This window comes from Catenuloplanes indicus (assembly GCF_030813715.1).
GTDB lineage: Bacteria > Actinomycetota > Actinomycetes > Mycobacteriales > Micromonosporaceae > Catenuloplanes > Catenuloplanes indicus.
The window spans coordinates 3,080,813-3,196,155 of sequence record NZ_JAUSUZ010000001.1; the positions used below are offsets into that span (position 1 = coordinate 3,080,813).

Annotated in this window: 97 protein-coding genes, 2 tRNA genes and 3 pseudogenes (1 of these 102 cut by a window edge); 37 read left to right on the forward strand and 65 right to left on the reverse strand. The window is 72.3% G+C overall.

The window, feature by feature from the left end:
• Positions 1–206 precede the first annotated feature (206 nt).
• The 4 genes from J2S42_RS13795 (at position 207) to J2S42_RS13810 (ending at position 5,511) form a co-directional block, all read left to right on the forward strand.
• Positions 207–533, forward strand: coding sequence for a hypothetical protein (locus J2S42_RS13795; RefSeq protein ID WP_307239209.1), 327 nt, complete (start codon positions 207–209; stop codon positions 531–533).
• Positions 534–677: 144 nt separating this feature from the next.
• Positions 678–1,658: an alpha/beta fold hydrolase gene (locus J2S42_RS13800; RefSeq protein ID WP_307239211.1), complete on the forward strand. Its 981-nt coding sequence runs from the start codon at positions 678–680 to the stop codon at positions 1,656–1,658.
• Positions 1,659–1,758: 100 nt separating this feature from the next.
• Positions 1,759–3,882, forward strand: a complete 2,124-nt coding sequence (locus J2S42_RS13805; RefSeq protein ID WP_307239213.1) for a HelD family protein — start codon at positions 1,759–1,761, stop codon at positions 3,880–3,882.
• A gap of 849 nt (positions 3,883–4,731) precedes the next feature.
• A complete protein-coding gene (locus J2S42_RS13810; RefSeq protein ID WP_307239215.1) occupies positions 4,732–5,511 on the forward strand; it encodes a transposase family protein in 780 nt (259 codons plus the stop codon).
• Positions 5,512–5,909: 398 nt separating this feature from the next.
• On the opposite strand, the gene J2S42_RS13815 is transcribed toward J2S42_RS13810, so the two are convergent.
• Both J2S42_RS13815 and J2S42_RS13820 read right to left on the reverse strand, forming a co-directional pair.
• Positions 5,910–6,236: a MerR family transcriptional regulator gene (locus J2S42_RS13815; RefSeq protein ID WP_307239217.1), complete on the reverse strand. Its 327-nt coding sequence runs from the start codon at positions 6,234–6,236 to the stop codon at positions 5,910–5,912.
• Positions 6,237–6,783: 547 nt separating this feature from the next.
• On the reverse strand, positions 6,784–9,318 hold the full coding sequence (locus tag J2S42_RS13820) for an ABC transporter permease (protein ID WP_307239219.1): 2,535 nt from the start codon (positions 9,316–9,318) through the stop codon (positions 6,784–6,786).
• A 115-nt stretch (positions 9,319–9,433) separates the two neighbouring features.
• On the opposite strand from J2S42_RS13820, the gene J2S42_RS13825 reads away from it, so the two are divergent.
• Both J2S42_RS13825 and J2S42_RS13830 read left to right on the forward strand, forming a co-directional pair.
• A complete protein-coding gene (locus tag J2S42_RS13825; RefSeq protein WP_307239221.1) occupies positions 9,434–10,357 on the forward strand; it encodes an SMP-30/gluconolactonase/LRE family protein in 924 nt (307 codons plus the stop codon).
• Between the two features lie 125 nt (positions 10,358–10,482).
• Positions 10,483–11,394, forward strand: coding sequence for a cation diffusion facilitator family transporter (locus J2S42_RS13830; protein ID WP_307239223.1), 912 nt, complete (start codon positions 10,483–10,485; stop codon positions 11,392–11,394).
• Between the two features lie 4 nt (positions 11,395–11,398).
• On the opposite strand, the gene J2S42_RS13835 is transcribed toward J2S42_RS13830, so the two are convergent.
• Positions 11,399–12,547 (reverse strand): cellulose-binding domain-containing protein, encoded by a 1,149-nt coding sequence (locus tag J2S42_RS13835; RefSeq protein WP_307239224.1) that lies wholly within the window; start codon positions 12,545–12,547, stop codon positions 11,399–11,401.
• 205 nt (positions 12,548–12,752) lie between these two features.
• Between J2S42_RS13835 and J2S42_RS13840 the strand changes: the two genes are divergently transcribed.
• Both J2S42_RS13840 and surE read left to right on the forward strand, forming a co-directional pair.
• Positions 12,753–12,962, forward strand: a complete 210-nt coding sequence (locus J2S42_RS13840) for a hypothetical protein (RefSeq protein WP_307239226.1) — start codon at positions 12,753–12,755, stop codon at positions 12,960–12,962.
• Between the two features lie 10 nt (positions 12,963–12,972).
• On the forward strand, positions 12,973–13,770 hold the full coding sequence (gene surE, locus J2S42_RS13845; protein ID WP_307239228.1) for a 5'/3'-nucleotidase SurE: 798 nt from the start codon (positions 12,973–12,975) through the stop codon (positions 13,768–13,770).
• Positions 13,771–13,869: 99 nt separating this feature from the next.
• On the opposite strand, the gene J2S42_RS13850 is transcribed toward surE, so the two are convergent.
• Both J2S42_RS13850 and J2S42_RS13855 read right to left on the reverse strand, forming a co-directional pair.
• The gene (locus J2S42_RS13850; protein ID WP_307239230.1) at positions 13,870–14,844 is read right to left on the reverse strand and encodes a serine/threonine-protein kinase; all 975 of its coding nucleotides are present in this window, start codon (positions 14,842–14,844) and stop codon (positions 13,870–13,872) included.
• Positions 14,845–14,888: 44 nt separating this feature from the next.
• Positions 14,889–15,248, reverse strand: a complete 360-nt coding sequence (locus J2S42_RS13855) for an STAS domain-containing protein (protein WP_306826585.1) — start codon at positions 15,246–15,248, stop codon at positions 14,889–14,891.
• 676 nt (positions 15,249–15,924) lie between these two features.
• Between J2S42_RS13855 and J2S42_RS13860 the strand changes: the two genes are divergently transcribed.
• Positions 15,925–16,329, forward strand: a complete 405-nt coding sequence (locus tag J2S42_RS13860) for a hypothetical protein (protein ID WP_307239232.1) — start codon at positions 15,925–15,927, stop codon at positions 16,327–16,329.
• 48 nt (positions 16,330–16,377) lie between these two features.
• On the opposite strand, the gene J2S42_RS13865 is transcribed toward J2S42_RS13860, so the two are convergent.
• The 3 genes from J2S42_RS13865 to J2S42_RS13875 all read right to left on the reverse strand — a co-directional run bounded on the left by J2S42_RS13865 (position 16,378) and on the right by J2S42_RS13875 (position 18,657).
• Entirely contained in the window at positions 16,378–16,605 is a 228-nt protein-coding gene (locus J2S42_RS13865) for a phosphopantetheine-binding protein (RefSeq protein ID WP_307239234.1), read from the reverse strand.
• A complete protein-coding gene (locus J2S42_RS13870) occupies positions 16,605–17,930 on the reverse strand; it encodes a lysine N(6)-hydroxylase/L-ornithine N(5)-oxygenase family protein (protein WP_307239236.1) in 1,326 nt (441 codons plus the stop codon). Before J2S42_RS13870 ends, J2S42_RS13865 begins: the two co-directional genes overlap by 1 nt.
• Before the next feature lie 136 nt (positions 17,931–18,066).
• Complete coding sequence (locus J2S42_RS13875; RefSeq protein WP_307239238.1) at positions 18,067–18,657, reverse strand: GNAT family N-acetyltransferase; 591 nt, start codon at positions 18,655–18,657, stop codon at positions 18,067–18,069.
• Between the two features lie 156 nt (positions 18,658–18,813).
• Here J2S42_RS13875 and J2S42_RS13880 point away from each other — a divergent pair, with 156 nt between their 5' ends.
• Both J2S42_RS13880 and J2S42_RS13885 read left to right on the forward strand, forming a co-directional pair.
• Positions 18,814–19,080 (forward strand): transcriptional regulator, encoded by a 267-nt coding sequence (locus J2S42_RS13880; protein ID WP_307239240.1) that lies wholly within the window; start codon positions 18,814–18,816, stop codon positions 19,078–19,080.
• 31 nt (positions 19,081–19,111) lie between these two features.
• Positions 19,112–19,921 carry an ABC transporter ATP-binding protein gene (locus J2S42_RS13885; protein WP_307248748.1) on the forward strand — a complete coding sequence of 270 codons (810 nt, stop codon included), beginning with the start codon at positions 19,112–19,114 and terminating at the stop codon, positions 19,919–19,921.
• A 189-nt stretch (positions 19,922–20,110) separates the two neighbouring features.
• Here J2S42_RS13885 and J2S42_RS13890 read toward each other — a convergent pair whose 3' ends face one another.
• Positions 20,111–21,433 carry an MFS transporter gene (locus J2S42_RS13890; RefSeq protein ID WP_307239241.1) on the reverse strand — a complete coding sequence of 441 codons (1,323 nt, stop codon included), beginning with the start codon at positions 21,431–21,433 and terminating at the stop codon, positions 20,111–20,113.
• A 118-nt stretch (positions 21,434–21,551) separates the two neighbouring features.
• Here J2S42_RS13890 and J2S42_RS13895 point away from each other — a divergent pair, with 118 nt between their 5' ends.
• Both J2S42_RS13895 and J2S42_RS13900 read left to right on the forward strand, forming a co-directional pair.
• Positions 21,552–22,166, forward strand: a complete 615-nt coding sequence (locus J2S42_RS13895) for a 5-oxoprolinase subunit B family protein (RefSeq protein WP_307239243.1) — start codon at positions 21,552–21,554, stop codon at positions 22,164–22,166.
• A complete protein-coding gene (locus tag J2S42_RS13900) occupies positions 22,163–23,035 on the forward strand; it encodes a 5-oxoprolinase subunit C family protein (protein ID WP_307239245.1) in 873 nt (290 codons plus the stop codon). Before J2S42_RS13895 ends, J2S42_RS13900 begins: the two co-directional genes overlap by 4 nt.
• On the opposite strand, the gene J2S42_RS13905 is transcribed toward J2S42_RS13900, so the two are convergent.
• Positions 23,001–23,906 carry a helix-turn-helix transcriptional regulator gene (locus tag J2S42_RS13905; RefSeq protein ID WP_307239247.1) on the reverse strand — a complete coding sequence of 302 codons (906 nt, stop codon included), beginning with the start codon at positions 23,904–23,906 and terminating at the stop codon, positions 23,001–23,003. The genes J2S42_RS13900 and J2S42_RS13905 overlap by 35 nt on opposite strands.
• Before the next feature lie 115 nt (positions 23,907–24,021).
• On the opposite strand from J2S42_RS13905, the gene J2S42_RS13910 reads away from it, so the two are divergent.
• Entirely contained in the window at positions 24,022–25,056 is a 1,035-nt protein-coding gene (locus J2S42_RS13910; RefSeq protein ID WP_307239249.1) for an acyl-CoA dehydrogenase family protein, read from the forward strand.
• Positions 25,057–25,217: 161 nt separating this feature from the next.
• Here J2S42_RS13910 and J2S42_RS13915 read toward each other — a convergent pair whose 3' ends face one another.
• The 4 genes from J2S42_RS13915 to J2S42_RS13930 form a co-directional block, all read right to left on the reverse strand.
• Positions 25,218–25,631 carry a hypothetical protein gene (locus J2S42_RS13915; RefSeq protein WP_307239251.1) on the reverse strand — a complete coding sequence of 138 codons (414 nt, stop codon included), beginning with the start codon at positions 25,629–25,631 and terminating at the stop codon, positions 25,218–25,220.
• Between the two features lie 44 nt (positions 25,632–25,675).
• Positions 25,676–26,422: a TIGR03089 family protein gene (locus J2S42_RS13920; protein ID WP_307239253.1), complete on the reverse strand. Its 747-nt coding sequence runs from the start codon at positions 26,420–26,422 to the stop codon at positions 25,676–25,678.
• A 12-nt stretch (positions 26,423–26,434) separates the two neighbouring features.
• Entirely contained in the window at positions 26,435–27,124 is a 690-nt protein-coding gene (locus tag J2S42_RS13925; RefSeq protein ID WP_307239255.1) for a GntR family transcriptional regulator, read from the reverse strand.
• Between the two features lie 93 nt (positions 27,125–27,217).
• Complete coding sequence (locus tag J2S42_RS13930; protein ID WP_307239256.1) at positions 27,218–27,409, reverse strand: hypothetical protein; 192 nt, start codon at positions 27,407–27,409, stop codon at positions 27,218–27,220.
• A 17-nt stretch (positions 27,410–27,426) separates the two neighbouring features.
• Here J2S42_RS13930 and J2S42_RS13935 point away from each other — a divergent pair, with 17 nt between their 5' ends.
• On the forward strand, positions 27,427–28,089 hold the full coding sequence (locus tag J2S42_RS13935; RefSeq protein ID WP_307239258.1) for a hypothetical protein: 663 nt from the start codon (positions 27,427–27,429) through the stop codon (positions 28,087–28,089).
• A gap of 40 nt (positions 28,090–28,129) precedes the next feature.
• Here the strand turns inward: J2S42_RS13935 and J2S42_RS13940 are convergent, their stop codons facing one another.
• Together J2S42_RS13940 and J2S42_RS13945 are read right to left on the reverse strand one after the other, a co-directional pair.
• Positions 28,130–30,838 (reverse strand): cellulose binding domain-containing protein, encoded by a 2,709-nt coding sequence (locus J2S42_RS13940; RefSeq protein ID WP_307239260.1) that lies wholly within the window; start codon positions 30,836–30,838, stop codon positions 28,130–28,132.
• A 186-nt stretch (positions 30,839–31,024) separates the two neighbouring features.
• On the reverse strand, positions 31,025–31,411 hold the full coding sequence (locus tag J2S42_RS13945; protein ID WP_307239262.1) for a hypothetical protein: 387 nt from the start codon (positions 31,409–31,411) through the stop codon (positions 31,025–31,027).
• A gap of 230 nt (positions 31,412–31,641) precedes the next feature.
• Between J2S42_RS13945 and hrpA the strand changes: the two genes are divergently transcribed.
• Positions 31,642–35,583, forward strand: coding sequence for an ATP-dependent RNA helicase HrpA (hrpA, locus tag J2S42_RS13950; protein ID WP_307239264.1), 3,942 nt, complete (start codon positions 31,642–31,644; stop codon positions 35,581–35,583).
• A 45-nt stretch (positions 35,584–35,628) separates the two neighbouring features.
• On the opposite strand, the gene J2S42_RS13955 is transcribed toward hrpA, so the two are convergent.
• The 4 genes from J2S42_RS13955 to J2S42_RS13970 are packed head-to-tail and all read right to left on the reverse strand — an operon-like array spanning position 35,629 to position 39,247.
• On the reverse strand, positions 35,629–35,892 hold the full coding sequence (locus J2S42_RS13955) for a hypothetical protein (protein ID WP_307239266.1): 264 nt from the start codon (positions 35,890–35,892) through the stop codon (positions 35,629–35,631).
• Positions 35,893–35,924: 32 nt separating this feature from the next.
• Complete coding sequence (locus J2S42_RS13960) at positions 35,925–37,298, reverse strand: adenylosuccinate synthetase (RefSeq protein WP_307239268.1); 1,374 nt, start codon at positions 37,296–37,298, stop codon at positions 35,925–35,927.
• Positions 37,298–38,401, reverse strand: a complete 1,104-nt coding sequence (locus J2S42_RS13965) for a hypothetical protein (protein WP_307239270.1) — start codon at positions 38,399–38,401, stop codon at positions 37,298–37,300. Before J2S42_RS13965 ends, J2S42_RS13960 begins: the two co-directional genes overlap by 1 nt.
• A gap of 12 nt (positions 38,402–38,413) precedes the next feature.
• Positions 38,414–39,247: an NUDIX hydrolase gene (locus J2S42_RS13970; RefSeq protein ID WP_307239273.1), complete on the reverse strand. Its 834-nt coding sequence runs from the start codon at positions 39,245–39,247 to the stop codon at positions 38,414–38,416.
• 170 nt (positions 39,248–39,417) lie between these two features.
• Here J2S42_RS13970 and J2S42_RS13975 point away from each other — a divergent pair, with 170 nt between their 5' ends.
• The 3 genes from J2S42_RS13975 (at position 39,418) to J2S42_RS13985 (ending at position 44,720) form a co-directional block, all read left to right on the forward strand.
• The gene (locus tag J2S42_RS13975) at positions 39,418–41,736 is read left to right on the forward strand and encodes an EAL domain-containing protein (RefSeq protein WP_307239275.1); all 2,319 of its coding nucleotides are present in this window, start codon (positions 39,418–39,420) and stop codon (positions 41,734–41,736) included.
• A gap of 43 nt (positions 41,737–41,779) precedes the next feature.
• Positions 41,780–43,525, forward strand: a complete 1,746-nt coding sequence (locus J2S42_RS13980) for a bifunctional metallophosphatase/5'-nucleotidase (RefSeq protein ID WP_307239276.1) — start codon at positions 41,780–41,782, stop codon at positions 43,523–43,525.
• Positions 43,526–43,643: 118 nt separating this feature from the next.
• Positions 43,644–44,720 (forward strand): acyltransferase family protein, encoded by a 1,077-nt coding sequence (locus J2S42_RS13985; protein ID WP_307239278.1) that lies wholly within the window; start codon positions 43,644–43,646, stop codon positions 44,718–44,720.
• A gap of 7 nt (positions 44,721–44,727) precedes the next feature.
• Here the strand turns inward: J2S42_RS13985 and J2S42_RS13990 are convergent, their stop codons facing one another.
• The 12 genes from J2S42_RS13990 to J2S42_RS14045 all read right to left on the reverse strand — a co-directional run bounded on the left by J2S42_RS13990 (position 44,728) and on the right by J2S42_RS14045 (position 58,044).
• A complete protein-coding gene (locus J2S42_RS13990; protein ID WP_307239280.1) occupies positions 44,728–46,749 on the reverse strand; it encodes a sigma-70 family RNA polymerase sigma factor in 2,022 nt (673 codons plus the stop codon).
• A 195-nt stretch (positions 46,750–46,944) separates the two neighbouring features.
• Positions 46,945–48,777, reverse strand: coding sequence for a carbohydrate-binding module family 20 domain-containing protein (locus J2S42_RS13995; RefSeq protein ID WP_307239282.1), 1,833 nt, complete (start codon positions 48,775–48,777; stop codon positions 46,945–46,947).
• Positions 48,778–48,933: 156 nt separating this feature from the next.
• Positions 48,934–50,154, reverse strand: a complete 1,221-nt coding sequence (locus J2S42_RS14000; protein ID WP_307239284.1) for an IS30 family transposase — start codon at positions 50,152–50,154, stop codon at positions 48,934–48,936.
• Positions 50,155–50,231: 77 nt separating this feature from the next.
• The gene (gene ptsP, locus J2S42_RS14005) at positions 50,232–51,866 is read right to left on the reverse strand and encodes a phosphoenolpyruvate--protein phosphotransferase (protein WP_307239286.1); all 1,635 of its coding nucleotides are present in this window, start codon (positions 51,864–51,866) and stop codon (positions 50,232–50,234) included.
• Entirely contained in the window at positions 51,859–52,143 is a 285-nt protein-coding gene (locus tag J2S42_RS14010) for an HPr family phosphocarrier protein (RefSeq protein ID WP_307239288.1), read from the reverse strand. Before J2S42_RS14010 ends, ptsP begins: the two co-directional genes overlap by 8 nt.
• Positions 52,144–52,178: 35 nt before the next feature.
• Positions 52,179–53,219 (reverse strand): zinc-dependent dehydrogenase, encoded by a 1,041-nt coding sequence (locus tag J2S42_RS14015; RefSeq protein ID WP_307239290.1) that lies wholly within the window; start codon positions 53,217–53,219, stop codon positions 52,179–52,181.
• Positions 53,219–53,659 carry a PTS mannitol transporter subunit IIA gene (locus J2S42_RS14020; RefSeq protein ID WP_307239292.1) on the reverse strand — a complete coding sequence of 147 codons (441 nt, stop codon included), beginning with the start codon at positions 53,657–53,659 and terminating at the stop codon, positions 53,219–53,221. Before J2S42_RS14020 ends, J2S42_RS14015 begins: the two co-directional genes overlap by 1 nt.
• Positions 53,652–53,960, reverse strand: a complete 309-nt coding sequence (locus J2S42_RS14025; RefSeq protein ID WP_307239293.1) for a PTS lactose transporter subunit IIB — start codon at positions 53,958–53,960, stop codon at positions 53,652–53,654. The genes J2S42_RS14020 and J2S42_RS14025 overlap by 8 nt, the downstream gene beginning before the upstream one ends.
• Before the next feature lie 92 nt (positions 53,961–54,052).
• Positions 54,053–55,219, reverse strand: coding sequence for a mannitol-specific PTS transporter subunit IIC (gene mtlA, locus J2S42_RS14030; RefSeq protein ID WP_307239295.1), 1,167 nt, complete (start codon positions 55,217–55,219; stop codon positions 54,053–54,055).
• A gap of 116 nt (positions 55,220–55,335) precedes the next feature.
• Entirely contained in the window at positions 55,336–56,280 is a 945-nt protein-coding gene (gene pfkB / locus J2S42_RS14035; protein ID WP_307239297.1) for a 1-phosphofructokinase, read from the reverse strand.
• Entirely contained in the window at positions 56,277–57,038 is a 762-nt protein-coding gene (locus tag J2S42_RS14040) for a DeoR/GlpR family DNA-binding transcription regulator (protein WP_307239299.1), read from the reverse strand. The genes pfkB and J2S42_RS14040 overlap by 4 nt, the downstream gene beginning before the upstream one ends.
• A gap of 205 nt (positions 57,039–57,243) precedes the next feature.
• The gene (locus J2S42_RS14045; RefSeq protein WP_307239301.1) at positions 57,244–58,044 is read right to left on the reverse strand and encodes an FAD-dependent oxidoreductase; all 801 of its coding nucleotides are present in this window, start codon (positions 58,042–58,044) and stop codon (positions 57,244–57,246) included.
• Between the two features lie 88 nt (positions 58,045–58,132).
• Here J2S42_RS14045 and J2S42_RS14050 point away from each other — a divergent pair.
• Positions 58,133–58,504: pseudogene (locus tag J2S42_RS14050) on the forward strand (GNAT family N-acetyltransferase); the annotation flags it as partial.
• Between the two features lie 686 nt (positions 58,505–59,190).
• Here J2S42_RS14050 and J2S42_RS14055 read toward each other — a convergent pair.
• The 5 genes from J2S42_RS14055 to J2S42_RS14075 all read right to left on the reverse strand — a co-directional run bounded on the left by J2S42_RS14055 (position 59,191) and on the right by J2S42_RS14075 (position 67,146).
• Positions 59,191–60,240 (reverse strand): hypothetical protein, encoded by a 1,050-nt coding sequence (locus J2S42_RS14055; protein ID WP_307239303.1) that lies wholly within the window; start codon positions 60,238–60,240, stop codon positions 59,191–59,193.
• Between the two features lie 73 nt (positions 60,241–60,313).
• On the reverse strand, positions 60,314–60,940 hold the full coding sequence (locus J2S42_RS14060) for a CG0192-related protein (RefSeq protein WP_307239305.1): 627 nt from the start codon (positions 60,938–60,940) through the stop codon (positions 60,314–60,316).
• Between the two features lie 2 nt (positions 60,941–60,942).
• A complete protein-coding gene (locus J2S42_RS14065) occupies positions 60,943–62,946 on the reverse strand; it encodes a hypothetical protein (RefSeq protein ID WP_307239307.1) in 2,004 nt (667 codons plus the stop codon).
• A gap of 181 nt (positions 62,947–63,127) precedes the next feature.
• On the reverse strand, positions 63,128–64,141 hold the full coding sequence (locus J2S42_RS14070) for a LacI family DNA-binding transcriptional regulator (RefSeq protein WP_307239310.1): 1,014 nt from the start codon (positions 64,139–64,141) through the stop codon (positions 63,128–63,130).
• Between the two features lie 116 nt (positions 64,142–64,257).
• Positions 64,258–67,146, reverse strand: coding sequence for a glycosyl hydrolase (locus J2S42_RS14075; protein ID WP_307239312.1), 2,889 nt, complete (start codon positions 67,144–67,146; stop codon positions 64,258–64,260).
• A gap of 174 nt (positions 67,147–67,320) precedes the next feature.
• On the opposite strand from J2S42_RS14075, the gene J2S42_RS14080 reads away from it, so the two are divergent.
• Positions 67,321–68,088, forward strand: coding sequence for a hypothetical protein (locus J2S42_RS14080; RefSeq protein ID WP_307239314.1), 768 nt, complete (start codon positions 67,321–67,323; stop codon positions 68,086–68,088).
• Between the two features lie 192 nt (positions 68,089–68,280).
• Positions 68,281–68,382 carry a DUF7873 family protein gene (locus tag J2S42_RS42110; protein WP_442320102.1) on the forward strand — a complete coding sequence of 34 codons (102 nt, stop codon included), beginning with the start codon at positions 68,281–68,283 and terminating at the stop codon, positions 68,380–68,382.
• Positions 68,383–68,792: 410 nt separating this feature from the next.
• Here the strand turns inward: J2S42_RS42110 and J2S42_RS14085 are convergent, their stop codons facing one another.
• Positions 68,793–69,452, reverse strand: coding sequence for a cutinase family protein (locus tag J2S42_RS14085; RefSeq protein WP_307239315.1), 660 nt, complete (start codon positions 69,450–69,452; stop codon positions 68,793–68,795).
• 192 nt (positions 69,453–69,644) lie between these two features.
• Here J2S42_RS14085 and J2S42_RS14090 point away from each other — a divergent pair, with 192 nt between their 5' ends.
• Positions 69,645–70,277 (forward strand): DedA family protein, encoded by a 633-nt coding sequence (locus tag J2S42_RS14090; protein ID WP_370879177.1) that lies wholly within the window; start codon positions 69,645–69,647, stop codon positions 70,275–70,277.
• Here J2S42_RS14090 and J2S42_RS14095 read toward each other — a convergent pair.
• The 3 genes from J2S42_RS14095 to J2S42_RS14105 are packed head-to-tail and all read right to left on the reverse strand — an operon-like array spanning position 70,258 to position 72,637.
• The gene (locus J2S42_RS14095; protein WP_307239319.1) at positions 70,258–70,902 is read right to left on the reverse strand and encodes a response regulator; all 645 of its coding nucleotides are present in this window, start codon (positions 70,900–70,902) and stop codon (positions 70,258–70,260) included. The two genes, J2S42_RS14090 and J2S42_RS14095, sit on opposite strands and share 20 nt — an antisense overlap.
• Positions 70,893–72,071, reverse strand: a complete 1,179-nt coding sequence (locus J2S42_RS14100; protein WP_307239321.1) for a sensor histidine kinase — start codon at positions 72,069–72,071, stop codon at positions 70,893–70,895. Before J2S42_RS14100 ends, J2S42_RS14095 begins: the two co-directional genes overlap by 10 nt.
• A 32-nt stretch (positions 72,072–72,103) precedes the next feature.
• Positions 72,104–72,637, reverse strand: coding sequence for a MarR family winged helix-turn-helix transcriptional regulator (locus J2S42_RS14105; RefSeq protein ID WP_307239322.1), 534 nt, complete (start codon positions 72,635–72,637; stop codon positions 72,104–72,106).
• Between the two features lie 92 nt (positions 72,638–72,729).
• Between J2S42_RS14105 and J2S42_RS14110 the strand changes: the two genes are divergently transcribed.
• Complete coding sequence (locus tag J2S42_RS14110) at positions 72,730–73,212, forward strand: amidohydrolase family protein (protein WP_307239324.1); 483 nt, start codon at positions 72,730–72,732, stop codon at positions 73,210–73,212.
• 172 nt (positions 73,213–73,384) lie between these two features.
• Here the strand turns inward: J2S42_RS14110 and J2S42_RS14115 are convergent, their stop codons facing one another.
• From J2S42_RS14115 to bdeA, 8 genes are all read right to left on the reverse strand, one after another.
• Positions 73,385–73,936 carry a hypothetical protein gene (locus J2S42_RS14115; protein ID WP_307239326.1) on the reverse strand — a complete coding sequence of 184 codons (552 nt, stop codon included), beginning with the start codon at positions 73,934–73,936 and terminating at the stop codon, positions 73,385–73,387.
• A 30-nt stretch (positions 73,937–73,966) separates the two neighbouring features.
• Positions 73,967–78,073, reverse strand: a complete 4,107-nt coding sequence (locus tag J2S42_RS14120; RefSeq protein WP_307239329.1) for a TIGR02680 family protein — start codon at positions 78,071–78,073, stop codon at positions 73,967–73,969.
• Entirely contained in the window at positions 78,070–79,251 is a 1,182-nt protein-coding gene (locus J2S42_RS14125; protein WP_307239331.1) for a TIGR02678 family protein, read from the reverse strand. The genes J2S42_RS14120 and J2S42_RS14125 overlap by 4 nt, the downstream gene beginning before the upstream one ends.
• On the reverse strand, positions 79,248–80,828 hold the full coding sequence (locus J2S42_RS14130; RefSeq protein ID WP_307239333.1) for a TIGR02677 family protein: 1,581 nt from the start codon (positions 80,826–80,828) through the stop codon (positions 79,248–79,250). Before J2S42_RS14130 ends, J2S42_RS14125 begins: the two co-directional genes overlap by 4 nt.
• Before the next feature lie 234 nt (positions 80,829–81,062).
• Positions 81,063–82,382: an AAA family ATPase gene (locus J2S42_RS14135; protein ID WP_370879178.1), complete on the reverse strand. Its 1,320-nt coding sequence runs from the start codon at positions 82,380–82,382 to the stop codon at positions 81,063–81,065.
• The gene (locus J2S42_RS14140; RefSeq protein ID WP_307239335.1) at positions 82,379–83,908 is read right to left on the reverse strand and encodes a hypothetical protein; all 1,530 of its coding nucleotides are present in this window, start codon (positions 83,906–83,908) and stop codon (positions 82,379–82,381) included. Before J2S42_RS14140 ends, J2S42_RS14135 begins: the two co-directional genes overlap by 4 nt.
• Positions 83,905–84,993, reverse strand: coding sequence for a hypothetical protein (locus tag J2S42_RS14145; RefSeq protein WP_307239337.1), 1,089 nt, complete (start codon positions 84,991–84,993; stop codon positions 83,905–83,907). The genes J2S42_RS14140 and J2S42_RS14145 overlap by 4 nt, the downstream gene beginning before the upstream one ends.
• A 97-nt stretch (positions 84,994–85,090) precedes the next feature.
• Positions 85,091–85,960, reverse strand: coding sequence for a bis(hydroxyethyl) terephthalate hydrolase (bdeA, locus tag J2S42_RS14150; protein ID WP_307239339.1), 870 nt, complete (start codon positions 85,958–85,960; stop codon positions 85,091–85,093).
• A gap of 156 nt (positions 85,961–86,116) precedes the next feature.
• On the opposite strand from bdeA, the gene J2S42_RS14155 reads away from it, so the two are divergent.
• Positions 86,117–86,746 carry a sugar O-acetyltransferase gene (locus J2S42_RS14155; RefSeq protein ID WP_307239341.1) on the forward strand — a complete coding sequence of 210 codons (630 nt, stop codon included), beginning with the start codon at positions 86,117–86,119 and terminating at the stop codon, positions 86,744–86,746.
• A gap of 120 nt (positions 86,747–86,866) precedes the next feature.
• Here J2S42_RS14155 and J2S42_RS14160 read toward each other — a convergent pair whose 3' ends face one another.
• Positions 86,867–89,140, reverse strand: coding sequence for a putative bifunctional diguanylate cyclase/phosphodiesterase (locus J2S42_RS14160; protein ID WP_307239343.1), 2,274 nt, complete (start codon positions 89,138–89,140; stop codon positions 86,867–86,869).
• A 90-nt stretch (positions 89,141–89,230) separates the two neighbouring features.
• Between J2S42_RS14160 and J2S42_RS14165 the strand changes: the two genes are divergently transcribed.
• Positions 89,231–90,259: a YihY/virulence factor BrkB family protein gene (locus J2S42_RS14165; protein ID WP_307239345.1), complete on the forward strand. Its 1,029-nt coding sequence runs from the start codon at positions 89,231–89,233 to the stop codon at positions 90,257–90,259.
• Between the two features lie 58 nt (positions 90,260–90,317).
• Here the strand turns inward: J2S42_RS14165 and J2S42_RS14170 are convergent, their stop codons facing one another.
• A complete protein-coding gene (locus J2S42_RS14170) occupies positions 90,318–90,650 on the reverse strand; it encodes a hypothetical protein (RefSeq protein WP_307239347.1) in 333 nt (110 codons plus the stop codon).
• A 251-nt stretch (positions 90,651–90,901) separates the two neighbouring features.
• Here J2S42_RS14170 and J2S42_RS14175 point away from each other — a divergent pair.
• The 4 genes and pseudogenes from J2S42_RS14175 (at position 90,902) to J2S42_RS14190 (ending at position 91,857) form a co-directional block, all read left to right on the forward strand.
• Positions 90,902–90,974: transfer RNA gene (locus tag J2S42_RS14175), tRNA-Asn, on the forward strand.
• A 43-nt stretch (positions 90,975–91,017) separates the two neighbouring features.
• Positions 91,018–91,350 (forward strand): annotated as a pseudogene (locus tag J2S42_RS14180) (MMPL family transporter); the annotation flags it as partial.
• A 24-nt stretch (positions 91,351–91,374) separates the two neighbouring features.
• Positions 91,375–91,677: pseudogene (locus J2S42_RS14185) on the forward strand (MMPL family transporter); the annotation flags it as partial.
• A gap of 106 nt (positions 91,678–91,783) precedes the next feature.
• A tRNA-Ile gene (locus J2S42_RS14190) sits at positions 91,784–91,857 on the forward strand.
• A 344-nt stretch (positions 91,858–92,201) separates the two neighbouring features.
• On the opposite strand, the gene J2S42_RS14195 is transcribed toward J2S42_RS14190, so the two are convergent.
• From J2S42_RS14195 to J2S42_RS14205, 3 genes are read right to left on the reverse strand one after another with little or no spacing between them, the layout of a single operon-like run.
• Entirely contained in the window at positions 92,202–93,590 is a 1,389-nt protein-coding gene (locus J2S42_RS14195) for a WXG100 family type VII secretion target (protein ID WP_307239349.1), read from the reverse strand.
• A gap of 3 nt (positions 93,591–93,593) precedes the next feature.
• Positions 93,594–94,226 (reverse strand): hypothetical protein, encoded by a 633-nt coding sequence (locus J2S42_RS14200; protein ID WP_307239351.1) that lies wholly within the window; start codon positions 94,224–94,226, stop codon positions 93,594–93,596.
• A gap of 49 nt (positions 94,227–94,275) precedes the next feature.
• Positions 94,276–95,682 carry a S8 family serine peptidase gene (locus J2S42_RS14205; protein WP_307239353.1) on the reverse strand — a complete coding sequence of 469 codons (1,407 nt, stop codon included), beginning with the start codon at positions 95,680–95,682 and terminating at the stop codon, positions 94,276–94,278.
• Between the two features lie 266 nt (positions 95,683–95,948).
• Between J2S42_RS14205 and J2S42_RS14210 the strand changes: the two genes are divergently transcribed.
• A complete protein-coding gene (locus tag J2S42_RS14210; protein WP_307239356.1) occupies positions 95,949–96,908 on the forward strand; it encodes an ADP-ribosylglycohydrolase family protein in 960 nt (319 codons plus the stop codon).
• Positions 96,905–98,149, forward strand: coding sequence for a D-arabinono-1,4-lactone oxidase (locus tag J2S42_RS14215; protein WP_307239358.1), 1,245 nt, complete (start codon positions 96,905–96,907; stop codon positions 98,147–98,149). The genes J2S42_RS14210 and J2S42_RS14215 overlap by 4 nt, the downstream gene beginning before the upstream one ends.
• A gap of 38 nt (positions 98,150–98,187) precedes the next feature.
• On the opposite strand, the gene J2S42_RS14220 is transcribed toward J2S42_RS14215, so the two are convergent.
• From J2S42_RS14220 to J2S42_RS14260, 9 genes are all read right to left on the reverse strand, one after another.
• Entirely contained in the window at positions 98,188–99,624 is a 1,437-nt protein-coding gene (locus tag J2S42_RS14220) for a hypothetical protein (protein ID WP_307239360.1), read from the reverse strand.
• 5 nt (positions 99,625–99,629) lie between these two features.
• On the reverse strand, positions 99,630–100,253 hold the full coding sequence (locus tag J2S42_RS14225) for a hypothetical protein (RefSeq protein WP_307239362.1): 624 nt from the start codon (positions 100,251–100,253) through the stop codon (positions 99,630–99,632).
• 350 nt (positions 100,254–100,603) lie between these two features.
• Positions 100,604–101,404 carry an ABC transporter permease gene (locus tag J2S42_RS14230; RefSeq protein WP_307248752.1) on the reverse strand — a complete coding sequence of 267 codons (801 nt, stop codon included), beginning with the start codon at positions 101,402–101,404 and terminating at the stop codon, positions 100,604–100,606.
• Positions 101,405–101,409: 5 nt separating this feature from the next.
• Complete coding sequence (locus J2S42_RS14235) at positions 101,410–102,159, reverse strand: ABC transporter permease (RefSeq protein ID WP_307239364.1); 750 nt, start codon at positions 102,157–102,159, stop codon at positions 101,410–101,412.
• Positions 102,159–103,082, reverse strand: coding sequence for an ABC transporter ATP-binding protein (locus J2S42_RS14240; protein WP_307239366.1), 924 nt, complete (start codon positions 103,080–103,082; stop codon positions 102,159–102,161). Before J2S42_RS14240 ends, J2S42_RS14235 begins: the two co-directional genes overlap by 1 nt.
• A 41-nt stretch (positions 103,083–103,123) precedes the next feature.
• The gene (locus J2S42_RS14245; RefSeq protein WP_370879179.1) at positions 103,124–103,639 is read right to left on the reverse strand and encodes a hypothetical protein; all 516 of its coding nucleotides are present in this window, start codon (positions 103,637–103,639) and stop codon (positions 103,124–103,126) included.
• A gap of 3 nt (positions 103,640–103,642) precedes the next feature.
• On the reverse strand, positions 103,643–105,502 hold the full coding sequence (gene dnaG / locus J2S42_RS14250; RefSeq protein WP_307239368.1) for a DNA primase: 1,860 nt from the start codon (positions 105,500–105,502) through the stop codon (positions 103,643–103,645).
• Positions 105,503–105,613: 111 nt separating this feature from the next.
• Positions 105,614–106,828, reverse strand: coding sequence for a deoxyguanosinetriphosphate triphosphohydrolase (locus J2S42_RS14255; RefSeq protein WP_307239370.1), 1,215 nt, complete (start codon positions 106,826–106,828; stop codon positions 105,614–105,616).
• Positions 106,829–106,946: 118 nt separating this feature from the next.
• A complete protein-coding gene (locus J2S42_RS14260; protein ID WP_307239371.1) occupies positions 106,947–107,300 on the reverse strand; it encodes a VOC family protein in 354 nt (117 codons plus the stop codon).
• Between the two features lie 301 nt (positions 107,301–107,601).
• Here J2S42_RS14260 and J2S42_RS14265 point away from each other — a divergent pair, with 301 nt between their 5' ends.
• The 4 genes from J2S42_RS14265 to J2S42_RS14280 all read left to right on the forward strand — a co-directional run bounded on the left by J2S42_RS14265 (position 107,602) and on the right by J2S42_RS14280 (position 111,014).
• Entirely contained in the window at positions 107,602–107,982 is a 381-nt protein-coding gene (locus J2S42_RS14265; RefSeq protein ID WP_307239373.1) for a roadblock/LC7 domain-containing protein, read from the forward strand.
• Between the two features lie 108 nt (positions 107,983–108,090).
• Positions 108,091–110,022 (forward strand): DUF4388 domain-containing protein, encoded by a 1,932-nt coding sequence (locus J2S42_RS14270; protein WP_307239375.1) that lies wholly within the window; start codon positions 108,091–108,093, stop codon positions 110,020–110,022.
• A gap of 101 nt (positions 110,023–110,123) precedes the next feature.
• The gene (locus J2S42_RS14275) at positions 110,124–110,615 is read left to right on the forward strand and encodes a roadblock/LC7 domain-containing protein (protein WP_307239377.1); all 492 of its coding nucleotides are present in this window, start codon (positions 110,124–110,126) and stop codon (positions 110,613–110,615) included.
• A 27-nt stretch (positions 110,616–110,642) separates the two neighbouring features.
• The gene (locus J2S42_RS14280; RefSeq protein WP_307239379.1) at positions 110,643–111,014 is read left to right on the forward strand and encodes a hypothetical protein; all 372 of its coding nucleotides are present in this window, start codon (positions 110,643–110,645) and stop codon (positions 111,012–111,014) included.
• A gap of 42 nt (positions 111,015–111,056) precedes the next feature.
• On the opposite strand, the gene ppdK is transcribed toward J2S42_RS14280, so the two are convergent.
• The gene (gene ppdK, locus J2S42_RS14285) at positions 111,057–113,696 is read right to left on the reverse strand and encodes a pyruvate, phosphate dikinase (protein ID WP_307239381.1); all 2,640 of its coding nucleotides are present in this window, start codon (positions 113,694–113,696) and stop codon (positions 111,057–111,059) included.
• A 230-nt stretch (positions 113,697–113,926) separates the two neighbouring features.
• Complete coding sequence (locus J2S42_RS14290) at positions 113,927–114,709, reverse strand: hypothetical protein (RefSeq protein WP_307239384.1); 783 nt, start codon at positions 114,707–114,709, stop codon at positions 113,927–113,929.
• Between the two features lie 188 nt (positions 114,710–114,897).
• On the opposite strand from J2S42_RS14290, the gene J2S42_RS14295 reads away from it, so the two are divergent.
• Positions 114,898–115,343, forward strand: partial view of a hypothetical protein gene (locus J2S42_RS14295; RefSeq protein WP_307239385.1) — the 5' portion only. Its footprint extends 103 nt past the window's final position; only the first 446 of its 549 coding nucleotides appear in the window; the start codon lies at positions 114,898–114,900; its stop codon lies beyond the right edge, outside the window.

A 115,343-nucleotide genomic window follows, 5' to 3' on the forward strand; every position in this document is an offset into this window, starting at 1 on the left:
GAGGTGCGTCTTCCCCTACGACCTCGATCTCCACGGTCGGCCGGGTTTCATGATGCCGTCTGTGGCGGATGGTGCGCCAGAGAATCCGGGAAACTATGCATGGCCGCCGGGCGTTTTTCTGCGTACGCCCTGGCTGGTGTAGGCTCTATACGGGCGACCCTGGTCGCCCTCTTCTCTTCTCTGAATGTCGTTCAAGGAGTACCTCCGTGGCGAGCAGTACCTCAAAGACCGCGCGCGCGTCAGTCCGCGCTGGACAAGGCCAGGGTGCCGCCCTGAGCGTGCTGGGCGAGTACAAGTACCTGATCCCGCTCAACAAGGGGAAGCACGCGTACGTGCGGAACCTGACCAACGGCAAGACCACCCACCTGAGCACCTCCTCCGACGCGTTCGTCGAGGAGATCCGCGTGCTGGCCGCCGCCGGTCACGGCGCGAAGATCCGCGCCGAGCTGGCCGCGCTCAACGAGGCGCAGCCGCAGGACGGTTGGGACGCCACCGAGAAGAAGCTCGTCGACGCGGGCGTCTTCGAGGGCTGACACACCTTCGTCACGGGGGGCCGGCACCGCCACGGTGCCGGCCCCCCGTGCGTTTACCTCCTGGAAATTTGCACGTTCACGCGTGATGATTGTTACCCGTGGGTATCCGGTGGTCCGCGGCGAGATTCATTCGCGGAGGTGCCCATGTCGCAGCGTCAGACGCTCCTTCCCACCGGTACGGAGATCGAGCTCCCCGACGGCGTCCGGCTGCACGCCGAGATCGGTGGCGACCCGGACGCGCCCCTGACCGTCGTGCTGCTGCACGGCTGGACGCTGGACGTGCGCTGCTGGCACCGCGTCCTGGCCGAGCTGGGTGAGACCGAGGCCCGGATCGTCGCGTACGACGCGCGCGGCCACGGGCTCTCCGATGCCACGCCGCTCGACTGCGCCACGCTCGGACAGCTCGGCGACGACCTGCGCACCGTGCTCGACGAGCTGGCCCCCACGGGCCGGGTGGTCCTGGCCGGTCACTCCATGGGCGGCATGACGATCATGGAGTACGCGCACCGGCACCCGGAGCACTTCGCGTCGCGGATCGCCGGTCTGGTGCTGGTCTCCACGTCCGCGGAGGGCACCTCGCGCACTCACTACGGCCTGCCCAGCCCGCTCGCCACGCTGTTCCGGCTGGCCGAGACGACCGGCGCCGGCGTGCTGGCCCGCTGCGGCACCTGGCGCCCGCACCGAGCGGTGCTGCCGGTGCTCGGGCCGGCGATCCGCTGGCTGCTCTACGGCGACCGGTGCGACGGCTCCGACCTGCGGCTCACGCTGTCCAGCGTGGGCCGGTGCTCGCTGCGCGCGATCGGCGGCTTCCGCACCTCGATCGGCACCCAGCAGCGCCTGGACACGCTGTCCACGCTCGGTGACGTACCCGCGGCGGTGCTGGCCGGCAGCGACGACCGGCTGACGCCGCCGGCCTGCGCGGAGGCGATCGCGGACGCGCTGCCCGGCACCGAGCTGACGCTCTGCCCCGGCGGCGGCCACATGCTCATGCTGGAGCGGCCGGCCGAGGTGGCCGGCGCGCTCGCCGCGGTCACCCGCCGCGCGGCCGGATCGACGCCGCTGCACGCGCCGGGCCGCCGCCACGCTCGCCGGACCGCACGTCCGGGCACCGCGCGGGCCGCCTGAGACGCACTCCCTACCAGCCGGTAGCGGAAAACGTCGACACGGCCGCGAGCGGAGGGGTAGGTTCGATGGCCGCACCCAAAGCTCAGGAGCACGACACCCGGTGACCGACGCCAATATCCTGCAACAAGAGATCGCCCTCGAGCAGCGCCATGTGGACATTGTCTACGCCCGCCTGGCCCAGCTTCGCCAGGAGGCGGCCAAGGCCGAGAAGGCCGGCTACGGCCTGGCCCGGGTCGGCAACTTCGGCGCGCTCGTCGAGCGGGACGCGATGGTCTTCCACGCGGCCCGCCGGCGGCAGGCGCTGGACACCGAACACGAGGGCCTGGTGTTCGGCCGGCTCGACCTGAAGACCGGCCAGATCTACCACGTGGGCCGGCTCGGCATCCGCGGCGAGGCCTCGGAGTCGCTGGTCATCGACTGGCGCGCACCGGCCGCGGCCGCGTTCTACCAGGCCACCGCGAAGGACCCGCGCGACGTGGTCCGGCGGCGCATGATCCGCTCGACCGGCGAGCGGGTCACCGGCATCGAGGACGACCTGCTCGATCCGGAGGCCGCGCCGGAGGACATGCACATCGTCGGCGACGGCGCGCTGCTGGCCAGCCTGGGCCGGGCGACCGGCACCGGCATGAAGGACATCGTCGCCACCATCCAGCAGGAGCAGGACGAGGCGATCCGCGCACCCTCGTCCGGCGTGACGATCGTGTCCGGCGGCCCCGGCACCGGCAAGACCGCGGTGGCGCTGCACCGCGCCGCGTACCTGCTGTACTCGGACCGCAGCCGGTTCGCCGGCGGCGGCATCCTGGTGGTCGGCCCGTCCGGCGTGTTCGTCAACTACATCGCGACCGTGCTGCCGTCGCTCGGCGAGGACTCCGCGACGCTGCACTCGCTGGGCTCACTGGTGGTCGGCATCAACGCGGTCCGGGTCGACCCGGCCGCGGTCGCGGCCGTCAAGGGCTCGCTGCGCATGCGCACGGTGCTGGAGCGCGCCACCCGCGACGCGGTCCCGTTCGGCCCCACCGAGCTGCGCCTGCTCTACCGCGGCACGCTGCTCCGGCTGACCGCGGAGGACCTGGACCGGGCGCGCGAGCGGGCGTTGCCCAAGGGCACCCGGCGCAACGAGTCGCGGCGGGCCGGCTTCGACAACGTCTTCCAGGCGCTGTGGACGCAGGCTCAGCGACTGCGCGTACCCACGCTGCCGGCCCGGCCGGACTTCGAGGCCGAGCTGGCCGAACGCGACGACTTCCGCGACTTCCTGCGCGCCTGGTGGCCACGGCTGCGCCCGATGACGGTGCTGGAGTGGCTGGCCGACCCGGAGCGGCTCCGCCGGTACGCACACGGCATCCTGTCCAACGCCGAGATCCGGCTGCTCCGCGACGCGTTCGCCACGCTGTCCACGGACGGCCCCACCATCGCGGACGTGGCGCTGCTCGACGAGCTGGACGCGCTGCTCGGCCAGCCACGCAAGCCGCAGCAGCGCAACCGCAACCCGTTCCACGCGGGCGGCGGCGTGCAGGAGGTCAGCACGTACGCGGACCGTCAGCAGGCCGCGCGCGCCGCCGCCACCGAACGCCCGGAGGACTACCGCGACTACGCGCACGTGGTGGTGGACGAAGCACAGGACGTATCGCCGATGCAGTGGCGCATGCTGGGCCGCCGCGCCTCGATCGCGTCCTGGACCATCGTCGGCGACCCGCTGCAGGCGGCCTGGACCGGCGACCCGGCCGAACTGAGCCGCGCCCGGGACCAGGCGCTCGGTGGCAAGAAACGGCACGAGTTCACGCTCAGCACCAACTACCGCAACTCGCGCGAGATCTTCGAGGTCGCCGCGGCCGTCATCCGCCGCGCGTTCCCCGGCGAGGCCCTGCCCACCGCGGTCCGCTCCACCGGCGTCGCCCCGATCGAACGCATCGTCACCCAGGCCGAGCTGCCCGGCGCCGTCCGCGACGCCGTAACCTCACTGCTCGCCCAGGTCGAGGGCACGGTCGGCGTGATCACCCCGGTCCCCCGCCGCGCCGAGATGGCGGCCTGGGTCGCCGGGCTGGCCGACGACCGCGTCCAGGTGGTCACCAGCCTCCAGGCGAAGGGCATGGAATACGACGGCGTCGTCCTCACCGAACCCGAGGACATCCGCACCGACTCCGAGTCCGGCGTCCGCACGCTCTACGTCGCCCTCTCCCGCGCCACCCAGCAACTCATCACGCTCGGCACCCGGCCGTACCACTAGACGGCATTCCATTCACCACCGGATATGCCCGCTTCCGGCGACACCGGTCCCGCACGCTCCCGCGGGCACCGGTCGTCGCTGGCGCTCCTCCCTGCGGGGTCCGTGGCCGCAAGCCCACAACCCCACACCCGAACCAGCCGCCGCCACTCCCGCGGCCGGCCACCGTACAACCGCCGGCACCCCGTCACCGGCGCCCGCCCACCGCCGACCGGCCACCATCCGCCCGGCCATTGCCCGCGAAGCCGAACCGCGTCCAGCCCAGTCCCTGCCCACACCAGCCAGCTCACATCTCCGAGCCCCGCGGCTCCCGCCCGGGCCGGCCCGTTGAGCGCGGCGGCACGCCCCCGACAGCTCCGGCCCCGCAGCTGCGGCCCGGCGGCTCGCGCCCCGCAGCTTTCGCTCGGCGGCTCCGGCCCCGCAGCTGCGGCCCGGCGGCTCGCGCCCCGCAGCTTTCGCTCGGCGGCTCCGGCCCCGCAGCTGCGGCCCGGCGGCTCGCGCCCCGCAGCTTTCGCTCGGCGGCTCCGGCCCGGCAGCTGGCCCGGCGGTTCTGGCCCGGCTGCTCCTTCCTGGCTCCCGGTCCGCAGCTTCCGGCCCAGGCCGCCAGCTCGCGGCTTGTGAACAGCGAGCCGGGCGCCTTGCGCCCGAAATTTCGCGATATCTCGCCCTGCTCGCGGTAGTAGCGTTCGCCGCACGCTGCCACGAGGCCCTGAGTGATCAATCAGTGAGCCTTTTTCATCCTGGCTTTGCAGGTGGCAGCGGGTATGACGACCCCGGAGATCGATAGGTGCGAGGCTCCCGGTAAGACAGCAGTCGACCAAGATCCGATGCCCCGACCAGGGAGCCTCGCCCGTGCTGTCTTACCCCGCCACGATCTCGTTGTCCACCCGCACCCTCAACCACCTCACCGGCCATATCCGCCGCCACCGCCACCAGCAACGATCCCGGTGGCGGCGGCTGACACCCCGCGACCAGGCCCTTCTCGCCCTGGCGCACCTGCGTAACGGGGACACCTACACCCGCCTGGCCGCCGGATTCGGTATCGGGGTCACGACCGCCTGGCGCTACGTCCAGGAAGCCATCGCCCTGCTCGCCGCCGCCGCACCCGATCTGGCCACCGCCATGGACCGGATCCGCCGGTACCCGTACGTCATCCTCGATGGCACCCTGATACCCATCGACCGGGTCGCGGACCAAAAACCGTACTACTCCGGAAAACATCACCGGCACGGCATGAACACCCAAACGATCGCCAGCCCACAAGGCACATGGCTATGGGCCTCACCCGCCCTGCCCGGCGGCGCCCACGACCTCACCGCCGCCCGCACCCACGGCATCATCGACGCCCTGGCCAGCGCGAACATCACCGTTCTCGCGGACAAGGCCTACCTCGGCGCCCCCGACAACGTCCTCGTCCCCTACCGCGGCAGCCGCTGGCGCAAACTATCGACCGGAGAGAAAACCGCCAATAAAGGACACGCCCGCCTACGAGCCATCGGCGAACAAGCTAACGCCACCCTGAAGCAATGGAAGATCCTGACCAAACTCCGCTGCAGCCCGCACTGCACCACCACCATCATCCAAGCCATCCTGGTCCTCGACCACATCGACGCAGGCCACACACCAGGATGAAAAAGGCTCAGTGGAGCAAAAAGGCGATCCACTTCGATATTTGATCTACCTTTTGCTCCACTGATTGATCACTCAGCCGTCGACATCGCGGTGATCGAATCGATTGAAGGACCGATTGGCGCCTTTGTCAGGAAATTTCCGGTGCTGCTTGCCGGACAGTCCACCCGGCGGCATGACGCCCGCGGGCCGGAACGCGAGCAGGCCGGCACGCCGGCACGTCGGCACGCGGGCACGCGAGCAGGCGAGCAGGCGGGCACGCGAGCAGGCGGGCACGCGAGCAGGCGGGCACGCGAGCAGGCGGGCACGCGAGCACGCGGGCAGGACGGCACGTGGGTGCGGCGTCGACGGCGAGATGGGGGTGGAGATGTCGCACGGCCGGTGACGTGGGACGGAGGGAATCAGCCGGCGGGGGTGCGGGGTGGGGGTATGGCGTTGTGGAGGTCGGCGAGCTGGCGGCGGACGTCGGCGAGTTCGTCCTCGATGCGGACGATGCGGACGGCGGCGGTGAGGGGGAGGCCCTCGTCGAGGAGTTCGCGGGCGCGGGCGGCGAGGTCGAGTTGGTGGCGGGAGTAGCGGCGGTGGCCGCCGGCGGAGCGCTGCGGGGTGATCAGGCCGGCCTCGCCGAGGGCCCGGAGGAACGCGGGCGTGGTGCGGACCAGGTCGGCGGCGGTGCCGATGGTGTAGGCGGGGTAGTGCTCGTCGTGGACGTGGCCGGGCCGGGTCACCTCTGGAAAAGCCTTTCGCGCGCGTCAGAAGGCCCCGGGACGCTAGGCGTCCCGGGGCCCGGGCAGACAGTTTCCTGATCGGTCGTCGTCCGCTGTCGGAACCAGGTCCACGATGACGAACGGCGACGTACGAAACAATCCGGCGTGCCGGGTGATCTTCGTGGCGGCGCACTCCCGCGTACGGGACCGGCCGCGACCCGGCGTCGGAAACCTACCCAAATCTCGTGAGCCGACCGAGGTCGGCAAAGGCAGTGCTCGTGGCGACCACCCCTTTGTCGGTTGGGGACGGGATTGCTTCAGAGACCTGAGATATGTCGTCGCCCTCCTTACCAACTCGGTGTCCGGAGCCGGACCGCGTGCCCGCCTCGCCCTCGGCAGCAGCCTCTCGGCGGAAGGCGGCGAATCCGGCGCCTCTTGCCCGATCGTCATGCTCTCGGTCATCACGAGCGAGCTTTCTCACCAAAGACTAGATCCGCCGCCAGCAAATATCTAGTCCCGACACAACAGATTTTTTATTCCGCCGATCAATAGTTTGCAAACCGCACCGTCAGGCGCCGGTCAGTGCGGCGACCACGGACGCACGGGCCGCGCGGCGTGCCGGGAGCACGGCCGCCACCATCGCGGCACCGGACGCGACCGCGGCGAACAGCGCGAGCTGGCCGACCGGCAGCACGGGCAGCCCGGTCCCGTACGCGCTGATCAGGCCGAGTGACGCGGCCCAGCCGGTGGCCGCGCCGAACACCACCCCGGCCAGCGCGCCGACCAGCGCCATCAGCACGGCCTCGGCCAGCAGCGTGGCGCGCAGCTGGCGGCGGGTCAGTCCGAGCGCGCGCAGCGTCGCGGACTCGCGGGTGCGCTCGAAGACGGACAGCGACAGCGTGTTGCCGATGCCGAACAGCGCGATCAGCACGGACATGCCGAGCAGCGCGGCGAAGATGGCCAGCAGCTCGTCCAGCGAGGCGGTCAGCGACTCGGCCGCGTCGGCCGCGCTCTCCACCTGCACCAGCGGATATTCGGCCAGCGCGGCGTCGAGGACGTGGCGCGCGGCCGCGACGGAGGTGCCGTCGGCCACGTCGATCAGCACCCGGTTCGGGGCTCCGGCGCCGTACGCCTCGGTGAATCCGTCCCAGGAGAGCAGCACGGACGCGTCCAGCGGCGCGTCGTCGTACAGTGCGATGATCGTGACCTGCCCGGCTCGCGGCAGCGTGAGCCGATCGCCCAGACCGGCCCCGAGCGTGGCCGCGTAGTCCCGCTGCACCGCCGCGGTCCCGACGGTGAGCGCGCCGAGATCGCCCTCCTTGACCTCGGGCCGGACCGCGCCCGAGGTGGCCCACACCGCGGCGTCGCCGTAGAACCGCGGGTCGGTCTCCCGCGAGACCAGCCGTGCCGGTGCGACCGTGGCCAGTTCAGGCCGGGTCGCGAGCGCGTCGATCGCCGCCTGCGGTACGCCGTCGGGCGCGGTGACCGGCCCGTCCGCGTTCACCCGCTTCGGCGTCAGCACGAAGTCGACCGGGAAGTTCTCGGTCAGCTCCTTCCCGGCCTGGTCGCGCGCGGTGGCCAGGAGCACGCTGAACAGCGACATCAGCGTCACACCGATCATCAGCGCGCTGGTGGTGGCCGCGACGCGGCGCGGGTTCCGGTACGCGTTCAGCGTGGCCAGCCGCACCGGCACGCCAAAGACGCGGGCCGGCAGCGCGCCGACCGCCCGGATCAGCCGCCCGATCACCAGTGGCGTGCCGGTCACCGTGCCGAGGAACATCAGCATCGCGCCGCCCAGCACCAACGGCAGCCCGGCGAAGCCCAGCGTGACGCCGCCCAGCGCGATCAGCAGCCCGGTGCCGGTCAGGACGGCGGAGACGGCCGCGCGGGCACGCCGCCCGGTCTCCCGGTGCTCGATCGTGCCGGCGTCGCGCAGTGCGGTGAGCGGTGGTACCCGGCTCGCCGCGACCGCCGGCACCAGCGCGCCGAGCAGCGTCAGCGCGGTCCCGAAGCCGACCGCGACCAGCACGGTGGGCCAGCGCAGCACCAGCGCGTGGTCCGGGATGGAGGTGGCGACCAGCTCGCGGGACAGCAGCAGGCCCTGGCCGACCACCAGGCTGGCCAGTACGCCGCCGAGCGACGCCAGCACGCCCAGCACGGTGGCCTCGATCAGCACGGTGCCGAGCACCTGCCGCCGGGACGCGCCCACGCAGCGCAGCAGCGCGAGTTCGCGGCCGCGCTGTGCGGCGAGCATCGCGAACGTGTTGTAGATGACGAAGCCGGAGACGGTCAGCGCGACCAGGCCGAAGCCGATCAACACGGAGAGGAAGCCGTCCACGTACTTCGCGGCCTCGGCGGCCAGCTCGTCGGCCAGTTCGTCGCCGGTCATCGTCCAGCCGCCGGGTGCCGCCGCCTGGACGCGCGAGCGCAGCTCCTCCTGGCGCACGCCCGGCGCCGCGGTGGCCACGATCTGCGTGTACCGGTTCGTGTTCGTGATCCGGAGCAGGTCCGCGTCGGTGAGCGCGCCGACGGACGAGCCGCCGAAGAGCTTGTTGACGCCCAGATCGAGCACGCCGACCAGGGTGAAGCCGACCGGTGCGCCGTCCGGGCCGACCAGCCGCACGGTACTGCCGACCGTGAAGCCCTGCTGCTCCACGGTCTGCCGCTCGACCGCGATCTCGCCGGCGCGCTCCGGCACCCGGCCCGCGGCCACGTCGAAACGCGACAGGGACCCCACGGTGGGTACGGAGATCCCGTACCCGACGTGCCCGCTGGTGACCAGGAGCTTGCCGTCCGCGCCGAGCATGCCCATGTTCGCGATCACCCGGCCGTCCGCTGCGGCCACGCCGTCGACCGCGCGAACCCGGTCCAGCGTGCCGCGGTCGAGCAGGCTCCAGCCGGACTGGATCACCACGTCCACGTTCCGGGACGACTTCGCCAGGTCGTCGTAGAACGCGGCACGCGCGGTGTCGCCGTAGACCAGCGACCCGGCGAGGAAGCTCACACCGACCACGATCGCGGCCGCGGTCATCAGCAACCGGACGTAGTGCGCCCGCAGGCCGGCCAGCGCGACACGGAGCAGCGGTTGATCAACTATGCGCACGGCGCCCAGTGTGGCGTCTCAACGTTGAACCGCCAAATAGCCGATCGTCTGCGGGAACCGGCCGGGAGCGGCATGATTCGGTACGGATCAGAGACGTCCATGGATGGAGTTGATCATGCAGCGCCGTACCGTTCTCTCGCTCGCCGCGGCCGTTCCCGCGGCCGCGCTCGCCGCGCCCGGCACCGCCCGGGCCGACGGGAAGCGATCCGTCACCACGATCGACCTGCCGGCCGGCTATCAGCCCGAGGGCATCGCGATCGGCGACCGCCCGATCGCCTACTTCGGCTCCCGGGCCGACGGGGACCTCTACCGCGCCAGTCTGCGTACCGGCGTGGGTGAGGTCTTCAGCCAGGGGCCCGGCACGCCGTCGCTCGGCCTGAAGATCGACGACCGGGACCGGCTCTTCGTCTCCGGCGGCACCGGCGGCGACGCGCGGGTGGTCGACGCCCGATCCGGCCGGGTGCTGCGGTCGTACCGGCTCGCCACCGGGACCGCGTTCGTCAACGACGTGGTGCTGACCGGCGACGGCGCGTGGTTCACCGACTCGTACAACCCGGTGCTGTACCGCCTGTCGTTCGGCCGGCACGGCAGCCTGCCCGCGGCCGCCACGTCACTGCCACTGACCGGCATCCCGTTCACGCCCGGCAGCGTCAACGCGAACGGCATCACGCGCACGCCGGACGGCCGCGCGCTGCTCGTGGTGCACTCCCCCACCGGCGTGCTGTACCGGGTGAGCACCCGGACCGGCGCCGCGGTCCCGGTCGACCTGGGTGGCGAGACGCTGGTCAACGGCGACGGGCTGCTACTGGAGGGACGCACGCTTTACGCGGTGCAGAACCGGCTCAACCAGGTCGCGGTGATCCGGCTGGCCCGCGACGGCGGCTCCGGCCGGGTCGTCACGCGCGTCACGGATCCGAGCTTCGACGTACCGGCCACGGTGGCGTCGTACGGCGACCGGCTCTGGTTCCCGAACGCGCGGTTCGCCACGCCGCCGACACCGGAGACGACCTACACCGCGGTCTCGATCCGGAAGCCGTGACCGGCGGAGGGCACCCCACCGGGGTGCCCTCCGTGTCGGCACCGATTCCCAGTCCCATGTTTGCATACATAGCAATACGAACATATATTGCGTACGTGAGCGCGGGACGACGGAAGGTGTAGCTCGTGGGAGCGGGACACGACCACGGACACTCGCTGGCCGACGCGGGCCAGCGGCATCGCGGCCGGCTCTGGGCCGCCGTCGCACTGCTCGCCGGATTCCTCCTGGTCGAGGCGGTGGTGGCGATCCTCAGCGGTTCGCTCGCGCTGCTCTCCGACGCCGGGCACATGTTCACCGACGTGCTCGGCATCGGCATGGCGCTGGCCGCGATGACCGCGGCCGCGAAGGCCCGCGGCGGCGACCGGCACACGTTCGGGCTGTACCGGCTGGAGGTGCTGGCCGCGCTCGCGAACGCGCTGCTGCTCACCGGCGTGGCGGTCTACGTGCTGATCGAGGCGGTGCGCCGGCTCGGCGAGCCGCACGAGGTGGCCACCGGGCCGATGCTGGTCGTGGCGATCGGCGGCCTGCTGGTCAACCTGGCCGCGTTCGCGCTGCTGAGGTCCGGCGCGAAGGAGAGCATCAACGTGCGCGGCGCCTACCTCGAGGTGCTCGGCGACCTGTTCTCCTCGGTCGGCGTGATCGTCGCCGCGCTGATCATCTCGGCGACCGGCTGGTGGTACGCGGACCCGCTGGTCGCGGTGGCGGTCGCGGTGCTGATCGTGCCGCGCACCTGGAAGCTGGGCATGGCCGCGCTGCGCATCCTGGTCCAGGCCGCGCCCGCCCACCTGGACGTGACCGCGGTCCGCGCCCGGCTGGCCGAGGTGCCGGGCGTGTGCGACGTGCACGACCTGCACGTCTGGACGCTCACCTCGGGCATGGACGTGGCCAGCGCACACCTGCGCCTGGAACCGGCCGCGGAGGCGACGCTGGTGCTGAGCACGGCGCGCGAGGCACTGCACCACGACTTCCACATCGACCACGCCACGCTTCAGCTGGAGCCGCAGACACCGACGCCCTGCGGCCCCAGCTCGTGGTGAGACGTCAGCAGCCGATCCGGGACGCGCCGAGCGCCACGTCGTCGTACCAGAGCGTGTCCGCGCCGTCGCCGTAGCTCTCCCAGCCGAGCCGGAAGTCGGTCGGCGCCGGCCGCCACGTCTTGACCAGCCACTGCCGGTCCACGTCCGGCGTCGGCACGCCGTCGACCCGCAGGCCGGCCACCTCCGCTCCGTCCACCCAGGTGGTGAGCGTGCCGGCGGTGCCGTCGACCTCGAACTCGACGCACGTCCACACGTTCACCGGCAGCGGTCGGCTCAGCGCCACCCCGGCCGGGCTCTGCTCCGGCAGAGTCGCGTCGTCCGACTGCCGGTTCCACTGCAGCGCCGCGTTCTGGCCGCCCATCCGCAGGTCACCGCCGTCGTTCGGGTCGCGCATGGCAAGGAACGTGACGTGCGCGGCCGGCAGCGGCGTGGTGTGCCGCACGTAGAAGCGCCCGAACCGCGCGCCGGGTGCCGCGGTGGTGCGCACGAACACGTGGTTGCAGTAGCCGGCCGCGCCGGTCACCTTGATCGACCGGCTGCCGCTGCGCGCCACGGACGTGTCCACCGTCGCCGTACCGGTGCCGGAGCAGTCCTGCGCCGTGACCGACCAGGCACCGGACGGCGTGCCGCCGGTCTGCGACTCGAAGTCGTCGCAGAGCACCGCGGTCCCGCAGCCGGCACCCGGCGTGGGTGACGGGGTCGGCGAGGGCGACGGGGATGCCGGCGTCCCGGTCGGGGTGGGCACGGGGTCGCCGTTGCACGGCACCCCGTTGAGCGTGAACCCGGTCGGTGCCGCGTTGCCGGTGGAGAACGTGCCCTGCACCCCGAACTCCGCGGTGCCGGACGCCGGGATGCTGCCGTTCCAGCCCACGTTGACCGCGGTCACGGTCCGGCCGGACTGGGTGACCTGTGCGTTCCACGCGCTGGTGATCGTCGAGTCCCCCGGGTAGGTCCAGGTGACGCTCCAGCCGCTGACCGCGGCGGAGCCGGGCGAGACGCGGACGTTCGCGGTGAAACCGCCGGTCCACTGGTTCACGGCGTAGTCGACGCGGCAACCCTCGGCCGCACCGGCCGCGGGCGCGAGCGCCCAGCCGGCCACGACCGCGATCAGGGCCACGGTGAGGCCGGCGAGAAGATGACGTGCTGATGGCAAGGAAGGTTCCTTCCTCGGGGCCCGCCGGGACACGGCGGGACGGTCGGACGACGGCGGCTGCCCGGCTCCCCATCCATCGACGTTCATCATCGTATGTCGGGTCGTCCCCAGGGGCCAGACGGGCCCGCCTTCGCCCGTCGCCGTACGGCCGGCGTCGTCCGCGGGAAGACGCGCGCGGCCGCCGTACCCGGGAATGATCCGGGTCATGGAGCCAAGAGCGCGCAGGACACCGCTGGTCACGCACGAGGCGACGTCGGTGAGCCGGCCCGGCGCCGACCTGGTGCTGCTGGCGCCGGGCGCGGCCGCGATCAACCCGGTGGTGGCGCCGGCCGTCTCCGGCGCGCTGCTGGGCCTGATGATCGCGCTGTCCGCGTTCGCACCGCGCGGGCGGATTGAGCGGACCGGTTCGCGGTGACAATACGGCCATGCGGGTTCTCATCACGAACGACGACGGAATCGGCGCACCCGGGCTCCGGGTGCTGGCGGAGGCAGCGGTGAAGGCCGGTCACGAGGTGGTCGTGGCCGCGCCGCGCACGGAACACAGCGGGTACGGCGCGGCGCTGATCGCCACGCCGGGCGACGACGGCCGGATCCAGGTCGATCCGCACACGTTCGACGGGCTGCCGGGCGTGCGCGCGTACGGTGTGGCCGCCTCGCCCGCGTTCATCGTGGTCCTGGCGCTGCGCGACGCGTTCGGCACGCCACCGGACGTGGTGCTCTCCGGACCGAACCGGGGCGCGAACGCCGGGCACGCGGTGCTGCACTCCGGCACGGTCGGCGCGGCGCTGACCGCGGCGGCCGGCGACCGCAGCGCGATCGCCGTCTCGCTGGACGTGGTCTCGCGGCTGATCGGCGGTGGCTCGCTGCAGGCGCTGAGCGGGATCGGCGACGGGGAGCGGCACTGGGCGACCGCGGCCACGGTGGCGGTGGACCTGCTCGGCACGCTGACCGGGCTGCCGGCCGGATCCGTGCTGAACGTAAACGTGCCGGACGTCCCGGCCGAGGACCTCAAGGGGGTACGCCGGGCCGCGCCGGCCGGCTTCGGCCAGGTGTCGGTGGCGCTGGAGGAGTCCGGCGAGGGATACCTGCGCACCGGCATGCGGATCAGCCAGGAGCGGGCGGCGCCGGGGACGGATCTCGCGCTGCTGGCCGACGGCTACGCCACGGTCACGCCGCTCACGTCCGTCGACGACGACCGCTCGGTGGACCTGCCGCTGCCGTGACCGGCGGCACCGTCACCCCACGCGCCGCAGCCACCGCCACGCCGCAGCCACCGCCGCGCCCGGCCACGCCATGACGTGACCGGCCGTGACGCGGCCCGCCTAACCGTGACCAGCTGCGACGCGGCCGGTCGCGTGACCGCTCCCGTGAGCGGTGCCGTGACCGTTCTCGTGAGCCGCCGCCGTCCTCGGTGCCACGGGCCCGGCACGCGTGCCGGGTCCGGGCCGGCCGCCGCGACCGGCTACCGGCCCGCCGTCGAGGCGGTGGTGCGGCAGCACCGTACGCCACAGTGCGACCGCGAGCTCCGCCGCCGTCGGCCGATCCACCGGACGCTTGCGCATGCCCCACCGGCACGCCTCCGCCACCGTGGCCGGCAGGCCGTCGACCAGCAGCACCGGCGTCGGCGCGAGCCCGTGCATCGGCCCGGCGAGCAGCGCGCCCGGCCGGGCCGCCGGATACGGCGAACGGCCGGTCAGCAGCGCGTAGAGCAGCACCCCGGCCGCGTAGACGTCGTCGGCCGGGGACGGCGGCGGGCCCAGCCGGGTGCGCCGCTCCCCCTCCGGCTCGATCAGCGCGGCCAGGCCGAAATCGACGATCTTGATGCCGCGCGCGGTGAGCATCACGTTCGACGGGTTGAGGTCACGGTGCACCACGCCGCGCCGATGCGCGGCGGCGAGCACGTCGGTCACGGTGGCGGCGATCCGCACCGCCTCGCGCCAGGGCAGCGGGCCACCGGCCACCCGGCCGGCCAGCGAGACGCCGGTGAGCAGCTCCATCGCCACGTACGGCACGGTCCGGCCGTCGGCCAGCCCGGCGTCGCCGTAGTCGTAGACGCGTGGCACGCCGGGATGACGCAGCCGATCGGTGATCCGCGCCTCGCGGCGGGCGCTCTCGCGTACCCACGGGTCATCGGACGAGAGGACCTTGACCGCGGCCGGACGCCCGTGCACCGCGTCGATCGCGTGATAGACCGTGGACAGGCCGCCGCGGGCGACGGGACCGATCAGCACGTACCGGCGGGCGAGCGCGACGCCCATCGGAAGGTTCAGCCCGGCACCGGGCTGCGGGGAGGCCACGCATGGACTCTTCCGCAGCCGCTCGTGCCGGGCAAGAGGGACTTTCAGGCCCCGGCGGGAGCCTCCGGCGCCGCGTCGGCGAAGTAGGGCTCCGGGGCGCCGAACAGGCCGAGCAGGCCGGTCACCCAGAGCTGCCGGTGGACGAACCGGCTGGGTTGCGTGACGGCCAATTTGCAGCCGGTCACCTCAGCAGCCTGGAAACCCGAGACGAGCGCGCTGATGCCGACCGAGTCGATGAAACTGACCAGCCGCATGTTCAGCTCGATGCGGGACGGGCGTCCCTTCGTCAGCACCGCGGAGACCGCTTCGCGGATCTCATGTGCCGTGTCAACATCGATTTCTCCGCGCGGAGCGATCTCGACGACATCATTGGGGAGCATGGTCGTGACGATCGACAGGCTCACGCGAGCACCTCCACCCAACACCCGATCTGACAGGGGTTCTTCAGTACGCGGGCCGCGACTGAGCGTATTCCGCCGCGAACCCCAGTCGCTAGTCCTGCAGCGCATGGCATTTTCACCGGGTCTGCTGCTCAAACCCCGCGCCAAATCAGGAAAAACGCCCATTCTGCCTTCAAAGCATCTTATCCCTGCGGACCTGGCCCCGTCCGGGCCCACAACCCGCACCACCTTAGCGACAGCGAACCAACTCCGCCTGTGCGGAACCTGAGCGGCCGGTCGAAAGAGGGTTTCCAGCGTGACGGACGGTGACAGAGGTTAGCAAGAGGCAGGCGGTGCCCACCGCCCCATTTCGCGGGCGACGCGAATAATCCTCACGCGATCGGCGGTCACCCGTTCGGGTCACGGACCCGCCGCGGGGGCACCCGATCGGGGCGCTCCCCACGCGGCGGCCTCCGGCGGCCTAGGGTGCGGCGACCGGAACCGACCACCAACGTATCCACCCGCATCCCGGCCGCCCACAGAGACCTGGGCATACGTGACGGGGCACACCGGTGGGCCGAATCGGCGCGTACGGGTTTGCCCGCCCCGATCCGGGGGCACCTCAACCCGAGTCGCAGATGTGTTGCACGGACGCCGCTTTCTCTGGTGGCCGGCACGGACCTGGAGGAGGTAGAGCTTCATGGGAACCAACCTGCTTCACCGCAAGACCAAGACCGAGAGGGCGACCCAGCAGGCCTGGGACTACCTCAAGCACACGATGGAGTCGGCCGGTGACCTGGCCGGCAGCACCAAGAGCACGGTCAGCACCTCGGTGAGCTCCGCGGCCGGCACGCTGGGCGCGGTCACCAGCGAGGCGAAGTACCGCGCCCAGGGCGCGCTGGACGCGCTCGCCGGTCGTCGTCCGGCGCTGCCCTGGACGCTGATCGCGGGCGCGGCCGTGCTCGGCGTGGTGGCCGGTTTCGCGGTGAGTGTCGCCGCGCGCCGGTCGCTGGCGGAGCGCCCGGCCGAGGACGAGATCGACGACGCCGACGAGGTCGTCGCGATCTACACCGGCGACCGCACCCCGGTCGGTCTGAACGACTGAACGACGCGCTCGGGGTGCCCCGCCGCGGCGGGGCACCCCGAGTCGTGCTCACGAACGGCGCAGCACCGACTCCCAGCCCGCTACGGTCGGGTTCTCCGCCAGGTCCAGGAAGTCGGCGTGATAGCCGTCCCGCCGCCACTTCTCCACCAGCGTCATGATCCGGATCGAGTCCAGGCCGCGGTCCAGCAGGTTCTCGTCGTCGGTCAGGTCGTCCGGGCTCTCGCCGAGCGACTCGGCCACGTCCGCCCGGATCAGCTCCCGGCTCGGCACGCCCATCACGCGCCCCGGACCAGCGCCAGCGGCTTGGCCGCGCCGATGCGCGGCGTGGCCGCCACCGCGCGCACGATCTCGCCGGACCGGACCGCCACGTTGGACAGCAGCGTGGCCGTGATGCCGTGCGCATGCTCGGTGCCGCCCTGCAGATAGATGCCGGCCCGGACCCCGCCCTCGGTCACCACCCGGTAGTCGCGGTCCACCTGGATCAGCCCCTCACCGGTACGGCGGGCGAGCGGCCCGGCCGTGCCGAGCAGCTTCACCGCGTCCACCGGGCGGTAGCCGGTCGCGTAGATCAGCACGTCCGCGTCCAGCGTCTGCCGCTCGCCGGTCGGCATCGACTCGACCGTGACCGTGACGCCGTCCTCGCGCGGCACCACGTCCGCGACCCGGGACGCGTTCAGCATGCGCAGCCGCTCCCGGCCGAGCACCTTCTCCCGGTAGACGCGCCGGTACAAGTCGTCGATCAGGTCGATGTCGACCACGGAGTAGTTCGTGTTCCGGTGGTAGTCGAAGAGCATGCGCTTCACGTCCGCCGGCGCGCGGTAGTACAGGTCCACCGCCTCCGGGTCGAAGATCCGGTTGGCGAACGAGCTGTCGTCGGCCGGGCTGTAGCCGTACCGGTAGAAGACCGAGCAGACCTCCGCGGACGGGTAGCGCTCGTGCAGGTGGCCGACCACCTCGGCCGCGCTCTGCCCGGCGCCCACCACCACGAACCGGCGCGGTTCCGCGGCCGGCAGCTCGGCCAGCCGGGACAGCAGGTCCAGGTTGTGCCAGACGCGCGCGGAGAGCACCGCCTCCGGCGGCAGGCTCAGCTCCAGGCCGAGCGCGATCACCACGTTGCGGGCACGGCGCACGCCGTCGCGCGCCACCACGTCGAAGCAGACCACCTCGCCGGCCTCGTCGTGCACCGGCAGCACGTCGGTGACCTCCGCGTCGTACGCGACCAGGTGGCTCATCCGCTCCGCGGCCCAGGACAGGTAGTCGTGGAACTCGACGCGCAACGGGAACAGCGTCTTGTGGTTGACGAAGTCGGCCAGCCGGCCGCGCTGGTGCAGGTAGGACACGAAGCTGAAGTCGCTGGCCGGGTTGCGCAGCGTGACCAGGTCCTTGAGGAACGAGACCTGCATGGTGGCGTCCTCGAACAGCATGCCGCGGTGCCAGCCGAACGCGCTCTGCCGTTCCAGGAACACCGCGCGCAGTGCCTCGCCGGCCGGCACGCCGTCGTTGTGCTCCTGAACCGCGACGGCGAGCGCCAGGTTCGACGGGCCAAATCCGATCCCGACCAGGTCGTAGACCGGTACTTCCGGTTCCCTCGCGACGCTCACAGGCGAAAGCCCTTCTCTGGTACGGCCGGGACACCACGGTGAGTACACGATCCCGCTCGTTAGGTTAGGTTAGGTTAGGTTAGGTTAGGCTAACCTAACGAAACATCATGGTAAAGGCCGTCGATGTGACCTATATCTACATAAATATGGCGGGCCGCTCGTGGCGCAGGATCGCGGCCCGCTTGTGCCCGAGGTCGCGCACGCCCCACAGCGCGAAGCCGGCCCCGGCGAACATCCGCCGCGCCATCGCGTGCCGCTCGTCCGGGTCCGCGACCACCACCGCGCACCGCGGATCCGCCGCGAACAGCCCGTCCACGACCGCGCGCACCATCGCCCGGCCCAGCCCGCGCCCGGTGGACGACAGCTCGCCGAGCGCCAGGTGGATGCCCAGGTCGTGGGCGTCCGCGTCGTACTGCAGGCCGACCACGTCGCGCGCCACCCGGTAGATCTCCACATAGGCCAGCGGCGCACCCCGGTGCGACACCAGGTACGGCCGGGAGTAGTCGCCATCGCGCTGGCCGTCGATCGCGGCCCGCCACCGCGCGACCGGCCAGGCCTGCTCCCAGAACAGCTCCACGTGCGGCTCGGCCATCCACCGCGCGACCAGCGCGACGTCGTCGTCCGTGACGACCGGACGCAGCGACCATGGCGCGGACAACAGCGGCGCGGGCGGCGCCCCGGCAGCCACCACCGCCTCCGCCAGACCCTCGGTGACCTCGCGACTCATCCGCCGGACCCCTCTCGCTCCACTCCGGAAGGCGGCCACACGCATCGATCGCCCTCACGCTCGGGTGAGCTTAGGCGACCCTAACCTAAGGGCGCGAGGGGTGACGTGGCAAGCGGCGGCTTTTGATCATGGTTTCCGATCACTACTGTGTGGACCATGGCGACCCGGCAGTCCCCCGAGGAGATCGTCGCGACCCGTCAGGTGTCGGCCGGAGCGGTGCTGGAGGGGCGCGCGGACCTGCGCTTCTACCACTACCGGCACCTGGCCGTGCTGTCCGACGGCACGGTCGAGCCGGAGCGGCTGGCCCGGCTGATCGCCGCGGTCGAGCACCTCGACGCGTACGGCTGGGAGCTGGTCACGCTCTCCCCGTCGACCGACGCCCGGAGGTTGATCGCGATCCTCCGTCGCCGTTCGTTAGGCTAGCCTCACCTGAGTTCGTGTTCCGGGAGGCTGAATCGTGACCAGACTGCGTGCCGAAGGGCTGACGCTGGCGTACGACGCGCGCACGGTCGCCACCGGCCTGAGCGTGGAGATCCCGGACAACTCGTTCACCGTGATCGTCGGCCCGAACGCATGCGGCAAGTCCACGCTGCTCCGCGCGCTCTCCCGGATGCTCAAGCCGCGCGCCGGATCGGTGCTGCTGGACGGCAAGGGCATCGGTTCGTACCCGGCCAAGGAGGTCGCCCGCCGCCTCGGCCTGCTCCCGCAGACCTCGATCGCCCCCGACGGCATCACGGTCGCCGACCTGGTCGGCCGCGGCCGGTTCCCGCACCAGCGCCTGCTTCGCCAGTGGTCCCGCGAGGACGAGCGGGTGGTCGCCGAGGCGATGGCCGCGACCGGCGTCTCCGAGTTGTCCGGCCGCGTGGTCGACGAACTATCCGGCGGCCAGCGGCAGCGCGTGTGGCTGGCGATGGCGCTGGCCCAGCAGACCGACATCCTGCTGCTGGACGAACCGACCACGTTCCTCGACATCACACACCAGATCGAGGTCCTCGACCTCTGCGCCGACCTTCAAGAGACCGGCCGCACCCTGGTCGCCGTACTGCACGACCTCAACCAGGCCTGCCGCTACGCCACCCACCTGATCGCCATGCGCGACGGCGCGATCGTCGCCCAGGGCGCCCCCGCCGACATCATCACCGCCGACCTGGTCCACACCGTCTTCGACCTCCAGTGCCGCGTCGTCCCGGACCCCGAATCCGGCACCCCCCTGGTGGTGCCCGCCGCCCGCCGCCGCCCCGCCCCCGTGCAGATCGCCGCCTGACCCACCGGCCCCGATCCGCTCAGCCCCGACGCCGGAACCCGGATCCGGAAACCGCAACGCCTTCGGAACCGCCGCGCGCTCGGGAACCGCAACACACCGTAACCGCGGCATATCTCGCCCGGCGGGTGCCGCCGGGTGGGGTGGCGTGCCCGATGCCTCCCGGCGGGAGGCATCGGGGCGGCGTGAAGGTCAGGCGGGCAAGGGGGACTTCGGGGAGGTGGGCTCGTCGTCGAGGGACGTAAGGCGGGAGGTTTCCGGGGCGAAGGCGAGGGCGATCAGCGTGAGCAGCAGGGCCGCGGCGACGTAGAGGGAGACCGCGAACGCGCTGCCGGTGGCGCGGACCAGTTGGATGGCGACGATCGGGGCGAGGGCGCCACCGAAGATGCCGGCGATCTGGTAGCCCATGGAGGCGCCGGAGTAACGCAGGCGGGTGGAGAACAGTTCGGCGACGAAGGCGGCCTGGGGCCCGTACATGATGGCGTGGGTGGCCAGGGCGACCACCACGGTAAGCACGATGACCAGCGTGTTGCCGGTGTTCAGCAGCGGGAAGAAGGCGAACGCCCAGGCGGCGGCGAGGATTGCGCCGGCGGCGTAGACCGGGCGGCGGCCGTAGCGGTCGGAGAGTGCGCCGGCCAGCGGGATGAGCAGCAGCTGCAGGCCGGAGGCGACCAGCACGCCGGTCAGCGCGACCGTGCGGGGCAGGCCGACCGTGCCGGTGACGTAGGTGAGCACGTACAGGCTGAAGGTGTAGAACGCGACGTCGGTGCCGATCCGGGCGGCCATCGCGACCAGCAGGCCGCGTGGGTGCCGGCGCAGCACCTCGACCAGCGGCAGCCGCGCCTTGGTGCCGTGCGCCTCGACGGCGGTGAACGCGGGGGACTCGGTGACCGACACCCGGATCCACAGGCCGACCAGCACCAGCAGGCCGGACAGCAGGAACGGGATGCGCCAGCCCCAGTCCAGGAACGCGGCCTCGGACAGCGTCGCGGACAGTACCCAGAGGACGCCGGACGCGAGCAGGTTGCCGGCCGGCACGCCGACCTGTGGCCAGGACGCGGATAGGCCGCGGCGGGCCGGGTCGCCGTGTTCCAGTGACATCACGACCGCGCCGCCCCACTCGCCGCCGAGGCCGAGGCCTTGCAGGAATCGCATGGACACGAGGAGGACCGGCGCGGCGACGCCGATGGTGGCGTAGGTCGGCAGCAGCCCGATGAGAAACGTGGCGCCGCCCATCAGGATGAGCGTGACGACCAGCACCCCCTTCCGGCCGACGCGGTCGCCGAAGTGGCCGAAGACGATGCCGCCGAGCGGGCGGGCGACGAAACCCACCGCGTACGTGGTGAAGGCCAGCAGCGTGCCGGTGAGCGGCTCGAACGTGGGGAAGAACAGCTTGCCGAAGACGAGGGCGGCGGCGGAGGCGTAGAGGAAGAAGTCGTACCACTCCAGCGAGGTACCGACGAGGCTGGCGATGATGACGCGTCGTGCTTCCTTCGGGTTGCGGGTCGTCGTCATGACGGGCTCCTACGGATCGCGGATGCGTTGTGCCGTATGCCACACTGTAAGAAATCGTAGAACGATTGAGCAATTCCTCAATATGAAGATGGTGTAAACCGACAGATGGGGCATCGCCATGCACGCGCGCCGGGCCGGACCGTCGGCCATCCTGATCGAGCTCCCCGGGGACGAGGCGGTCTCCGCCGCATATGAACTGCTCACCGGCCTGCGCGAGCGTGGCGAGCTGACCGCGGCGGAGATCGTGCCGGCCGCTCGGACCGTGCTGCTGGACGGTGTCCCCGACCCGGACCGGGTGTTCCGGCTGCTCCCCGAGGACCTGTCGACCGGCACCGGGACCCCGGCGAAACCCCACCGGATCACGATTCCCACCCGGTACGACGGGGAGGACCTGGACGACGTCGCGCGCCTCTGGGGCACGGACCGGGCCGGGGTGATCGCGATACACACCGGCACCGAGTTCCGCGTGGCGTTCTGCGGGTTCGCGCCCGGCTTCGCCTATCTGACCGGGCTCGGGCCGCGGCATCACGTGCCGCGCCGCGCGTCGCCGCGCACCCGGGTGCCGGCCGGAACCGTGGCGCTGGCCGGGCCGTACAGCGGCGTCTACCCCACCGCGTCGCCCGGTGGCTGGCAGCTGATCGGCCGTACCCGGGAAACGCTCTTCGATCTGGCGAACGACCCACCGGCACTGCTCGCCCCGGGCACGATCGTGCGTTTTGCCGAGGAGACATGAGCCTGGAGATCATCCGGGCGGGCGTCCGGACCACCGTGCAGGACCTGGGCCGGCCCGGTCTCGCGCACCTCGGCGTGCCGCGGTCCGGCGCGCTGGACGCGGGGGCGCTGCGGGCGGCGAACCGGCTGGCCGGCAACCCGCCGGGCGCGGCCGGGCTGGAGATCACGCTCGGCGGGCTGCGGGCCCGCGCGACCCGGGCGATGACGCTCGCGGTCACCGGCACGCCCGCGCCGATCGCGGTCGGCCGCCGGCCGGCCGACCCGGGCCTGCCGCTGGCGGTCCCGGCCGGTGCGGTGATCGACATCGGCCGTCCCGCCGCCGGCCTGCGCGTCTACCTGGCCGTAAACGGCGGCATCGCGGTGCCGCCGGTGCTGGGCAGCCGGTCCACGGACACGCTCTCCGGTCTCGGCCCGGAGCCGGTGCGCGACGGCGACGTGCTGCCGGTCGGCCCGGCTGCCGCGCCGCCGCCGGGCGTGGACGTGGCGCTCTGCCGGCCGCCGGCGGCCGCGCTGCGCCTGCGCGTCTGGCCCGGTCCGCGCGACGACTGGTTCACGGCGGACGCATGGCGCACGCTGCTCGGCGCGGGATACCGGGTGTCGCCGCAGACCGACCGGATCGGCGCCCGGCTGACCGGGCCGGCGCTGACCCGGGCGCGCGACGGCGAGCTGCCGAGCGAGGGTCTGGTGCTCGGCGCGATCCAGGTCCCGGCGGACGGCCAGCCGCTGATCTTCCTCGCCGACCACCCCACCACCGGCGGCTATCCGGTGATCGGCGTGGTCGACCCGTCCGACGTGGACGCGCTCGCCCAGGCCCGGCCCGGCACGGCGATCCGGTTCACCCGGCCTCGCGAAGCAGCAGCGGCTCGGTGAGGCCGCGGAAACGGCCGGGCGGCAGGCCGAACTCGCGGCGGAACGCGCCGGCGAACGCGAACTCCGTGGCGTAGCCGACCCGGCGGGCGATCGCGGACAGCGGCGCGTCCGTCTCGCGCAGCAGCTGGGCGCCCCGGTGCAGGCGGCGGCCGATCAGGTACGTCATCGGCGGCACGCCGACCAGCGCGGTGAACCGGCGGGTGAACGCGGTCCGCGACATCCCGGCCGTGCGGCTGAGCCGCTCCACGGTCCACGGCGCCTCCGGGCTGGCGTGGATCTCGCGCAGCGCGGCCGCGATGCCCCGGTCGGTGAGCGCGTCCCACGGCGGGGCCGCGCCCCGGCACGCCGCCTGCCAGAGCCGCAGCGCGTGCACCAGCACCAGGTCGACCAGCGCGCGGTGGTTGACCAGCATGCCCTCCCGCGGCCGGCCCAGATCCTCGGTGAGCAGTTCGGCCAGCGCGGCCAGCCGGGCGTCCGACGCGATCAGCAGCACGTCCGGCAGCGAGCGGAGGAACGGGTGAACGCTGCCGCCGCGCTCCAGCCGGTAGATGCCGCAGATCATGTCCACCGGCATCGGCTCGGCCGGCGCGGCCGGTATGCCCATCGGCGCGGCCGGCAACTCGGCCAGCGTGCACGGCTGTGGGCCGAACCCGTGTGCGGCGCCGTGCGGGACCACCGCGACGTCACCGGCGCGCATGCGCATCGGCGCGGCCGACCCGGAGATCAGCCAGCCCTCGCCACGCAGCAGCACGTGGAACCCGACGCCCTCGCAGGCCTCGAACCGGCCGGCGAACGTGGCCGGCACCTCGGCCCGGCGCCCGTAGACCTGCCCGATCCGCAGGTCCTCGACCGCCTCGCTGATCACGTCCATCCCGCGAGCGTATCCGGCAACCGCGCGCATCCCGCCCACCGGAGCGCACAGACGCGTATCGCGCCGGTCCGATCACGCATGGCCGCCGCCGTACCGTCGCTGATTGGGTTTGATCGTGAGCAACGAACGCATTGCCGCGCAGGCGGCGGACGGTGAGACACGGGACCGGCTGACCCCGGAGGCGATCGGGGCGCTGCGCGCGAACGGCGACTTCGCGCTCGCGGTGCCGGCCGAGCACGGCGGGCCGGACGCGAGCGCGGAGACGATCCTGCGCCGGCTGATCGACATCGGCCGCGCGGACCCGTCCGCCGCCTGGGTGACCGGCGTGACCGTGACCAGCAAGACGCTGGCGAAGCGGATGTCCGGCGAGACGGTGCGCAAGGAACTGTTCGCGGACCCGGACGCGATCTTCTGCGGCTCCGGCCGGCCGGGCTGCGGCACCGGCACGCGGGACGGGGACACGGTGGTCGTCACCGGCGCCTGGCCGAACGTCTCCGGCTGCGAGGACGCCACCTGGACCGGCGTGCTGCTGACGATCGACGGCGTGCCGCACTTCGCCCACATCCGGCGGGCCGACCTGCGCATCGACCGCACCTGGCAGGTGTCCGGCATGCGCGCGACCGGCAGCCACACCGTGGTCGCGGACGCGGTGGGCGTCCCGGACGGGCAGGTGTTCCCGTTCCGGCCGTTCGCGGTGAACGACCTGCTGCTGTTCGGGCTGTGCGTGCTCGGTCCGGTGATCGGCGGGGCATTCGGCGCGCTGGACACCGTGCGGGCCATGTTCGGGTCCGGCCGCAAGCCGTTCATGACGGCGTACGCGTCGATGGGCGAGTCGCCCGGCGCGCGGCACTGGCTGGCCGAGGCGACGCACCTGATCGAGCGGGCCGAGCGCACCGCGTTCGAGGTCGCCACCGCGGCGGACGGCCCGGAGGTCGCGCAGTCCGGCCTGCCGCGCCTGCACATGGCGGAGGCGACCGCCGCGCGCGACTGCCGGGCCGCCGTGGAGCTGCTGCTCGACCTGCACGGCGCGAGCGGCTTCGGCACGGCGAACCCGTTGCAGCGCTTCTGGCGGGACGTCGCGGTCGGCAGCCGGCACTCGCACCTCAACCCGTACCTGGCGGTGGAGAACCTCGGGAAGGCGCTGGTCTAGAGCCTGTGCCGACGTGGGGCCGGAGCGAGGCGCGGTCCAGGTGTCGTTCGGGTGCGCGGCACGGAAGCCCGCATACCGGTGTTGCATGTGGGCTTGCGCGACGTGCGGCCAGTCGGCGCCCGGGCCTCGCCGTAGCCCGGCATCCCACGTCGGCACAGGCTCTAGAAGTCCTTCTCGTCGTCCGCGACCGGGCCGCCGAGTTCGCCGGTGCCGTACGCGTCGAGCATGCCGGTGACCCGCTTGCCCCACCGCTCGTGCGCGGCCTGCCGGCTGGTGCCGGCCACCTTGGCGATCATCTCCCAGGTGACGCCCCAGCGGCGCAGGCCCATCACGATGAACACCGGATCGAGGTTCGCCGCCAGGCTCAGCCGCAGCTGGAGGAGCTGGTTGGCGACCTCCCACTCGGCCTCGGCGTCGCTGCCGGACCACTGCTCCCAACCCGGGTCGCCGGGCGCCTTGCGGCCACCGAGCAGCGCGTCGGCCTGGCGGGAGACCTCAAGGACGGCGGCCGAGGTGACGGCCGCGGTCGCCGCCGTCAGGTCGACGGACAGCGCCATGTCGGGTGCGTTCCTCATACCGTCAAGGATGCCTTGACGAACATGGCGCGTCAAGGCCGCCTTTACAGCACCTTCGTGACGCGCTCCGACTCCGCGCGCGCGGCCAGCTTCTCCTTGTCCGCGTTCGCCACCAGCACGATCGAGGCACCGGCGGCCAGCGGTGCCAGCAGCCACTGCACCGGCTGCTCGTACCGGCTTGCGTCGATCAGCACGCGGTCACCGGCGGTCAGGCCCATCTCGCCCGCGATGTGCCCGGCGATCGCGCCCCACTGGCCGAACGTGGTGCCGTCCGTGGTCGCCAGCGTGTCCGGCGCGGGCAGCGCGGCCGCGCGGAACACGTCGCCGAACACGCGCACCTCCGCGTTGAAGTCGCGGTAGCCGTCCGGCACCTCGCGCATCGGCATCGCGAACGGGTGCAGGCTCAGCACGAACCGCTCGTCCGCGTCCGGCACGTCCTCCAGCATGCTGCGCACCCGGTCGTGCGCCGCGAATACCACGTCCGGCACGCCGGCCGGTGCGGTGAGGCCCGCGGTCGACCACGGCCGGTACGCCACCGTCAGGCCCGCGGACCAGGACGCCAGCAGGATCGCGGCGGTCTGCCAGTGCGCCGGCAGCAGCAGGTCCGCGCGGTCGCCCGGCCCCAGGCCGAGGCCGTCCACCAGCAGGTTCGCGGTCTTGGACACCCAGTTGCCGAGCGTCAGGCCGGACAGCTCGGTGCGCTCCCCGGTCGCGTCGTCGTAGAACGTGAGCAGCGGGCGGGCCGGATCGGCCGCCACCGCCGCCGCGAAGATCGCCGGAACGTCGGACACTGTGGACTCCCTCTATCGGTTCGCCGCGGCGTAGGCGGCGAGCAGTTGCTTCTCCGCGTCGTCGAAGTACCGCTGCAGCGCCTCCTCGGCCGCGCGCAGGTCGCCCGCGGCCAGCAGTTCGTAGAGCGCGCGGTTGCCGGCCACGTACGGCTCGTGCAGCGCACGCGGATCCGCCACCACCAGGAACACCAGGCGCAGCTCGGCCAGCAGCGCGCGCACCGACTCGGCCACCCGGCGACTGCCGGACAGGTCCGCGATCGCCTGGTGGAAGCGCATGTTCGCGGTGCCGACCGCACCCCAGTCCGCGCGCGCCGCGGCCTCGTCCGCGCTCTCGATCGCGGTCCGGAGCCGGCCGGCCGACTCCGGCGGCAGCGCGTCCAGGTTACGCAGCGCGCCGCACTCCAGGATCCGCCGTATCGCGTACAGGTCCCGGATGTCCGCGCTGGTCAGCAGCCGCACGAAGACGCCGCGGTTGAGCTGGTGCTCCAGCAGCCCCTCGTGCGCCAGAAGCCGGAACGCCTCGCGCAACGTGTTCCGCGAGACGCCGAGCGCCTCGCGCAGGCTCTCCTCGCTCAGCCGGGTCCCGGGCTTGAACACGCCCTCGGTGATCCGCTGCCGCAGGATGTCCGCCACCCGCTCCGCGGTGCTACCGCGATCGAGCAGCGCCCTGTCATCCGCGAGCCGTGCGCCCCACTCTTCCACGCGGAAATCGTAGAACAATCTGTGGATATACCCGCTTCCGGCGTGGTCACCGCCCGCGGGCCGCCGGATCCGAGGGCCGTGGCGATCGAAACCCTACGGGCTCTCGATCTCCGCGTGCCGGGCGCGCAGCCGGTCCTTGATCTCGTCCGGGGTGTACGCGCGGCGGCGGCGCTCCGCGCGGGCGACCACGATGCCGGTCGCGGCCACACCGACCACACCGGCCACACCGAGGATCTTCCAGAAGGGGAGTGCCTTGCCGGTCTGCCGCACCTTTGACCACTGCATCCACATAGAGTAGTTCGATGGCCGAAGGGACGAGCATCACCCTGGACGAAGCAGTCGATCTCGCTCGTACGGGTGACATGTGGGTGTTTCGCGGACGGAGCGCGGCCGACCGTGCCATCCAGACGCTGACCAACAGTCCGGTGAACCACGTGGGCATGTGCGTGGTCATCGACGACATGCCGCCCCTGATGTGGCACGCCGAGCTGGGCCGGTCGCTGCCCGACCTGTGGAGCGGCACGCACCAGCGCGGCGTGCAGCTGCACGACATGCGGCAGGCGGTGACGGTCTGGGGCATGCGGTACGGCCAGCGCGGCTGGCTGCGGCAGCTGGAGCCGGGCGTGACGCGTCAGATGGAGGACGCGGTGCTGAGGACGATCGCGCGCCTGGACGGCACGCCGTTCCCGTCGACCGCGCAGCTGGCCTGGCGGTGGGCGAAGGGCCGGGTGCCGAACATCCGTTTCCGCAAGGAGGAGGCGCAGGACAACGAGCTGGAGAAGGCGTACTGCGCCGAGGTCGTGGCCGTCACTTACGAGGCGATGGGCCTGCTTCCGCCCGGCAAGCGCCCGAACTGGTACGACCCGGGCAGCTTCTGGTCCGGTGACGACCTGGAGCTGCGTCTCGGCTACCGGCTCGGCAAGGAGATCGCGGTCAGCATCCCGCACGGTGAGGACGAGAACTGAGCGGGTGGAGGGGACGCGCGGACGCGTCCCCTCCGGCCCTTCACGACCGGGTGCAGGTCACCGCGGCCGGAATCGCGTTGGCGCCGGTCCAGGAGCCGAGAAAGCCGAACGCGGTGGACGCGCCCGGTGCCAGCGCGCCGTTCCACGACACGTTCCGCACGGACACGGCCGTGCCGCTCTGCGTGGCCGTACCGCCCCAGGCCTGGCTGATCGACTGCCCGTTCGCGAACGTCCAGTTCACGGTCCAGCCGGTGGTGGCCGCGGTGCCGGCGTTCGTCACCGTCACCTCGCCCTGGAACCCGCCGGCCCACTGCCCGGTGATCCGGTAGGCCGCCGTGCAGCCGGCCGGCGCGGGGCTCCCCGTGGGGCTCGGGCTCGCGGTCGGGCTTGACGTCGGGGTGACCGTCGGGGTGGGCGAGGCGGTCGGGGACGACGTGGGCGTGACCGTGGCGGTCGGCGTGGTGGTCAGGGTGCGGTCCGCGTAGAGGATGCCGCGGCCGTTCGTACCCAGGTAGACGCGGCCGAAGATGCGCGGGTCACCGGTCAGCGCGTCGCCCATGTTCCCGTACTGGTGTGCGTCGTCGTTGATCCGCGTCCAGGCGCCGCCCGCGTTGTCCGAGCGGAACACGCCGGTCACGCCGTCGACCGTGCCGACCAGGTAGACCGCCTGGTACGACGCGCCCGGCGCCGCCTTGCCGAAGCCCACGTTGATCGCCGACGTGACCGTCGAGATCCTGGTGAACGACGCACCCGCGTTCGTGGACCGGAACAGCCCTTCGTCCCCGGTGATCCACACATCGCCCGCGGACCCGGCCACCGTCTTCACGTTGACCCGCCCGGTGGCGGGCACGGTCGCGGACGACGCGGTGAACGTGGCGCCGCCGTCCGTGCTGACGTAGAACCGGCCGGCCGACCAGCCGTAGAACGTCTTCGGGTCGGCCCGGTCCGCCTCCACCTTCGCCCCGGCCGGGATGCCGGTGGACTGCGCCCAGGAACTGCCGCGCGTGGTCGAGTAGTGCACGTTCGTGCCGTCCGGCGCCCACACCACCGCGCCGGCGTCCGCGCTGATCGCGACCTTGCCGCCGTTCGTCACGCCGGCCGGCTCCTGGCCCTGGTACCAGGTCTTGCCGCCGTCGGTGGAGATGCCGATCCGGTTGACGTTTGGGTAGTCGGTGCGGTTCACGTTGCCGACCCGGACCATGACGGACGGGTTGCGCTCCGCGAAGTCCAGCCCGGTGCCGCTGCCCAGCGTGGGCGACAGGTGCATGTCGGCCGGCACCGCGTCCAGTGACGCGTGGTGGAAGCCGCCGATGTCGCCGAGCGCGGAGACCAGCGGCGCGCCGGCCGGCGGGCTGACCAGATCGAGCACCGCGGTCTCCTCCAGCCCCTTCACGAACGGCTTGATCGTGAACGTGCCGCCGGTGTCCCAGTTCCGCAGCTGCGTGGTGCCGTAGACGGTGGCCCCGGTGCCGTACAGCATGCGGTCGGGGTCGAACGGGTCGATCTCGATGGACTCGTTCATCCAGCCGAGCTTCGGCGCCTGGGCCGGCGGGCTCGGGTTCTCGCCGAAGTCGAGCCACGGCGCGGACGAGACGTCCATCGTGTACTTGTTGACCCGGTTCGGGTAGCCGGCGTAGTCCCAGATCCGGCTCCAGGTCGCGCCGGCGTCCGTGGACCGCCAGAAGATCGCGTCCGGCCACCAGGAGATCTGCGTGCCGACGATCAGCGTGCTCGGGTTCTGCCGGTCGACGGTCAGGCCGGAGTAGCCGAAATACTGGTCGGCCGAGGTGGCCGGGACCGGGGAGATGTCGGTCCAGAGGCCGGTCGCGGTGCCGTACCTCCAGACCTGGCCGTGCCCGCCGTCGTACGGGCCGCCGGTGTCACTGGTCGCCAGGTAGAGCCGGTCGTTCACGCTGTCCAGCACGCCCTTGTGCGCCAGGTAGCCGGTCGGCGTGCCGGGCAGGCGCTCCCAGCTCGTACCCCCGTCCGTGGTCCGGTAGACCGGGTTCTCCTTGTCGGCGACGCCGACGTAGATCGTCTGGGTGCGGTTGCCGCGGGTGCCGGTGTCCTCGTCGAACGTGACCCAGGTGACGCCCTGGTTGTGGTTCAGGTAGCCGTTCGGGTCGGCCGGGTCCTGCGCGTAGTTGCCCACGTTCGGGAAGTTGGCGACCTCGGCCCAGGTCACGCCCTGGTCGGTGGAGCGCCAGAGGCCGTTGCCGCCCTCCGCGCCGAAGTAGAGCACCCGGTTGTCGTTCGGGTCGATCGCCAGGCGCTCGCCCTGGCCGCGGCCCGGCATGTTGCCGCCGACCTTGAACGGCAGCGGCGTGACCTGCCAGGTGGCGCCGCGGTCGGACGAACGGATGATCGCGCCGTTGTTCGGGTCCCACGAGTTCGTGTACATGCCGACCGCGGCGTACACGCGGTTCGGATCGAGCGCGTCGGTGGCGATGCTGAGCACGCCGTTCCAGCCCCAGTTGCCCTGGCCGACCCAGTCCAGCAGCGGCACCCAGTTCTGCCCGGACTCGTTCCACCGGTACGCGCCGCCGATGTCGGTCCGCGCGTAGATCAGGTTCCGTTCCGTACGGTTGAAGACGATGCCGGGCACGAACCCACCGCCGTCGATCCGGACGTTCTTCCAGGTGTAAGGCTCGGCGACGGCCGCGTTCGCGGTGCCGGTGGCCTGCACGACCACGGCCGTCGTGCCGGCCGTGAGCAGGGCGGCGAGCGCGCCGGCGAGTTTCCTGCGCATGAATGGGTCCTCCCTCACCCGCACCGCGGGTGACTGACGGATGCAGAAGCACGGGGAAAGACACGGCGAGGCCTTGCCCGGGCCCGCCGATGGCTCCCGCACCGGTCAGAAGGAGAGATTCACACGCTCACGAAACGCCTGTCAATAGTTTGCCGAATCAACAAAAGCGTTCGACGGCGTTTCGACTCAGGCGCCGGACGGCACGTCCTCGCTCGGCTCCGGCGAGAACGTCGGCTCCGCGGTGTGCTCGACCGGCGGACTGGCCGGCGGCGGCGTCGCGGTCTTCGACGGGCCCGGCGTGACCAGCGGCTTCCTCGTCGCGGACGGGCTCACGGACGGCGTCGGCGGGACGGACGGGCTCACGGACGGCGACGCGGACGGGACGGCGGCCGGCGGCACCCACGCGTCGGCGATCTCCACGACCTCCGGCTCCGCGGACGGCTCGACCGCGACATAGACCGTGCTGACCGAGACGGACGGGACGGGTCGCGGTGACTCAACCGGCACCGCGTCGGCCTCGGCGGTCGCGAACGTGCCGCCGATCCAGACGGCCGGGCCGAGCCCGAAAGCCACGATGGCTCCGAAGAACATTGCCGGGCCGCGCCTCATGACCCCTCCCCCCACACGCGATCTTCAACAGCGTATGTACCGCGCGCCACGCTCGGCGAAGCATTTTTCAGTGATCTATGCCTGTGACGCGCATCGCGTTTCCTCTGTGTGACACGCACCGCAGGCATCCCCGGTTCGCCCCGGCCGTAAACGAGTCGGGAAAACGCCATGTCCGGCCTATCCTTGACGGCGGTATGCAGACGAATCCCGCCGCCGCACTTGCGCAGCGCCTCCCCCACCTGATGCTCCGCGACGAGCGGCGGCTGCGCCGTCGGCTCGACGGTGTGCGCAAGGTCCGCGACCCGGAGTCCCGGGCGAAGGTCCTGGCCAACATCACCGCGGAGGTCGAGACCGCGGAGGCGCGGATAGCCGCACGCGCCGAGAGCCGGCCGGAGATCACCTACCCGGAGCAGCTGCCGGTCAGCGCGCTGCGCGACGAGATCCGCGACGCGATCCGGGACCATCAGGTGGTGATCGTGGCCGGTGAGACCGGCTCCGGCAAGACCACCCAGCTGCCGAAGATCTGCATGGAGCTGGGCCGGGGCGTGCGCGGGCTGATCGGGCACACCCAGCCGCGCCGGCTCGCCGCCCGCACCGTGGCGGAGCGGATCGCGGAGGAGCTGAAGACCGGGCTCGGGCAGACCGTCGGCTTCAAGGTCCGGTTCACCGACCAGGTCAGCGACGCCTCGATGGTGAAGCTGATGACGGACGGCATCCTGCTGGCCGAGATCCAGAACGACCGGAACCTGACGCAGTACGACACGCTGATCATCGACGAGGCGCACGAGCGCAGCCTCAACATCGACTTCATCCTGGGCTATCTCAAGCAGCTGCTGCCGCGCCGCCCCGACCTGAAGATCGTGATCACCTCCGCCACGATCGACCCGGAGCGCTTCGCCGCGCACTTCGCCGACGCCGCCGGGAAACCCGCGCCGATCGTCGAGGTGTCCGGCCGGACGTTCCCGGTCGAGGTGCGCTATCGCCCGGTCGTCGACCCGGACGACGAGGACTCCGACCCGGACCGCGACCAGACCACCGCGATCCTCGACGCGGTGCGCGAGCTGCAGGGCGAGGGACCGGGCGACATCCTGGTCTTCCTCAGCGGCGAACGGGAGATCCGGGACACCGCGGACGCGCTCACCAAGGCCGAGTTCAAGAACACCGAAATCCTGCCGCTGTACGCCCGGCTCTCCGTCGCCGAGCAGCACCGCGTGTTCGCGCCGCACCCGGGCCGGCGCGTGGTGCTCGCCACGAACGTCGCCGAGACGTCGCTGACCGTGCCCGGCATCAAGTACGTGATCGACCCGGGCACCGCGCGCATCTCCCGGTACAGCCACCGGCTGAAGGTGCAGCGGCTGCCGATCGAGCCGGTCTCGCAGGCCAGCGCGAACCAGCGCAAGGGCCGCTGCGGCCGCGTCTCCGAGGGCATCTGCATCCGGCTCTACACCGAGGAGGACTTCCTCTCCCGGCCCGAGTTCACCGACCCGGAGATCCTGCGCACCAACCTGGCCTCGGTGATCCTGCAGATGACCGCGCTCGGGCTCGGCGACCTGGCCGCGTTCCCGTTCGTGGAGCCGCCGGACAAGCGCAACGTCAAGGACGGCGTCAACCTGCTGGAGGAGCTGGGCGCGCTCGACCCGGTCACGTTCGACCCGGCGAAGCGCCTCACCCCGCTCGGCCGCCGGCTGGCCGCGCTGCCGGTCGACCCGCGCCTGGCCCGGATGGTGCTGGAGGCGGAGAAGAACGGCGTCGTGCACGAGGTCATGGTGATCGCGGCCGCACTGTCCATCCAGGACCCGCGCGAGCGACCGCAGGACGCGCAGCAGCAGGCCCAGCAGCAGCACGCCCGGTTCACCGACAAGGACTCGGACTTCCTGACGTACTGGAACCTGTGGCGTTACCTGCGGGACAAGCAGAAGGAGCTGTCCAGCAGCGCCTTCCGGCGGATGTGCAGGAAGGAGTACCTGAACTACCTGCGGGTGCGCGAATGGCAGGACATCTACGCGCAGCTGCGTGAGGCGATGGGCGTACCCCGTGGGGCTCTCGATGCCGAAGGTCTCGACTCGCAGAAGGTGCACACGTCGCTGCTGACCGGCCTGCTCTCGCAGATCGGGCTCAAGGACGTGGAGAAGCAGCAGGAGTACGTCGGCGCGCGCAACGCCCGGTTCGTGCTCTCGCCCGGCTCCGCGCTGTTCAAGAAGTCGCCGCGCTGGGTGATGGCCGCGGAGCTGGTCGAGACGAACCGGCTGTGGGCCCGGGTCGCCGCCAAGATCGAGCCGGAGTGGGTCGAGCCGCTGGCCGCGCACCTGGTCAAGCGCTCCTACAGCGAGCCGCACTGGGAGAAGAAGCAGGGTGCCGTGATGGCGATGGAGAAGGTCACGCTGTACGGCGTGCCGCTCGTCGCGCAGCGGAAGGTCAACTACGGCCGGATCGACCCGGAGCTGAGCCGCGAGCTGTTCATCCGGCACGCCCTGGTCGAGGGCGACTGGCAGACGCACCACAAGTTCTTCCACGCCAACCGCCGGCTGATCGAGGACGTCGAGGAACTGGAGCAGAAAACCCGCCGCCGGGACATCGTGGTCGACGACGAGACGCTGTTCTCGCTCTACGACGCGCGCATCCCGGCCGACGTGGTCTCCGGGCGGCACTTCGACTCCTGGTGGAAGAAGGAGTCGCGGACCAACCCGTCGCTGCTGACCTTCGACCGGCAGATGCTGATCAACGCGGGCGCCGGCGGCGTGGACGAGGCCGACTACCCGGACGAGTGGGAGGTCGACGGGCTCACGCTGCCGCTCACCTACCAGTTCGAGCCCGGGACCGAGGCGGACGGCGTGACCGTGCGCATCCCGCTGCCGGTGCTCAACCAGGTGCCGGTGGACGCGTTCGACTGGCAGGTGCCGGGGTTGCGCGAGGAGCTGGTGACCGCGCTGATCCGCGGGCTGCCGAAGAACCTGCGCCGCAACTTCGTACCCGTGCCGGATCATGCCCGGGCCGTGCTGGACCGCGTCGGCCCCGGCGACGGCCCGCTGCTCGAGACGCTGGAACGCGAACTGCGCCGGATCACCGGCGTGCTCGTGCCGCCGGACGCGTGGGAGGTCGCGAAGCTCCCCGACCACCTGCGGATGACGTTCCGGATCGTGGACGAGAAGGGCAAGACGGTCGGCGAGGGCAAGGACCTGCTCGCGCTGCGGTCCCGGCTGCGCCCCAGGACGCAGCAGGTGCTCGCCGCGTCCGCCGCCACCGTCGAACGCACCGGGCTCACCACCTGGGACGTCGGCACGGTGCCGAAAACCTTCCAGAAGGAGTCGCGCGGGTACGTCGTGCGCGCGTTCCCGGCCCTGGTGGACGAGGGCGACACGGTCGGCCTGCGGTTGTTCGACACCGAGGCGGAGCAGCTGCGCGCGATGTGGGCCGGCAACCGGCGGCTGCTGCTGCTGGCGCTGCCCGCACCGGCGAAGTTCGTCGCGGACATGCCGAACTCGACGAAGCTCGCGCTGGCCCGCAGCCCGCACGGCAGCTTCGCCGCGCTGCTCGACGACATCATGGCCTGCGCGGTCGACAAGGCGATGGCCGACTTCGGCGGCCCGGCCTGGGACGCGGCCGCGTTCACCACGCTGCTGACCAAGGTCCGGCAGGCCGTCGGCGACGTGGTCGGCGACACGATCTCCTGGGTGCAGCGCGTCCTCGGCGCGGCCTACGCGGCGGAACAGCGGATAGCCGCGACCGGCAAGGCCGCGTCCGGCGGCGGCATGGCCGCGATGGCCGTGGTCCCGGCGCTGAACGACGTCCGCGCGCAGCTGGCCGGCCTGATCCACAAGGGATTCGTCACCGAGACCGGCTGGCAGCGACTGCCCGACCTGGTGCGCTACCTGCAGGGCATCGAGAAACGCCTGGAGAAGTTGCCCGCGGGCGCCCAGCGCGACGGCCAGATGCTGAAGCAGCTGGCCGAGGTGCAGAAGGAATACCAGTGGCTGCTGGCCAACCAGCGCCCGGGCCGGCCCGCGGCCGCGGAGATCGCCGACGTCCGCTGGATGATCGAGGAACTCAGGATCAACTACTACGCCCCGTCCCTCGGCACCCCCTCCCCGGTCTCCGACGTCCGCATCTTCCGCGCCATGGACGCCATCCAGCCCTGACCCCGAGTGGCCATGGCCCGCCCCGCACGCACCGCGGAACGATACTCATTCAGGGTGATGGATGGGCTGGCCGCACTCGGCGCAGTGGTCGCGGTGCCGGGGCGGGCGGGAGCGGTGGCGGCGGGCCCATACGAGGATGAACGAGACGATGGCGAACGGAACCAGGCTGAGCAGCACCATGCTCATGAAATGGACCATGAAGTCGTACGGGATGGTGGCGCTCAGCAGGACGGTCCAGAGCGCGATGAGCGGTAGGCCCACGCCCGCGCCGATCGCGAGCCGACGTGCATTGAACTGCTCGAACACCACGCTGCCCCCTCATGTGCGAGACCACCGCCAGGCTACGGCACCGGCACCCGGCCCCGATCTTCGCGGGTAGGGGAAAAGTCCATTGTGGGCGGATGTTTGTCGCCCGATCGAGGTCCCCAGGACGTCACCGCGACCGGCACGCCGAGCTCGCCGGAGAGCAGGCCGGGCCAGGACCGGCCGGGAGCGGTGAGGTCCGGCGTGGCGGCCAGCGCAAGATCGGTCAGGCGCCGCTGGTGTGCGAGGTCGGCAAACGGGCCGGGGCGGAGGCGGGTGATCCGGGTGCCACCGGCACGCCAGGCGGTGGCCACCTTCAGGCGGTCACCCGCGGCGGCCGCGGTGTCCAGGTGGGTCACCGCGAGCGCGTCCACGCCGCCGCAGACCTCCAGCGCGTAGCGGAGCAGCACCAGGTCCAGGTGGCCGACACGGAACGCGCCCTGCCAGCGCCCGGTGCCGTTGTGCGGTTCCGGCAGCAGCGGCGCCAGCGACGGATCCTCGGACGGGAACGGCCCGGCGCCGTGCCGGGTCGCGTAGGTGCGGGTCACGCCGAGCCGGCACACGTCGCCGGTGTCCACGCCCGCCTCGGTCAGCAGCTCCAGCGCGTTCGCGAACGTGGTGGTCGACCACGTGGTGTGCGGGTGGAAGCCGCGCCACTCGTCGAGCAGCACGCCCTGTGCACCCTCGCAGACCAGCGGCCCGGCGGCGGCCAGCCGCGCGAGTTCGCCCGCACCGGTGAGCCGGACCCGGCGGGCGAACGCCCGATATGCCCGGATCAGCTCGTTGACGTCCGGCAACGGCACGGCACCGCCCGCGCCCGGCAGGCCGGCGCCGGCCAGGGTCTGGATCGTGGTGGCCGCCCACTCGCGCAGTGCGAGCAGGCGGCGGCGCAGGCGGGACGGGGACTCGGTGTCGCCCGCGCGGAGCGCCAGGTCCGGGTGGTCGAGCGCGTAGGACATCGTCTCGCCGATGCCGATTCCGCAGCTGCCGTGCGCGGCGCCGCCGCGGGCCGCCTCGCGGGCGCGGTTGACGGCCGCGTGCAGCGGCGTGGTGAGCAGCGCGGCGCGGTCCACGGAGATCAGGTCGAGCGGGGCCGGGACACCGAGTGCGGCCAGCGCCGCGGCCTCCCGGGCCAGCGCCAGCGGCTCGACCAGCGTGTGCCGGGTGAGCAGCGTCGGCACGCCGGCGAAGGTGCCGGCGCCGAACTGCGCGAACGTGTGCGACGTGCCGTCCGCCCGGACCACCGTGTGCGCGGCCTGCGCTCCCCCGTTGAAGCGCAGAACGGCGGCGGTACGGGCCGGGCGCGCTGTTGCCGCAGCGCGCCCGGCGAGCCAGTCGACGATCGTGCCCTTGCCGGCGTCGCCGAAGCCCAGGTCGGCCACGATCACGTGGCGTGCCTCCGCCGGGCTCATCAGACCCACCGCGCTCCGCGCGTGTTCCCGCGGCGGACCACGCTGCGCCGCGCGACCGGTACCCGGCCACCACGGTCGGCCCCGGAAGCCCGGGGAACCCGCGGGTCACGGGCATCACGCGGGTCACGCGCGTCGCGGGGCCCGCGCGCGACCGGGGCCAGTGCCCGCTCCACCGAGCGGCCGGCCGTGGAGCCCTGCTGCCGCAGGTCGGCGAGGCCGTCGTCGAGGCCGATGGTGCCCTCGCCGATGCCGATGGTGAGCGCGATCGTCTCGCTGACCGCGTCCAGGTCGTCCAGCTCGATGACGTTCTGCCCGAGCAGGTCGCGCCAGTGGTCGAGCACCTGGCGGTCGCCGGCGTACGACGTACCGGACGGCAGGATGTAGTAGACGTCGTACATCTCGCGCAGCTCCGCGTAGATGTCCCGGGTGTCGATGTCGTCCTGGAGGCGGTCGCCGATCACCTCCGCGACGCCCCGGCGGCCGCTCCGGTCGTAGCCGGTGACCGGCGCGTTCCCACCGCGGGCGTAGACCCTCGGGTAGTTCAGCTCGTCGCCGATGATGAACAGGTAGCCCCGCTTGCCGCGCTTCTCCCAGCAGTCGATCGAGGTGTGCCGGGCCATGAAGTACGCCGCGAGCTCGTAGCTCTCCGTCTTCTGCCCGCCGCCACCGCCCTCCAGCAGGATCCGGCCGAGCTGCTCGTCCATCCGGTTGTCGGACTCGAACTGGCCGATCTGCAGCGGCACCCGGTCGCAGGTGGCGTCGCCGATCGCGCCGAACAGCAGCTGCGGGTGGGCTACGTAGCCACGGTCGAGCAGCAGGTCGAACAGCTGGGGCAGCTTCTCCTGCAACCGGCGCGGCACGTAGCCCATCGAGCCGGTCACGTCGAACAGCACCGCGACGGCCAGGCTCTCCGGGTGTTCGGCGGAGTCACGCGACTCGCGGACGTCCACGCCGTACGGGTCGAGGTCGGGGTGTGCGGTCCAGTCCTGCCGGCGACGCGAGGCGCGGATGCCGGCGTCGTAGTCGAAGGCGTCCCGCCCGGTGCGGGCCCGGTAGGCCGCGGCGGCGTCGTAGGCGTCGTGCGACCAGCGTCCACTTCCCATGATTCGTACCCCTTAGCGAATTTGTTCCTCGGTTACGGTCCGGAGCAGTGCCGGGTGCAGCAACGTCGCGTCACCGGCGCGGTAGAGCTGGGAGCGGGGGCCGCCGCGGGCACCGCCGCGCTCGGTGGTGGCGCCCACCGACTCGACGAACCCGGGGACGGAGAGGATCTTGCGGCGGAAGTTCGGCCCGTGCAGCTGCTCGCCCCAGACCGTCTCGTAGACCGCGCGCAGCTCCGCGATGGTGAACGTCTCGCCGACGAACGCGGTGGCCAGCGCCGTGTACTCCAGCTTGGCGCGGGCCCGTTCCAGCCCGTCGAAGAGGATCTGCGCGTGGTCGAACGCGAGCCGGCGGCTGGTGCCGGGCCGCTGCGACACGGTGCGGCCGGGGATCGCGTCCGGCCCCTCGGGCAGGCCGAGCTCCGCGACCGGCACCCAGGCGGCGGCGCGCGCGTCCGACCCGGGCTGCGGGTCGGGCATCTGCGGGCCGAAGCCGAGGTAGGCGACGCTGATCACGCGCATGCGCGGGTCGCGGCCCGGGTCACCGTAGCTGCCGAGCTGCTCCAGGTGCACCCGGTCGAGGCGCTCCGCGTCCAGGCCGGTCTCCTCGGCCAGCTCGCGGCCGGCCGCCTGCTCCAGCGTCTCGGCCCACGGCTCGCCCTCGTCGGTCTCCTGTTTGAGGAAGCCGCCGGGGAGGCTCCAGAAGCCCTCGAACGGCGGTGCGGCGCGCTCCACCAGCAGCACGCAGAGCCGGTCGTCGCGGATGGTCAGCGCCACCACGTCGACGGTCACCGCGACGGCCGGGTAGTCCCGGGGGTCGTACGCGGCGAGGAACTCGGCCTCGGACATCCCATGCTCCAAACTCGCTCTGAGTCTATCTCTTTCTGAGAACAACCATAGCGGCCACCGGGAGCCCACGCAACGCCGATCACACGGCGATGTCCTCAGAAGTCCGCACCGTCACGTCGATACGAAGACCACGGAGACCGACGACCCGGCTGCGACAGGAGGGAGGCCCCGTGCGCCAGGCCCCCGCCGTCGTGCCGTGGCGCGACCCGGTCCTGCTCGGCATGGCCGGGCTCGTGTTGCTGGCGACCATCGGCTTCTACGCGCTGGCCGGGCACGTGGACGCGCAGGTGCAGGTCTTCTGGCTGGCCCAGGTGCCGTTGGACGCCGCGCTCGGCTGGTACGCGTACCGGATGTTCCGGGTCACGTCCGCGCCGCGCCGCCGGTTCTGGGGCGTGGTCGCGTTCGCCGGCGCGCTGTTCACCGTCGCGGACTCGATCCAGGTGGCGCTCAGCGCCGTCGACCCGGACGCGCGGACGCTCAACGGCAGCCCGGTGCAGAGCACGATGTTCGCGCTCGGACTGGGCGGCGTCGTGATCGCGATGCTGATCCACCCGCAGAACACGCGCACCCACAAGGAACGGCTGGCGCTGTGGCTGGACTCCGCGACCGTGCTGGTCGCGGGCGCGGTGCTGACCTGGTGCTTCGTGATCGAACCTGGTGCACCGGTGGACGCATCGCTGATCACCGCGATCGTGGCCGCCAGCGTGGTGATGGTCTCCGCGTTCGCGGCCGTGAAGCTGATCCTGAGTGGCGGCCGGCCGATGAGCAAGCCGGCCGCGTGGCCGATGGCGGTCGCGGGCTGCATCCAGGGCATCGGCATCATGATCACGCCGGAGCCGCTGACCGCGGAGAGCAACCCGGGCCTGCTGGTGCTGCGGCTGCTGCCGTCGCTGCTGATCGCGACCGGCCCGCGCATCCAGGAGTTGCAGACCCGGCACAACCCGGACGTGAACACGCCGCGTCGCCGCAAGCCCTACAGCCTGCTGCCGTACGGGATGGTCGCGCTGACGTTCGGCATCCTGATCACGGTGCTGCCGGCCGGCGCGGACCACCAGCTCTGGGGCGCGGTCGCCGGCGTCGCCATGATCACCGTGCTGGTCGCCGCGCGGCAGCTGATCACGTTCCACGACAACGCGACGCTGATCAACCGGCTGGACACCACGCTCGGCGAGCTGCGGCGGCACGAGTCCCGGCTGCGCGAGGCCGCGTCCGTGGACGGGCTGACCCAGCTGGCGAACCGCACGTACTTCGGCGAGCAGGTGACCGAGACGCTGCGGACCACGACCGATCCGGGCAGCGTGGCGCTGCTGCTGATCGACCTGGACGACTTCAAGACGATCAACGACACGCTCGGCCACCCGGCCGGCGACGCGCTGCTGGTCAGCGTGGCGGACCGGCTGCGCGCCGCGGTGCGCGAGCAGGACGTGGTGGCGCGGCTGGGCGGCGACGAGTTCGCGGTGCTGCTGCGCGACGCCGGCCCGGACGACGCCACGCAGACCGCGCAGCGCATCCTCACGCTGCTCGGCCGCCCGGTCCGGGTGCAGGACAACGACCTGATCGTGCGTGCCAGCATCGGCCTGGCCACCGCGGACGCCGAGGACGACCTGGACTCGCTGCTCCGCGACGCGGACATCGCGATGTACGCGGCGAAGGACCGCGGCAAGAGCAACTGGGTCGCGTACACCCGGGAGATGGGCGTGCGCATCCGGGACGGCGCGGAGCTGGCCGGCCAGCTCCGCGAGGCGATCGACGAGGGCCAGCTGCACCTGGTCTACCAGCCGGTGGTCCGGCTCGGGACCGGGGAGATCGCCGGCTGCGAGGCCCTGGTCCGCTGGCGGCACCCGGTCCGCGGCCAGGTGCACCCGACGGACTTCATCCCGATCGCGGAGTCGAGCGGCCTGATCGTGCCGCTCGGCCGGTTCGTGCTGCGCGAGTCGGTGCGGCAGGCCGCGCGCTGGCGGAAGCACGACCTGCGGATGAACGTGAACGTGGCCGGCCGCCAGCTGCGCGAGCCCGGCTTCGTGAACGAGGTCGCGGCCGTGCTGACCACCTCGCACTACCCGCCGGAACTGCTCACCATCGAGGTGACCGAGACCGCGGTGCTCTCCGACGACGAGGCGATCGAGGCGCTGCACGGGCTGCGCGCGATCGGCGTGAACCTGGCGCTGGACGACTTCGGCACCGCCGCGTCCTCGCTCGGGCTGCTGCTCACCTGCCCGATGACCACGCTCAAGCTGGACCGGTCGTTCGTCGAGGGCGTCACCACGGTCACCCGGCAGGCCGCGGTCGCCACCGCGGTCGCGCAGATGGCGAACGCGCTGGACCTGAACGCGGTCGCGGAGGGCATCGAGACACCGGAGCAGGCGCGGTTGCTGCGCGGCCTCGGCTACGAGTTCGGGCAGGGCTTCCTGTTCTCCCGCCCGCTCACTCCGGCCGACTTCGAGGAATTGCTGCTCAACGGCGTACCCGGGGAATTGATCTTTTCCTGAGGCGTCTTGCCATCGACGCGTGTACGCGGCGAGACTCGGCGGCATGAGCTCACTTTCCCGGCGAAACCTCATGAAGGTCACGGCAGCCACGGCCGTCGCCCCCGGAGCCGCGCACGCGCATGGGAAGACCACGTACGACCTGACTGTACTGGGCACGTCCGACATGCACGGCAACGTCTACAACTGGGACTACTTCAAGGACGCGGAGTACGACGACGCCGCGCACAACGACGTCGGCGTGGCGAAGCTGGCCGCGCTGGTCAACCGGATCCGCGGAGAGCGGCGCGGCCGCGCCACGCTGGTGCTGGACGCGGGCGACACGATCCAGGGCACGCCGCTGGCCTATTACTACGCGGTCCAGGAGCCGATCACCAGCACCGGGCGCACGCACCCGATGGCGAAGGCGATGAACGTGCTGCGGTACGACGCCGTGACGCTGGGCAACCACGAGTTCAACTACGGCCTGCCGCTGCTGGCCACCTGGATCGGCCAGCTCGGCTTCCCGGCGCTGGCCGCGAACGCGGTCAACGCCAAGACCGGAAAACCCGCGTTCGCACCGTACGTGATCAAGCGGGTCTCGCTCGGGCCCGGTGCACCCGTGCTGCGCGTCGGCATCCTCGGCCTGACCAACCCCGGCACCGCGATCTGGGACCGGGCGCACGTCGAGGGCAAGCTGGTCTTCGCGGACCTGGTGGAGACCGCGAACCGGTGGGTGCCGGAGATGAAGCGCAAGGGCGCGGACATCGTGATCGTCTCCGCGCACTCCGGCGACAGCGGCACCTCGTCGTACGGCCCGGAGCTGCCGGTCGAGAACGCGGCCGGCCTGGTCGCCACGAAGGTGCCGGACATCGACGCGGTGCTGTTCGGCCACGCGCACGTGGAGATCGCGCAGAAGTTCTACACCAACGAGGTCACCGGCAAGCAGGTCCTCACCTCGGAGCCGTCCAAATGGGGCCAGCGGCTGACCAGGATGGACTTCACGCTCACCCGCGAGCGCGGAAAATGGGCCGTCTCACAGGCGCGGTCCGCCACGCTCAACACGAACACGGTGGACGCGGACCCGGTCGTGCTGGCGGCCGTCCGGGAGCAGCACCGGACCACGGTCGCGTACGTCAACCAGGTGGTCGCCACGTCCACCGGAGAGCTGTCCGCGGCGGCGTCGCGCTACCGGGACACGCCGATCATCGACTTCATCAACCACGTGCAGACCGAGACGGTCACGGCCGCGCTCGGCACCGCGCTGCCGGTGCTGTCGATCGCGGCACCGTTCAGCCGGACCGCGGTGTTCCCGGCCGGGGACGTCAAGATCAGGGACGTGGCCGGGCTGTACGTCTTCGACAACACGCTCGAGGCGGTCGAGCTGACCGGCGCGGAGGTGCGGGCCTACCTGGAATACTCCGCGAAGTACTTCGTCACGCTAGCGCCCGGCGCACCGGTGGACCCGGCGACGATCAGCGACCCGGCCGTGCCGGACTACAACTACGACATCCTCTCCGGCGTCGGCTACGACATCGACATCGCGCGGCCGGCCGGCTCCCGGATCACCCGCCTCACGCACCCGGACGGCACCGCGGTCGCGGACACCGACCGGTTCGTGGTCGCGGTGAACAACTACCGGCGCTCCGGTGGCGGCAACTTCCCCGGCATCACCCGGGCGCAGGTCTACAACGAGCAGAAGGAGATCCGCCAGCTCCTCATCGACTGGGCCCAGGCCAAGGGCACGATCGACCCGGCGGACTTCTTCACGCCGAACTGGCGGCTGGTGCGCGACGGCGTGCCCGTCTTCTGAGTGACGTCCGTCCCCTGTCCGGGGGACGGACACCACCCGGCCGGAGGAGCGCGTCCGTCCTGCCCGGCGAGAGAGCGGCTACCGTTGCGCGGCCGTTGCCCCCGAGCGTGAGGACGCCATGGCCGCCACCCGCGAGCGCTACTTCGACCTGTTACGGGCCGTCGCCATCGCGCGCGTCGTCACCTACCACATGTTCCCGCTCACCGCGCTGGAGTTGATCTTCCCGTCGATGGGCGTGATGTTCGCGCTCGGCGGGTCGCTGATGGCCCGCTCGCTGGACCGGGCGGCGCGCGACCGCACGGTGATCGTCAGCCGGCTGCGGCGGCTGCTGCCCGCGCTCTGGGTGCTCGGCCTGTTCGCGGTGCCGGCCATGCTGCTGCACGGCTGGGACGACCCGCCGTGGGCGCGGCTGCCGCTCTGGGTGCTGCCGGTCGCGGACCCGCCGGCGAACGAGTTCGGCGCGGAGGCGGCCGGGCCGCTGTGGTACCTGGTCACGTACCTCTGGCTGGTGGTGCTCTCCCCCGGCCTGCTGTGGCTCTACCGGCGCGCGCCGCTGCCCGCGCTGGCCGCGCCGCTGGTGCTGCTCGGCATCCTGCTGGCCGCGCCGGTGTCGCTGCCGGAGACGCCGGAGCGGACGCTGGTCAGCGTGCTCCAGTTCGCGACGGCCTGGATGCTCGGCTTCGCGCACCGGGACGGCGGCCTGCGCCGGGTGCCCGGCCCGGCCACCGTGCTGATCGCGGCGGCGTGCGTGGCCGGTGCACTCGCATTCTGGTGGCGCGCCGGCGAGGACGGCATCTCCGGCCTGCCGCTCGCCTACGCGGTCTTCTCCGCCGGGTTCACGCTGATCCTGCTGCGCTGGACGCCGCCGACCGGCTGGCTGGCCCGCGCGCCGCTCCTGGACGGCGTGGTCACGCTGGTGAACGCGCGGGCGGTGACGATCTACCTGTGGCACAACGTGGCGATCACGGCGGCGCTGGCCGTCAACGAGGTGCTGGAGCTGTGGAACTTCGGCACGGTGGTCGAGGAGGCCGGCACGTTCGCGATCGCGCTGGCGTTGCTGGCCGGTGCGGTACTGGCGCTCGGCTGGGTCGAGGACGTCTCCGCGCGCCGCCCGCCCCGCCTGCTGCCCTGGCCGCGCCGCACGGCACCGGACGGGAATCACCCCGGTCAACGGGAACTGACGCCCGCCCGGTGACGGGTGCTCAGCCGGCCTCGGCGTAGGCGCGGCCACCGTCGGTGAGCGACTTCGTGTTCGGGTCGTACAGGCCGTTGCCGAAGTCCGCCTCGACCGGCAGCGAGAACCACGCGTACCGCTCGACGTACGGCAGGCCCTCCATCATCGCGGTGGATCCGTCGATGAACGCGGCCTGCTGCGCGCCGCTCGGGAACTTCGGCGAGCCGGAGAAGTTGATCAGGCCGTACTCGGTGACCCAGATCGGTAGCTTGTACCGGTTGTACACCGCCTTGATGTAGCCCTCCAGGTGCCCGACCGCGGCCGGGCTGAAGTCCGATCCGTACCAGTGCAGCGTGATGAAGTCGATCTTGTAGCCCTTGGCCTTGGCGCCGGTCATGAACCGGTCCAGCCACCCACCGGCGGTGTCGCCGCCGTAGGCCACGGCCGGGCTGCCCAGCCGCATGCCGGTCGCCTGCAGCTGCGGCCACAGCTCCAGCGCCTGCTCCACGGTCATGTTCGCCTGCTCGCCCAGGTCCGGCTCGTTGAAGCCGAGCAGCGTCCGTCCGTTCGCCTTGGCCTGCGCCAGCGTGCCCGAGTTGACCGAGTCCTTACCCCAGATCATCGGTACGAACTCGATGCCGGACGGCGCCTTGACCTGGTCCGGCCCGGAACCCCAGGTGTAGTACCAGGACGCGCCGACCGCGGTCATCCCCGGCCCGACGCCGGGCACCTGCCAGGTGCTGACGCCCTTCTTCGACGACGCCTCCACCACCGCGGGCGCGGCCGGCTTCGGCGCGGCCGAGGTCGCGACCGGTGTCGGGCTCGCGCTGGGCGACGGTGACGGGCTCGGCGACGCGGACGGCGACGGACTCGGGCTCGCGCTCTCCGACGTCACCGGCACGACCGCGGCGGGCGGCGGTTCCTGCGCGGCGGGCACCGGGTCATCCTGACCGGTCAGCGCGAACACGCCGCCCGCGGTGATCACCGCGGCCGTGGCGATCGCGGCCGCGATCGGCTTCAGGCCCAGAAGACCACCGAGACCAGCCTTCGCCGGTACGACGTGCGCGCCGGCCTGCCCGGCGGAGGCGATCTCGGGGCGGGCCAGCACGTGGGTGGCCGCGTTGCCCGGGTCGGCGCCGACCGCGTTCAGGTGCGCGGTCGTGTCCCCGGCCGGCGTCGCGTCGTAGTGATGCGGCGCGGTGTCGTAGCTTGACGGGGTGTCGTAGCCGGACGCGGCGTCGTAACCGTGTGCGGCCTCGTGCGCCGCGGCCGCGCCGTGCAGCGCCGGCTCCAGCAGGTAGCCCGGGATCGGCACCAGCGCGAGCCCGGCCAGCAGCTTCTCCGCGTCGACCATCTCGTGCCAGGCGCGGGCGCACTGCTCGCACTCGCGGGTGTGCCGAGCGAACCGCTTGCGCCACACCGGCTCCGGCCGGCCGTCCCAGCCGATCGCCAGCAGCGTCAGGTCCGGGCAGGCCGGGTGCGCCCGGAACGCGCGGACCACCACGCGCGCGGCCTCCAGCTGCGCCTTCATCCGCTGCACGCGGACCGCGGTGTGCTGCTTGGTGAGCCCGAGCGCGGCCGAGACGTCGTCCCGGTCCAGCTCGCCGGCGGCCTCCAGCCACCAGAGCGAGAGCAGCTCGCGGTCGTCCGGGTCGAGCCAGCGGGTGGCCTGCGCGACCTCCTGCCGCTGGCCGGAGAGGCCGAGCCGGACGATGGTCAGGTCGACGAAGTCCGCACCCGGGTCGGCCACGTCGTCCGGCGTGGCGTCCGCCGGGTAGCCGCGGGTGAGGTCGCGGTGCCGGTCGCGGACCAGCCGCATCGCGATCGCCACCACCCAGGAACGGAACGCGGCCGGGTCGCGTAGCTCCGGCAGGTTGTGCACGACGCGCAGCATCGTCTCCTGCACCACGTCGTCGACGTCGGCGTGCCCCTGCAGCGCCCGGCCGACGACGTTGTAGACGAGCGGCAGGTAGGCCGCGACCACGCGGTCCAGCGCCGCCGCGTTCCCCGCCCGGGCCGCGTGCACGGTCGCCGGGTCGACGCCGCCCACGGGGCCCCTACCGTCTGGAGTCCACATCCCGCACCCTCTCCTCGGTTGGCCATCCTGACGCAACCCGACGGGTCTGACCAGGGCCGCGCAGACAGGAGACGGGTCACCCGGGCACCGATAACAGGAAACTGCCCGAGATTTTTCCGCGAAGGCCGCCCCGAGCCTAGGGACGGCCTCCTACCAGCGGGTTTTCCCTTACTTCCAGGTTTCGTTCCGCGTCGTCGTGCCGCCCGGGCCGGTGGTGAACGTCCGGTTGCCGCCGGACTCCCACGTGACGGATCCGTTCGCGTCCTTCTTGAGGTACTTGTACTCGATCGCGGTGTTCGGCGGCAGCGACACGGACCCGGACCAGACCGGGTAGCCGGCCGAGGACAGCGGCATCGCCGCGGCCGGGTTCCACGAGCCGAGCGCGGGCACGCTGCCGGCCACGAACACGTTCGTGCCCCAGGTGGTGGTCACGGTCGCGTTGAAGGTCACCGCCACGTTCCCGGTCGGGTTCGGCGTCGGCGTGCCGGTGCCACCGCCGGGCCGGGACCCGGCGTGGATGGCGAACGCGCCGTTCGCCGGGATCGTCACGGTCGCGTTCCCGGCGGAGACAGCCACGGACGCGCCGGTACAGCCGCTGCCGGTCGCGACGCCGGAGATCACGTCGCAGTAGACGCCGTCCGGCAGCCCGGTGCGGTACGTCGCGGTGGACGCGCCGCCGGAGGCGTTCAGCCCGACCCAGCCGAGCGCGCCGCGCCGGAACCCGATCACGTTGCTCGCGGTCGCGGTGAAGTCGGAGACCGTGGTGGCGGCCGCGGTCGCGTTGCGCCAGCCGACCATGCCCCGCACGCCGGTGGACCGGTGCAGGCACTGCCACTGGCCGGTGCCGCAGTTCACGTCCGTGACGAAGCCGTTGGCATCCGCGGGCGGGGACGCGCCGGTGTTCGACGTGCTGAACGCGAACCCGTCGTAGACGAACGGCTGCCCGTACGGGTACGCCAGCATGAAATAGTTCGCCAGCGTGTACCGTGCGCCGTCCTGGTAGCGCAGCGTCGTACCGTCGCGCTCCAGGTCGTGGTTGGTGATCATCGCGGCGGTCTGGTCGCTGGCCGCGTCCAGGTTCCACGACGGGATGCCGGCCAGGTTGCTCAGCGTGCCGTTGACGAACTGGGTGCGCAGTCCCTGCGCGTAGGAGAAGCCGAGCACGTCACCGTTCGAGGTGAACGCGGCCGGTTGCAGCTCCGGGTCGGTCGCACCGGTGAAGATCTCCTGCGCGATGTACGGCGCCCGCCCCTCCGCCGTGGTCGGGTTCAGCAGCGCCCGGATCGCGGCGAAGTCGGCGCGCGCGACGTGCTTGGCCGCGTCCACCCGGAAACCGTCCACGCCCAGCCCGATCAGATCGTTCAGGTAGCCGGCGATCTTCGACCGTACCGTGGCGTCCTGGGTCTTCAGGTCCGACAGCGACAGCAGCATGCAGTTCTGCACCTCGGCGACGTTGTTCCAGTCGTCGATCACCGCGTCGTCGTCCGCGCAGTAGCCGTCGTCGGCGTGGTGGAAGTCGTCGTAGCCGTACGGCACCGCCGGGTACGAGTAGCCGGACGGGTTGACCACGGAGCCGCCGTACGTGGTGGTCAGCGTGTTGTTCGCACCGGCCATGTGGTTGATCACCGCGTCCACGTAGACGCGCACGCCCGCGGTGTGGCAGGCGGTGACCATGGCGGCGAACTCCGCGCGGGTGCCGAGCCGGCTGGTCAGCTTGTACGACACCGGCTGATACACCTCCCACCACGGGTGCGCGCCGCTGTCGCTGGTCGCCAGGCTGATCGACTCCGCCGGCGGCGCGACCTGGACCGCGCCGTAGCCGGCCGGGCCGAGGTGGTCGCGGCAGGCGGCGCCGATCGACCGCCAGTTCCACTCCCAGAGGTTCGCGGTGACGTCGCTGTTGTTGAGGGAGACGGCGGCCTGGGCGTTGACCGTCACCCCGGCGAGACCAGCCGCGGCCACCGCGACCGGCACGAGTGCTCGTGCGATGAGTTTCTTCATGTCAGGACTTCCTGTCCACGAGACCGTTGAAACTTTTTGCAGCACCTTGCAAGGGTTTCAGCAAGGTATCAAGCTGTTACCGGCTCGTAAAGATGTCCGTCCATGCGAAAGGCCCCGCCGTGGGGGCGGATTCCAGGGGTCGTCGCAACACAGTGGTCAGCTGGTTTCGGCCAGGAGTTTAGCGAAGCGCTCGGCTGGGGTGTCCCAGCCGAGCGTTTTGCGTGGGCGTCCGTTGAGTTCGGCGGCGACAGTGTCGAGATGGTCGCGGTCGTGGACGGACAGGTCGGTGCTTTTCGGGAAGTATTGGCGTAGCAGGCCGTTGGTGTTCTCGTTGCTGCCGCGTTGCCAGGGTGAGTGCGGGTCGCAGAAGTAGACCGGGGTGTCGGTGGCGATGGTGAACTGCTGGTGCAGGCTCATCTCGATGCCTTGATCCCAGGTCAGCGAACGGCGTAGGTGCGTGGGCAGGCGGCCGATGGTGGCGGTCAGGGCGTCACGGACGAGGTCTGCGGTGCGGCCGGCCGGCAGGTGCACGAGCATGACGTAGCGGGTGTGGCGTTCGACCAGGGTGCCGATCGCGGAGCGGTTGTCCTTACCGATGATCAGGTCGCCTTCCCAGTGACCTGGCACGGCTCGATCCTCGATCTCGGCGGGGCGTTCGCTGATCATGACCATCTCGGTGGCCATCCGGGGTGTGCGCTGCTGCGTCTGACGGCGAGGGCGACGCATCGCGCGGCCGGTACGCAGCGCCTTGGTCAGCTCGCGACGCAGTTCACCGCGGCCTTGGACGTAGAGGGCCTGGTAGATCGTCTCGTGCGTCACGTGCAGCTCCGGGCGCTCAGGAAAGTCCCGCCGCAAGCGTCGCACGATCTGTTCAGGGCTCCACCTGAGGTCCAGCCCGTCCTGAACGGCCTGGCGCAGTGCAGGATTAGCAGCGATCTTGCTGATCTTCGGACGCGAACGGCGCGCCTCGGCACGCGCCTGCGCCGCATGGGGCCGGTAGTCCCCACTGACCGGATGCGCGTTACGTCGTAGCTCACGGCTGATCGTCGCCGGGTCACGGTCCAGTTCGACGGCGATCTGCCGGACCGTGACCTGCTCACGATGCCGATCGGCGATATACACACGCTCGTCCTCGTTGAGGAACCGGCCTCGCACCGACGGCGCCGTCACGGCCGTGATCGGCGCCGCGCCGACGTTTCGGCCGGTCGGGTTCCGGCCGTTACGCCACCGCCGGCCGGTCCGGATGTTGATCCCGACGATCCTGCACGCTTCCGCTGTTCCGACACCCTGACCCACGAGCGCAAGATAAACCTCACGCTCGCGGGTCAGACGCCGACGGCCCTGAACAACCGACCGATCCCGGATCTCGAAGTCCATCGCATCCCCTGAACTGGGGTGTTGCGACGACTGCTAGAACCCAAGGGGGTCGGCGGGGCCTTTCTGGGGGGGTGGTGCTAGGAGACGAGCTTGCGGGCCTGAGCCGGGTCCTCCGCGTCGAGCACCGCGGCGGCCAGCCGCTCGCACTCGGCCAGCGTGTGCGCGGCCAGCGACGCGCGGACCGCGGGCAGCGCACGCGCGGACATGCTCAGGCTGGTGACGCCGAGACCGGCCAGCACCGGCGCGAGCGCCGGGTCGGACGCGGCCTCGCCGCAGACGCCGACGGACTTGCCGGTCGCCTTGCCCGCGGCACCGCAGGCCGCGATGAGCTGCAACAGCGCGGGCTGCCACGGGTCGAGCAGCTCGGCGAGCGTGCCCACCTGCCGGTCCGCGGCGAACGTGTACTGGCTCAGGTCGTTCGTGCCGATGCTGAGGAAGTCGACCACGCCGAGCAGCTTCTCGGCCCGCAGCGCCGCGGCCGGCACCTCGATCATCACGCCGGCCTTCGGCAGCCCGGCGGCGTGCACCGCGGCCGCGAACTCCGCGGCCTCGGCGACGGTGGAGACCATCGGGGCCATCACCCACACGTCCGCGTCCGTCTGGATCGCTGCCTGGGCGATCGCGGCCAGCTGCGTGGTGAGCACGTCCGGGCGCTGGCGAGCGATGCGCAGGCCGCGCACGCCGAGCGCCGGGTTCGGCTCGCCGTCCTGGTGCAGGAACGGCAGCGGCTTGTCCGCGCCCGCGTCCAGCGTACGGATCACCACGCGCCGGCCGGCCATCGCGGCGAACACCTCGCGGTACGCCGCGACCTGCTCGTCCAGGCCCGGCTCGCGGGTGCGGTCCAGGAACAGCAGCTCGGTGCGGAACAGGCCGACACCCTCGGCCTCGGTGGCCGCGACCGCGTCCTTGCCACTGCCCACGTTCGCCAGCAGCGCGACCGCGTGGCCGTCGGAGGTCCGGCCCGGACCCGACGAGTCCGCGATCGCCTTCGCGGCCTCGGACGCCTTCGCCCGGACGGCGTCGACCGCCTCGGCGGAGACGCCGGTCTCGATCACGCCGGTGGTGCCGTCCAGCGTGACCAGCGTGCCGTCCTCGACGTCCAGGATGCCCTTGCAGGACACCACGGCCGGCAGACCGAGCGCGCGAGCCAGGATCGCGGTGTGGCTGGTCGGGCCGCCGTCCGCGGTGACCAGGCCGACGACCTGCTCCGGGTCGAGGTCCGCGGTGTCCGCCGGGGCCAGGTCGCGGGCGGCCAGCACGTACGGGTGGCCCGGCTGCGGCACGCCCGGCATCGGCCGGCCGAGGCAGACCGCGACCGCGCGGTCGCGCAGGTCGTCCAGGTCCGCGACGCGCTCGGCGAGGTAGCCGCCGGCCGCCTCGAACGCGGCGCGGTGGGTGGCGAACGCGGCGTCGATCGCGTGCACCGCGTCCGTGCCGCCCTCGATGCCCTCCTGCACGGCCTCGCGCAGCATCGGGTCGTCCGCCATCATCGCCTCGGCGCGCAGCACCTCCGCGACCGTGGCGTCGGTGGCCCGGTCGGCCCGCCGGCCGAGGTCGGCGACGACCTCGGCCAGCGCGGCGAACGCCTTCTCCACCTCGGCCGCGGCGTCCGCGACCGGAGCCGGCTCGGGCAGCGCCGGTACGGCGGCGATCCGCAGCAGCGGACCGCCGGCCAGGCCCGTGCTGACCCCGATGCCGGTCAGCTCAGCCATTGGCCGGCTCCTCGGCGTCGAGGTCGCGGGCGAGCAGGTCGGCGAGGCCGTCCAGCGCCTCGTCGGCGCCGTCGCCCTCGGCCGCGAGGACCACCTCGGTGCCCTTCTTGGCACCGAGCGAGAGGACGGAGAGCATGCTGTTCGCCGGGACGGCGCGCTTCTCCCCCACCTGGATCGTCACCTTGACCGGCGCCGCCGCGGCGGCCTGGACGAAGAGCGCGGCCGGGCGGGCGTGCAGGCCGCTCGCGGACCCGACGGTAACGGTGCGCGTAGGCATCGGTGCCTCCTTATGTGTCTGTGGACGTCAGCCGGTCAGGGCTCGATCGTGACCTTGATGGCCTCGCCGCGCGCGACGATGCCGAACGCGTCGATCGCCGAGTCGAGCGGCAGCCGGTGCGTGATCAGGTCGGCGACCGGGACCGCGCCGGTGGCGATCAGGCGCAGCGCCTCCGCGTTGTGCGCCGGGCTGGAGCCGTTCGCGCCGACGATGGTCAGCTCGCGGTAGTGCACCAGGTTGGAGTCGACCGTGACGGTCGGCTTGTCCTTGGGCAGGCCGCCGAAGAAGCTGACCCGGCCCTGACGGGCGACCATCTGCAGCGCCTGCTCCTGGGCGGCGCCGGAGGCGGCGGCCGTGATGATCACGTCGGCGCCGCGGCCGTCGGTGGCGTCGAGCACGGCCTGGACCACGTCGACCTCCTCACCGGCGATCGCCAGGTCCGGCTTGACCAGGTCGGCGGCCATGTCCAGGCGCTTGCGGTTCAGGTCGACCAGGAAGACGCGGTTCGCGCCGCGCGCCTTGGCCAGCCGGACGTGCAGGCAGCCGATCGGGCCGGAGCCCACGACCACCACGTCGTCGCCCTCGCCCACCCGGGCCAGCTCCTGGCCGTTGAGCACGCAGGCCAGCGGCTCGGCCACGGACGCCTCGGCGAAGCTGACGCCCTCCGGGATCCGGTTCAGGCCGTTCACGGCCAGGACCTTCGCCGGTACGACCATGAACTGCGCGAAGCCACCCTCGTAGTGGTAGCCCATCGACTCCTGGTTCGGGCAGATGGTCATCCGGCCGCGCTTGCACTCGTCGCACGTACCGCACGGGATCGCGGCGATGACCTGCACGCGGTCGCCCTCAACCCAGCCCTCGACGCCCTCACCCAGCGCGACGATCTCACCGGCGATCTCGTGGCCCATCACCCGCGGCGGGTGGATGTGGTGGTGGCCGAACTTGGAGATCTTGACGTCGGTGCCGCAGGTGGAACAGTTGCGCACCCGGATCTTGACCTCGCCCGGGCCGGCCTCCGGCTCCGGCATGTCCTCGAAGCGGACGTCGCCCGGGGCGTGGAAACGCACGACCTTCATTACTGTTCCCCTCCAACCGGCTTGAGCAGCCGGAGCACATCGTCGATTTCGGTGGCCTCGCGCAGTTCGCGGGCCTGGTCCGGGTCGAGCAGGATCTCGGCCAGCGCGGACAGCAGCTCGACGTGCCCGTCGCCCTTGGCCGCGATCGCCACGCAGACGGAGACGGGGTTGCCGTCCCAGTCCACGGCCTCCGGGAAGCGCAGCACGGCCAGCGCGTCCCGGTTCACCAGCTCCTTGCCGCCGAGCGTGCCGTGCGGGATGGCCACGCCCTCGCCGACGTACGTGGAGACGGACTGTTCACGGGCCAGCATCGTGTCGATGTAGCCGGCCTCGGCCGCGCCGATCGCGACCAGTGTCTCGCCGCACAGGCGGATCGCCGCGTCCCGGTCGGCCGCGGCCGCGTCGAGCCGGATGGCCCGCTTCTCCAGCAGCTCAGGCATTGATGTCCTCGCCGGTCTGGATGGCCTTGACGACCTTGGTGACGGCCGGGTCGCCCAGGAACACCTGGAACGGCACGACCGGCTTGCCGGGCGCGCTGGCCCGCGCGCGAGCGGCCAGCCCGTTGTGGCAGACCACCAGGTCGGCGTCGGCGGGGATCGAGTTCACCGGGGTGTGCTCGACGGTCACGCCGTTCTTCACGAGCTGCTTGCGCAGCGTGCTGGCGAGCATGACGCTGCTGCCCATGCCCGCGTCGCAGGCCACGACGAGCTTCTTGACGTCACTGCCGTTGATGGTTGCCATCGGTCAAGCCTTCCGATCGAAGTTCATGGGGGCGCCGGTCCGCTCCCTGCTCCAATGCTCCGTCGCGGGGAGCGGACCGGCGGTGTGAGCTGTCAGGCAGTGCCGGGCTCGGCGGTGCGGGCCACGGCCGGGTTGCTCGCCTTGACCGAGTCGTCCGCGGTCTCGGCGCCCAGCGCCTCGGCCGAGGCCTCGTCGACCTCCTGGTCCTCCTTCAGCCGGCCGAAGCCGAGCAGCACGGAGGCGACCGCGAACGTGACCGCGGCGGCGATCAGGATTCCGGCGATCATGCCGATCCAGTTGCCGGCGCCGCGCGGGGTGACGGCGGCGTAGGCGAAGATCGAGCCCGGCGACGGGCTGGCGACCAGGCCGGCACCAGTGATCATGAAGGTGGTGACGCCGGCCGCGCCGCCCGCGATCATGGCCAGGATCAGGCGCGGCTTCATCAGCACGTACGGGAAGTAGATCTCGTGGATGCCGCCGAAGAAGTGGATGATCATCGCGGCCGGGGTGGACGGGCGCAGCAGCTTCGGGCCGAAGAAGAAGAACGCCAGCAGCAGGCCGAGCCCCGGGCCGGGGTTCGACTCGATCATGAACATGATCGACTTGCCGTTCTCCGTGACCTGCTGGACACCGAGCGGGGTGAACACGCCGTGGTTGATGGCGTTGTTCAGGAACAGGATCTTGGCCGGCTCGACCAGGATCGACACCGCGGGCAGCACGCCCAGGTCGACCAGCCAGTCGACGCCGTTGCCCAGCATTCGCATGATCCACTCGGTGGCCGGGCCGATGCGCCACGCCGCCAGCAGCGCGAACGCGCCACCGACGATGCCGGCCGAGAAGTTGTCGATCAGCATCTCGAAGCCGGGACGGACCTTGCCCTCGATCGCCTGGTCGAACAGCTTGATGATGAAGGCGGCCAGCGGGCCGATGATCATCGCGCCGAGGAACATCGGCATGTCCGCGCCGACGATGACGCCCATGGTCGCGACGGCGCCGACGACGGCACCGCGCTGCCCGTGCACGATCCGGCCACCGGTGTAACCGATGAGGATCGGCAGCAGGAACTTGATCATCGGGTCGACGAGCTTGGCGAAGTCCTCGTTCGGGATCCAGCCCGTCGGGATGAACAGCGCCGTGATCAGGCCCCACGCGATGAACGCGCCGATGTTGGGCATGACCATGCCGGCCAGGTGGCCGCCGAGACGCTGAATGGTGGCTCGTATACCCGAGCCTTCAGCTTGGGGGGTGTATGTGCTCATGGAGGGGGACTCCGTTTCTGGAGGGACCGCGCGGTGCCGCGCGGGGGCGATGCGTTAAGGCGTTTCCCCGTGATGCAGTTGTGTGTGAAGCGGCTGGGGCTGGATGGTGCTGGGGGTCAGCCCCGGGGGTGAAGCCGCCGGCCCAGGTCGGGCCGGGGATCGAGGTGAACGGTCTCCCGTTCCATGTCGGCCGGGCCCGGCATGCGGCTGCCCGGCTGGCGGACCGCCGCCGCGCCCCAGGCCAGGCCCTCCGCCAGTGCGGCCTCGCCGGTCGCGCCCGCGGACAGGAACCCGGCCAGCAGCGCGTCACCGGCGCCGACCGTGCTCCGCGGCGCGCTCACCGGCGACCTGCCGATGACCACGCCTGAGTCCTCGATCAGGACCGCGCCGTCCGCGCCGAGGCTGGCCAGGACCGTACCAGCGCCGGCCTTACGCAGTGCATTGGCCGCTTCGACAACATCGCCGAGCGTCTGCAGCTCGGAGCCGACGGCCTCGGCCAGCTCCTCGCGGTTCGGCTTGACCAGCGCGGCACCGGCCGCGGCCGCGACGCCGAGCGCCGGGCCGCTGGTGTCCACCGCGAGCCGGGCGCCGGCCGCCACGAGCCGGGCGCAGAGCTCGCCGAACGCCTCGACGGACGGGCCGGGCGGGAGACTGCCGCAGAGCACCACCCAGTCCGCGGTGCGCGCGGCGTCCAGCACGGCCTCGATGACCGCGGCGAACTCCGCCGGCGCGAGGACCGGGCCGGTTTCGTTGATCTTCGTAACGGTGCCGTCCGGCTCGGCGATCGTGATGTTGGAGCGGGTGCGGCCGGCGATCGGCACCGCGACCATCGCGACGCCCTCCGCCTCCAGCATCCGCACCAGCTGCGCGCCCTCCTCGCCGCCGCACGGCACCACGGCCGTGGAGGCGACGCCGTTGGCCAGCAGCGCGCGGGAGACGTTGACGCCCTTGCCACCCGGGTCGATGTGCGCGTTCGTGGCGCGCAGCACCTCGCCGCGGGTGAGCGTGTCGATCTCCACGGCCCGGTCCAGGCTCGGGTTCAGCGTGACCGTGAGGATCATGCCCGCACCACCCGGACGCCCGCGGCCTCGACCTCGTCGGCCAGGTCCGCGTCGAGCCCGTTGTCCGTGATCAGCAGGTCGAGGTCGGACATCGACCCGAACCGGGCCAGGTAGTCGTTGCCCACCTTGGTGTGGTCGGCGAGCAGCACGACCCGGCGGGACGCGTTGATCATCGCGCGCTTGACCGCGGCCTCGGCCGGGTCGGGTGTCGTCATTCCGCGCTCCGTGGAGAGCCCGTTTGTGCCCATGAAGGCGACGTCCACGTACATCTCCTCGAGAGGACGTAGCGCCCAGTCGTCGACGGTCGCCAGGGTCTTGCCCCGGAGACGACCGCCGAGCAGCAGCACGCTGAGGTTGGACTTGAGGCCGAGCGAAGCGGCGATGACCGGGGAGTTGACCACGACGGTCAGCTCCCGGTCGGTGGGGAGAAGCTGAGCCAGCCGCGCCGTGGTGGTGCCGGCGTCGAGGATGATCGCGCCCTCGGCGGGCACCTCCGCGAGCGCGGCCTTCGCGATCCGCTCCTTCTCACTGATCAGGACCGAGTCGCGGGTGGCCAGCGCCGGCTCGAAACCGATCCGCTCGACCGGGATGGCCCCGCCGTGCACCCGGCGCAGCACGCCGGCCCGCTCCAGGACCGTGAGGTCGCGCCGGATCGTCTCAGCCGTTACGTTGAGCGCGTCGGCGAGCGCCACGACGTCGACACGCGCGTTGGCGCGTGCGAGCCGCAGGATCTCCTGCTGGCGCTCTTCGGGGTACATCTCGTTACCACCGCCCCGCTTCGTTTTGGCTTTGCTTTTGTTTACGCCCGACTGTGTGGGAAGTCAACACCGCTACGTAACTTCTCTGACATCTACGGGTTGCAGGGCCAGTGATCTCGGACATATAGGTCACCCTTCACCAGCGTGAATCCGCAGCAGGTGGCCGGACTCACGCCGTACCCGCGGATTTTTGAGTCTGTGGTTTTCAGGGCTGGGTGAAGCAGGCCCGCAACATCTCCGCCCGGTCCGCGATCTTCGCTCGGGCACGGCCCCGCAGGATGTCCACCGCGCTCGCCCGCACGGCCGCGCCCTCGCCGGCGCCCGCCGGCACGGCCACGTCGGCCGGGTCGACCAGCAGGTCCACGCCCGGGAGACGGCCGAGGTGGCGCAGCTCCGGCGGGGTGAACCGGACCGCCTCCGGACCGCGGCGGACCACCACGAACACGTCGGTGACGGTGCGGGCCCGCAGCACCGGGACGACGTCGTCCGGCACGTCCGTACGTACCAGTTCGGTCACGTCCTTGACCAGCATGCGCACCACGTCCAGCGCCATGTTGCCGGCGCCGATCACCGCGACCCGGTGCCTGCCGAGGTCGATCGCCGGCGGCCGGTCCGGATTCCCGTTGTACCAGGCGACGAAGTCACCCGCGGGCCGGCTGCCGGGCAGGTCCGCGCCCGGTACGTCCAGCCGCCGGCTCTCCGGCGCACCCGTGGCGACCAGCACCGCGTCGTAGTGGCGGCGCAGCTCCGGCACGGTGAGGTGCACGCCGGCCGAGACGTTGCCGAGGAACCGGACCTCCGGCCGGGCCAGCGTCCGGCCGAGCACCGCGGCCACCGACTTGATCTTCTGGTCCGGTGCGACGCCGTAGCGGACCAGCCCGAACGGTGCCGGCAACGCGTCGAGCACGTCGATCGACAGGTCCACGCCGCTACGGCACAGCGCGTCCGCCGCGTAGATACCGGCCGGTCCCGCGCCCACGATCGCGATGCGTCGCACGTCATTCATGGATCAGTCTCCATGCGAAGGTGACGCTGCCGACCCTAGACGCATTAACCGATGGCGGCGACCGTCCCGGCCAGGTGGGATGTGGTCCATGGAGATTCGCCAGATCAACGCGGACGAGGCCGGCGTCGTCATGCCGGTCCGGGCCTACGCGTTCGAGGCCACACCGCTCACCCCGCAGCGGATCGAGGAACTCACCCGGTTCATGAGCTTCCGGCTGCAGAACACCACGCTGGTCGCGGAGGAGGACGGCGAGGTACTGGCCAGCGTCTCCGGGATCCCGATGCGGCAGAACGTGCGCGGCGTGGTGCACCCGATGCTCGGCGTGGCCGGCGTGGTCAGCAACCCGCTCGCCCGGCGGCGCGGGCACGTCCGCACGCTGATGCTCGACCTGCTGCGCCGCGGCCGCGAGCAGGAACGGCCGGTCAGCGTGCTGCACCCGTTCCGGGCCGCGTTCTACGCCCGGCTCGGCTACCTGGGGCTGCCCGCGCCGAAGACGGTGACGACGCGGCCCGAGGCGCTGTCCTCGCTGCTCGGCCTGGACCTGCCCGGCGAGGTGCGGTTCCGCCGGATCGCGGAGGGCTGGGACGACGTGCTCGCGCTCCAGGACCGGTTCCTCGGCACCCGGCACGGGTTCACCGAGTTCCCGGACTATCGCCGGCACCAGCCGCGGGACGACAACGAGCAGTGGCTGGCCACCGCGCACCGGGACGGCCGGGTGATCGGCGCGCTCCCCTACCGGATCACCGACTACGGCGGCGAGCTGACCGGCGGCGTGCTGCTGCACGACGGCGCGCTCGGGCGCGCGCTGATCCTGCGGTTCCTGGCCGGGCACGCGGACCAGGTCCGGTCGATCACGCTGAGCGCCGCGCCCGCGGACCGCCCGGAGCTGTGGAGCACCGACTTCGCCGGCACGATCACCAGCACCGTGACCGTGCCGCACCCGGCACCGCCGATGGCCCGGGTGGTCGACCTGCCCGCCCTGGCCGGGCTGCCGGCCGGCGAGGCGCGGGCGGCGATCACCGTGGTGGACGACCCGTTCCTCGGCGGCGGCTGGGACCTCGACGGCGCGGGCGGCGCGCTGACCGTCAAGCCCGGCTCGTCCACCGCCGACGTGCGGCTCACCGTGGCCGGGCTGACCGGCCTGGTCTACGGCGTGCTCGGGCCGGACGAGATCGAGGCACGCGGGCTCGGCACCGTACCGGACGCCGCCCGGGACGCGCTGGCCACGCTGTTCCCGCCCGCGGACCCGTGGGTGTACCTGGACTTCTGAGCCGCGAGCAGCGCCCGCATCGACCGGACCGTCGAGCGGATCTCCTGCAGGTACCGGTCGGGTGCGGTCGGCCCGACCGGTGGCAGCGCGGTCGACCGGGTCACGTCGAACCCCACGGTGTCGATCCGGCAGCCGAGCATCCGGATCGCCTCGCAGTGCTGGAACGGCACGTAGATCGGCGAGGTCACGATCAGGACCCGGTCGTCCGGGCGCAGCCTCACCCGCTCGGCCCAGAACCGGTACGTGTCCGCCGTGTTCGCCCGGCGCAGCTCCGGCTCGCTGGACGGCGCGGCCAGCACGTGCACGCCGCGCCCTGCACCGGTGTAGTGATGGACGGCGCCGTCCGGGACCTCCTCCGGCACGCACGCGGTGACACCGAACGCGCGGCGGATGCCGGCGTGCATCGCGTCCATCTCGTCGTGCGCGCCGGCCAGGCCGGGCAGCGCCCGCTCGGCCGCGGTCAGCGGCCGGAAACTGCCGAGCGCGGTGACCTCCGGCGCGGTCACGCCGGTGTCGCGGTCTCCCAGCAGGAAGGCGGCGTAGTGCGTGCGTTGCAGGCAGGCACGGCCCAGCCCGCCCGGGACCAGCACGTGGTCGTACGCCGGCAGCAGCGGCGGGACCGGCGTCACCAGCCGCAGCGCCGTGGCCGCGTCCATCACCAGGCCGGCCGTCGCGTCGTCGAACGCCGGTGGCGGCACCTCGTACCGTTCGGCCCGGCCGCGGCGGAAGTCCCAGTGGACGGCGGAGAAGTCGTCCAGCCAGTCGAGCAGGTCACCGGCACCGGCGTCGGGCAACCGCCCGCCGAACGCGGCGACCAGCGCCCGCATCGGGGCGGACGACACCCAGGCCGCGACGTCCGCAGCGATCCGCCCCGGTTCGCGATCGTCGTGGCATCGAGGAACCGGAACGGGCGCGAAGCGGGCCATGCACGACCTCCACAGTGGTCCGGAGCCGACCTCGACTTTAATACTCATCGATGGCCGGCTGCGGCCCGCGGGGTCAGATGTGCACGGTCGCGAGCGTGAACGGCACGCCCCCGGTCTCCGCCTCCAGCCGCTCCAGCCCGTCCGCCCACGCCGGCACCGCACCGGACGTGTCCACCGTGCGCGCGATCGTCAGCGTCAGCCCGCCCGCCGTGATCACCGTGGGGTCACCGTCCTTGACCGACGGCCGCGCGTGGACCACCGGTGCCTGACTCGCCGTACCGGTCCCCCGCGCCCGGCAGTCCGGCTCACGCCGCACACCCTCGATCACCTCGTCCGCGCTGCGCGCACCGGTCAGGATCGCGTGCGCCAGCGCGGTCGCGTAGACCGGATCCCCGGCCGCGTCGTAGATCCACCGGGTGCCCAGCACCGAGTGCTCGGACGTACCCAGCAGATACTCGTCCGCTCCGGCCAGCGGCGCACCTCGATAGGTCAGTGGCACGTGATGCAGTTGCCGGTCCTCCCGGTGCCGCACCAGCAACGTCTCGACACCCACCACCCCCGCCGGATCATCGAACCGGAAGGCCGCCACCCGCTCGACCCCCGGACTCGGATAACCGGCGAACCAGGACCGCCCCGGCAGCCATTCATTCAACAGCTCGAGCTTCGTCGGTACGAGCTGCGCCTTGTGCAGGATCGCCATACCTAGACCCTAGAGAGAATCGCCCCCCGCGCCAGCACCGCGTCCGCGACCAGTTCCTCGTCCGCCAGCACCGGCTGCATGCCCAGCCCGGTCCGGTACCCGAACACCGGATCATCGGCGTAGCGGCTGATGATCCGTTCCGGCCGGGCCAGGATCGCGTCCAGCGCCGGGAGCGCGGCCGGCGTGGCGATCCGGCCCAGATGGCGGACCGCACGGTGGCCGGTCGCGGACGGCCGGCCGTCCGCGACCGCGCGGAGCGCGTCGAGCAGGACCGGCACGGCCGGCGCCGGATCGCCGGTCAGCCGCCACCACGCGTGAGCGGCCTCCACCCGGCCCCACTCACCCGGGCCGGTCAGCAGCGCACGGACGTCGTCCCGGTGCGCGGCCGCGAGCGGGCCCAGGTCCGCCAGCCGGGCCAGGTCGGCCCGGCCCGGACCGCGGGTCACCGCCCGGCCCAGCACGGCCAGCGCCAGGGCCGGATCGCCGGTGACCCGCCAGTGTGCCCACGCCGCCACCTGCGTGCCGGGCCAGGGCAGTGCGGTGCCGACGCCGCCGACCCGGGTCGGCCGCAGCCCGCCGGTCGCGAGCGCGCGCAGCGTCTCCGCCGCCGGGGCCGCCGCCACGCCGATCCGGCCGAGGACCACGCAGGCGCGGTACGCGTGCTCGGTCGCCAGCAGCGGCAGCAGGTCCGGCAGCGCACCGGCCGCGTCCGGGCCCCACTCGGCCAGCACCGGGAGCACCATGGCGGCTCCGGAGCCGGCCGCCCGGATCGTCGCGCGCACGCTGGGCAGCAGCACCGCCGCGTGCACGCGCATCGGTCCCAGCACGGTCACCGGGGGCATGAAGCTGCCCACGTTCGTCCCGGCCAGCGACCGCTCCCGCAGCACGGGCAGCACCCGCGGGTCGTCGAGCCGGGTGAGCGCGAGCACTGCGCCGTCCGTATCGCGCTCCAGCGCCCGGACCAGCGCGCCGGCGTGCGGGCGGGCCGCCTCACCCGCCACCGCGAGCAGCTCCGCGGCGGCCCGGCGGACCGCATGGTCGGCGTGCTCCAGACCGTCGGCCGCGGTCGCCCAGAGCGCGGTCCAGGACTCGGGCGGCAGCACGACCGGGCCGCCGGGCCGGGGTACCCGGTATCGCCACACGACCGCCACCGCGGCGCCCACCGCGAGCGCAGCGGTTTCCGGCGTACCCGCACGCCGGGCCGCGGCGGCGAATCGCGCGGCCCGCTCCGGGCGCACGCCGAGGCGTCCGGCCAGCCAGTCGAGACGCCCGCTCCGGGGCGACGCGAAGCGCGGCGAGTCCGGCAGCCGCGACAGGCCCGGCACCGCGAGCAGGCCGGCGGCCACGTCGTCGGCCTCATCGGGCCCGCGCGCACCGCCCTCCGCCGGCGGCACGGCATCGGCGGGCGGGACACGCTCGCCGGTCGGACCGGCCGCACCGTCGGCGTTCACCCCGGCACGGCCGGAACGGCGGGCCAGCGCGGCGACCGCGGCGAGCCGGACCGGTGGTTCGGGATGGGACAGCCAGGAGCGGAACCAGCCGGGCAGGGCCGCGGCCAGGTCGTCGAGCGCGTGCAACAGGTCGGCGAGCGCGGCCGGATCGGATTCGGACCGGGTACGGGCCAGCAGCGCCGCCGCCACACCGGGGTCCGTGGGAGCGACCGCGACCAGCGTCTGCATGACGTGCTGGCGGACGCGCGGGCCGGGGTCGTCGAGCAGCACGAGCAGGTCGGGCACCGCGGTCGCCAGCGCCGCCCGGGCCGCGGCCCGCGTGGACGGTGGCCACGCCTCGCCGATGTGCCGGACGCCGGCGGCCAGCAGGTCCGCGACCGCGGTCCGGCGCGGATCATCGGGGGTCAGGTGCCGGCGCAGGCCGGTGACCAGGTCGTGCAGGACCGGTTGCGGCACCGTCCACCACAGCCGCCTGCCGATCTGATCGACGGCGGCCCGCCCGTCGTGCTCGTGCCTCAACCGCTCCAGCAACGCCGCGACCGTCGCATGATCCACGGCCGCTCACGCTACCGCCGCAGATGCCGGACCGAGCGGAACGCCCGCCCCGCGAGGAACGGGGATGGTTTCGACCTGGCGACCACAGACCGGCAGGGAGGAGCGCCAGCGACGACCGGTGCCCGCGCCGAGCATGCGGAACCCGGCCCGCCGGAAGCGGGAACATCCGCTTTTGCGGGGTTCAGGCGGACTCGCGGACGATCAATTCGGTGGGCAGCAGGACCGCGGGGCTGACCGGCTCGCCGGCCAGGATGATGAGCATCTGGCGGGCCAGCTGGCGGCCGAGGTCGACGATGGGCTGGCGGACGGTGGTCAGCGGCGGGTCGGTGAACTGGGCGATCTCGATGTCGTCGAAGCCGACCACGGCGACGTCGTCCGGAACGCGGCGGCCGGAGGCGCGCAGTGTGCGCAGGGCGCCGTGGGCCATCAGGTCGGAGGCGATGAAGACGGCGTCGAGGTCGGGGTCGGCGTCGAGGAGCGTGCGCATGGCGGCGGCGCCGGACTCGCGGGTGAAGTCGCCGTAGGCGATGCGCGGGAGCTGGCCGTCGGCCTCGACGGCGTCGCGGTACGCGGTGAGGCGGTCGACGCCGGCGATCATGTCCTGCGGGCCGGCGATGGTGGCGATCCGCCGGCGTCCGCCGGCGAGCAGGTGACGCATGGCGGAGGAGACGCCGGCGATGTGGTCGACGTCGACGTACGGCACGCCGCCGTGATTCTGCATGGGACGGCCGCTGCACACGACCGGGATGCCGAGCGCGGACAGTGCGGCCGGGAGCGGGTCGGCGCCGTGCATCGAGGCGAACATGACGCCGTCGACGTGGCCGGCCATCGCGTAGCGCTCGACGCGGCTGTGCCCGGCGGTGGAACCGGCCAGCATCAGGACCAGCTGGCGGTCCGCGGCCTCCAGCTCCTGGCTGACGCCGCGGATGATGCCGGGGAAGAACTGGTCGTCGGAGAAGACGCGGTTCGGCATCTCCGGCAGGATCAGCGCGATCGAGTCGGTGCGCTGGGTGACCAGGCTGCGGGCGGCCTGGTTGGGCACGTAGCCCATCTCGCGGACGGCGATCCTGACCTTCTCCTGAATGTCCTCGGCGACCGTGGTCGAGCCGTTGACCACCCGGGACACGGTCGCCCGTGACACGCCCGCCCGGCGGGCGACGGCCTCCAACGTGGGACGCTCCCGAGCCGCCGTCACGTGCGCACCCACTCTCTGCGGAAGGATCGTTGTCAGCGCTGCCCGTGCAGCCTACCGGCCCGGCGCTCGCGCGGAGGTCCCGCCGGGGCGTGCCCGGCGGGACCTCGGGGACAACGTCAGGACAGCGGCAACCGGATGATCGACTGGTTGCCGACGCCGAGCGTGGTGGGGCCGTTGCCGATCGCGCTCCACACCTCGACCCTGATCGTGCCGTTGCGCAGGTTGCCGAGCGTCCCGGTGGACGACGCCAGGCCGGCCGCCTGTGTGTAGTGCTCGTAGCCGCCGACCGGGTCGGTGGCGAAGTACCGGTAGGTCTCCACCCGGTCGAACGAGCCGTCGCCGGTGAGGTCGTAGGAGACCCGCAGCTGCGTGCCGTTGCCGACGTTCGTGCCCGCGTCCAGGAACAGATCAAAAGCGGTGCTGCCGCCGGTGTACGTGTTGGTGACGCCGGTCGCGGTGAACGTGACCGGATTCCGCGGCGTGCCGTCGTGGTTGCCGCCACCGGCCGAGCCGATCGACACCGTGCCCGCGCCCGCGGCCGTGCCGCTGAGCCCGCCGCCGGCCATCAGGTACCGGTTGGCCGCGCCCGTGGGCGGCGGCGTGGTCGGCGGCGGCGTGGTCGGGCCGCCGGTGGTCGGCTGCGGGGTGCCGCCCCCGCCGCTGCCGCCGGTCCACGACCAGGCACCGGTGGTCACGGTCTTGCCGGCCGGCACGGTGATCGTCGTACCGGTGGAGAAGGTGACCGTGACCGGGCTCGAGTTGATGTTCGAGGCCACGTACGTGCGCGCCCCGTTCTTGACGAACGTCGCGGTCAGCGGGTGGTTCGCGGAGACGGACGTGTCCACCGTGCCGAGCGCGGCCAGGCTGCGCAGCCAGTGGAACGTGTGCGCCTTGCTCTCCCCCTCCTCCGAGGTGAAGCCGCTGTTCGCCCGGAAGTTCGCCAGCGCGGTGTCCGGGCTGCCGAGCGCCTGGAACTCCCAGAGGATGTCCTGCCACACGGTCGGCGCACCGCCGTTGTTCCGGACCAGTTCCGCGTAGTTGGTGTTCACGTAGGACGGCTGGTATCCCAGGTAGAGGTGCCCACCGGTGATCGGCAGCATGTTGATGCCCTGGATCATCTCCGGCTCCGCGCTGAACCAGGTGGCGTACGCGCCGCCGCTGCCCCACACCATGCCGACCGTGCTGTGCCCGAACGCGGCCGGGAAGTTCGTGTCCGACGAGTCGAACCAATACTCCTGGATCGCGGCCGCCTGTGTGGTGTAGAGGAACACGCCCGCGTCCCGGACCGCGGTGTTGCCGGTCACCTGGCCCCACTGGATCAGCGCGCTGGCGAAGTTCATGCCCTCGGAGCTGGACTCCTGGTTGTTGCCGGAACCGAACGAGCCGTGCCCGGACGCCCAGTCGTGACCCGCGTAGATGTCGAAATCGCGCAAGTACGGGAAGCGCGTGTCGTTCCGGTCGTAGTTGTTCGCGTCCCGGATCAGCAGGTCGATCATGCCGCCGTACTGCCCGGTGGACGCCCAGGCCGGCTCGAAGCGGGCGAGCGTGGCCGCGGCCGCGACGTAGTAGCCGTAGTGGAAGTGGTGGTCGTTGAGCTCCTGGTCGGAGCCGTACGACGCGGGGTAGCCGATCAGCGTGCCCCAGTTCGCGTTGTAGTAGAAGAGCGACTGCGATTCGCCGGACGACGCGGTCAGCCAGTTCGTCAGCCGAGACTTGATCGCGGCGAGCGCGCTGTTCCGCACGGCCGTGTTGCCCACCTGGTCCGCGATCTCCGCGATCCGGGCCGCGCGGCCGAGGCCCTTGCCGGTCCAGTACGTGTCCGGCCCCCGGTTGTCCTCCGGGTTCGCCTGCGTCGCGTTCAGGTAGCCGGTCAGCGTGGTCAGGTCCGCGCCGGAGTTCGCGACGCCGGGAATCTCCGGCAGCACGCCGCGGAACGTCATCGCGGTCCGGAAGCTCGCCGCACCCGTGATCACCTTCATCGCGCCGCGTGCGGAGACGTAGGTGTCCGTGATCGGCGCCGACCCGCTCAGGTACTTCCACTGGTGCGGGTAGAGCGCGACCACGGTTCCGCTCGCGCTGCCCTCCCGCGCCGTGGTGGTGAACGCGTACGTGGTGCTCAGCGCGTTGTTGCCGGCCGGGCTGTAGGTGTACGAGATCCGGGTGCCGGTCACGTGCGCGTGCGCGTACGTGCCGTAGCTGTTCGCCAGCGCCTGCTTCGCCGCGGTGGACGTGGACGACGTGGTCGGCAGCACCGCCACCGAGAAGTAGCCGCGGCCGGCCAGCGACGACGTGATCGACGTGCCGTTCACCGCCCAGGTCGCGCCGGACGGCGCGTACCCCACGTAGTCGCTGCCACCGGCCGTGAAGCCGAGGACGCCGCCGCTGTTCGACCAGACGCTCGGGGTGCCCGCGGTGGTCAGCTGTGCGTTGCCGCCGGTGACCTGGAAGTACGCGAACGGCAGCCCGTGCCCGATGGTGGCCTTGAGCGTGCGCGCGCCGTCGCTCCAGTACGGAGTGACGGTCCAGTCGCTCCAGCCGTCCACCTTGACGTCCGGCGAGTTGAGCCCGGTCACGCCGACCTGCAGGTCCTGCTGGTAGTGGTAGTGGTATTCGCCCACGCCGGTCGCGGTGCCGCTGATCGACGGCGTGGTGGTGTAGGACAGGCCGAGCCCGCCGGCGAACGTGTCGAACGAGAGCGGGTGCGCGTGCAGCGGCTCGCTGTAGGCGCAGTCGGTGCGCTTGAACAGCAGCGACGACCACCAGTCGTTGGTGGGCACGGCACCGGACGGCGCGTTGCCGGTCACGTACTGCCGGGGGTTGGTGGTGAGCGCGCCGCAGCCGCTGGGCAGCGCCGCACCGGCCGGTGGCGTCTCGGCGTAGCTGCCGGCGCCGACCACCGCGGCGTCCGCGTTCGTCGTGACCACGAACGTGAGCAGGCCGGACATGAGCGCGAGGGCGGCACCGGCGGCGATCGACCGGCGGCGGGGTCTCTTCGGGACGGGCATGGGGCACCTCTTCCTGAGCGGGCGACCGGGGAGCGCCGGTGCCACGCTCTCTGAGAGCGCTTTCACAGGGTGCGCACAAGAGTGACGGTCATCGCTGCCCATGTCAAGAGAGCGCTCTCAATGTTGTGCATCGCCAGACTTCGATATGGTGGACGCTGTCGAAAGGGGGCGCGCGTGCGCAGTCGTACCGTCGCGGGTCTTGCTCTGGCCCTCGTCCTGTCCGGATGTTCCGGCGAGCCGGACCCGGTCGCCACCGAGGACCCCGCCCGGCGGGCCGCGATGACCGCGCTCGCCCGCTCCGACGACCACCTGCAGACCGAGAGCTTCACGGTCGAGGTCACGTCCGGCGACGCGATGCGCACCACGAGCCGGATGGACGTGCCGAACCGGCGCGCCGAGTCCGCGCTGCGCCAGGCGACCGGCGAGGAGCAGTCCATGACGGTACGCACGCGGCTGCTCGGCGACGCGGTCTTCATGCAGATCGACGGCGTGCCGATCCCGGGCGTGGACGCCCGCTGGATGCGCATCGACCCGGCGCGGATCCCACCCGGCCAGGAGGTCAGCTTCGCGCCCGGCCGCAACGACGCGGGCGGCGCCGACCGGGTGCTCGCCGCGATCACGGACGCGAGCCGGCTGCCGGACGGCCGCTACCGGGGCACACTCGACCTCGCCCAGGTGGGCACCGGCACCGGCCTGTCGTTCAGCACGTCCGACATCTCCGGCCTCGGGGACGCGGCCCGCGCGGTCCCGTTCCTGGCCACGCTGGACGAACGCGGCCGCCTGACCCACCTGCAGATAGACCTTCCCGCGATAACCGCCGGCAAGGCACCCATGGTGGAGACCCGCTACTCCGCGTTCGGCGAGCCGTTCACGGTGCAGGCCCCACCCGCGGACGAGGTGGTCACCCCGCCCGACTCGGTCTATCAGCACTTCGGGCGATAGCCGGTCACTCACCCGGGCGACCGGCTTGAACGGCGCCGGACCGCGCTCGAACACTGGACGTGAGTGAACCGGTGAGGGCGTGAGTGAGGGGTGCGGTCATGGAATATGACGTGCCGGGCTGGCTGGGCTGGGTGATCGCGGGCGTGGGGGTGCTGGTGCTGACGGCGAGCGCGATATTGCTGGCGTGAGAAGCTGCAGCAGGCGGTGACGTTCGCCCGCGAGCAGGCGAACACGTTCGAGGTCACCGACGGGAAGGCCGGGGAGGCCGTCTTCGGCTATCTGTTCGCGCGATAACTCGAGGACTCCCCGCTGTGGAGCGGCGGGGTGGGGTGCCCGATGCGGCGCCCGGACAAGCTGAGACCGAACGGATCAGACTGAACGCTCGATGGTGACAGTGAAGGCTCGAGTCCTTCCCCCGCGACCACACCGCGGGGTAGCCCAACCGGCAGAGGCAGCTTTCGGCGACTCAAGGTCAGACTCTCGCTCCAGGCTCAGCATTCGCCACCGATCGCCAGATCGAACGGTCGCGGAGTGACGCCACGTGATACCGGTTCGAGCCCGGTTCGCGCCTCCAACACGGCGCGGTAGCTCAATGGCAGAGCGCGACGGCTTTAGCCTCATCCGCGGTCTTGAACGCCACTGGCGTGCGCAATTGGGTGGTCGACGTGGGGCCCCGGGTAGGGTAACCCGGGGCCCCGCCATCTCTACAGCTGTCCGGCCGTGAAGCCGATCGCGTCGTCCCGGAAGCCGGCGTAGTTGATGTGCGCGGCCAGGCTGGTGCCCGACTGGCAGAACCGGTCGTTGCGGTTGCAGTACGACTGGATCCGGTCGGCGAACCCGTCCAGTGCACCGGCGCCGCGCGGGAACACGCCCTGCCGGGTGCCGTCCGTGACGTTGAAGTCCTCGCCGCGGGTGAATGTGGGGTCCCCGAAGAGCAGCACGGACGCGACGTTGCCGGCCAGGTCGCCGTCGAGCCGGGCCAGCGTGTCGCCGACCACGTCCGCGCCCTGGGAGTAGCCCATCAGCACGAATCGCGTCTCCGGGCACTCGGCCACGGTGTCCGCGATGTCCTCCTGGAGCTGCGTCACACCGGCCCGGACGCTGGCCGCGTAGTTGAAGTTCGCCGGGTAGTCCAGCGCGGTGGTGCGTACCGTCTGTGGCAGCTCCCGGGTCATCTGCTGCGCCAGCGGCGTCAGCACGACGCCGAGTCCGGGCCGTTCCGTGGTGCCGCGGGCGCCGATGATCTCGATGTCGGCGCAGTCGTTCGCCGGTGCGGTGGCGGCGAACGCCATCGGCGCCGCGATCACGCCGCCGCCGACGGCCAGCGCGCCCGCGAGGACCACGGCCAGCTTCTTGCCCTTCATTGCGATCTCCCATCCACCGGAAGTTATGTGAGCGCCGGTGCACAAAGATTCACGCAGCGGAGCCGGGACGCGGTTCACACCGAACGGGTGATACTGCGGTTTTCCGCAGGTCGACTGGGCGGTCCACCCCATTCTGCGCGGGCTGTCGGATACCTACGGTTAGTCACCATGGCCATAACCAACGAACCGCCGATGGACGGAATCGCCGGCTGGGCGGTCTCGATCATGGAGACGCTCGGTGCACCCGGTGCCGGCCTCCTCATCGCGCTGGAGAACCTCTTCCCGCCGCTCCCGAGCGAGGTGATCCTGCCGCTCGCCGGGTTCGCCGCGTCGCGCGGCGACCTCAGTCTCGCCTCGGCGCTGTTCTGGACCACCGCCGGTTCCGTGATCGGCGCCGTGATCCTCTACTGGATCGGCGCGGCGATCGGGCGGGACCGGCTCCGGGCCGTCGCCGACCGGCTCCCGTTGATCAAGCTCTCGGACATCGACCGGACCGAGGCGTGGTTCGCCAAGCACGGCGGCAAGGCGGTCTTCTTCGGCCGCATGATCCCGATCTTCCGCAGCCTGATCTCGGTGCCGGCCGGCGTACAGCGGATGAGCTTCGGCCTGTTCCTGCTCTACACCACGCTCGGCAGCGCGATCTGGAACACCGTGTTCGTGGTCGCCGGTTACGTGCTGGGCGAGAACTGGCAGGTCGTCGAGGAGACCGTCGGCGTCTACTCCAAGGGCGTGCTCGCGGTGTGCGCGGTCGTCGCGGTGGTGTTCGTGCTCTACCGCATCCGTAAGCACTACTCGACCCGGACCCCTACTCGCCCAGGTATCTGAGGACGGCCAGGACGCGGCGGCTGTACCCCTCCGCGTCCGCCAGGCCGAGCTTGTCGAAGATCGACCGGACGTGCTTCTCCACCGCGCTCTGCGACACGTGCAGGCGCGTCGCGATGGACGCGTTGTTGTGCCCCTGCGCCATCGCGTCCAGCACGTCCCTCTCCCGGCCGGTCAGCCGGGTCAGCGGGTCCGCGTGCGTGGTCCGGCGCAGCAGCTGCCGGACCACCTCCGGGTCGAACGCGGTGCCGCCCGCACCCACCCGGGCCAGCGCCTCCAGGAACTCCCCCACGTCCGCCACCCGGTCCTTGAGCAGGTAGCCGACCCGGGTGCCGTGGCCGGTGAGCAGGTCCACGGCGTAGCGCTGCTCGACGTACTGGGACAGCATCAGCACGCCGATCGACGGCCAGCGCCGGCGGATCTCCACGGCCGCGCGCAGCCCTTCGTCCGAGTGCGTCGGTGGCATGCGGACGTCCGCCACCACCAGGTCCGGCAGGTGCCGGGAGACGGACTCCACCAGCGCGGCGCCGTCGCCGACCGCGTCCACCACGGTGTAGCCCTCGTCCACCAGCAGCCGGCGCAGGCCGTCCCGGAGCAGCGCGGAGTCCTCCGCCACGATCACCCGCACGGGAGCACCACCCGCACCTCGGTCGGGCCGCCGACCGGGCTGATCACGGCGAACCGCCCGTCCAGCGCGGCCACCCGCCGGGCCAGGCCGGTCAGCCCCGCACCGGCCGGATCCGCGCCACCGCCGCCGTCGTCCGACACCCGGACCGTCATGGTCTTTCGCTCCCTCGTCACCACGATCTCGATGCGGGACGCGGACGCGTGCTTCACCGCGTTCGTCACCGCCTCGGACACCACGAAGTACGCCGCGGTCACCACCGGGGCCGGCGGCGCGTCCGGCACGTCGTAGCGCACCGTCACCGGGATCGGCGCGCGCTCCGCCACTCCGGCCAGCGCGTCCTTCAGGCCCAGCGTGTCCAGCGCGGCCGGATAGACGCGCCAGGCGACCTCGCGCAGCTCGTCCAGGATCTCCCGCGACTCCGCGTGCGCCTGGGCCAGCAGGTCCGCGGACTTGGCGCCGTCACCGGCCGCGCCGCTGCGCCGGGCCCGCCCGAGCAGCATGCCGAGCGCGACCAGGCGCTGCTGGACGCCGTCGTGCAGGTCCCGCTCAATCCGGCGGCGCTCCGCGTCGACCGCGGCGACCACGTCCGCGCGGGTGGCCGAGAGCTGCTCGATCCGCATGCGCAGCAGGTCGGCCGGGGTCGGGCCGAGGAAGCGGCGGGCGACGTTGCGCTCCAGCCGAACCACGCCGATCAGCCCCTGCACACCGAGAAAGAGCGCGAAACCACAGGCCACCGCGAGGTACGTGATGATCCACGGGCTGGGCGGGATGTTGTCCGGGTAGCGGCCGGTCAGCCAGTACCAGACGAAGAACACGATCGTGCCGGCGCCGTAGAGGAACAGCAGCAGGATGCCGCCGCCGAGCAGTCCGACCGGCCAGCGCACGCCGAGGTACGCCAGCGCGCGCTCCGGGCCGTACCCCCGATAGGTCTTGGCCTCGGTGTCGCCGAACAGGCGGTAGAGCCGGTGCCGCTCGAACTCGGCCAGCCGCAGCACGGTGCGGGCCAGCCGGTGCATGGATGCCTCGCGCGCGGACGGCCAGGCCAGCGCCGGCGCCAGCACGATGCCGCCCGCGGCCAGCCCGGCCAGCGTGGCGACCGCGGTCAGCGCGCCGACCGCCAGGCCCCAGACCAGGCGCGCACTCGCGACGACCGCGCTCCAGATCCGCACTCATACAGGCTAATGGGTGCGGTTTTCCGCAGTTACCGCTTCTTCCCGTCGGCGCTGGGCAGGTCACCGAGTGCCAGCAGCACCTCACGCAACGCGTCCGCCGCGGCACGGGCCGCCTCCGGACTGACCCGGGCCAGCACCGCGTGCTGCGCCTCGGCCTGCGCGCGCACTGCGGCCTCGGCCGTCTCCATGCCCTGCGCGGTGAGCCGGACCCAGGTGGAACGCGCGTCGCGATCGTCCGCCTCCTTGACCACCAGCCCGTCCTCGACCAGGCGGCGCAGCAGGTTGCTGGTGCCGCCGGAGGAGAAGCGCAGCCGGTCGATCAGGTCGACGGGCCGTAGCCGGTAGGGCTCGCCGGCCGCACGCAGCACGGAGAGCACCTCGTGCTCCGCCTTGGTCAGCCCGAGCGCGGCCAGGCTGGCGTTCGTCGCCTCGTGGATCAGGATGCTCAGCCGGGAGGCGCGCTTGCACAGCTCCAGCTCGACGCCGGCGAACGTGGGCAGGTCCGCCCGCCACGCCTCGACGAGCGCGTCGACGGCGTCCCGGCGTGCGGTGGCCTCGTTCACGAGGTCAAGCATACATTTCCTCTTGCATCGCGAAAGCTTTGCCGATAGCTTTTTGAAAAGCTTTCCGGGTTCACCTGAGGGAGGGGTAGCACATGATCGTCCTCCGCAACGGCCACGTCATCACCATGGATCCGCAGCTCGGCGAGCTGCCCGCGACCGACGTGCTCATCTCCGGCGGCCGGATCGAGGCGATCGGTCCCGAGCTTCCCGCCGAGGGCGCCACCGAGATCGACGTCCGCGGTGAGGTGGTGCTCCCCGGCTTCACCGCCGGCCCGGACACGTTCCGCCGCCTCCGCGCCGCCCTGCGCGTCGAACGCGCCGCCCGCACCCCCGACACCGGCACGCCGCCGGTCACCGAGGCCGCCACCGAGACGCTGCGCACGGCCACCTCCGGCTCCCTGAACGTCGGCGAACGCGCCGACATCGTCACACTCGCCGGCCTCGAACACGTCACCGACGTCTCCCGCCTGGCCGGCGCGGTCATCACCTCCCTCGGCCCCGACGACGTCCGCACCGTCCTGATCGGCGGCCGCATCGTCCGCGGTGGTCCGGCCCCGGCGACCACGGCCGCCTGAAGAATCACGGTCAGCCGCCCACTTCGCCATTTCCGTACGGTTTCGCTCGGGCCGGTGATCCGTCGCCCGTTGCCGCGATCGTCCGGAATGGTCGAGCAAGGTCATCGACCGATCGACCGGCGGGCGGGCACCCACCCGCCCACCGCGCCCCCAATCCGTCGGGACAGCACATCTAGGAGCTTTTGACGATGTGGGCGGTGGGGAGGCCGGCGGCGGTGAGCAGCGCGGATTCCAGGCGTGGGTCGACGGCGGCGTGCTGGGCGAGCAGGAGGGCCAGCGTCGCCGGGGGAAGGGTGGAGGCTACGCCGACGAGGCGGCGGATCGTGGACTCCGGCGATTCTGGCGGCCGGGCCGCGCCCCCGGCGGTCGCGGCGGTGCCGGGCGGTGGCGCGGTGACCGGGCCGTCCAGCGTGTCCGGCAGCGTTGCGGTGGGCGACCACGGGAAGGCCTCGTTGAGTGCGGCCACGACGACGGCGACCAAGTGGACGCAGAAGTTCTCCGGGCCGGTGGTGACCGTGCCGCACTCGCAGCGGCCGGTCAGGGTGCCGTCGACGAAGCCGGCCCAGGCGCGCTGCGGGGCCGGGCTGTCCTGGCCGACGGTGCCGAGCGCGCCGCCGGAGTGCGGGCGCAGGTCGTCAACGTCCTCCGCGACCGGGTAGGCCGCGTCCAGGATCTCCGGGGCCACGCTGCCGTGCAGGGAGTCAAAGTCGATCAAGACGGCCATGTGGCCCAACGTACCCGCTCAAACTTGATGTCAAGGCTGCCTGGGCTCGTCGGCGGGCAGGAAGTCCTGGCCGGTCCAGACGAAGCGGGCGGTGGTGACCGCCTCGTCGCCGTCCACGTCGCCCGCGATGAGCTGGTGGATCGCGATGCCGTCGACCTCGGAGTACGTGCACCACTCCTGGTCGGAGGTGAGCATCAGGTCCAGGTCCAGGCCGGTCAGCACCTCCATCAGCTGACCGCGGTTCATCTGGTCCACGCCGACGAAGACCTCGTCCAGCAGGATCAGCCGCGGTGCCTCCGGCGCGGCCCGGTAGTGCGCGGCCGCGGCGGCGAACAGCGGCAGGTGCAGCACGATCGCCTTCTCCCCGCCGGACTTCGCGCCGTGCTGCTTGCGGGTGACCGGCGCCCACTCCTCGCCGCCGGAGCGCATCTGGACCACGAACCGGTGCCAGCGCCGGTAGTCGAGCACCTCGCTGAGCTGCTGGTCCCAGCCGGTCGCGGCGCCGGTGGTACGCAGCTCGTCGATCCGGGCGCGGAAGAAGTCGTGCAGCACCGCGCGCTCGTCGTCGGAGAGCGTGGACGGGTCGGCCAGCAGCAGGTCACGGGCCTGCTTGAGGCCCGGGCCGAGGTCCGGGTTGACCTCCCAGACCAGGCGCACGCCCAGGCCGGAGACGGTGCGCACCTGCTCCAGCTGCGCGCTGACCTGGCGGACCAGGCCGGTCGCCTGCCGGATCCGCTCGGCCACGTGCCGCCGGGTGTCGCCGATCAGCGTGCGGTCGAAGAGCGCGGCCTCCTCCTCGCCGAGGCGGGCGCGGGTCTCGTCGCGTTCGCCCGTGACCCGCGCGGCCAGCTGGCCGGGGCTGATCCGCAGGCCGTCCACGGTGGCCGAGACCACCTGCACGTCGCACTGCTCGTCGGCCTCCATGGCCAGGTCGGCGTACCCGGTCAGCGACTCGCGGATGGTGTGCAGCACGTCGGCCAGCGCGCTCTCGTCCTGGCGCAGGTGCCGCGGGCCGTGCGGCAGCCTGCCGCACTCCTCCGCGATCGCGCGCGCGGCCTGCAGCGTGGCGGTGACCGCGCCGAGCCCGGTCAGTCGCGTCTCCAGCCCGGCGTCCGGGCCGAGCAGCCCGGCCAGCCGGGCCAGCCGGGCTACCGCCTCGTCACGGTCGGCCGTGGCCGCGTCCCGGGCGCGCTCGGCGGCCTCGGCGCGCGCGTTCAGGTCGCTGATCCGGCTGATCAGCTCGTCGTGGCGGGGGCGCAGCGCGCGCTCGTCCCGGCGCAGGCCCTCGGCCCGCGCGCGCAGCACGTCGACCTGGTCCAGGACCGCGCCGAAGTCGCTGCCGACCGCGCCCTCGACCGACTCCAGGCGGGTCTGCGCGGCCTCCACCTTCTCCCGCGCGGCCGTCAGCGTCTCCTCGGCCTCGGTCGCGGCGGCCGTGGACCGGGCCGCCGCCTCCTCCGCGTCGGCCAGCCGGTCGGCCGCGGCGTCCCGGCGGGCGCGGTCGGCCAGCCAGCCCTCGCCGGCCTGGCGTAGTGCGCGCAGCGAGTCCGCGAGCTGGTCCAGGTCACCGGCCGTGGTCGGCAGGCTCTGCCGGGAGCCGGTCAGCGTGAGTTCGCGGAGCGTGGCGCGGGCGGTCTCGTCCGCCGCGGTCAGGTCCGACTCCGCGTCGGTGAGCTGGTCCTGGAGCGCGGCCAGCCGCAGTTCGGCGCGCTGCACCGCCTCGAGTGCGCGGGCGCCGTCGGCCAGGGACGGGCGGGCGGCCGCCTCCGCGTCCAGCGTGGCGCGTTCGGTACGCAGGCCGGCGATCGCGACCGCGACCTTCTCCCGGGCCGCGTCCAGCGTGGCCAGCTCGCCGGCCAGCTCGGCCAGGCGGCGCTGGCGGGCCCGCTCGCGTGCATCCGCGCCGAGGAACTCGGCCTCCGGCTTGGCCCAGCTGCCGTACGCCGGGCCGAGCCGCCAGGTGCCGTCCGCGCCGACGCCGGCGCCGAGCCGGGGCGCGGTCTCGCCGTACCCGATCGCGTTCAGGATCTGCCGGACCACGGTGGGCGCGACCGGTGCCGCCTCGCCGCGTTCGACCGGCGCCACGTCCAACACGGACAGCAGCGAATCACCGGCGGCCGGGACCGCGCCCATCGAGGCGACGAACGAGTCGTGGCCGTCCGCGGCCAGCCCGATCGAGCCGTCCGGGCGGATCCACGCGTCCAGCAGCCCGGACGCCTGTAGCGCGGCCTCCACCGCGGCCTGGGTGGCCGGTGGCACGCCGTCGTGCCAGGCGACCACGCGCCAGAGCGGCGCACCGGGACGGTTCGCGTCGCGGGCCGCGGTGCGCTGCGGCGGCGCGGCCGGGTCGCCGGGCGGGCGGCGGGTCAGCGCGGCGTACTCCGCGGAGAGCGGTGTGCGGGTGGCCAGCAGTTCGCGGTCGCGGGCCATGCCGGCGGTATGGTCGGCCGCGATCCGCTCCCGGACCTCCGCGACCACGTCGCCCATCAGCGCGGCCAGCGCGACCTCGTCGCCGCCCAGGTCGGCCAGGACCGGCGCGACCGGCGCGACCGGGAGCACGGTGCAGGCGGCCGCCCAGGCGGCGATGCTCTCCCGGTGCGCGGCGACTCGCTCCTCGTACGCCCGGCGGGCCGCGGTGAGCGTGGCCTGCACCTCGTCGCGGTCGGCCGCTCGGGCCTCCCGGCGCGCGGCGGCCCGTTCCCGCTCCGCGGCGGCGCGGGCGTGCGCCACGATCGCGGCGCGCACCTCCTCGACCTGGCCCTCGCGGCCGAGCAGCACGCCGCGCAGCAGCGCCCGCGCCTGGTCGATCGGCTCGTCGGCGAGCGGTTCGACCAGCCCGGCCAGGCCCGCGCGCCGGGCGAGCGCGCTGGTCTCGTGCCAGGACCGTTCGACGGCCGCGGACGCGGACGCCAGCTCGGCGCGGCGCGTCTCGGCCCGCTCGGCGTCGCCGGTCGCGTCCGCGCGCCGGGCCTCGCCGGACGCCTCGGCCGCGGTCTCCGCACGCTTCGCCTCGCGCAGCGCGGCCCGGAACCCGTCCAGCTGCTGGCCGTCGCGGTAGGCGGCGCTGTCCCGCAGGCCGCCGATCGCCTCCTCGGTCAGCGCGACGTCGCGCTCCAGCTCCTCGCGCCGCTCGGTCACCTCGGCCAGCTCCGCGACCGCGGCCGCGTGCGCGTCCCGCTGCCGGGCCGCCTCGCCCGCGACCTCGTCCAGCTCCGCGTCCGCGTTGATCAGGTCGGCGGCGCCACGGCGCAACGCGCGGCGGGCGTATTGCTGCTGGCGCTCGGCCAGCCGGGTGGCCGCGTCGACCTCCGCGTCCAGCGCACTGAGCCGTTCCCGGCTGCGGTCCAGCCGCTCGAAGCCCTCGGCGATCTCGGCGAGTCCGGCCGGGTCGAGCGGCGGCAGTGCCCGGGAGAGCACCTCGGAGAGCGCGTCCGGGTTCAGGTGCTCGGAGAGCTTCGGCGTGCGCAGCTGGAGCAGCGTGGCGATCAGCGCCTCGTACTGCGCGTCGGACAGGCCGCGGAAGACCGCCTCGCGGACCGCCCGCCGGTACGGCTCGGCACCGGTGTGCACCGTGCCGTGGCCGTCCAGCGCGGTCGCCAGGTCGGCCTTGGTGAGCGGCACGTTGCCGGCCTTGACCAGCGAGAATCCGCCGGGCACGCCGACCCGGGAGCCGGTGGTGAAGAACGTCGCGTCCACGGTACGGGTGTTCGACGACGCCGCGAGCCGGGCCCCGCAGGTGAACCACTCGGCCGCGCCGTCCGGCCCGGTGCGGCCGAACTCCAGCCACACGTAGCCGACCCGGGTGGTGTGCGGGTAGCCGTCGCCCATCAGGTTCCAGTGCATGGTGCGCTCGGAACCGCCGAACGTGGACAGCCGGGACGGGCGCAGCGACGCGTCGAACAGGAACGGCAGCAGCAGCTCCAGCGCCTTGGACTTGCCGGTCCCGTTCGGCCCGCGCAGCAGCAGCCGCCCGTGGTGGAACGTGAACACCTCGTCGAAGTAGCGCCACACGTTCAGCACGCCGGCCCGGGTCGGCGCCCAGCGGTCCGAGCGCAGCTGGCCGGCCAGCTGCCGCGCGACCGCGACCGCGAACGGGTCGTCGGACGGCTGCTGCTGGGGCAGGGTCAGCAGGGTCATCGCGCCCTCCGGGGCCTCGGGGTCTTCGCGCTCGTGGTGGGCGCCGCGTAGCGTGCGGCGGCCGGGCGGGCGCGGATCACCTCGTCATTAAAGATCAACTTGAACCGCTCCAGCACACCCAGGGCCTCGGTGAGCAGCCGCTGCGGGCCGCCGTCCGAGCGGTAGGTGCGCGCCCACGCGGGCAGCTCCGCGAACCGGGCCGCGATCTGCTCGGCCAGCGCGGCGCGCGGCACCGGCTCCGGGTGCGCGGCCAGGATCGAGTCGAGCAGCAGCAGCGCGGTCTGGCCGGGCACGCTGTTCTCCGCCGGGAAGCGTTCGTCCGTGGCGACCGCGTCCGGGTCTATCGCGAGCAGACCCTCGGCGCGCTCCTCCAGCTGCAGCCCGGCCTCCTCGATCGCGGCCCGGATCGCCCGGCGGCCGGGGACACCGGTCGCGTACGCCCGCTCGGCCTCGGGCAGTTCGTCGAAGTAGACCACCGGGTCGTCGAGCAGGCGGCGGACCAGCGAGTGCCGCAGCCGGTCCGGGTCGTCGTCCGCGCGGTCCTCGCGGACCAGCGCGGACAGGTCCGGTCCGGGCAGCCGGGACGGGGACTGCGGCGCCGCGAGCAGCCGGGCCAGCCGCGTCGCGTCCACCCGGTAGAGCACCTTCGCGTCCGTGTGCTCCAGGTAGGCGTCGGTGCTGCCGTCGGTCGCGGTGAGCACGCCGAACCGCTCGAGCAGCAGCAGCGCGTCCACGTACGCGCGCCGGTCCTCACGGCTGGCGCTGTCGAACGTGGGTATCGCCGGCTCGACCACGGTGGCCTGGGTCAGCCGGCCGGCCAGGATGCCGATCGTGGTGACCTGGCCGGTGAGCAGCTCCGCGGCGAGCACGCAGAACAACGCGTACCGCCGGCGGTCGAACGGGTCCCGGTTGCCGCGCAGGCGGCGGGCCGGCCGGGTGCCGTCCGGGCGCGCGGAGACCTTGGCCAGCCGGGCGTAGCCCTGCCGGGCCTCGACGGACAGCCGCCAGCCGGTGTGCTCGTCGAACCACGGCACCAGCTCGGCCGCGTGCCGCGCGACCAGGAAGAAGTCCTCCGGGTCGGCGGCGCGGGTGAGCAGCGGCCGGGCCAGCAGCGCGCGGATCGCCTGCGCCCGCTCGGTGCCGCGCTGCCGGTCGAGCTCCGATCGCAGATCGGTCACGCGGTCGCCTCGCGGCGGAAGTCGGTGCGCAGTGGAACCGGTGCGGCCTGGCCCGGGCGGGACTCGCTGATCGAGACGATGAAGTCCGGCGCGACCAGCACGCCGCGCGCGGTGCGCAGGTAGGCCAGGTGGTGGTCGGGCGGCGGGAGCAGCACCACCACCAGCCGGCCGTCCGCCGTGGACGCGCGCCGCTCGCCGTCCCGGGCCGGCACGGTCAGCGCGCGGGCCAGCAGCTCCAGCAGACGCGAGAAGCTGCCCTGGTCGAGCCGGGCGAACGCGGACAGCCGCACCGGGCCGGGCGTGGCCAGCCGCGACCACGCCTCCTCCAGCTCCAGCCGCTCGCGCAGCGCACGCTGCCGGCGCTGCTCGCGGATCTCCGTGGTGTCCCGCACCCGCGCGGTACGCGAGACGCGGTCGGACTGCCCGTGCGTGCGCAACAGCGGTGAGACGTGCACGCCGGGCGCACGGAACCAGGACGTGCCCGGCCCGACCGCGGTCGGATCGTCCGGCGCCAGGTGGGTGTGCCGCGCGGACCACAGCCCGGTCGCGGCCGCCCACAGCTCGTGCGCGGCCTCGTCCGTCTCCGCGGCGGAGAACCAGCGGGCCAGCGTGCGGAAGTCCGCGGCCGTGCTGGACCCGCGCCGGCGACTGTCGCTGAACCGCTCCAGCGCGCGCATCAGCGCCACGATCGCGGCGCGCGCGGTGTCGGCCAGCTCCTCCACTCGCGCGCGCCCACCGCCGGCCGGCCGGAACCACTCGCGCAGCGCGGCCCACCGAGCGGCACGCCGCTCCAGGAAGTGCGGTGCCGGGTCCGGCCGGCCGGGCAGCACCGGCAGATCCGCGCCGCGCAGCGCCCGGACGTGCAGCACCTCGACGCCGCGCTCCTCGATCCGGGCCACCGCGTCGGCCACGGTGAGCCGGCGGGTGTCCAGGTCTGTCACGAAGTCCGTCAGGTACGCGATCGTGGCCTGCTTCAGCTCCTGGAACACGGCCGGGTCAGCGCCCTCGTCGCGCAGCAGGCGCTGCAGCCGGCCGTTGAACCGGACCACGCCGGACCGCAGCGCGGTGAGGTGACCCTCCAGCTCGGTCAGTGCGGTGTGGATCCGCCGGTCGTCCGCGCCCTCGTCGCCGAGCAGCGCGTCCAGCTCGCCGAGCCGGGCCGCGATCGCGTCGAGCACCGAGGTCTGCAGCGCGCCGGAGCCGTCCAGCAGGTCGAGCGCGAGCAGCAGGCCCTGGTACGCCGCCTCGCCCTTGCGGCTCAGCGAGTAGTGCAGGTTGCGCCGCTCGTACTCCGCGGCGGAGGCGTAGTGGGCGGCGTGGTTCTGGGCGCGGTCGACCAGGCCGTGCTTGTGCAGCGCGCCGAGCGTGTACTCCAGGGACTCGTCGGAGACCGGCTCGTACCACCCGGTCTCGGGCAGGCCGGCCAGCACCTCGTCGAACGTCAGCGCGGCGCGGAGCCGCTCGGCGGCCTCGCCGAACACCTGCATGACCGCGGTGTGCAGGTCGGCCCGCTCGGTGGTGGTGAAGGCGAACATGTCCGCCGGCACGCGCCGGAAGGCAGGGCGTGCGTCGCTCACCCGCGTCCCCTCCTCCGCCGGTGCCTGGAAAGTGTGCCGGGACCGATCGCGGACCCCATGGCAGGCTACAGGTCCGGCCCGGCTCGCGCTTTTCCCCGCATCACCCGAAACCCGGACATTTCCGGCTTTTCCTAGTCCGGCGGACGGGAGAAACATCCACGACCACGACTTGACCCGCCGCGTACGCTCTGTGACGCCGGTCATAGCCGCGCGGCGCGATCGCGGTGCACGGCCTCAGCGCGGCGCGATCACCCGGTGCGCGGTGAGGTGAGCCAGGATCGAGTGGTTGGCCTCCCAGCCGTCCGGGAACCTGACCGGCACGTTGAGGTGCACCGGATCGGTCGACGGATGCGCGTCCAGCAGGTCCGGGATGCCGGCCCGGGCCACCACGATGCAAGCGTGCCGGTGGCGGGACGTGAGCACGCACAACCGGCCGGACTCCAGGTGGAACGCGGTGGCGTCGCGGCGGCCGGAGAGCGGGTGCAGCACCACGGTCACGTCGTACTCCCGGCCCTGCAGCCGGTTCGCGGTGTCCACCGTGATGGTCTCGCCGGGCGTGCCGCGCAGCAGGTTGCGGATCACCGCGGCCTGGTCGCGGTGCGCGGTGCCGATCGCGATCCGGGTCGCGTCCACCGGGGCGCCGTCCCGGGAGCGTTCGGAGACCGCGACCGCACCGGCCTCCAGCACGCGCAGCGCGAGCGCGGCGCACGCGGCCGCAGCCTCGCCGTCGGTGCGCAGCGTGTGCCGGGCCGGCAGTTCGTAGAGCGCCCAGCCGGTCGCGGCGGCCTGCGCCACGGCCGCGCCGATCGGGTCCGCGCCGGATCCGGTGTCCAGCACCAGCGAGCGGTCACCCGGCGACGTGCCGGCGCGGAAGCCGGTGAACGGGTAGAACGCGGGCGCGACCACCTCGGCCGCGGACGGGGGCAGCCGCCAGGAGACCGGCAGCCGGTGCACCGGCAGGTCCGGGTTGTGGCGGAGCAGCACGGAGACCGCGCTGAGCATCGGGTCCCAGGTCAGGCCGGTCCAGCGGGCCGACTCCACGGTGGAGAACGGGTCGAGCTGGCCGGGGTCGCCGACGAACAGCGCGCGGGAGAACCGGGACGCCACACGCAGCAGCGCGTCCGAGCGCATCTGGTACGCCTCGTCCACGATCGCCCAGCCCCAGGAGCCGTCGCCGACCGTGGCCCACTTCGCGGCCGTGGCGATGATCACCGACCCCTGGCTCACATCGCCGATCTTGGCGCCGACCGTGACCGACCGGTGCTGCGCCACGCGCTCGGACGCCCGGTAGTCACCGGCCGACAGGCGACCGATCGGCAGCTCCGGCGCCGCGGTGGCGAGCCGGTCGATCAGGTCGTCGACCTGCTCGTTAGTCTGCGCGATGACGATCAGCTGCTCACCGGCCCTCGCCAGCACCTGCGCGGCCTTGACCACCAGCGTGGACTTGCCGGCGCCGGGCGGCGAGTCGACCACCACGCCACGGTGCGAGCCGGTGCCGAGGTCGGCCAGGACCGCGTCGACGACCGCGTTGGCGGCCTTGCCCGGCGAGGTCACGACCAGTCCTCCGCGGCCGCGTGGTCGCCCTGGTCCAGCGGGTCGTCCGCGATCGAGTACTGCGGCGGGCCGCCGTGCGTCCACGGCGTCTCCTCGCGCGACGGGAACGTGCCCGGCGGCGCGTATCCGAGGCTGAGGCTGGTGTAGCAGATCCGCTCCCCCACCTCGGGCACGCTGCCGGGCGGCGCGGTCAGCCCGCGGCCCATGCCGCCGGACAGCTCCAGCACCACCTCGGTCTTGTCGCCCTCCTCGACCGGCGTCACGAACACCACGCGGGCCCGCTGCGCCTGCCGGGACGGCGAGACCAGCGTGGTGCCCTCGGTGAACAGCACCGGGTCCGTGGTGACCACCTGGATCCGCGGGCGCAGCACCGGGCGCTTGCCGGTGTCGTCGACCCGGGCCGGCGCGGACAGCGTGACCTCACCGACGAACGCCTCGCCGCCCAGCCGGTGCTCCGCCATGATCAGCGGGTCGTCGAACGCGCGCTCGATCGCGTACGACTGGCCGGCGCGCTCCAGCTTGTGCAGCCGGGTGGCGGCCGCGACCGCACCGTCCCGCCGGGCCTGCGGTGCGCCGCCGCCCTGCACGTAGAGCGAGAAGTCGCTGAACACGTCGCGGTCCTGGGCCCAGCGGCCGTCCACCGACGCGCCGGGCGGCATCGCCCGCATCACCCGCAGCCCGCGCCACATCAGGTCCCAGGTCGACGCGAGTTGGCCACGCAGCAGGTCCTCCAGCTGCCGGTACGCCGCACGCTCCGCCTCCGGATCGTCCGCCTCGGTGGCGGCCCGGTAGACGTCCATCGCGGGGCCGAGCACGTCGTTGTCGAAGCCGGGGTCGGTGGCCGGGCCGGCCGGCGGGCACACCTCCGGGTCCTCGGCCAGCCGCGCGGCCGCGGCGCCGGTGCTGCCGGGCGGTGGTGCGATCCAGTTGACCAGCGACCCGAGGTGCGCGTCCTCGTGCCCGCTCTGGCCGGTGGCCCAGTGCGCGGCGAGCAGGTCGGTCATCGGCAGCAGCATGGACGAGCCGGGCTGCTCGGCCCGGTCCGCGAAGAACGTCAGCCAACGACCCAGCAACGGTACGTCCGGGTGCACCGGATAGTCGCCGTCGGTGCGCCGGAAGCGGGTGGACCGGCCGAACAGCCGGATGAAGCCGATACCGGCCGGCGCGGGCACGAGGATCTGCGGCGCCTCCAGGTAGCGGTAGCGCACGTCCCGCTTACGGTCGGTGGGCACCGCCTCGGTCGCGCCGCAGAAGCCCTCCACGTACGGCAGCAGGATCTCGGCGAGCCGGGCCGCGAACTCGAAGCGCTGCGCGCGGTCCCGGGGCTGCGGCACGATCAGCAGCTCCGGCCGGTCCTCGTCGGTGCCGACCATGGCGGCCAGCGGCGCGTTCGCCTCACCGGCCATGGTCAGCGGGATGAACACCAGCGGCAGGTCCGAGAGGTACGCGTGCCGTACCGTGGCGATCGGTTGTGCTCGGCCCGCCGCGACCGCCTGCGCCTTGGCCAGCGCGGTGAGCGTGCTCACGGCACGAGCTCCGCGCGCAGCCGATAGGCGGCCTGGAGCATCGCCGCGGCCTCGGCCTGCTCCGGCTCCGGCTCGATCCGGCCGCTGGCCAGCCCCAGCACGGTCTGCACGTCCTCGATGCCGCCGAGTTCCTCGCGCACCGACCGGCCGAGCACGGCGGTGGACGTGCGCGCCTCGCTGCGGCAGAAGAACGACAGCTCGCAGGTGGCCAGGCAGTCCGGCGCGTACCGGGCGGGCACGGCCGCGACGTCGGCCTTGAGCGCCTCCGGGTCGCGCGCGGGCTCGCCGTCGTCGCCGACGCGCAGGTCGAACGAGATGCCCTCGGGAAGCCGGTCGAGCAGCTGGTCGATGCCGGCCATCCGGGACAGCTGCCGGCGCAGCACGCCGAGCTGGCGGCGCACGTCGATCATGCTGGCGATCGGCTGGTTGGAGAAGTCCTTCGGGCAGACCAGCAGCACCTCGTGGGAGACCGCGTCCCGGTCGCGGCCGGCCTCGGCGAGCGCCTCGCGCAGCGCCAGCACGTAGACCGCGGCCTGGGTGGCGGCGGCCGAGACCTTGCCCGGGTCGGCCTGCTCGTCGATCACCGGGAACGACTTGATCTCCACGATGTGGTAGCGGTCGTCGAGCTGGAACGCGACCAGGTCGGGCTCCAGGTAGACGTGCTTGCCGGCCACGGCGAGCCGCAGCATCGGGTGGTCGAGCAGCGTGTCCGGGTTGTCGCGCAGCGCCTCGAGGGTGCGGGCGTAGCGCTCCTCGTTCGAGGCCTTGGGCCCGCCGGACAGGTCAAGATATTTCGGGACATCGACGCCGAGGAGGCCGACGAGCTCGGCGCCCTCGTTCGCCTTCAGCCGCGCCTCGAAGACGTTGCCGCGGACGATCGCGAACGACGACTGGCCGAAGCGCCCGGGGAAGCCGATGTGCGTGGCGACCTTCATCTTGTCCACGCCCGCGCCGTCCATGACCGCGCGGCGGTCACAGCCCGGGTTCCCGGTGAGCGCCGCGATCGTGCGGGCATTGTGCCGGCGGGGGGCCACCGGGCCGCGGAGCCGGGCGAGCCGCGCGTCTGGCGTGCTGGTCTGCGCCATCCGAGCAAGGTACAACCTCGCGGCGGGAAAACCAGGAAGAGGCGCGGCGTGTCGCACAAATGTACGGCACGCCAAGCCTATAAGGTGATATTTCGGTTTAGAAGGGGCAGGTGCTGCGGTACTCCTCGACGCTGAGGCTCAGGCTGGGACCGGGGCAGAGGAATTGCGTGTACCGAGTGTCGTCGTCCACCCAGCGCTTCAGCCAGGCGATGCTGTACTTCGCGATCGTGGTGTTCGACGAGTTCGGCGTGAAGTGCGTGGCGCCGTTCAGCTCCAGGTAGGCCTTGTCCGCCGACGACGGCAGCCCGCTGTAGAACGGCTCCGAGTGCGTGGCCACCGGCGCGACCGTGTCACCGTCCGCGCCGATGATCAGCGTCGGCACCCGTACCGTCAAGAAGGTCTTGGTGGTGTTCCACCCGGTCAGCGGGATCGCGGCCTGCAGGGCCGGGCGGCTGCGCGCCGCCTCCAGCGAGCCACCGCCACCCATCGAGTGGCCCATCACCGCGACCCGCGACCGGTCGATCCGGCTCCGCACCACGCTGGACCCGGTCAGGTAGTCGGCCGCGGCCAGCAGCTGACGGCCGCGCGAGTCCGGCTGATCCAGCGTGGTGAGCGTGTCGATGGTGAAGACCACGAAGCCCTGCGAGGCGAGTCGCGGCCCGAGCCAGGCGATGCTCGACTGGTACGCGGTGAACCCGGGCGAGATGACCACCGCGCCGAACGTACCCTCGGCCGTGCTGGTCGGGTAGTAGACGGTGCCGCCGCCGAAGCCGCTCACCAGCAGCGAGGACACGCCGATCTCCGCGGTCGCGAACGGCCCGCGGACCGCCTCCACGCTCGCGTTCGTCGGGTCCGGGCCCCGCTCGTACGGACTGTCGGCCGCGGACGCCGGCCCGGCACCGGCGAGCAGCCCGCCGGTCAGCGCGAGCGCGAGGACGGCCGCGCTCAGAAGTCGTGGCTTGTGCACGTCGCTGTACTCCCTGCCTCGATGACTTCGAAGGACATCGATAAGAGTGCGCTCGGTGGCCGGTCCGGCGAATCGGCTAAATCACCTGTCTCTCACCGATCGCCTGTCCTGTTCTAGGTTGTGAACTGCGAAGATCGCCGAATCGAGGGGACGCCGATGGACGAGCGCGAGCGCGAGGTACGCCGGAGGATCGCGAGCCAGGAGCTCTACCGGGACGCCGACCCCGGGCTGGACGGCCTGGCGGAGGAGCGGGTCCGCGGCAAGGAGATCGCGCACGAATTCAACGCCACCCGGCCCCGGGAGACCGCCGAGCGGGACCGGCTGCTGCGCGAACTGCTCGGCAGCGTCGGCGAACGGGTCTGGGTCGAGCCACCGATCCGGGTCGCCTACGGCCGGTACACCCATCTCGGTGACGACGTCTACGTGAACGTCAATCTCACGCTGGTCGACGACGGTGAGATCGTCGTCGGCGACCGGGTGATGTTCGCGCCGAACGTGACGATCACCGCGACCGGTCACCCGGTGCACCCGGAGATCCGCCACGACGGCACCCAGTTCTCCGCGCCGGTCCGGATCGAGGACGACGTGTGGATCGGCGCCGGTGCCGTCATCCTGCCCGGCGTGACCGTCGGGCGTGGCTCGGTCATCGCGGCCGGCGCCGTGGTCACCGCGAACGTGCCGCCGATGGTCGTCGCCGGCGGCGTGCCCGCCCGGGTGCTGCGCCCGATCACCGACGCGGACCGCGACTGGACCTACCGCCCGCCCCGGGATCTTCCCCTGCCGTGACCGGGCCGGGTCCCTTCCCGGCCACGCCGGGACCGGCAGGGAGGAGCGCCAGCGACGACCGGTGCCCGCGGGAGCGTGCGGACCGCACCGCGCCGGAAGCGGGAAAATGGCTTCTGCTCGTCAGACCTTCGCCGCCAGCAGCGGCAACACGTCCGCGGCCGGGACCGGCCGGGACAGCAGGTAGCCCTGGAGGAAGTCGCAGCCGAGGTCGCGCAGCGCGTCCCGCTGGAACGGCTCCTCGACGCCCTCGGCGACCGTGACCATGCCACAGGAGCGGGCCAGCGCGATCAACGCGGTGATCATGTCGCGGCCGCGCGGCGTCCCGAGATCACCGACGAACAGCTTGTCGATCTTCAGGGCTTCGACGTTGAAGCGGCTCAGGCGGGCCAGCGACGAATAGCCGGTGCCGAAGTCGTCGATCGCGAGGTCGATGCCGAGCGACTGGATGCGGCGGATCGCGGCCAGCACGTGGTCCGGGTCGTCGTCCATCAGCGCGGTCTCGGTGATCTCGACGACCAGGTTCTCGCCGGCCAGGTTCGCCCGCGCGAGCGCGTCGACGAGGCGGCCGGGCAGCGACGGGTCGCCCAGCTCGGCCGCGCCGATGTTCACCGTCACCTTGAGCGCGGGCGACGCGCCCGCGTCGATCCACGAGCGCAGGTCGCTCAGCGCGCGGTCGAGCATGAACGACGTGATGCGCCGGCTGAGGTGGGCGCGTTCCGCGATCGCGATGAACCGGTCCGGGCGGATCGGCCCGCGCACCGGATGCGTCCAGCGGGCCAGCGCCTCGAAGCCACGGATCTCGCCGGTCGCCGCGTGACAGATCGGCTGGTACGCCGCGTGCAGCGCGCCGGTGTCCAGCGCGGTGACCAGGTCCGCCCGCAGCTCCAGCTCCTCGGACGTGGTGTGGTGCATGCCCGGGTTGAACAGCTGCACGTTGTTCTTGCCGGCGCGCTTGACCGCGTACATGGCGACGTCCGCGTCCCGGAGCACCTCCATCGCGTCGCGTAGATCGCCGGCGGCCACCTCGACCAGGCCGATCGAGGCGCCGAGCGCGATCCGCCGGCCGTCCAGCTCGAACGGCTCCTGGAACGTCTCCAGCATGCGCCGGGCGAGCGCCCGGGGATCGCCGTCGAAGTCCTCGAGGAGCACCGCGAACTCGTCGCCGCCGAGCCGGACCACGGTGTCGGTACGCCGCAGCACGCCGGTCAGCCGCCGCCCGACCGTGGTCAGCACGGTGTCGCCGGCGACGTGGCCGAGGCTGTCGTTGACCTCCTTGAAGTCGTCCAGGTCCAGGAAGATCAGGCTGATCCGGGCGGGCGGCGCCGGCAGCAGCTCGCGCAGGCGCGCGGTGAGCTTGGCGCGGTTGCCGAGCCCGGTGAGCGAGTCATGGGTGGCCTTGTAGCGCAGCACGCTCTCACTGCCGGCCAGCCGGCGCAGCAACAGCCGGTTCTCGCCGAGCACCACCACCTGACGGACCAGCACGGCGGCGAACAGCACGATGAGACCCATGTTCGCGGCTCCGTCCGGCGTGCGCCCGGCCGCGATCTGGAAGCCGCAGAAGATCGCGGTGGGAACGATCGGCAGGTAGGGACCGTAGATCGCGAAGCGGGAGCCGGCCACCGGCTCCCGGCGGGGCGTGTCACCTCCGCGGTAGACCAGCGCGGCCATCCCGTAGAGCCCGATCGCGAGCGTCCAGACGCCGGGGTTGATCGCACCGAACGGGCGTCCCTCGTGCAGCACCAGGTAGGTGAACGCGGTGTCCGCCAGCATGACGGTGACCAGGGACGCCACCATCAGCAACGGGCCGCGCCGCTCACCGGCCGGGAACTCGGTCAGCACCAGCACGATCCAGAAGATCAGAAGGACCATGTCGCCGAGTACGTAGCAGAGGCCGCACGCGACGTACAGGCGGTCCTGCCCGGCCTGGAGCCAGATCTCCTCGAAGAACGTCCCCCACGCCACGATGAAGACCGCCGCGGCCGCGACCACGCCGTCCAGGGCCATCCGCAGCCGGGCCCGCACCCCGACCGCGCGGGACGTGGTCCAGACCGCCGCGAACAGCAGCGCGAAGAACGTCATCCGGGCGCCGACGACCAGCGGGGACGGCATCGGCGGCGCCTGCTCGACCAGATCCTGCCAGGCCCAGCTGGCCGGGCCGAACGACCAGGCCACGCACGCGGCGCCCTGCAGGCTCCAGGAGGCGCGGCTGCGGCGGTGCCCGGCCCGGCGCGCGGCCCGCGCGCAGAGCACCGTGGCGACGCCCGCCACCGCGAGCGTGACCAGCGACGACAGGCCGGAGCCGAGCGCGCCGGCAGCCGGCAGCAGGCCGGCGGCCAGCACCGCGAACAGCATGGCGCACGCTGCGGCCACCACGGTCCGCGAAACTCGGGTCATGCCCGATCAGGTCGGCACGGTCCCGGCGAGGGTTAGATTTTCGCTGCTCAGGGCAGTCAGAGGGGAGGTACGCGGAGAGGGAGGACGGCGATGTCGCTGTTGCACCGGCATGGTAACGACGCAAAGACGGACAAACACGATGAGCAGGGCACCAAGCCGGCGGACGAATCGCCCGCATCGCCGGAGGAGGGACCGGACAGCCCGGCCCAGCTGAGCGGCAACTCGCTCTGGAACGCGATCAAGCGAACCGTGACCGAGTTCCAGGACGACAACCTGACGGACTGGGCCGCGGCGCTGACCTACTACGGCGTCTTGTCGATCTTCCCGGGCCTGCTGGTGCTCGCCGCGGTGCTCGGCCTGCTCGGCGACGACACGCTCACCCGCGTGGTGGACAGCATCAAGCCGCTGCTGCCGACCGAGACCGGCGACATCCTGGACAGCATGGCGGGACAGCTCAGCGCCGCCGACACGTCGTCCGGGCTGATCGCGCTCCTCGGTCTGGCCGGTGCGTTCTGGTCCGCGTCCGGGTACGTGGGCGCGTTCATGCGCGCGTCCAACTCGATCTACGAGGTGCCGGAGGGCCGCCCGGTCTGGAAGACGCTGCCGATCCGGGTCGGCGTCACCGCACTGGTCGGCATCATGCTGGTCGCCTGCGCGGTGATCGTGGTCTTCACCGGCGGGCTGGCCGAGACCGTGGGCTCCGCGATCGGGCTCGGCGACGCCGCGGTCACCACCTGGAGCATCGTGAAGTGGCCGGTGCTGCTGGTGATCGTGAGCCTGATGTTCGCGGTGCTCTACTGGGCCTCGCCGAACGCGAAGACCGGCGGTTTCCGCTGGGTCACACCGGGCGGCATCATGGCGGTGCTGCTCTGGGTGGTCGCCTCGGCCGCGTTCGGCTTCTACGTGGCGAACTTCGGGTCCTACAACAAGACGTACGGCACGCTGGCCGGCATCATCGTCTTCCTGGTCTGGCTGTGGATCTCCAACATCGCGATCCTGCTCGGCGCGGAGTTCGACGCGGAGCTGGAACGGCGGCGGGCGATCGCGTCCGGGACACCGGCGGACAAGGAGCCGTTCCTGGAGCTGCGCGACGACCGCAAGGTGCGCGACAAGAAGTAGCTTCCCCGCACACGGAGAAGGCCCCCGGTTCGCACCGGGGGCCTTCTCCGTGTCGCGATCAGTAGGTGGAGTTGCTGCTCCGGGAGCCCGCGAACGTGTCGTCGGTCGCGGTGATCGAGGAGGTGGGGGTGCTGGTCGTCGTGCTGCCGGCCGACGTGCTGCCGGTGGTCGACAGCTTCTCGCCGAGCTTGCTGTTGGCCAGCTTGTCCTTGCCCTCGCTGTACAGCCGGTTCGCCTGCGCCTGCGCGACGCCGGCGGCCTCCTGCACGGTCGGGTGGTCCAGAACCTTGCGGGCCTGCACCCGCAGCTCCTCGTACTTCTCCCGGCCGGCGCGGGCGCCCAGGACGAACCCCGCGGCCAGCCCGCCGATGAACAGAAGCTTTCCGCGCATGGTGGCGGCTCCTCTCGTGCCTTGACGCAGCGCTGCCCTCCGGCCGCGCTGTCGCGCCTGTCGTGTGTTGCTGCCGGGGTACGTACCCATCCTGCCCCCGCGCCATGCCCCCGTGTGCGTTAGTCACTGAAATGTCCGAAAACCTGGCACTCCCTCGTCAGGTAACCCGGTGGCAGAACCCCCCAGGAGGTCATGTAAGGTTGTGTCCGTCGCCAGGGAGCGGAGAGATCCGAAGCCCGAGCGGTGCACGATCCCCTGTAGCTCAATTGGCAGAGCAGCCGGCTGTTAACCGGCAGGTTATTGGTTCGAGTCCAATCGGGGGAGCGAGAGTCCAGAGGCCACCCTGCCCGCAGAAAACGCGAGCCGGGTGGCCTCTCTCGTATGCCCCGCTCCGGGGCCGAGCCCCGGAAACCCGACGGCCGGGTGGGCGCGTCGCGTCTGGCGGCGGCGAATTCCGGCCTGTGCGGGCGTTGCGGTGATCGCAGCCCGGCTCCGCCTGCTCCCGTCCGGCCGGAACTCGAACCGCGCGCTCGGCCCGATCTCCGCGGTCGGCGTCGCCGCCACGCTGATCGCGATGATCCCGCTCCTCCCCGCGCTGCTGCTCGGCGGCCGCTGGGCGTTCTGGCCGCGCCGCCCGCCGGCCCGCGGCACCACGGCGGACTCCCGGCTCTGGACACGCGTGGCCGGCGCGGTCGAGAAGCGGCCGCGGGTCACCTGGATCGACACCGCGGTGCTCCGCGGCCCGATCATCACCGGCTGCGTGATCACTTCGGCCGGCGTGGTGCTGGCCGCCACGTTCTCCGCGCTCGCGGTCGTACCGCCGGTCACCCTGGCCGAGCTGGGCACCGCGGTCGCGGTCGGCGTGCCGCTGGACACTGTCGTGGTCCGCTCGCTGCCGGTCCCGGCGCTGGTGCACGACCTCGGCGACCGGGTCCGGTGGCCGGGCCGGCCACCCCGGCGCACACCAGGCCGCTCGGACGGCCCGGACGATTCGGCGAAGAAGGACGGCCGGTTGATCTCCGTTTAACCGATATTCCGCCGATATAGACCTGGTATCGCTTGATCAAAGAAGGCCGGTCCCGGCCGATTGCCGGTGGCCGGGGCACAGGCGTACGGGATACGATCCCCGCGCCGGGGCGGTAGCTCAGCCGGTTAGAGCAGGGGACTCATAATCCCTCGGTCGCGGGTTCGAGTCCCGCCCGCCCCACCGTTTGACCTGCGGAAACGTACATTACGTATCGACGTTAATGGTTTTCGGGTGCGCTCGGCACACACAGCGTGCCACCCGGATCACCATTTGTGATCATCAAACGACGAGATCCACATCGCCACGGGCGGCGGGGAGGCGTGCCTCCCCGCCGCCCGTGCTGTCACGTGACGGAGATCTCAGCGAGATCTGTCGTGCTACACGACCGACTCGGCCGCCGGATCACCGTTGTCCGCCGGCCGGTCCTCAGCCGGCGTCATCTCCGCGGGTCACCGGCCGTCCGCCTGGTCCGCGCGCGTGGAAACGGCGGGGCCGCCGGCCCCGCCGTTTCGTGATTCGGCAGGTCAGCGCAGCACGCCCGGGGCCGCGTCGCCGCCGCCCCACACGTCCTCGTCCTCCTGGAGCCAGGTGCTGCGCTCCTCGTCGCCGCCGAACCCGGCGCCGTGGCCGCCGCCACCGGCCATCCCGGCCATGCCCGCGCGACCGGCGCCGCCCTTGCCCGCGCCGGTGCCCGGGGCCACGCCACCGGAGAGCATCGGCTTGCCGCCCTTGCCGGCGCCGCCCTTGCCCGCACCCCTCGCGCCCGCACCGGCGCCGGCGCCCATGCCGCCCATTCCGGCCATGCCGGCCAGCGCGGCGCCGTTGACCGGCTTGCCGAGCGCGCCGCCGCCGGGAATGCCACCGGCACCGCCCGCGCCGAGGCCACCGGCCGAACCGAGACCGCCACCGGCACCGAGGCCACCGGTGCCGAGACCGCCGGACCCGAGCCCGCTCGGCCCGAGGCCACCGGCGCCGAGACCGCCGCCCGCGCCGGCCAAGCCGGTACCGGCCGGCGTGCCCGGGCTGAAGTCCGAACCGCCGCCGGGCGTGAACCCGGTCCCGGCCTCCGGATCGAAGCCGCTGGTGCCGTCGTTGATCGGCGGCGTGTAGGGGGTGAAGCCGGTGTTCGTGTCGATCGGGCTGCCACCGGTCGGGTCGAAGCCACCGATACCGGACGGCGCACCACCCATCTTGGGCGCCCCTCCACCCATGCCACCACCACCGGGGACACCACCGACGCCACCCCCGGGGCCGGAGCCGCCGAGCGGCACGTCGCCATAGGGGGCTTCACGTTGGGTTCCGACTGGCGTTCCGGTCGGTGTCACGCCGGCGGTGTCGGAGACCTGCCCGTTCAGCCGCTCCCAGTGCTCGCGGGCTTCGTCGCTGCCGTTGGTGAGCGCGTCCTGCACCGCGGTCCAGGCCTTCTGCGCCAACCCGCCGGTGAAGAAGTTGCCGATGTCCCGGTAGACCCCGGCCGCGCCGGCAATGTCGATCTTGATCGCGTTCTCGAACGAACCGAGCGGGATCGCCAGGTGCGCGTCGCGCGCCTGCATCACCTCCGGCTGCATGGCAATCGGGACCGGGATCTTCTCCTGCGCCGCGTGCAGGTCGTCCGCTGTCTTGTTGAGGCTGGTGACGACCCCACCCTGGCCGTCGCCGTTCGCCTCGTCCGCGACGTGCTGGATCTTCTTGGAGATCGTCTCGATGTGCTTCTTGAAGGCCTCGTACGCCTCGCCCTTCCACACCGTGCCCAGCTCCGCGACGTTCTGGTCCAGGCTGGTCTTCACCGTGTTCAGGTTGCGCAGCACCGCCTCCCAGCCGAGCGCCGCGGTCCGGAGGTCGCCTGGCCGGCCGTCGATCACGACCTGGTTGACGATGTTCTCCCAGGACTCCTCGCCCCAGTTCCGTGCCATCGCCTAGCCTCCGTATCCCGAGTCGCCGGACGGGGACGTGCCGCTGCTCGGGTACGAGGCCGGGGTGGTGGCCGGCGGGTATCCGGTGCCGGTGCCGCTGCCGTACTGACCCGTCTGCGCCTCCGAGGCGAACACCTCCTCGAACGCCTTCGCGGACATCTGGTTCGCCCGCTCGGCCGTCTCGTACTGCTCCTTGACCCGCCGCAGCGACTCGGCTGCCTGAAGCAACTCCTCCGCGATCGTCCGCACCGACTGCTCCGCGGTCCGATAGTGGCTGACGTGCCGCTGGGCGATCTCCGTCGCTGCCGGGTAAGTGCCGAACGGCGACTTCCCGCCCGCCGAGGCCGGACCGGTCAGCCAGCTGCCGATGTCGTCACCCATCGCGGGCACCAGGCGATCGCCGAGGTACCGCGCGTGCTCCTCCAGCCAGCGGATCGCACCGTCCAGGCTGTCCGCGTCCCACTCCGTGTTGAGCCCCGGGTCGCCGGCGGTGGCGTTGATCTCGGTCGGCCGGGACGACGCGTTGGCGTCGTCCGACACCCAGAACCCGACCATCGGCGGCAGCGGTGTGCCCGGCAGCGGCGGCGGGATGAAGACCGGAGTCACCTCCTGCCCCGACCCTTGCTTCTCTGCCATCTCGTCTTCCTCCCCGTTGTTCCGTTACTCGTTCCGTGCGGGCGCTCGGTCAGCCGCCGTGCGGTGGGTACTGCGGCCCCGGCGGGTACTGCGGCGGGCCGCCCGGATAGCCCTGCTGGGGCGGATAGCCCTGCTGGGGCGGATACCCCTGCTGGGGCGGATAGCCCGGCGCCTGCGGTGGGTAGCCGCCCTGCTGCGGGTACGGCACTGGCTGTCCCGGGTACGGGCCCGGCTGCTGCGGATACGGTCCCGGCGTGCCGACCGGCATCGGCGGGCCCGGCCGCCGCTTGTTGCGGGACGCGACGATCAGCACGACCACCAGGACCACCACGAGCAGGCAGACACCACCGCCGATCAACGCGACCGTGTTGCCGCCGATCTCGCCGTCGCTGTCCCCCGGCGCCGGCGCGGCCTCGGTGGCGTCGCCGGTCTCGTCCTCGTCCGGCAGGAGCGGGTTGCGGCTCACCGCCGGGACGTCCTCGGTCAGTGCCGCGACCGGGTTGACGATGCCGTCGCCGTACTGCTCGTCCCAGCCCTGCGGACCCTTGTCGTCCGCGGTACGGATCAGCCGTTCGATCACGTTCGCGGCATCCAGGTCGGGGTACTTCGCCCGGACCATGGCCGCTACGCCGGACACGATCGCTGCGGCGGAGCTGGTGCCGTTACCGACGCCGTACCCACTGTCCGAGAGCGCGAGTGGCTGCGGGCCGACGACGTCCTGAGCCGGTGCGGAAAGAACGGTTCCACGGCCCTGCACCGATTGGTCATCCCAGAAGGAGCCGTCCGAGGCGATGCCGGTAACGCCGATCACGCCCCGGATCCGAGCCGGCGAGATGACCTTCGTGTCGCCCTCCGACCGGTTGCCGGCCGCGGCGACGATCACGACGTCCTTGCTGAGCGCGTACTCGACCGCGTCAAGGATGACCTGCGGCGGCTCGACGTCCGCCCCCCACGAGAGATTGACGACCTTGGCGCCGTTGTCCGCGGCCCACCGAAGGCCTTCCGCACCGACGTCCATGTTCTCGACGGTTCCCGTGCCGTACGGCAGGATCTTCACTCCGGGCGCGATCCCGGTCATCCGGTTGGGACCGCCACCGCTGCCCGCGATGACGCCGGCCATACCGGTGCCGTGCCCGTCGACGCGGTCCGAACGGCCATCGGCTGCCTCGCCGCCGATACCCTTGCCCGGCAGGACCTTGCCCTGCAGGTCGGGGTGGGACGCGTCGACGCCGGAGTCCACGACCGCGACCACGACCCCCTCGCCCGTGCTGATCTGCTGCGCCTCAGGAATCTTGAGCAGGTCGAAGTACCACTTCTGCCGCTCCGCGATCGTCGGCGCCGCGACCGCTGCGGACGGCGCCACGAACAACGCGCCGCCGCCGGCCAGCATCGCGGCCAGCGCGGCCGCCGCGAACCGGATCGCGCCGGTACGGCGCCGGGCTCTGGTGGGCCTCACCGCTGACTCCCCCTGTCAATTGCCTGCCGATTCGATCCCGGCCGCGTTCCGGCGGCCGTGATGCTCCAGATGCGCTGCCGAGAATACGGCCATCCGGCACCTCGGAGGCAATCTCTCCCACCCCCTCGGACCAGCACACGCACCGGTAACGGCATTCACCGCCATCAACCGGTGAGGCAAATGCCGGATTCGTGGGTTATCGAACCGGACCCGCCCGTGATCGATCATCGCTGGTCAGCGCAACCCTGCCGTAGGATCACGGACCTATGAACGCCTACCGGTCCCGGGTCCGTGGTTGTCTGCTCGGCGGCGCGGTGGGTGACGCGCTCGGCAACCCGGTCGAGTTCGAGCGCGATCCCGCGGTCACCGACCTGATGCTCTCCCGGGACGGCCTCGCGCTGATCACCGACGACACCCAGATGACGCTGTTCACCGTCGAGGGCCTGCTCCACGCCGCCGGCGGCGACGTACCGAAGTCGGTCTACGAAGCCCATCTCCGCTGGTACGACACGCAACGCCGCCTCGGACCGCCGAAGCACGCGGCCGGACTCGCCGCGCAGCCGTTCCTCTACGCGCAGCGCGCACCCGGCAACGCCTGCCTCGGCGGACTCGCACTCGGCCGGATGGGCACGTTCGCTCACCCGGCGAACCCGAACTCCAAGGGCTGCGGCTCGGTCATGCGCTCCGCGCCGTTCGGCCTGTTCCCGTCGATCAGTGCGGCGGACGCGTTCGCGCTGGCCGCCGAGTGCGCGGTACACACGCACGGCCACCCGACCGGTTACCTGGCCGCCGGCACGTTCGCCGCGATCGTCCGGCACCTGCTGGACGGCGACGACGTGCGGACCGCCACCGAGCGCGCGATCGAGCTGCTGACCGGCCATGACGAGCACGAGGAGACGCTGACCGCGCTGCGCCGGGCCCTGGACACGCCGTACGCTCCGGGTAACACCGGCATCGGGCGGATCGGGCTCGGCTGGATCGCGGAGGAGGCGCTGGCCATGGCGGTCTACGCCGCGCTCGACGCCGAGGAGCCGGAGCGGGTCCGCGACGCGCTGCTCGTCTCCGTCAACCACGCCGGTGACAGCGACTCGACCGGCGCGATCTGCGGCAACCTGCTCGGTGCCCGGCACGGCGAGGAGGCGCTCCCCGCCGCGTGGGTCGCCCGCCTGGAGGGCCTGGACACGATCTCCACGATCGCCGACGACCTGGTGGAGGCCGCCGCATGACGCTCACCAACTGGGCCGGGAACATCACGTTCGGCGCGGCCCGGCTGCACACGCCCGGCACGCTCGACGAGCTGCGCGAGACCGTGGCCGCGAGCACCCGGCTGCGCCCGCTCGGCACCGGCCACTCGTTCAACCGGATCGCGGACACCGACGGTGACCTGATCTCGGTAGCATCGCTGCCCGCGACCGTGCACATCGACTCGGTGGCCGGCGAGGTCACCGCGAGCGCCGGGGTCCGCTACGGCGAACTCGCGTCGCGCCTGCACGCAGCCGGGTACGCGCTGCACAACATGGCCTCACTGCCGCACATCTCGGTAGCCGGCGCGGTCGCCACCGGCACGCACGGCTCCGGCGTGACCAGCCCCGGCCTCGGCGCCGCCGTCACCGGCCTGCGCCTGGTCACCGCGGACGGCGAGCTGCTCGACCTGCGCCACGGCGACCCACGCCTGGCCGGTGCCGTGGTCGGCCTGGGCGCGCTCGGCATCATCGTCGACGTCACGCTGCGCATCCGCCCCACGTTCGACATCGCACAGTACGTCTACGAGCGCCTGCCCTGGTCACACCTTGCCGGTGGCTGGGCGGAGATCATGGGCGCGGGCTACTCGGTCAGCCTGTTCACCGACTGGACCGGACCGGTGATCAACCAGATCTGGGTCAAGCGCGACCCGTCGGACGCACCGCTGCCCACCCGCTGGCACGGCGCCACGCTCGCCACCACACCGCTGCACCCGGTCCCCGGCATGTCCGCGGTCAACTGCACCGAGCAGGGCGGCGTCCCCGGCCCCTGGCACGAGCGCCTTCCCCACTTCCGCCTCGACTTCACCCCGAGCAGCGGCGCCGAACTGCAGACCGAATACCTCCTCCCGGCCACGCACGCGCTGGAGGCCCTGGAGGCGGTCGACGCGATCCGCGACCGGATCGCGCCGGTCCTGCAGATCTCCGAGGTCCGCACGATCGCCGCCGACGACCTCTGGCTCAGCCCGAGCCACGGCCACGACAGCATCGCGATCCACTTCACCTGGCACCCGGACGCCGACGCGGTCGCCCCGGTCGTCACCGCGCTGGAGGAACAGCTGGCCCCGTTCGGCGCCCGCCCGCACTGGGGCAAGGTCTTCTCCACCGACCCGGCCACGCTTCGCGCCCGCTACCCCCGCTTCGACGACTTCCTGGCCCTCCGCGCCGACCTCGACCCTTCCGGCAAGCTGCTCAACCCGATGCTCAGCCGCTACCTCGGCGTCTAGAGACGTTTCTCCCGGCCGCCGGGACATGCTGTGGTGATTCAGCGCAGGACACCGGGGGCAGCGCTGCCGGCGGTGCCCCAGACGTCCTCGTCCTCGGTCAGCCAGGTGGTGTGCTGCTCCTCGTCGCCGAATCCCGCGCCTTGACCTGCGGGAGCCACACCGGCCACGCCGGGGAGACCCGCGCGACCGGCCGCGGCGCCCCCGGCCGCGCCACCCGCGAGAAGTGGTTTGCCGGCCGCACCGGCGCCGCCGCCCTTGCCGCGGCTGGCCCCGGCCGCGGCACCGGCACCCAGTGCGCCCACGCCGGGGATCCCGGCCTGCGTCGGGGAGACCGGTTTGCCGAGCGCGCCGCCGCCGACCAGAGCACCGCCCAGGCCACCGGCCGACGCACCACCGCCGGGAGAACCGAGACCGCCGGCACCGAGGGCTCCGGTGCCGGGGCTACCGATGCCGCCGGCACCGAGACCGCCGGCACCGAGACCGCCGAGGCCACCGGCGCCGAGGCCGGAGCCAGCTCCGGCCAGGCCGGTACCACTCGGCCGGGCATCCAGGGCGCCGGTGCCGAGCGCGCCCGGGTCGATCGAGCCCGTGCCAGGGGCGACGACGTCCGGGTCGAAGCCCGCGGTACTGGTGCCAAGAGACGGCGGTGCACCGTTCGGGCCGGGCTGAGGCACGCCGGCCGTGGCCGGATCGAACGTGCCGGTGCCGGGTGCTGTGACGCTGCCGATCTGCGGCGCCTCGGCACTCAGGGCCGGAGTGGCACCGGCAACCCCGCCACCGCCGGTCAGGGCACTGAGGCCACCGCCGGGTCCAGCCGTGGCGAGCGCGGGTATGCCGGTGTACGGAGACTTCCGATCGGCCTGCACCGGAACGCCGGCCGGGGTGAGAGCGGCCTGGCCCTCGATCTCGAAGTTGAGGCGGTTCCAGATCACCCGGGCCTCGTCGGTCCGATCGTTCAACCAGTCGCTGAGCATGTCGAAGGCGCCGGTGGCGGAGAGCAGCGCCCCGACGCCGGTGGCTGCGGCGAAGCCCATCGGGCCGAGGGGGAGGCCGAGGAGGCCGACCGCGACCGATTCGAAGACGCCCTCGGCGACGCCCTGTTCCTGGTTGCGGAGCGCGGCGATCTCGTCCTCCATGCCGGCCGGGATGGGGATCTCGGACTGGGCGGCCTGGAGGCGGTCCGCGGACTCGTTGAGCGTGCCGACCACGGTGCCCATGCTGTTCGCGTCGTCGAAGACGGTTTGGATGTTGTCCGAGATGCGGCCGATGTGCGCCTTGAACGACTCGTACGCCTCGCCCTTCCACGTGGTTCCGAGATCGTTGACGTTGTCGTCCAGGCTGTTCTTCACGTCGGTCAGGTTCCGCAGCACCAGGTCCCAGCCGGCGGCCGCGGCCCGGACGTTCTCCGGCTTGCCGTGGATCACGATCTGCGTGACCATCTGCTCCCAGGACTGGACTCCGTACTTGTCCGCCATCGGACTCAGCCTCCGTAGGGTGCGGTGTCGGTGACGTGGACGGCGGGGGCCACGCCCGCGGAGCTGACCACGGGCGCACCGGGCGCGGGCAGCGACGGGTCCAGCGGCGACGCGACAGGCGCCGGGGCCGGAGACGGCGAAGCCGCGGGATCGGGCGGGGAACCGCCGCCGGGCCGGGTTCCGCTCTGTTCCACGAAGATCTGGTCGAACGCGGCGGCGCTCAGCTCGTTCGCCTGCTCCGCGGTCTCGTACTGCTCCAGTACCACCCGCAGCGCCTGCGCCGCCTGCCACAGTTCCCGCGCGATCGCGCGGATCGACGCGTCCGCCGTGGTGTAGTGCCCGAGCTGCCGGTCCCCTAGCTGGAGCGCGGTCGGATACGTGCCGAACGGCGAGGTGCCGGAGCCGGTCAGCCAGTTGCGGATGTCGGTCTCCATGCCCGGCACCAGCGACTGGCTGAGGTAGGTCGAGTGAGTCTCCAGCCAGTTGATCGCACCCTCGAGGGTCGACGCGTCCCACTCGGTCTGCGTGCCTACGTCACCCGGTGCCGTCGCCAGGCGGCTGGGCTGGCCCGCCACGGTCACGTACTCGTGGCCGTCCGGCTCGGGGGGAATGACCGCCCCCGGCGGCATGTACACAGGTACAGATCCAGGTCCCGCCATTGTGCTCTCCCTCGCCCCTCGGAAGGATCCACTGCGACCAATACGCCCGTCGCCGCGGAGCGGTTCACGCCTCTCCATGAGCCCGCGCGGAACCCGGGGGCAAGCCCGGAGGAACCACGCCGGCCCACCGCTGCGCCGGGTTGCCACCGCACTGGGACGAGCAGGAGCACCGGGCGAGCGGTCAGTGCCGCGGCCGGCGAGCCGCGCCCAGCGAAGGAGGAGAAGTATCCAACCGGCATACACGCACTCTCGCCGCAGTCGGTGCGGGCGGTCTACGTCCCCGAACAGGTATTCCAGCCGCGCCGGAGCCCCTGAGCGCTCTACTTGCGCAGGCGGCGGCTCATCCGGCGGGAAGCGGCCCACAGGCAGAGGGCGAGCAGGGCGAGGAGGTAGGCGATGTCGAAGGCCTGGAGCCAGCCGGTGGTGCCGGTGGTGAGGGCGCGGATCAGGTCGACGGAGCGGTAGAGCGGTGTGGCTTCGATCAGCCAGCGGAGCGCGGCCGGGTACGCGGTGGCCGGGACGAACGTGCCGGAGAAGAGGAAGAGGGCGAACTGGATGGTGCCGATCAGGTCGAAGTCCTGCCAGCCGCGCATCAGCGTGGCGGTCAGCATGCCGACGGCGCCGAACGTGAAGCCGATCAGCACGGTCGCGGGCAGCGCCAGCAGGGCGCGGAGCGGACTGGTCAGGTCCATGGCGATCATGACGACCAGGAACGACGCGGCGTAGACGGCGCCGCGGGCCATCGCCCAGCACAGCTCGCCGAACGCGATCTCCATCGGGCCGACCGGGGTGGCGAGGACGCTGTCGTACAGCTTCCAGAATTTCATCTTGCCGAAGAAGTTGAACGTGGTCTCGGTGAGCGCGCCGGTCATCGCGGACGCGGCGAGCATCGCGGGGGCCACGAACGCGGCGTAGCTGACCACCGTGCCGTCCGGCAGTGGCATGTCGCCGACCAGCGCGCCGACACCGATGCCGATCGAGAACAGGTAGAGGAACGGCTCGATGGCGCCGGAGATGAACACCAGCCAGCCGGCGCGGCGCAGCGCGACGACGTTGCGGCCGGCGACGGCCAGGACACGGCCGCCGGAGGCGGTGAGGCGGGGCAGTACGAGTGCGGCGATCACGGTCAGACCCCCAGCCGCCGGTGGAAGCGGTATGCGGCCAGCGCGAGGCCGGCACCGGCCCAGAGCGCGAGGTAGAGCAGGTGGCCGGTGAGGGAGAAGTCGGGTGCGCGGCCGAGCGTGGCGGCGCGGCAGAGGTCGACGGCGTGCCAGAGAGGTGTCGCGTACGCCAGCCAGCGGAGCGCGACCGGCATCGCCTCGACCGGGAAGAACACGCCGGCGAAGAGCGTCATCGGGACGATCGCGAACCGGAACAGCACGCTCAGCCACACCTCGCCGGGGACGGAGACGCTGTACGCGAAGACGGGTGCGGCGATCGCGAGGCCGAGCAGCACGCCGATCGGCAGACAGGCCAGCGCCCACATCGACGGCAGCGCGCCGAACACGGCCGCGACCAACAGGAACGCGGTGATGCCGGCGGTCACCCGGAGGAGCGCGAAGAGCAGGTGACCGCCGAGCACGTCGACCGGGCGCAGCGGCGTGGCGGCCTGCGCGGCGTAGGTCTTCATCCACTCCATGTGGGCGAGCACCGGCCAGGTGGACTCGCCGAGCGCGATCTGCAGCGCGGTCGAGGCGAGCAGGCCGGGGACGAGGAACTGCAGGTACGGCACGCCGTCGACACCGCCCTGCACGTAACCGCCGACGCCGACCCCGAAGCCGAGCATGGTGAGCAGCGGGATGACGAACGAGCCGAAGACGGAGCCACGCCAGTTGCGCGCGAACTCGGCCAGGTGCAGTTCGAGAGCGGCGATCATCAGTCGACCAGCGTCCGGCCGGTGAGGTGCAGGAACACGTCCTCCAGCGAGCTGCGGCGGACCAGCGAGCCGGACGGGGTGAGCCCGCGCGCGTGCACCTCGGCCAACGCGGCGTCGCCGTCGGCCGTGTAGAGCAGAATGCGGTCGGGCAGTTCCTCGGTGCGCTCGCCGATGCCGTCCAGCTTGGCCGCGAAGCCGGACTGCGACTCGGCCTGGAAGCGCAGCTCGACGACCTCGCGGGTGGAGTATCGCTCGATCAGCGCGCGCGGCGAGCCCTCGGCGACGATCTTGCCGGCGTCCATCACCACGAGCCGGTCACACAGCTGCTCGGCCTCGTCCATGTAGTGCGTGGTGAGCACGAGCGTGACGCCGCGCTGCTTGAGCCGGAACAGCCGCTCCCAGACGAGGTGACGGGCCTGCGGGTCGAGACCGGTGGTGGGCTCGTCGAGCAGCACCAGGTCGGGCTCGTTGATCAGCGCGCGGGCGATGGTGAGGCGCCGTTTCATGCCGCCGGACAGCGGCTCGACCTCGGCGCCGGCCCGCTCGGTGAGTTGCACGAACTCCAGCAATTCCAGTGCGCGGCGCTTGGCCTCGCGGCGGGAGATGCCGAAATAGCGCGCATATGTCGTCAGGTTCTGCAGGACGGTCAGGTCGGGGGCCAGATTGTCCAGCTGCGGGCAGACGCCGAGCCGGGCGCGGATCGCCGGGCCCTGGCGCACCGGGTCCATGCCGAGGATGCGCAGCAGGCCGCCGGTCGGCGGGGAGACGCACCCGATCATGCGCATGGTGGAACTCTTGCCGGCGCCGTTGGGCCCGAGGAAGCCGAACGCCTCGCCGGGCTGCACCGTGACGTCGATGCCGTCCACGGCGGTGAAGTCGCCGAAGCGCTTGACCAGCCCGGCGGCCTCGATCATCGCAGTCATGAACCGACCCTAGACCGGGGGTACGACAAGTGCCGACGGATTTACCGGGGTGCGGCCGCCTCCGCGTCGGCCCGGGCGCGCGCGACCAGCTCGTCCACGCGCGGCGCGTCGGCCGGGGTGCCCGGGTCGTACCGCGCGGTCCAGCGCAGACCGTCCACACCGCTCACCCGGCGGGCCACCACCCGGACGCCGCCGCCGGGCAGCTCGTGGTGGTGGGTGATCGCGACCGACTTCGTCACCCGGACCTGCACCTGGTGCGGGACGTGGCCGGGCGCGAGCAGCAGCGTGGAGATCGTGGGCTCGTCGACGACCACGGTGTAGCCGTCGCGCTCCTCCGCGACCCGGCCGGCGGTCACGGTCAGCTCGCGGCCGGACCAGACCGCCTTGAGGATCTCGTGCCAGCCGAGCCGGTTCTGGCCGGGCAGCCAGAGGCCCCGGTTCGTCACCACGACCACCCCTTCGGTGGACGTGCTCGCCCAGGTCAGAATGCGCTCGTCGCGGTCCAGGGCCGGGCGTTGCGCGGCCGGCGGCTGGTTCTTCCGGAAGAAGCCGAACACTCGTCACAACCCCCCGACGGCCTGCTCGCGCAGGGCGCGCGCGTGCTGCTCCAGGGAGAGCAGTTCCCCGAAGAGCGCGAAGTACTCGTCCTTGTTGGCCACCGGATTGATCCGCTGCACTTTGGACTTCAGGTCGGCTATCCGCGCGGTCACGGTCGCGGACTGCAACCGGGCCAGCGTGACCGACACGTATTGCGGGTCGGGGTCACGATCGACCCGCAGCGGCTCCACGGCCAGCTCGCTGACCAGTGCCTTCGCGCCGAGGTCGGCGCACAGGTCGCGCACCTTCTCGATCCAGACCACGCCGCCGCCGGCCGCGGACGCGGTGCCGCCCGCGTCCGCCAGGGCGCCGCGCAGCGCCACGTGCACCGGGTCGGTGAAGTGGGTGCCGTCGAGCGCGTCGAACATCGGGCCGGCCAGCACCGGCTCCTGCAGCGCAAGCTTCAGCGCCTCGCGCTCGACCTGCAGCTGCGGCGCGGACGTGGGCCGTGGGCCGGCCTTGCGGCGGTTCTCGTCCGGCGCGCTGCCACCGGCCCGGCGCACCGCGTGCTCCACCTCGGCCATCTCCATGCCCAGGTCGTCGGCGAGCTTGCGGGTGTAGCCGGGGCGCATCGACCGGTCCTTGATCTGCGCGACCAGCGGCGCGGTGGAGCGCAGCGCGGCGACCCGGCCCTCGACGGTGTCCAGATCGTACTGATTCATGATGGACCGCAGCGCGAACGCGATCATCGGCTCGCGCGCGCCGACCAGGTCGCGCACGGCCAGGTCACCGCGGTTGAGCCGCAGCTCGCACGGGTCCATGCCGTTCGGGCTGACCGCGATGAACGTCTGCGCCACGAACCGCTGGTCGTCGGAGAACGCGCGCATCGCCGCCTTCTGCCCGGCCGCGTCGCCGTCGAACGTGAAGATGATCTCGCCACCGAGGTCGTTCGCGTCCATCAGGAGCCGGCGGAGCACCTTGATGTGGTCCTCGCCGAACGCGGTGCCACAGGTCGCGACCGCGGTCGGCACACCGGCCAGGTGACAGGCCATCACGTCGGTGTAGCCCTCGACGATCACCGCCCGGCTCTCCCGCGCTATGTCGCGTTTCGCCTGGTCGATGCCGTACAGCACGTGCGACTTCTTGTATAGCGGCGTCTCCGGCGTATTCAGGTATTTCGGGCCGTCGTCGTCGTCGAACAGCTTCCGCGCGCCGAAACCGATGACGTCGCCGCTGATGTCCTTGATCGGCCAGAGCAGCCGCCGCCGGAACCGGTCGATCAGCGAGCCGGATCGGGCCGGACGGGACAGACCGGCGGTGACCAGCTCGTCCGCCGAGTAACCCTTCTGCCGCAGGTGCCGGGTCAGCGGGTCCCAGCCCTCCGGGGCGAACCCGCAGCCGTACGCCTCCGCGTGCTCGCGGCCGAAACCGCGCTGGGCGAGGAACTCGCGGGCGGCCCGGGCACCCGGCGTGATCAGCTGCGCGCGGTAGAACTCGGCCGCGTCCGCGTGCGCCGCGACCAGCCGTTGCCGCTGGCCGGGCTGCTGCCGCGGGCCGGACGGGCGCCCGCCGGGCTGCTCCTCGTACCGCAACTGGATGCCGGCCCGGCCGGCCAGCCGCTCGACCGACTCGACGAACGTCAGATGATCAGCGTCGATCAGGAACGTGATCGCGTCGCCGCCCTTGCCGCAGCCGTGGCAGAAATACACGTTGCGGGCCGGGGATACGGTGAACGACGGCGTCTTCTCGTCGTGGAACGGGCACAGGCCCTTCAGGTTGCCACCACCGGCCGACTTCAGGGTGACGGTCTCGGAGATCACGTCGGCGATCGCCGTGCGCTCACGCACCAGCGCGATGTCCTCGTCCCGAATCCTGCCGGCCACCCGCGGCTCCTCCCCGATACCAGAAATCCGCCAACACCCACGAACCACAAGAGCGTTCCAAGGGTACGGCGGGAGTCGCGCGCGCCGGAGGGGCCAGGCCGGGTTTCGTTCTCAGGTGAGCACGCGGTGCCAGGACATCGCGGCCGGGTCGGTGAGCGACGCCACCTGGTCGATCACCACGCGCAACCGGGCCGCGTCGTCCGGGGCGGCCCGCCAGATCGGCGCGAACACCGGGTCCAGCCCGTCCGGCGCGCGCACGGCCAGCACGTGCACCAACCGGGTGAGCACCTCGCGCTGCCGTTCCCGCTCGGCCGCGGCGCCGCTGCGGCGCATCACGTACCGCAGCGCCATGCCCTTCAGCAGCGCGCACCGGATCCGCACGTCCGGCGGGACGAGCAGGTCCGCGGCGTACCGACGCAAAGATCTTGATCCGAACGCCGCGACCGTGGCCTCGACCGGCGCCGCGACCAGCCGGCCGGTGAGCACGCTGGTCATCCGCTTGACCGCGCGCTGCGCGCGATGGCTGCCGTCGTAGGCCAGCGCCGGCGCCAGCATCGGCCCGGCCAGCATCGCGGCCAGCTCCGCGCCGAGCACGTCGACCGGCTCCTCCGAGTAGACGCCGGACACGTCGGCGCAGAGCGCGGCCCGCTCGTCCGCGTCCGCCGCCAGCCGCTCCAGATCGATGTAGCCGCCGTGGATGCCGTCCTCCAGGTCGTGCACGGAGTAGGCCACGTCGTCCGCCCAGTCCATCACCTGGGCCTCCAGCGACTGCCGCTCACCGGCCGGCGCGTCCCGGCGCAGCCACTCGAAGACCGGCAGGTCGTCGGCGTAGACGCCCCACTTGCGCCGCACGCCGTCCCGCCGCCACGGATACTTGCAGGTGGCGTCCAGCGAGGCGCGGGTCAGGTTCAGCCCGGCGCCCTCGACCTTCGCCTCCAGCCGGGTCAGCACGCGCAGTGTCTGCGCGTTACCTTCGAAGCCGCCGCAGCCGGCCGCGACCGCGTCCAGCGCGGCCTCGCCGTTGTGCCCGAACGGCGGGTGCCCGAGGTCGTGCGCGAGCCCGGCCACGTCCACCACGTCCGGGTCACAGCCGAGCCGCTCCCCCATCTCGCGGGCGATCTGCGCGACCTCCAGCGAGTGGGTCAGCCGGGTCCGCAGGAAGTCGTCCGACCCGGCCACGTGCACCTGCGTCTTCGACGCCAGCCGCCGGAACCCGGCCGAGTGCAGCACCCGCGCCCGGTCCCGCTGGAACGGCGTCCGCCCGTACCCGGTGTCCTTGGCCTGCTCGTCCGCCCATCGCTCCGCGTCACCGCCCTGGCCGTCCATGATCCGAGCGTAGTGCGGGCGACGGCCTCCCGGCGCGGCCGTCGCCGGGATTTCCGCCGGGGTTCAGCGGAACGTGGGGCCGGGTGGAGGTCGTCCCTGTGCCGAGCCCGGCGATTGCTCAGGTGCGTGGGGCCAGCACGCAGAACTCGTTGCCCTCCGGGTCGGCCAGGACGACCCAGCCGTCGACCGAGCCCTGGCCGACGTCGACGTGGCGGGCGCCCATGTCGACGAGGCGTTCGACCTCGGCCTCCTGGTTGTCGGGGCGCAGGTCGATGTGGAGGCGGTTCTTCACGGTCTTGATCTCGGGGACCGTGACGAAGACGATGCCGGGGGTCTCGTCGGCCTTACGGCGGATCTCGACCTCGCCCGGGCGCTCGTAGGTGATCTGGTAGCGCAGCGCCTCGGCCCACCATCGGGCCAGGCGGCCCGGGTCCTCGGCGTCGACGACCACGTTCTCCCAGTCGCTGCCCATGGTGCTCCTCATCGTGCGGCCTCTGACGGCAAGGTGACGAACACGTTACGCCGGGAAACCGGTCCCGGCATCTTCCGTTCCACCGAGCGCCATAAATCATGCGCCATCGATGCTCACACCATGGTGTGTATCGGGTCGCACACCGTCGTGGGATAGAGAAATTCCATATCCGGTAGTAGCGTGCCGAGAGCACAACGTCACTGGCCGGCCGTCGCCGGTCCCACACCATTTGCCCGGAGTGCGATCGCCGTCCGCTGGCCGGAGCGGGGGCGAGGCTACCGCTGCGGGCCGAGGAGAACGTGTGTCCGGCATCGACGACTGCCTCCGGCAGGCGATGACAGTCCCCGGTGCGATCGGCGCGAGCCTGGTCGACTACACCACCGGCTTCGCGCTGGGTTCCGTGGGCGCCGCACCCGGCGACGACCCGGACGGCACGGCCACCGGTACGGCCGGGATCGTGCACGCCGCGATCAGCCGATCACCGTTCGCCTCGACGCGGCCCGGTGACGGCGTGGAGGACGTCATCATCACCACCGCGGGCGGCTACCACCTGATCCGCTTGCTGCGCACCGGATTCGACAGCCGGCTGGCGCTCTACCTGTGGCTGGACAAGGACCGCGGCAATCTCGCGGTCGGCCGGCGCCGGCTGCAGATGCTCGCCGAGAACCTGGTGACGGCGTAACGCCGCGGGCCACCGGCCCGGTGACGGTACGACACCGCGACCGACCACGGCCGCAACGGCCATCGACGGTCGCGGCACGAGACCGAGAGATCGGTGAGGAGTTCACACGTGAAGCCCGCCCGTGCCGTAACGGCAACCCTCCCCCGCCGGGCGCTCAGCCAGCTGGTCAACGCCGGTGCGACCGGCGCGCTGCACGTCGCCGGCCACCCCGGCGGCGTCATCTATCTGACCGAGGGGCAGGTCAGTCATGCGGAGTCCCCGGCCGCGCCGGGGGTCGGCGAACTGCTGACCGCGTCCGGCCGGATCTCGGCCCGCACGTGGGAAACCACGCTCTCCGCCGGAAAAGACGCACACCGTGTCGGTCGCCTGCTCGTCGAACGGGGGCACCTTACGGACGGCGAACTTGAGCTGTGCGTTCTTGGGGTGATCTATGACGCGGCGTACTTCGTGCTGCAACCGGCGGCCGTGCCCGTCCGGTTCGAGGAGGGCGAGCAACACTGGCTCGGCCCGGTCTGCCGGGTGGATGCCGACGTGCTGTCCAGGGAGACGACGCGCCGGCGGCGGCTCCTCGACGAGGTCTTCGAGTCGTCCACGCTGGACACGGCGCCGGTTCGGCCGGCACCCCGGCCCCCCGTCGAGCGCGTCGTGCTGAGTGCCCTGCAGTTCGAGCTGCTGGTCGCGGCGGACGGTGAGCGCACACCGGCCACGCTGGCCCGGCTCCTCGGCCGGGCCGGTTACGTAACGCTGCAACAGGTCCGCGAGCTGGCGGCGGCCGGTCTGATCATGACGGGGGCGGACAGCCGGGCGGCGGCCACGGCACGGACGGCGGCCACGGAACCGGAGGACCGGGCGACGGCCACCACACGGGAGGACCGGGCGACGGCCGCCGCACGGGAGGACCGGATGACGGCCGCCGCGCGGGACAGGCGGATGACGGCCGCCGCAACCGGCGCACGGACGACGACCGCCGCGTTGGAGGAGCGGACAGATCCGGTCATCGCGCTGGCGGAGGCCGCCATCGCAGCGGCGGAACGCGCCGCAGCCGCCGCGAAGCAGGCAACCTCCGGGCCGGCCACCGCGACGCCGGCCACCGCGACGCCGGCCACCGCCACGCAGGCCACCGCCACGCAGGCCACCGCCACGCAGGCCACCGCCACGCAGGCCATTGCGACGCCGGCCATTGCGACGCCGGCCGGCAGGACGGCGGCCACCGCGACGCCGGCCGGCAAGGCCGCGGCCACCACGACGCCGGCGACTGCCGAGCGGTCCACCGCGGAGCGGAGCGCCCGACCCCGGGCCACCTCGGATCGCAGAGGCCGCAACCAGGCCGCCCCCGAGCTTGATCCGTTCGAACAGACCACCGCGGAGCTGGGCACCCGGGCCCCGGCGACCACGAGACCAGGCCCCCGGAAACCGGCCACCACGGACCCGGCCACCGCCGAACCAACCCCGCGGGACGCGGCCACGACCGGCGCACCTGGGAAGCCCGGCGCCGCCGCTGCCCTCCGCGCGCCCGTCCCGGTGCGTGCGGCCGCACCCGGCCGCGCGACCGCCACCGCGATCGTGGACCCACCCGCCACCGGGCCGGCCGTGGACACGCCGGCCTCGACGGCGGCCACCGAGGACACCGCGATGCTGCCGCCGATCTCCCCGGCCGCGACTGCGGGCAACCGCGCGACCCCGGCGAGCGCACCGACCCCGGCAGACCACGCGGACCCGGCAGACCAGGCGAATTCGGCAGACCACGCGAATTCGGCAGACCACGCGAACCCGGCGGCGAAACCCGCCACCCCTGCCGACCACGCCGACCCGGAGAAGCCGGCCAAACCCGCCCGCCGCGCCCCCGGCGGCCGGCGTCGCGCCGCCGGCCGCTCCGCCGCGGCCCCGGCCGACAGCCTGCCCCGCCGCAGCCCCGGTGAGCAGATGCCGAGCGGCGCCGGTGACGTGGCGTCCGTCGCGGACGGCGGGCCGCTGCGCGCGGACGCGCCGGACGAGGCGCTGCTCACCCGCATCCGGAGCGCGTTGAAGGCGTTGCGGTGAGCGCGCCGCCGGTCCGCGCTCCCCCGGCCGTCGCGTACCGGAGGCGGGCACCGACCTGTTCACCCTCACCCATCCCTGCCCTCTCGCGAAGGAGAACTGCCGTGGAAACCGACCGGGCGGTGCTGGCCGAGCTCGCCAGGCTCCGCAGCCGGCTGCCCGATCTCACGGCCACCGTGATCGCCGGTGTCGACGGGATGCTGCTCGCGTACGACGCCCCGGGCCTGCAACCGGAGACGATCGCCGCGCTGGCTGCGGCGAACCTCGGGCTGACCCAGCGCTTCGCCCAGACCGTGGGCCACGGCGACCTGCGCGAGACCATGATCCAATCGTCCGGCGGGTACGTGGCCATTTACGCCGCCGGGCTCCGCACGCTCCTCGCCGTGCTCGCCCGTCCGAGCGCGAACGTGGCCCGCATTCATCACGAGGCCCGGCGCACCGCGCGCCGCCTCGGTGAGCTGCTCGACCCGGTGGAGGCACGTCCGCCCGCACCGGCACCGCCGCACGTCGTCCCGGTCGAGGGTCAGGTGCCCCTGGCCAAGCGCACCCCGATGGCCGCGCTGCAGTCGAGCGTCCCCGGCCAGCGCGCCGGATAAAACCCCCACAGTACGGAGGATTCTGACATGCCCGACATGGATACCGCGCTCAAGGAAGCGATGAACATCGACGGCGCAGTCGGCGTCGCACTGGTCGACTACACCAGCGGCATGGCACTCGGCGTCGCCGGGGGCACCAAGGAACTGGACCTGACGGTCGCAGCCGCCGGGAACACGGACGTGGTCCGCGCGAAGCTGCGCACGATGGAGATGCTCAACCTCAAGGACGGCATCGAGGACATCCTGATCACGCTCGGCGGCCAGTACCACCTGATCCGGCCGCTGACCGGCCGGTCCGGCAAGGGCCTGTTCCTCTACCTGGCTCTGATGAAGAACCGGGCCAACCTGGCCATGGCACGCCACCAGCTGAAGAAGATCGAGGAGGACCTCGACGTGTGACGCGTGCGGCGGGCCCGCACCACGCGGGCCCGCCGTGGAGCGTCAGATCGCCGCGCGGCCCGCCTCCAGCCGGGCGATCGGCACCCGGAACGGCGAACAGGACACGTAGTCCAGGCCCACCTCGTGGAAGAAGTGCACGGAGTCCGGGTCTCCGCCGTGCTCGCCGCACACGCCCAGCTTCAGGCCCGGACGTGCCGCCCGGCCCTCCTCGGACGCGATCCGGACCAGCCGGCCCACGCCGTCGCGGTCCAGCGACTCGAACGGCGAGATGCCGAAGATGCCCAGTTCCAGGTAGCGCCAGAAGAACGCGCCCTCCACGTCGTCGCGGGAGAAGCCCCAGCCCATCTGGGTGAGGTCGTTGGTGCCGAACGAGAAGAACTCGGCCGCCTCCGCGATCTGACCGGCGGTGAGCGCGGCGCGCGGCACCTCGATCATGGTGCCGATCAGTACCTCGACACCGCTGTCACCGATCACGTCGGCCAGGATCTTCTCGGCCTCCGCCCGTACCGTCTCCAGCTCCTGCACCGCACCGACCAGCGGCACCATGATCTCCGGCCGTGCGCTGCCGCCGGACCGGGCCACCTCGACCGCGGCCTCCGCGATCGCGCGCACCTGCATGGCGAACAGGCCCGGCACGACCAGACCCAGCCGTACGCCGCGCAGCCCCAGCATCGGATTCTGCTCGTGCATGCGCTGCACGGCCGACAGCAACTCCTTCTCCCGGCCCGCGTCCTCGCCGCGCTCACCGGCGACCGCGACACGCACCGCGAGGTCGGTCAGCGACGGCAGGAACTCGTGCAGCGGCGGGTCGATCAGCCGTACCGTGACCGGAAGACCGTCCATGGCGCGGAACAGCTCGACGAAGTCCGCGCGCTGCAACGGCAGCAGCGCGGCGAGCACCGCCTCCCGGGCCGGCGGTCCCTCGGCCAGGATCAGCTTCTCCACCAGCTCGCGGCGGTCGCCGAGGAACATGTGCTCGGTACGGCACAGCCCGATGCCCTCCGCGCCGAAACGCCGGGCCCGGGCCGCGTCCTCGCCGGTGTCCGCATTGGACCGCACGCGCAGCGACCGGCGCGCGTCGGCGTGCCGCATCAGCCGGTCCACCGCGCGGACCAGCGGATCCTCACCCTCGAACGTACCCTCGAAGTACCGCACCACCGAGGACGGCTCGACCGGCACCTCGCCCAGGAAGACGCGCCCGGTCGTACCGTCGATGGAGATCGTGTCGCCCTCGGCGACGCGCGTGCCGCGTACGGTGAACGCGCCGCGTTCGATCTCCAGCTCGTCCGCGCCGCACACGCAGGTCTTGCCCATGCCGCGCGCGACCACGGCCGCGTGGCTGGTCTTGCCGCCGCGCGAGGTGAGGATGCCCTGTGCCGCGATCATGCCGCCCAGGTCGTCCGGGTTCGTCTCGCGGCGGACCAGGATCACCGACTCGCCCTGCCCGGCCAGCTCGATCGCGCGCGCCGCGTCGAAGACCACGGTGCCGACCGCCGCGCCCGGCGACGCGCCGACCGCCCTGGTCAGCTCCTGATGCGCGCCGGACAGGTCGAACCGGGGGAACATCAGCTGGCCGAGCTGCGCGCCGGTGACCCGGCGGATCGCCTCGTCCAGGTCGATCACGCCCTCGTCGACCAGCTGCGCCGCGATCGTGAACGCGGCCGCGGCGGTGCGCTTGCCGACCCGGGTCTGCAGCATCCACAGCTTGCCGCGCTCGATGGTGAACTCGATGTCGCACAGGTCCCGGTAGTGCTCCTCCAGCGTGGCCATGATGCCGAGCAGCTGGTCGTAGGAGGCCTTGTCGATCGACTCCAGCTCCTGCAGCGGCACGGTGTTGCGGATGCCGGCCACCACGTCCTCGCCCTGCGCGTTCGCCAGGTAGTCGCCGTAGACGCCCTGCGCGCCGGTGCCCGGGTCGCGGGTGAACGCCACGCCGGTGCCGGAGTCCGGGCCGAGGTTGCCGAAGACCATCGCCACCACGTTGACCGCGGTGCCGAGGTCCGCCGGGATGCGCTCCTGCCGCCGGTAGAGCGCGGCGCGGTCCGCGTTCCACGAGTCGAAGACCGCGCGGACGGCCAGGTGCAGCTGCTCGCGCGGGTCCTGCGGGAAGCGCCGGCCGGTGTGCTCCTCGAAGATCTTCTTGTACGTGGCGACCAGCGCGCGGAGGTCGTCCGCGTCCAGATCGAGGTCGTTCTTCGTACCCTTGTGATGTTTGGCCTTGTCCAGCGCGTCGCCGAAGTAGCCGGCCGGCACCTCGCAGACGGTGGCGCCGAACATCTGGATCAGCCGGCGGTAGGAATCCCAGGCGAACCGTTCGCCGCCGTGCGTCGCCAGCCCTTCGACGCTCTCGTCGTTCAGGCCGACGTTCAGGACGGTCTCCATCATGCCCGGCATCGAGAACTTCGCACCGGACCGGACGGAGACGAGCAACGGGTCCGCGGCGTCGCCCAGCCGCCGGCCGATCCGCTCCTCCAGCGCGGTCAGCCGCGCCTCGATCTGCTCCGCGAGGCCGTCCGGGAGCCGCTTGTCCCGAAGGTAGGCCCGGCAGGCCTCGGTGGTGATCGTGAAGCCGGGCGGGACCGGGAGGCCCAGGTTGGTCATCTCGGCCAGGTTCGCGCCCTTGCCGCCCAGCAGATCCTTGAGGTCCTTGTTGCCCTCTTCGAAGGCGTAGACGTAGGTCATGGAGGTCTCCCGTCCGTTCCGCGCTGAACGTGGGTCCCGGTCGATGTCCGGGGTGGTGGGCGAAATCTAAGCGAGAACGTCGCGTAGAGCGAGGGGCGCGTGACTATTGGCACATCACACGGTCTGAGCTGCGGCGTTGTCCCGGACCGCATGGAAGCGCTTCCATGCGGTGCACCGCACGACCTCAAAACCCACAACCACGATCATCAGCGGGTACGACGGAGAAGTCCTCAATGTCCGTAAGGTGCACCGTACGGCGGCTGCGGCGGCGGGTACTGGGGCGGCATCCCCTGCGGTGGCATGCCGTGCGGCGGCATCCCCTGCGGCGGCAGGGGGTACGGCAGGTGCGGCGGCGGAAAAGCCTGCTGCGGGAAGCCGGGCGGCGGTGCGAATCCCTGCTGCGGGAACGGCGGCGGCGCATATCCGGGATAAGTCGCCGCCATCATGTTCTTCGGCACGAACATCTTCGACCGGGGATGGCTCACCATCGCGTCCAGGAAGACGAAGAACGCGCCGAACCCCAGCAACAGGTACGCCCACCAGGCCCCGCCACCGAGCCCCACGGACGGGAAGATCTCGCTCATCGCCCGCGAGTCCTCGACCTTGGTCACGATCGACATCGCCGAGCCGGACACCGCACCGGCCGCCATCAGCGCGACCAGCGCCGCGAGCGCGCCCAGCCCCCGCCCGGTCCGGAACGCGGCGAGCGCGGCCGCGCCCAGCGTCAGCATCAGCGCCGCGGTCGCCCAGACCCGCGCGCTGCTGCCGTCCGCGAGCCCGGCCGGTGAGTTCGGCACGTCCGCGGCTGCCTCCGCGAGCCCGGGAATGGACGAGTCGCCGGAGCGCGCGTCCCCCTCGGTGACGATCGCCGGCGGGGTGCCCAGGATCAGGTCGAACCCGGTGGCGGTGATCGTGGTGTGCCGCTGGCCCCAGGACGACTCGTCCGTGTCCAGGACCACGAACGGGCCCGCGAACGCCAGCACCGCGACGAGGAAGATCAGCGCGCTGATCACGCGTCTAGCCACCATAACGAACAAAAGCCTCCCGCCTCGCCGGGCGTGCCCCCGTGGCCGCCGCCTGCCCGACGAATGTACTGGTAGATCCGTAGTTGTGAGATCCCGGGATTTTCCTGTTATCCGCGCCGCACCGTTGCGTCTCCTGATGGGCCACAATCGGCCCGGCACTGCGGAAGGAGACGACCATGGCCGGTCAGCCGCTGATCGCGCTCCCCGGGCGCCACCGCCGGCGCCTCGCGCCGACGACCCGCGCCGCCGTGGTCTCCGTCGCGTGGCTGGCCGTCGTGGTGATCGCGCCCCGGGTCACGCTGTCGCCGGAGATCCGGGCCGGAGCGCTCTTCGTACACCTGATCTCGATGTTGATCGGTTTCGGCGCGGTGCTGTTCGTCGACTGGTCCGGCATCCTGTTCCTGGCCGGCCGGCACAGCTTCGGTGACGTGCTGCGCACCGCGGAGAGCGCGCTGACCCCGACCTGGATCGGCTTCACCGGCCTGCTCGCGTCCGGCGCGCTGCTCAACCCGGAGGTCACCTACCTGACCACGGTCAAACTCCTGGCCGTCCTGGTCGTCGGCCTCAACGGCATCTACGCCGGCACCGTCGCCGACCGGCTCACCCGCCACCGCGGCCACCG

What these genes read in the sequence shown, in the direction of transcription:
- mtlA (WP_307239295.1), bottom strand. Translation starts at nt 55,219, where the DNA reads ATGAGCACATACACCCCCCAAGCTGAAGGCTCGGGTATACGAGCCACC.
- J2S42_RS14225 (WP_307239362.1), bottom strand. Translation starts at nt 100,253, where the DNA reads ATGCCGCCGGGGGCGGTCATTCCCCCCGAGCCGGACGGCCACGAGTAC.
- J2S42_RS13935 (WP_307239258.1), top strand. Translation starts at nt 27,427, where the DNA reads ATGGCCGAAGGGACGAGCATCACCCTGGACGAAGCAGTCGATCTCGCT.
- J2S42_RS13930 (WP_307239256.1), bottom strand. Translation starts at nt 27,409, where the DNA reads ATGCAGTGGTCAAAGGTGCGGCAGACCGGCAAGGCACTCCCCTTCTGG.
- J2S42_RS13905 (WP_307239247.1), bottom strand. Translation starts at nt 23,906, where the DNA reads ATGGACGTGATCAGCGAGGCGGTCGAGGACCTGCGGATCGGGCAGGTC.
- J2S42_RS14120 (WP_307239329.1), bottom strand. Translation starts at nt 78,073, where the DNA reads ATGACCCTGCTGACCCTGCCCCAGCAGCAGCCGTCCGACGACCCGTTC.
- J2S42_RS13995 (WP_307239282.1), bottom strand. Translation starts at nt 48,777, where the DNA reads ATGAAGAAACTCATCGCACGAGCACTCGTGCCGGTCGCGGTGGCCGCG.
- J2S42_RS14110 (WP_307239324.1), top strand. Translation starts at nt 72,730, where the DNA reads ATGATCGTCCTCCGCAACGGCCACGTCATCACCATGGATCCGCAGCTC.
- J2S42_RS13895 (WP_307239243.1), top strand. Translation starts at nt 21,552, where the DNA reads ATGCACGCGCGCCGGGCCGGACCGTCGGCCATCCTGATCGAGCTCCCC.
- J2S42_RS14195 (WP_307239349.1), bottom strand. Translation starts at nt 93,590, where the DNA reads ATGGCACGGAACTGGGGCGAGGAGTCCTGGGAGAACATCGTCAACCAG.
- J2S42_RS14160 (WP_307239343.1), bottom strand. Translation starts at nt 89,140, where the DNA reads ATGACCCGAGTTTCGCGGACCGTGGTGGCCGCAGCGTGCGCCATGCTG.
- J2S42_RS14200 (WP_307239351.1), bottom strand. Translation starts at nt 94,226, where the DNA reads ATGGCAGAGAAGCAAGGGTCGGGGCAGGAGGTGACTCCGGTCTTCATC.
- J2S42_RS13985 (WP_307239278.1), top strand. Translation starts at nt 43,644, where the DNA reads ATGGCCGCCACCCGCGAGCGCTACTTCGACCTGTTACGGGCCGTCGCC.
- J2S42_RS14085 (WP_307239315.1), bottom strand. Translation starts at nt 69,452, where the DNA reads ATGAAGGGCAAGAAGCTGGCCGTGGTCCTCGCGGGCGCGCTGGCCGTC.
- J2S42_RS14055 (WP_307239303.1), bottom strand. Translation starts at nt 60,240, where the DNA reads ATGGCCCGCTTCGCGCCCGTTCCGGTTCCTCGATGCCACGACGATCGC.
- J2S42_RS14090 (WP_370879177.1), top strand. Translation starts at nt 69,645, where the DNA reads ATGGACGGAATCGCCGGCTGGGCGGTCTCGATCATGGAGACGCTCGGT.
- J2S42_RS14235 (WP_307239364.1), bottom strand. Translation starts at nt 102,159, where the DNA reads ATGATCGCCGCTCTCGAACTGCACCTGGCCGAGTTCGCGCGCAACTGG.
- ptsP (WP_307239286.1), bottom strand. Translation starts at nt 51,866, where the DNA reads ATGGCTGAGCTGACCGGCATCGGGGTCAGCACGGGCCTGGCCGGCGGT.
- J2S42_RS14155 (WP_307239341.1), top strand. Translation starts at nt 86,117, where the DNA reads ATGGACGAGCGCGAGCGCGAGGTACGCCGGAGGATCGCGAGCCAGGAG.
- J2S42_RS14010 (WP_307239288.1), bottom strand. Translation starts at nt 52,143, where the DNA reads ATGCCTACGCGCACCGTTACCGTCGGGTCCGCGAGCGGCCTGCACGCC.
- J2S42_RS14045 (WP_307239301.1), bottom strand. Translation starts at nt 58,044, where the DNA reads ATGAATGACGTGCGACGCATCGCGATCGTGGGCGCGGGACCGGCCGGT.
- pfkB (WP_307239297.1), bottom strand. Translation starts at nt 56,280, where the DNA reads ATGATCCTCACGGTCACGCTGAACCCGAGCCTGGACCGGGCCGTGGAG.
- J2S42_RS13860 (WP_307239232.1), top strand. Translation starts at nt 15,925, where the DNA reads ATGGGAACCAACCTGCTTCACCGCAAGACCAAGACCGAGAGGGCGACC.
- J2S42_RS13915 (WP_307239251.1), bottom strand. Translation starts at nt 25,631, where the DNA reads ATGAGGAACGCACCCGACATGGCGCTGTCCGTCGACCTGACGGCGGCG.
- J2S42_RS14075 (WP_307239312.1), bottom strand. Translation starts at nt 67,146, where the DNA reads ATGCCCGTCCCGAAGAGACCCCGCCGCCGGTCGATCGCCGCCGGTGCC.
- J2S42_RS14025 (WP_307239293.1), bottom strand. Translation starts at nt 53,960, where the DNA reads ATGGCAACCATCAACGGCAGTGACGTCAAGAAGCTCGTCGTGGCCTGC.
- J2S42_RS13965 (WP_307239270.1), bottom strand. Translation starts at nt 38,401, where the DNA reads ATGGGAAGTGGACGCTGGTCGCACGACGCCTACGACGCCGCCGCGGCC.
- J2S42_RS13890 (WP_307239241.1), bottom strand. Translation starts at nt 21,433, where the DNA reads ATGACGACGACCCGCAACCCGAAGGAAGCACGACGCGTCATCATCGCC.
- J2S42_RS14015 (WP_307239290.1), bottom strand. Translation starts at nt 53,219, where the DNA reads ATGAAGGTCGTGCGTTTCCACGCCCCGGGCGACGTCCGCTTCGAGGAC.
- J2S42_RS14215 (WP_307239358.1), top strand. Translation starts at nt 96,905, where the DNA reads ATGACGCTCACCAACTGGGCCGGGAACATCACGTTCGGCGCGGCCCGG.
- J2S42_RS14060 (WP_307239305.1), bottom strand. Translation starts at nt 60,940, where the DNA reads ATGGCGATCCTGCACAAGGCGCAGCTCGTACCGACGAAGCTCGAGCTG.
- J2S42_RS13940 (WP_307239260.1), bottom strand. Translation starts at nt 30,838, where the DNA reads ATGCGCAGGAAACTCGCCGGCGCGCTCGCCGCCCTGCTCACGGCCGGC.
- J2S42_RS14165 (WP_307239345.1), top strand. Translation starts at nt 89,231, where the DNA reads ATGTCGCTGTTGCACCGGCATGGTAACGACGCAAAGACGGACAAACAC.
- J2S42_RS13875 (WP_307239238.1), bottom strand. Translation starts at nt 18,657, where the DNA reads ATGAGTCGCGAGGTCACCGAGGGTCTGGCGGAGGCGGTGGTGGCTGCC.
- J2S42_RS14240 (WP_307239366.1), bottom strand. Translation starts at nt 103,082, where the DNA reads ATGACTGCGATGATCGAGGCCGCCGGGCTGGTCAAGCGCTTCGGCGAC.
- J2S42_RS14145 (WP_307239337.1), bottom strand. Translation starts at nt 84,993, where the DNA reads ATGGCGCAGACCAGCACGCCAGACGCGCGGCTCGCCCGGCTCCGCGGC.
- J2S42_RS13980 (WP_307239276.1), top strand. Translation starts at nt 41,780, where the DNA reads ATGAGCTCACTTTCCCGGCGAAACCTCATGAAGGTCACGGCAGCCACG.
- J2S42_RS14020 (WP_307239292.1), bottom strand. Translation starts at nt 53,659, where the DNA reads ATGCCTGAGCTGCTGGAGAAGCGGGCCATCCGGCTCGACGCGGCCGCG.
- J2S42_RS14170 (WP_307239347.1), bottom strand. Translation starts at nt 90,650, where the DNA reads ATGCGCGGAAAGCTTCTGTTCATCGGCGGGCTGGCCGCGGGGTTCGTC.
- ppdK (WP_307239381.1), bottom strand. Translation starts at nt 113,696, where the DNA reads ATGACCTACGTCTACGCCTTCGAAGAGGGCAACAAGGACCTCAAGGAT.
- J2S42_RS13800 (WP_307239211.1), top strand. Translation starts at nt 678, where the DNA reads ATGTCGCAGCGTCAGACGCTCCTTCCCACCGGTACGGAGATCGAGCTC.
- J2S42_RS14220 (WP_307239360.1), bottom strand. Translation starts at nt 99,624, where the DNA reads ATGGCGGACAAGTACGGAGTCCAGTCCTGGGAGCAGATGGTCACGCAG.
- J2S42_RS14255 (WP_307239370.1), bottom strand. Translation starts at nt 106,828, where the DNA reads ATGGACGGCCAGGGCGGTGACGCGGAGCGATGGGCGGACGAGCAGGCC.
- hrpA (WP_307239264.1), top strand. Translation starts at nt 31,642, where the DNA reads ATGCAGACGAATCCCGCCGCCGCACTTGCGCAGCGCCTCCCCCACCTG.
- J2S42_RS14115 (WP_307239326.1), bottom strand. Translation starts at nt 73,936, where the DNA reads ATGGCCGTCTTGATCGACTTTGACTCCCTGCACGGCAGCGTGGCCCCG.
- J2S42_RS13840 (WP_307239226.1), top strand. Translation starts at nt 12,753, where the DNA reads ATGGAGCCAAGAGCGCGCAGGACACCGCTGGTCACGCACGAGGCGACG.
- J2S42_RS13880 (WP_307239240.1), top strand. Translation starts at nt 18,814, where the DNA reads ATGGCGACCCGGCAGTCCCCCGAGGAGATCGTCGCGACCCGTCAGGTG.
- J2S42_RS14280 (WP_307239379.1), top strand. Translation starts at nt 110,643, where the DNA reads ATGCCCGACATGGATACCGCGCTCAAGGAAGCGATGAACATCGACGGC.
- J2S42_RS13900 (WP_307239245.1), top strand. Translation starts at nt 22,163, where the DNA reads ATGAGCCTGGAGATCATCCGGGCGGGCGTCCGGACCACCGTGCAGGAC.
- J2S42_RS13825 (WP_307239221.1), top strand. Translation starts at nt 9,434, where the DNA reads ATGCAGCGCCGTACCGTTCTCTCGCTCGCCGCGGCCGTTCCCGCGGCC.
- surE (WP_307239228.1), top strand. Translation starts at nt 12,973, where the DNA reads ATGCGGGTTCTCATCACGAACGACGACGGAATCGGCGCACCCGGGCTC.
- J2S42_RS14260 (WP_307239371.1), bottom strand. Translation starts at nt 107,300, where the DNA reads ATGGGCAGCGACTGGGAGAACGTGGTCGTCGACGCCGAGGACCCGGGC.
- J2S42_RS14000 (WP_307239284.1), bottom strand. Translation starts at nt 50,154, where the DNA reads ATGGACTTCGAGATCCGGGATCGGTCGGTTGTTCAGGGCCGTCGGCGT.
- J2S42_RS13960 (WP_307239268.1), bottom strand. Translation starts at nt 37,298, where the DNA reads ATGAGCCCGGCGGAGGCACGCCACGTGATCGTGGCCGACCTGGGCTTC.
- J2S42_RS14210 (WP_307239356.1), top strand. Translation starts at nt 95,949, where the DNA reads ATGAACGCCTACCGGTCCCGGGTCCGTGGTTGTCTGCTCGGCGGCGCG.
- J2S42_RS14040 (WP_307239299.1), bottom strand. Translation starts at nt 57,038, where the DNA reads ATGTACCCCGAAGAGCGCCAGCAGGAGATCCTGCGGCTCGCACGCGCC.
- J2S42_RS13970 (WP_307239273.1), bottom strand. Translation starts at nt 39,247, where the DNA reads ATGTCCGAGGCCGAGTTCCTCGCCGCGTACGACCCCCGGGACTACCCG.
- J2S42_RS13865 (WP_307239234.1), bottom strand. Translation starts at nt 16,605, where the DNA reads ATGGGCGTGCCGAGCCGGGAGCTGATCCGGGCGGACGTGGCCGAGTCG.